The organism is Herbaspirillum sp. NPDC101396 (assembly GCF_044767365.1).
GTDB lineage: Bacteria > Pseudomonadota > Gammaproteobacteria > Burkholderiales > Burkholderiaceae_D > Herbaspirillum.
On record NZ_JBIWNT010000001.1, the window covers coordinates 114,399 to 229,392 of the forward strand.

95 protein-coding genes and 5 tRNA genes (2 of these 100 only partly in view) are annotated in these 114,994 nt (G+C 60.9%); 53 read left to right on the plus strand and 47 right to left on the minus strand.

From position 1 onward, the window contains the following. Nucleotides 1–208, plus strand: partial view of a DNA recombination protein RmuC gene (gene rmuC / locus ACIROY_RS00530; RefSeq protein ID WP_402338909.1) — the 3' portion only. Its footprint begins 1,268 nt before the window's first position; only the last 208 of its 1,476 coding nucleotides appear in the window; its start codon lies beyond the left edge, outside the window; its stop codon occupies nt 206–208. Between the two features lie 22 nt (nt 209–230). Here the strand turns inward: rmuC and ACIROY_RS00535 are convergent, their stop codons facing one another. From ACIROY_RS00535 to ACIROY_RS00555, 5 genes are all read right to left on the minus strand, one after another. Further along, nucleotides 231–1,634 (minus strand): coniferyl aldehyde dehydrogenase, encoded by a 1,404-nt coding sequence (locus tag ACIROY_RS00535; protein WP_402338911.1) that lies wholly within the window; start codon nt 1,632–1,634, stop codon nt 231–233. Nucleotides 1,635–1,638: 4 nt separating this feature from the next. After that, nucleotides 1,639–2,925: a gephyrin-like molybdotransferase Glp gene (gene glp, locus ACIROY_RS00540; protein ID WP_402338912.1), complete on the minus strand. Its 1,287-nt coding sequence runs from the start codon at nt 2,923–2,925 to the stop codon at nt 1,639–1,641. Continuing rightward, nucleotides 2,926–3,549 carry a molybdenum cofactor guanylyltransferase MobA gene (gene mobA, locus ACIROY_RS00545; protein WP_402338914.1) on the minus strand — a complete coding sequence of 208 codons (624 nt, stop codon included), beginning with the start codon at nt 3,547–3,549 and terminating at the stop codon, nt 2,926–2,928. Beyond that, a complete protein-coding gene (moaA, locus tag ACIROY_RS00550) occupies nt 3,549–4,673 on the minus strand; it encodes a GTP 3',8-cyclase MoaA (protein WP_402338916.1) in 1,125 nt (374 codons plus the stop codon). The genes mobA and moaA overlap by 1 nt, the downstream gene beginning before the upstream one ends. A 202-nt stretch (nt 4,674–4,875) precedes the next feature. Next, nucleotides 4,876–7,938, minus strand: a complete 3,063-nt coding sequence (locus tag ACIROY_RS00555; RefSeq protein ID WP_402338918.1) for a ribonuclease E/G — start codon at nt 7,936–7,938, stop codon at nt 4,876–4,878. Between the two features lie 683 nt (nt 7,939–8,621). Here ACIROY_RS00555 and ACIROY_RS00560 point away from each other — a divergent pair. The 4 genes from ACIROY_RS00560 to ACIROY_RS00575 all read left to right on the plus strand — a co-directional run bounded on the left by ACIROY_RS00560 (nt 8,622) and on the right by ACIROY_RS00575 (nt 11,862). Next, nucleotides 8,622–9,653 carry an RluA family pseudouridine synthase gene (locus tag ACIROY_RS00560; protein WP_402338920.1) on the plus strand — a complete coding sequence of 344 codons (1,032 nt, stop codon included), beginning with the start codon at nt 8,622–8,624 and terminating at the stop codon, nt 9,651–9,653. Between the two features lie 49 nt (nt 9,654–9,702). After that, nucleotides 9,703–10,362 (plus strand): HAD-IA family hydrolase, encoded by a 660-nt coding sequence (locus ACIROY_RS00565; protein WP_116435694.1) that lies wholly within the window; start codon nt 9,703–9,705, stop codon nt 10,360–10,362. A gap of 11 nt (nt 10,363–10,373) precedes the next feature. Further along, entirely contained in the window at nt 10,374–10,745 is a 372-nt protein-coding gene (locus ACIROY_RS00570) for a Rieske (2Fe-2S) protein (protein ID WP_402338922.1), read from the plus strand. A 76-nt stretch (nt 10,746–10,821) separates the two neighbouring features. Further along, nucleotides 10,822–11,862 carry a S49 family peptidase gene (locus ACIROY_RS00575; protein ID WP_402338924.1) on the plus strand — a complete coding sequence of 347 codons (1,041 nt, stop codon included), beginning with the start codon at nt 10,822–10,824 and terminating at the stop codon, nt 11,860–11,862. 74 nt (nt 11,863–11,936) lie between these two features. On the opposite strand, the gene ACIROY_RS00580 is transcribed toward ACIROY_RS00575, so the two are convergent. Continuing rightward, the gene (locus tag ACIROY_RS00580) at nt 11,937–12,689 is read right to left on the minus strand and encodes an SAM-dependent methyltransferase (RefSeq protein WP_402338926.1); all 753 of its coding nucleotides are present in this window, start codon (nt 12,687–12,689) and stop codon (nt 11,937–11,939) included. A gap of 196 nt (nt 12,690–12,885) precedes the next feature. Between ACIROY_RS00580 and ACIROY_RS00585 the strand changes: the two genes are divergently transcribed. Then, nucleotides 12,886–14,343, plus strand: coding sequence for a Ppx/GppA family phosphatase (locus ACIROY_RS00585; RefSeq protein WP_402338928.1), 1,458 nt, complete (start codon nt 12,886–12,888; stop codon nt 14,341–14,343). A 79-nt stretch (nt 14,344–14,422) separates the two neighbouring features. Here the strand turns inward: ACIROY_RS00585 and ACIROY_RS00590 are convergent, their stop codons facing one another. After that, nucleotides 14,423–16,072: a peptide chain release factor 3 gene (locus ACIROY_RS00590; protein WP_402338930.1), complete on the minus strand. Its 1,650-nt coding sequence runs from the start codon at nt 16,070–16,072 to the stop codon at nt 14,423–14,425. A 246-nt stretch (nt 16,073–16,318) separates the two neighbouring features. After that, entirely contained in the window at nt 16,319–17,770 is a 1,452-nt protein-coding gene (locus ACIROY_RS00595) for a DUF3300 domain-containing protein (protein ID WP_402338932.1), read from the minus strand. Nucleotides 17,771–18,117: 347 nt separating this feature from the next. On the opposite strand from ACIROY_RS00595, the gene ACIROY_RS00600 reads away from it, so the two are divergent. Both ACIROY_RS00600 and ACIROY_RS00605 read left to right on the plus strand, forming a co-directional pair. Continuing rightward, nucleotides 18,118–18,194 (plus strand) — tRNA-Pro (locus tag ACIROY_RS00600). Between the two features lie 84 nt (nt 18,195–18,278). Beyond that, a tRNA-Arg gene (locus ACIROY_RS00605) sits at nt 18,279–18,355 on the plus strand. 103 nt (nt 18,356–18,458) lie between these two features. Here the strand turns inward: ACIROY_RS00605 and ACIROY_RS00610 are convergent. From ACIROY_RS00610 to prfB, 7 genes are all read right to left on the minus strand, one after another. Further along, entirely contained in the window at nt 18,459–19,406 is a 948-nt protein-coding gene (locus ACIROY_RS00610; protein WP_402272187.1) for an amino acid ABC transporter substrate-binding protein, read from the minus strand. Nucleotides 19,407–19,614: 208 nt separating this feature from the next. After that, on the minus strand, nt 19,615–20,403 hold the full coding sequence (locus ACIROY_RS00615; RefSeq protein ID WP_402272185.1) for a MetQ/NlpA family ABC transporter substrate-binding protein: 789 nt from the start codon (nt 20,401–20,403) through the stop codon (nt 19,615–19,617). A 14-nt stretch (nt 20,404–20,417) separates the two neighbouring features. Beyond that, complete coding sequence (locus tag ACIROY_RS00620) at nt 20,418–21,080, minus strand: methionine ABC transporter permease (protein WP_402338934.1); 663 nt, start codon at nt 21,078–21,080, stop codon at nt 20,418–20,420. After that, nucleotides 21,077–22,087: a methionine ABC transporter ATP-binding protein gene (locus ACIROY_RS00625; protein WP_402272182.1), complete on the minus strand. Its 1,011-nt coding sequence runs from the start codon at nt 22,085–22,087 to the stop codon at nt 21,077–21,079. The genes ACIROY_RS00620 and ACIROY_RS00625 overlap by 4 nt, the downstream gene beginning before the upstream one ends. 204 nt (nt 22,088–22,291) lie before the next feature. Further along, nucleotides 22,292–22,918, minus strand: coding sequence for a glycine zipper 2TM domain-containing protein (locus ACIROY_RS00630; protein WP_402272180.1), 627 nt, complete (start codon nt 22,916–22,918; stop codon nt 22,292–22,294). 186 nt (nt 22,919–23,104) lie between these two features. Continuing rightward, complete coding sequence (lysS, locus tag ACIROY_RS00635) at nt 23,105–24,661, minus strand: lysine--tRNA ligase (RefSeq protein WP_402338936.1); 1,557 nt, start codon at nt 24,659–24,661, stop codon at nt 23,105–23,107. 95 nt (nt 24,662–24,756) lie between these two features. After that, nucleotides 24,757–25,861, minus strand: a protein-coding gene (gene prfB, locus ACIROY_RS00640) for a peptide chain release factor 2 (protein ID WP_402272174.1) whose coding sequence is annotated in 2 segments (ribosomal slippage) — nt 24,757–25,779 and nt 25,781–25,861 — 1,104 coding nt in all. Because the reading frame shifts where the segments join, the coding sequence is not laid out codon by codon here. A gap of 143 nt (nt 25,862–26,004) precedes the next feature. On the opposite strand from prfB, the gene ACIROY_RS00645 reads away from it, so the two are divergent. The 5 genes from ACIROY_RS00645 (at nt 26,005) to ACIROY_RS00665 (ending at nt 34,801) form a co-directional block, all read left to right on the plus strand. Continuing rightward, entirely contained in the window at nt 26,005–27,960 is a 1,956-nt protein-coding gene (locus ACIROY_RS00645) for a PhoX family protein (RefSeq protein WP_402338938.1), read from the plus strand. Between the two features lie 264 nt (nt 27,961–28,224). After that, nucleotides 28,225–28,959, plus strand: coding sequence for a hypothetical protein (locus ACIROY_RS00650; protein WP_402338940.1), 735 nt, complete (start codon nt 28,225–28,227; stop codon nt 28,957–28,959). Between the two features lie 114 nt (nt 28,960–29,073). Then, on the plus strand, nt 29,074–30,261 hold the full coding sequence (locus tag ACIROY_RS00655) for an acyl-CoA dehydrogenase family protein (RefSeq protein WP_402338942.1): 1,188 nt from the start codon (nt 29,074–29,076) through the stop codon (nt 30,259–30,261). 116 nt (nt 30,262–30,377) lie between these two features. Then, complete coding sequence (locus ACIROY_RS00660; protein ID WP_402338944.1) at nt 30,378–31,394, plus strand: GlxA family transcriptional regulator; 1,017 nt, start codon at nt 30,378–30,380, stop codon at nt 31,392–31,394. A 263-nt stretch (nt 31,395–31,657) separates the two neighbouring features. Further along, the gene (locus tag ACIROY_RS00665) at nt 31,658–34,801 is read left to right on the plus strand and encodes a multidrug efflux RND transporter permease subunit (RefSeq protein WP_402338946.1); all 3,144 of its coding nucleotides are present in this window, start codon (nt 31,658–31,660) and stop codon (nt 34,799–34,801) included. Here the strand turns inward: ACIROY_RS00665 and ACIROY_RS00670 are convergent. The 4 genes from ACIROY_RS00670 to ACIROY_RS00685 all read right to left on the minus strand — a co-directional run bounded on the left by ACIROY_RS00670 (nt 34,770) and on the right by ACIROY_RS00685 (nt 40,626). Further along, nucleotides 34,770–36,389: a diguanylate cyclase domain-containing protein gene (locus ACIROY_RS00670; RefSeq protein ID WP_402272159.1), complete on the minus strand. Its 1,620-nt coding sequence runs from the start codon at nt 36,387–36,389 to the stop codon at nt 34,770–34,772. The two genes, ACIROY_RS00665 and ACIROY_RS00670, sit on opposite strands and share 32 nt — an antisense overlap. Further along, entirely contained in the window at nt 36,386–37,750 is a 1,365-nt protein-coding gene (locus ACIROY_RS00675; protein ID WP_402272157.1) for a TAXI family TRAP transporter solute-binding subunit, read from the minus strand. Before ACIROY_RS00675 ends, ACIROY_RS00670 begins: the two co-directional genes overlap by 4 nt. Nucleotides 37,751–37,847: 97 nt before the next feature. Then, entirely contained in the window at nt 37,848–39,542 is a 1,695-nt protein-coding gene (recJ, locus tag ACIROY_RS00680) for a single-stranded-DNA-specific exonuclease RecJ (protein ID WP_402272154.1), read from the minus strand. A 10-nt stretch (nt 39,543–39,552) separates the two neighbouring features. Continuing rightward, entirely contained in the window at nt 39,553–40,626 is a 1,074-nt protein-coding gene (locus ACIROY_RS00685) for a hypothetical protein (protein ID WP_402338948.1), read from the minus strand. A 237-nt stretch (nt 40,627–40,863) separates the two neighbouring features. Here ACIROY_RS00685 and ACIROY_RS00690 point away from each other — a divergent pair, with 237 nt between their 5' ends. The 11 genes from ACIROY_RS00690 to pnuC all read left to right on the plus strand — a co-directional run bounded on the left by ACIROY_RS00690 (nt 40,864) and on the right by pnuC (nt 53,407). Further along, the gene (locus tag ACIROY_RS00690; protein ID WP_402272149.1) at nt 40,864–42,129 is read left to right on the plus strand and encodes a lipoprotein-releasing ABC transporter permease subunit; all 1,266 of its coding nucleotides are present in this window, start codon (nt 40,864–40,866) and stop codon (nt 42,127–42,129) included. Next, a complete protein-coding gene (gene lolD / locus ACIROY_RS00695; RefSeq protein ID WP_402338949.1) occupies nt 42,122–42,841 on the plus strand; it encodes a lipoprotein-releasing ABC transporter ATP-binding protein LolD in 720 nt (239 codons plus the stop codon). The genes ACIROY_RS00690 and lolD overlap by 8 nt, the downstream gene beginning before the upstream one ends. Before the next feature lie 46 nt (nt 42,842–42,887). Further along, complete coding sequence (gene argE / locus ACIROY_RS00700; RefSeq protein ID WP_402272143.1) at nt 42,888–44,060, plus strand: acetylornithine deacetylase; 1,173 nt, start codon at nt 42,888–42,890, stop codon at nt 44,058–44,060. A 58-nt stretch (nt 44,061–44,118) separates the two neighbouring features. Next, nucleotides 44,119–44,916: a TatD family hydrolase gene (locus ACIROY_RS00705; protein ID WP_402272141.1), complete on the plus strand. Its 798-nt coding sequence runs from the start codon at nt 44,119–44,121 to the stop codon at nt 44,914–44,916. 2 nt (nt 44,917–44,918) lie between these two features. After that, a complete protein-coding gene (locus ACIROY_RS00710) occupies nt 44,919–47,438 on the plus strand; it encodes a DNA internalization-related competence protein ComEC/Rec2 (RefSeq protein ID WP_402338950.1) in 2,520 nt (839 codons plus the stop codon). 102 nt (nt 47,439–47,540) lie between these two features. Next, nucleotides 47,541–48,356 carry an alpha/beta fold hydrolase gene (locus ACIROY_RS00715; protein WP_402272136.1) on the plus strand — a complete coding sequence of 272 codons (816 nt, stop codon included), beginning with the start codon at nt 47,541–47,543 and terminating at the stop codon, nt 48,354–48,356. 116 nt (nt 48,357–48,472) lie between these two features. Continuing rightward, entirely contained in the window at nt 48,473–50,137 is a 1,665-nt protein-coding gene (locus ACIROY_RS00720; RefSeq protein ID WP_402272133.1) for a CTP synthase, read from the plus strand. Further along, nucleotides 50,134–50,988 carry a 3-deoxy-8-phosphooctulonate synthase gene (gene kdsA, locus ACIROY_RS00725; protein ID WP_402272131.1) on the plus strand — a complete coding sequence of 285 codons (855 nt, stop codon included), beginning with the start codon at nt 50,134–50,136 and terminating at the stop codon, nt 50,986–50,988. Before ACIROY_RS00720 ends, kdsA begins: the two co-directional genes overlap by 4 nt. Before the next feature lie 84 nt (nt 50,989–51,072). After that, the gene (gene eno, locus ACIROY_RS00730; protein WP_402272129.1) at nt 51,073–52,356 is read left to right on the plus strand and encodes a phosphopyruvate hydratase; all 1,284 of its coding nucleotides are present in this window, start codon (nt 51,073–51,075) and stop codon (nt 52,354–52,356) included. Between the two features lie 52 nt (nt 52,357–52,408). Then, nucleotides 52,409–52,783, plus strand: a complete 375-nt coding sequence (gene ftsB, locus ACIROY_RS00735) for a cell division protein FtsB (protein WP_402272127.1) — start codon at nt 52,409–52,411, stop codon at nt 52,781–52,783. A 12-nt stretch (nt 52,784–52,795) separates the two neighbouring features. Then, nucleotides 52,796–53,407 carry a nicotinamide riboside transporter PnuC gene (pnuC, locus tag ACIROY_RS00740; RefSeq protein ID WP_402338952.1) on the plus strand — a complete coding sequence of 204 codons (612 nt, stop codon included), beginning with the start codon at nt 52,796–52,798 and terminating at the stop codon, nt 53,405–53,407. A 3-nt stretch (nt 53,408–53,410) separates the two neighbouring features. Here pnuC and ACIROY_RS00745 read toward each other — a convergent pair whose 3' ends face one another. The 3 genes from ACIROY_RS00745 to ACIROY_RS00755 form a co-directional block, all read right to left on the minus strand. After that, nucleotides 53,411–54,976 carry a diguanylate cyclase gene (locus tag ACIROY_RS00745; RefSeq protein ID WP_402272122.1) on the minus strand — a complete coding sequence of 522 codons (1,566 nt, stop codon included), beginning with the start codon at nt 54,974–54,976 and terminating at the stop codon, nt 53,411–53,413. A 228-nt stretch (nt 54,977–55,204) separates the two neighbouring features. Beyond that, nucleotides 55,205–55,864 (minus strand): response regulator, encoded by a 660-nt coding sequence (locus ACIROY_RS00750; protein WP_402272120.1) that lies wholly within the window; start codon nt 55,862–55,864, stop codon nt 55,205–55,207. A 33-nt stretch (nt 55,865–55,897) separates the two neighbouring features. Further along, nucleotides 55,898–56,587, minus strand: a complete 690-nt coding sequence (locus tag ACIROY_RS00755; RefSeq protein ID WP_402338954.1) for a sensor histidine kinase — start codon at nt 56,585–56,587, stop codon at nt 55,898–55,900. 219 nt (nt 56,588–56,806) lie between these two features. On the opposite strand from ACIROY_RS00755, the gene ACIROY_RS00760 reads away from it, so the two are divergent. From ACIROY_RS00760 to ACIROY_RS00775, 4 genes are all read left to right on the plus strand, one after another. Then, nucleotides 56,807–56,883: transfer RNA gene (locus ACIROY_RS00760), tRNA-Arg, on the plus strand. A gap of 284 nt (nt 56,884–57,167) precedes the next feature. After that, a complete protein-coding gene (locus tag ACIROY_RS00765) occupies nt 57,168–57,593 on the plus strand; it encodes a CopD family protein (RefSeq protein WP_402338956.1) in 426 nt (141 codons plus the stop codon). 69 nt (nt 57,594–57,662) lie between these two features. Then, nucleotides 57,663–57,739 (plus strand) — tRNA-Arg (locus tag ACIROY_RS00770). 75 nt (nt 57,740–57,814) lie between these two features. After that, a complete protein-coding gene (locus ACIROY_RS00775; protein WP_402338958.1) occupies nt 57,815–58,045 on the plus strand; it encodes a hypothetical protein in 231 nt (76 codons plus the stop codon). Nucleotides 58,046–58,060: 15 nt separating this feature from the next. On the opposite strand, the gene ACIROY_RS00780 is transcribed toward ACIROY_RS00775, so the two are convergent. The 3 genes from ACIROY_RS00780 to ACIROY_RS00790 form a co-directional block, all read right to left on the minus strand. Next, nucleotides 58,061–59,635 carry a methyl-accepting chemotaxis protein gene (locus tag ACIROY_RS00780; protein ID WP_402272112.1) on the minus strand — a complete coding sequence of 525 codons (1,575 nt, stop codon included), beginning with the start codon at nt 59,633–59,635 and terminating at the stop codon, nt 58,061–58,063. 154 nt (nt 59,636–59,789) lie between these two features. Further along, a complete protein-coding gene (locus tag ACIROY_RS00785; protein WP_402272110.1) occupies nt 59,790–60,608 on the minus strand; it encodes an inositol monophosphatase family protein in 819 nt (272 codons plus the stop codon). An 18-nt stretch (nt 60,609–60,626) separates the two neighbouring features. After that, nucleotides 60,627–61,193, minus strand: coding sequence for a phosphonate degradation HD-domain oxygenase (locus tag ACIROY_RS00790; RefSeq protein WP_402272109.1), 567 nt, complete (start codon nt 61,191–61,193; stop codon nt 60,627–60,629). A 434-nt stretch (nt 61,194–61,627) separates the two neighbouring features. Here ACIROY_RS00790 and ACIROY_RS00795 point away from each other — a divergent pair, with 434 nt between their 5' ends. From ACIROY_RS00795 to ACIROY_RS00815, 5 genes are all read left to right on the plus strand, one after another. Next, nucleotides 61,628–62,170 (plus strand): iron transporter, encoded by a 543-nt coding sequence (locus tag ACIROY_RS00795; RefSeq protein WP_402272107.1) that lies wholly within the window; start codon nt 61,628–61,630, stop codon nt 62,168–62,170. Between the two features lie 102 nt (nt 62,171–62,272). Continuing rightward, the gene (locus tag ACIROY_RS00800) at nt 62,273–62,638 is read left to right on the plus strand and encodes a cupredoxin domain-containing protein (RefSeq protein ID WP_402272105.1); all 366 of its coding nucleotides are present in this window, start codon (nt 62,273–62,275) and stop codon (nt 62,636–62,638) included. Nucleotides 62,639–62,692: 54 nt separating this feature from the next. Beyond that, entirely contained in the window at nt 62,693–63,562 is an 870-nt protein-coding gene (locus ACIROY_RS00805; RefSeq protein ID WP_402272103.1) for an FTR1 family protein, read from the plus strand. 57 nt (nt 63,563–63,619) lie between these two features. Further along, nucleotides 63,620–64,960: a 4Fe-4S binding protein gene (locus ACIROY_RS00810; RefSeq protein WP_402340114.1), complete on the plus strand. Its 1,341-nt coding sequence runs from the start codon at nt 63,620–63,622 to the stop codon at nt 64,958–64,960. Between the two features lie 104 nt (nt 64,961–65,064). Continuing rightward, nucleotides 65,065–66,048, plus strand: a complete 984-nt coding sequence (locus ACIROY_RS00815; RefSeq protein WP_402338960.1) for a bile acid:sodium symporter family protein — start codon at nt 65,065–65,067, stop codon at nt 66,046–66,048. A gap of 46 nt (nt 66,049–66,094) precedes the next feature. On the opposite strand, the gene ACIROY_RS00820 is transcribed toward ACIROY_RS00815, so the two are convergent. Continuing rightward, nucleotides 66,095–67,186 carry an alpha/beta hydrolase family esterase gene (locus tag ACIROY_RS00820; RefSeq protein WP_402272099.1) on the minus strand — a complete coding sequence of 364 codons (1,092 nt, stop codon included), beginning with the start codon at nt 67,184–67,186 and terminating at the stop codon, nt 66,095–66,097. A gap of 125 nt (nt 67,187–67,311) precedes the next feature. On the opposite strand from ACIROY_RS00820, the gene ACIROY_RS00825 reads away from it, so the two are divergent. Beyond that, nucleotides 67,312–68,586 (plus strand): amidohydrolase family protein, encoded by a 1,275-nt coding sequence (locus ACIROY_RS00825; protein ID WP_402338962.1) that lies wholly within the window; start codon nt 67,312–67,314, stop codon nt 68,584–68,586. Nucleotides 68,587–68,592: 6 nt separating this feature from the next. Here ACIROY_RS00825 and ACIROY_RS00830 read toward each other — a convergent pair whose 3' ends face one another. From ACIROY_RS00830 to ACIROY_RS00845, 4 genes are all read right to left on the minus strand, one after another. Then, nucleotides 68,593–69,387, minus strand: a complete 795-nt coding sequence (locus ACIROY_RS00830) for a DUF5677 domain-containing protein (protein WP_402338963.1) — start codon at nt 69,385–69,387, stop codon at nt 68,593–68,595. Between the two features lie 469 nt (nt 69,388–69,856). Further along, a tRNA-Ser gene (locus ACIROY_RS00835) sits at nt 69,857–69,950 on the minus strand. Between the two features lie 133 nt (nt 69,951–70,083). Next, on the minus strand, nt 70,084–71,337 hold the full coding sequence (locus ACIROY_RS00840) for an aspartate kinase (protein WP_402272092.1): 1,254 nt from the start codon (nt 71,335–71,337) through the stop codon (nt 70,084–70,086). Between the two features lie 361 nt (nt 71,338–71,698). Beyond that, nucleotides 71,699–71,971 (minus strand): DUF4148 domain-containing protein, encoded by a 273-nt coding sequence (locus ACIROY_RS00845; RefSeq protein ID WP_402272090.1) that lies wholly within the window; start codon nt 71,969–71,971, stop codon nt 71,699–71,701. A 173-nt stretch (nt 71,972–72,144) separates the two neighbouring features. Here ACIROY_RS00845 and ACIROY_RS00850 point away from each other — a divergent pair, with 173 nt between their 5' ends. Continuing rightward, nucleotides 72,145–73,053 carry a LysR family transcriptional regulator gene (locus ACIROY_RS00850; RefSeq protein ID WP_402272087.1) on the plus strand — a complete coding sequence of 303 codons (909 nt, stop codon included), beginning with the start codon at nt 72,145–72,147 and terminating at the stop codon, nt 73,051–73,053. A gap of 13 nt (nt 73,054–73,066) precedes the next feature. Here ACIROY_RS00850 and ACIROY_RS00855 read toward each other — a convergent pair whose 3' ends face one another. Next, nucleotides 73,067–73,498, minus strand: coding sequence for a thioredoxin family protein (locus ACIROY_RS00855; RefSeq protein ID WP_402272084.1), 432 nt, complete (start codon nt 73,496–73,498; stop codon nt 73,067–73,069). Between the two features lie 119 nt (nt 73,499–73,617). Between ACIROY_RS00855 and tsaB the strand changes: the two genes are divergently transcribed. Genes tsaB through ACIROY_RS00875 form a run of 4 tightly spaced genes read left to right on the plus strand, consistent with a single transcriptional unit; the run spans nt 73,618 to nt 76,712 of the window. After that, entirely contained in the window at nt 73,618–74,328 is a 711-nt protein-coding gene (gene tsaB / locus ACIROY_RS00860) for a tRNA (adenosine(37)-N6)-threonylcarbamoyltransferase complex dimerization subunit type 1 TsaB (protein WP_402338965.1), read from the plus strand. Beyond that, the gene (gene rimI / locus ACIROY_RS00865) at nt 74,325–74,816 is read left to right on the plus strand and encodes a ribosomal protein S18-alanine N-acetyltransferase (RefSeq protein ID WP_402338967.1); all 492 of its coding nucleotides are present in this window, start codon (nt 74,325–74,327) and stop codon (nt 74,814–74,816) included. The genes tsaB and rimI overlap by 4 nt, the downstream gene beginning before the upstream one ends. After that, nucleotides 74,813–75,736 (plus strand): uracil-DNA glycosylase family protein, encoded by a 924-nt coding sequence (locus ACIROY_RS00870; protein WP_402338969.1) that lies wholly within the window; start codon nt 74,813–74,815, stop codon nt 75,734–75,736. Before rimI ends, ACIROY_RS00870 begins: the two co-directional genes overlap by 4 nt. After that, nucleotides 75,717–76,712: a DUF1853 family protein gene (locus tag ACIROY_RS00875; protein WP_402338971.1), complete on the plus strand. Its 996-nt coding sequence runs from the start codon at nt 75,717–75,719 to the stop codon at nt 76,710–76,712. The genes ACIROY_RS00870 and ACIROY_RS00875 overlap by 20 nt, the downstream gene beginning before the upstream one ends. 75 nt (nt 76,713–76,787) lie before the next feature. Here the strand turns inward: ACIROY_RS00875 and lplT are convergent, their stop codons facing one another. Together lplT and ACIROY_RS00885 are read right to left on the minus strand one after the other, a co-directional pair. Then, on the minus strand, nt 76,788–78,056 hold the full coding sequence (gene lplT, locus ACIROY_RS00880) for a lysophospholipid transporter LplT (RefSeq protein WP_402338972.1): 1,269 nt from the start codon (nt 78,054–78,056) through the stop codon (nt 76,788–76,790). After that, the gene (locus ACIROY_RS00885) at nt 78,053–78,301 is read right to left on the minus strand and encodes a hypothetical protein (RefSeq protein ID WP_402338974.1); all 249 of its coding nucleotides are present in this window, start codon (nt 78,299–78,301) and stop codon (nt 78,053–78,055) included. The genes lplT and ACIROY_RS00885 overlap by 4 nt, the downstream gene beginning before the upstream one ends. Nucleotides 78,302–78,310: 9 nt before the next feature. On the opposite strand from ACIROY_RS00885, the gene alr reads away from it, so the two are divergent. Further along, entirely contained in the window at nt 78,311–79,399 is a 1,089-nt protein-coding gene (gene alr, locus ACIROY_RS00890; protein ID WP_402338976.1) for an alanine racemase, read from the plus strand. An 11-nt stretch (nt 79,400–79,410) separates the two neighbouring features. Continuing rightward, nucleotides 79,411–80,787 (plus strand): DNA repair protein RadA, encoded by a 1,377-nt coding sequence (gene radA, locus ACIROY_RS00895; RefSeq protein ID WP_402272065.1) that lies wholly within the window; start codon nt 79,411–79,413, stop codon nt 80,785–80,787. Nucleotides 80,788–80,805: 18 nt separating this feature from the next. Here the strand turns inward: radA and ACIROY_RS00900 are convergent, their stop codons facing one another. The 3 genes from ACIROY_RS00900 to ompR are packed head-to-tail and all read right to left on the minus strand — an operon-like array spanning nt 80,806 to nt 83,524. Next, entirely contained in the window at nt 80,806–81,357 is a 552-nt protein-coding gene (locus tag ACIROY_RS00900; RefSeq protein ID WP_402338978.1) for a flagellar protein FlhE, read from the minus strand. Between the two features lie 2 nt (nt 81,358–81,359). Next, the gene (locus ACIROY_RS00905) at nt 81,360–82,769 is read right to left on the minus strand and encodes an ATP-binding protein (RefSeq protein ID WP_402338980.1); all 1,410 of its coding nucleotides are present in this window, start codon (nt 82,767–82,769) and stop codon (nt 81,360–81,362) included. Then, nucleotides 82,769–83,524 (minus strand): two-component system response regulator OmpR, encoded by a 756-nt coding sequence (gene ompR, locus ACIROY_RS00910; RefSeq protein WP_034297488.1) that lies wholly within the window; start codon nt 83,522–83,524, stop codon nt 82,769–82,771. Before ompR ends, ACIROY_RS00905 begins: the two co-directional genes overlap by 1 nt. A gap of 124 nt (nt 83,525–83,648) precedes the next feature. On the opposite strand from ompR, the gene ACIROY_RS00915 reads away from it, so the two are divergent. Then, nucleotides 83,649–83,978: a hypothetical protein gene (locus tag ACIROY_RS00915; RefSeq protein ID WP_402338981.1), complete on the plus strand. Its 330-nt coding sequence runs from the start codon at nt 83,649–83,651 to the stop codon at nt 83,976–83,978. A 91-nt stretch (nt 83,979–84,069) separates the two neighbouring features. Here ACIROY_RS00915 and ACIROY_RS00920 read toward each other — a convergent pair whose 3' ends face one another. From ACIROY_RS00920 to dapC, 8 genes are all read right to left on the minus strand, one after another. Next, a complete protein-coding gene (locus tag ACIROY_RS00920) occupies nt 84,070–84,729 on the minus strand; it encodes an amino acid ABC transporter permease (RefSeq protein WP_402272056.1) in 660 nt (219 codons plus the stop codon). Nucleotides 84,730–84,796: 67 nt separating this feature from the next. Further along, entirely contained in the window at nt 84,797–85,612 is an 816-nt protein-coding gene (locus tag ACIROY_RS00925) for a cystine ABC transporter substrate-binding protein (protein WP_402338983.1), read from the minus strand. Nucleotides 85,613–85,776: 164 nt separating this feature from the next. Next, complete coding sequence (locus ACIROY_RS00930; RefSeq protein WP_402338985.1) at nt 85,777–87,798, minus strand: ATP-binding cassette domain-containing protein; 2,022 nt, start codon at nt 87,796–87,798, stop codon at nt 85,777–85,779. A gap of 76 nt (nt 87,799–87,874) precedes the next feature. Next, nucleotides 87,875–88,768 (minus strand): 50S ribosomal protein L3 N(5)-glutamine methyltransferase, encoded by an 894-nt coding sequence (gene prmB, locus ACIROY_RS00935; RefSeq protein WP_402272049.1) that lies wholly within the window; start codon nt 88,766–88,768, stop codon nt 87,875–87,877. A 60-nt stretch (nt 88,769–88,828) separates the two neighbouring features. Then, on the minus strand, nt 88,829–89,956 hold the full coding sequence (gene dapE / locus ACIROY_RS00940) for a succinyl-diaminopimelate desuccinylase (RefSeq protein WP_402272047.1): 1,128 nt from the start codon (nt 89,954–89,956) through the stop codon (nt 88,829–88,831). Between the two features lie 15 nt (nt 89,957–89,971). Continuing rightward, a complete protein-coding gene (locus tag ACIROY_RS00945; RefSeq protein WP_402272045.1) occupies nt 89,972–90,334 on the minus strand; it encodes an ArsC family reductase in 363 nt (120 codons plus the stop codon). 122 nt (nt 90,335–90,456) lie between these two features. Continuing rightward, entirely contained in the window at nt 90,457–91,293 is an 837-nt protein-coding gene (gene dapD, locus ACIROY_RS00950; protein ID WP_007875794.1) for a 2,3,4,5-tetrahydropyridine-2,6-dicarboxylate N-succinyltransferase, read from the minus strand. A 123-nt stretch (nt 91,294–91,416) separates the two neighbouring features. Continuing rightward, nucleotides 91,417–92,625, minus strand: coding sequence for a succinyldiaminopimelate transaminase (gene dapC, locus ACIROY_RS00955; RefSeq protein ID WP_402272042.1), 1,209 nt, complete (start codon nt 92,623–92,625; stop codon nt 91,417–91,419). A gap of 213 nt (nt 92,626–92,838) precedes the next feature. Here dapC and ACIROY_RS00960 point away from each other — a divergent pair, with 213 nt between their 5' ends. The 8 genes from ACIROY_RS00960 to def all read left to right on the plus strand — a co-directional run bounded on the left by ACIROY_RS00960 (nt 92,839) and on the right by def (nt 105,166). Next, nucleotides 92,839–94,032, plus strand: coding sequence for a branched-chain amino acid ABC transporter substrate-binding protein (locus tag ACIROY_RS00960; protein ID WP_402272040.1), 1,194 nt, complete (start codon nt 92,839–92,841; stop codon nt 94,030–94,032). Nucleotides 94,033–94,200: 168 nt separating this feature from the next. Further along, on the plus strand, nt 94,201–95,952 hold the full coding sequence (locus tag ACIROY_RS00965; protein WP_402338987.1) for a methyl-accepting chemotaxis protein: 1,752 nt from the start codon (nt 94,201–94,203) through the stop codon (nt 95,950–95,952). Nucleotides 95,953–96,166: 214 nt separating this feature from the next. Beyond that, on the plus strand, nt 96,167–99,694 hold the full coding sequence (gene smc / locus ACIROY_RS00970) for a chromosome segregation protein SMC (RefSeq protein WP_402272036.1): 3,528 nt from the start codon (nt 96,167–96,169) through the stop codon (nt 99,692–99,694). Nucleotides 99,695–99,978: 284 nt separating this feature from the next. Continuing rightward, on the plus strand, nt 99,979–100,152 hold the full coding sequence (locus ACIROY_RS00975; protein ID WP_402272033.1) for a hypothetical protein: 174 nt from the start codon (nt 99,979–99,981) through the stop codon (nt 100,150–100,152). Further along, a complete protein-coding gene (locus tag ACIROY_RS00980) occupies nt 100,149–101,513 on the plus strand; it encodes a cell division protein ZipA C-terminal FtsZ-binding domain-containing protein (RefSeq protein WP_402338989.1) in 1,365 nt (454 codons plus the stop codon). Before ACIROY_RS00975 ends, ACIROY_RS00980 begins: the two co-directional genes overlap by 4 nt. A gap of 31 nt (nt 101,514–101,544) precedes the next feature. Then, nucleotides 101,545–103,626, plus strand: coding sequence for an NAD-dependent DNA ligase LigA (ligA, locus tag ACIROY_RS00985; RefSeq protein ID WP_402338991.1), 2,082 nt, complete (start codon nt 101,545–101,547; stop codon nt 103,624–103,626). A 90-nt stretch (nt 103,627–103,716) separates the two neighbouring features. After that, complete coding sequence (galU, locus tag ACIROY_RS00990; RefSeq protein WP_116432500.1) at nt 103,717–104,604, plus strand: UTP--glucose-1-phosphate uridylyltransferase GalU; 888 nt, start codon at nt 103,717–103,719, stop codon at nt 104,602–104,604. Nucleotides 104,605–104,629: 25 nt separating this feature from the next. Further along, nucleotides 104,630–105,166, plus strand: a complete 537-nt coding sequence (gene def / locus ACIROY_RS00995) for a peptide deformylase (protein ID WP_116432501.1) — start codon at nt 104,630–104,632, stop codon at nt 105,164–105,166. Between the two features lie 122 nt (nt 105,167–105,288). Here the strand turns inward: def and cphA (ACIROY_RS01000) are convergent, their stop codons facing one another. Together cphA (ACIROY_RS01000) and cphA (ACIROY_RS01005) are read right to left on the minus strand one after the other, a co-directional pair. Continuing rightward, the gene (cphA, locus tag ACIROY_RS01000; RefSeq protein WP_402338993.1) at nt 105,289–107,859 is read right to left on the minus strand and encodes a cyanophycin synthetase; all 2,571 of its coding nucleotides are present in this window, start codon (nt 107,857–107,859) and stop codon (nt 105,289–105,291) included. Nucleotides 107,860–107,957: 98 nt separating this feature from the next. After that, entirely contained in the window at nt 107,958–110,156 is a 2,199-nt protein-coding gene (gene cphA / locus ACIROY_RS01005) for a cyanophycin synthetase (protein ID WP_402338995.1), read from the minus strand. Nucleotides 110,157–110,580: 424 nt separating this feature from the next. Between cphA (ACIROY_RS01005) and ACIROY_RS01010 the strand changes: the two genes are divergently transcribed. The 3 genes from ACIROY_RS01010 (at nt 110,581) to ACIROY_RS01020 (ending at nt 114,244) form a co-directional block, all read left to right on the plus strand. Further along, nucleotides 110,581–112,854, plus strand: a complete 2,274-nt coding sequence (locus tag ACIROY_RS01010) for an ABC transporter ATP-binding protein (RefSeq protein ID WP_402272016.1) — start codon at nt 110,581–110,583, stop codon at nt 112,852–112,854. Further along, a complete protein-coding gene (locus ACIROY_RS01015) occupies nt 112,851–113,342 on the plus strand; it encodes a DUF1854 domain-containing protein (protein ID WP_402272013.1) in 492 nt (163 codons plus the stop codon). The genes ACIROY_RS01010 and ACIROY_RS01015 overlap by 4 nt, the downstream gene beginning before the upstream one ends. Nucleotides 113,343–113,548: 206 nt before the next feature. Then, nucleotides 113,549–114,244 carry a hypothetical protein gene (locus ACIROY_RS01020; RefSeq protein ID WP_402272010.1) on the plus strand — a complete coding sequence of 232 codons (696 nt, stop codon included), beginning with the start codon at nt 113,549–113,551 and terminating at the stop codon, nt 114,242–114,244. A gap of 42 nt (nt 114,245–114,286) precedes the next feature. Here the strand turns inward: ACIROY_RS01020 and ACIROY_RS01025 are convergent, their stop codons facing one another. Then, a protein-coding gene (locus ACIROY_RS01025; RefSeq protein ID WP_402272007.1) for a pseudouridine synthase crosses the window boundary here: on the minus strand, nt 114,287–114,994 show its 3' portion. It continues 39 nt past the right edge of the window; only the last 708 of its 747 coding nucleotides appear in the window; its start codon lies beyond the right edge, outside the window; it ends in the stop codon at nt 114,287–114,289.

Sequence of the window (114,994 nt, forward strand, 5' to 3'; positions counted from 1 at the left end):
CGAATTCGGCAAGTTCGGTGACGTGTTGTCGGCGACCAGGAACGCGCTGGAACGCGCCGCCAAGAACATCGAGCAGGCCGAGACGCGCACGCGCCAGATGACGCGCAAATTGAAATCGGTGGAGGCCTTGCCGAGCGACACGGCGCAGAAACTGCTGGGCACTGCCGAGCCGGAAATCGACGGCGACGGCCAGAGCGAGCTGCTCTAAGCCACTCGAAGACAAACGGAATTCAGCGGATCAGGAATTTCATCAATAAGGAAAACAGCCTGCCGTAAGGCGGGTTGAACAGCCGCATGACATTGAGGCGGCTCTGCGTGAACACCGGCTTCATGTGCGAAAAGCGCCTGAAGCCTTCCTCTCCGTGATAGGCGCCCATGCCGGATGCGCCGACTCCGCCGAAAGGCAAATTCTCTTGTGCAATGTGCAGCAGCGTGTCGTTGACCGTCACGCCGCCGGTGACCGTCTGCAGCAAGACCTGATCGATGGCCGCCTCGCTTCTTGCAAATACATATAGCGCGAGCGGACGCGGCCTGGCGTTGACGAAGGCGATCGCCTCGTCGAGATTCTCATATGTCACCAGCGGCAGCAACGGCCCGAAAATTTCTTCCTGGAGGATGCGCGCATCCGGCGCGACTTGCGTCAGCGCCATCGGCGGCAATAGTCGCGTCGATGGATGTGGCGTATGCGTGGTGAGTTGCTCGACTATCGCACCGCTTTCGCGGGCGTCGTCGAGCAGCGCTTGCAAGCGAGTGAAATGGCGCTCATTGACGATGCTGGTGTAGTCGTCGATGGCCAGGCGTTCGTCGTTGAGCGCGGGATGCATGCGTGCTACGACAGCGCGCGCGGCCTCGATGAAGTCGTGTTCACGACCCTGCGGCAGCAGCAAGTAGTCGGGGGCGATGCAGGTCTGGCCGGCGTTGAGCAGCTTGCCGCTGATGATGCGCGCGACGGCATGCCCGAAATCGGCATCGGCGGTAATGATGGCCGGCGACTTGCCGCCCAGCTCCAGCGTCACCGGCGTCAATCGCTCGCTGGCGATGCGCATGACATCGCGGCCAACGGCGGTGGAACCGGTGAAGATCAGGTGGTCGAAGGCGAGGGCGCAGAATTCCCGGGCGACGTCCACATCGCCATTGACGACGGTGATTTCGTCGTCCGAAAATGATTGCCGGATCAGCCGATCGAACAGCTCGCTGAAGGCCGGTGTGTTTTCCGACAGCTTGATCATCGCCAGGTTGCCGGCCGCCAGCGCGCACGCCAGCGGACCGATGGTCAGCAGCAGCGGATAATTCCACGGCGTGACGATGCCGACCACGCCGAGCGGCTGCGGCAACAGGCGATTGCCGGCCGGCTTGAACCAGATCGCGGTGGGTCGGGTTTGCGGCTGCATCCAGTGCTTGCCATGGGCCAGCGCATGATCGATGGCTTGCAGGCTGGTGAAGACTTCAAGGAATTGTGTTTCGTGCTGCGAGCGGTTGCCAAAGTCGGAACTGATCGCCGCAGCGATGTCGTCGCGGTGGCGCAGCAGCAGCTGACGCAGGCGCTGCAATCGGTCCTGGCGTTCTTCCCAAGGCGTCGCCGGCTGGGCGCGCGAGCGCAAGTGCAGCCGGTCGAAGCGCGCGTTGAGTGTCATGGCTTCAGGTCAGCCCATCGAACAGCACCACCTGCACCAGGTCGCCGGCGGCGACATCGCCCTGTGCGTCGTCGAGCACGATGATGCAATTGGCGTCGGACATCGAGCGCAGGATACCGGAGCCTTGGGCACCGGTCAGCTTCACTTTCCATATGCCGTCGCTATCGGGCGCGAGGATGCCGCGTTGATATTCAGTACGTCCGGGCTTCTTGCGGATCGCCGCCAGTGACGTCGCTTGCAGGCGCGGCAGCGGACTGGCGTCGGCACCCGACATGCGCAACAAGGCATCACGCACGAAGAAATAGAAACTCACCATCACCGCCACCGGATTGCCGGGCAGGCCAAACAAGTAGGCGCCGCGATCATGCGACGCGATGCGGCCGAAGGCCATCGGCCGGCCCGGGCGCATGCCGATTTTCCAGAACAGCATGTCGCCCAGCTTGGTCATGGTCTGCTTGGTGTAGTCCGCCGCGCCGACCGAGACGCCGCCGGAAGTAATGACGGCGTCGGCGTGTTCGCAGGCGCTGCGGAAAGCTGCTTCCATGGCGACCGGGTCATCCCTGACCACGCCCATGTCGATGATGTCGCAGCCGAGGCGCGTGAGCATGCCGTACAGCGTATAGCGGTTGGAGTCGTAGACGCAACCCGGGTCGAGCGGTTCGCCGACCGAGCGCAATTCGTCGCCGGTCGAGAAGAACGCCACGCGCAGGCGGCGTTGTACCGGAATCTCGGCCACGCCCAGGGAAGCCAGCATGCCGATATCGGCCGGGCGCAGGATCTTGCCGACGCGCAGTGCAATCTGGCCGTTGCGCAGGTCTTCGCCACGCAGGCGGCGATTGTCGCCGCGTCGTACGCGACCGGCCGGAATCGTTACGGCCGCAGCAGTTTGATTCTCGGTAAATTCCTGCGGGATGACGGTGTCGCAATCGGCCGGCATGGCGGCGCCGGTCATGATGCGCACGCATTCGCCGGCGGCCACGATGCCGTCGAACTGCTGGCCGGCATGCACGCTGCCGACGATGCGCAGCGTCAGCGCCTTGTTCGCTGCGAGGTCGTCCCCGCGCAGCGCATAGCCGTCCATGGCGGAGTTGTCGTTGGCGGGCACGTCGATGGTGGAGGTGATGTCCGCGGCCAGCGTGCGGTCCAGCGCGCTGCGGATGGCGACGCGTTCGATCGACGAGATCGGCTGCACGAAATCATGGATGATTTTTTGCGCCTGCGGCACGGTCATCGCATCCGGGTCATAGCCGGACACGCAACTGACGATGTCGGAGAGGGAGAGTTGAGTCATTTATTCTGATTCCAGTTGGCGCAGCTCTTGCAGCGTGTTGATGTTGCTGAAGGCGGCTTCGTCGTCGAAATGAACTTCGGCGGTGCGGATGCCGGCAAACCAGCGTTCCATTTTGCGGCCGTCCTGTTGCAGGTAGTCGGTCAATGACGGCAGCAGCGTTTTGCTGAGCAGGCAGAACACCGGGTGACGTTGCAGGTTCGCCTGCTCGGCACAGCCGGTGACGGCGATGGCGGCATCGGCCTGTTGTTCGATCAATGCCGCCGCCAGCCGTACGACCAGATCCGGCGGCAGTAATGGGGAGTCGCAAGGTGCCGCGGCCAGGTAGTCGGTGACGCAATGCGTCAGGCCGCTGTGCAAGCCCGCCAGCGGGCCGGGGAAGTCGGGCAGGAGGTCGGGCCATACCGGCAGATTGAACGCCGCATAGTCGCTCTGATGGCGGTTGGCGTTGATCGCCAGCGCGCCGGTCTGGCCGGCCAGGCGTTCGATCACGTGCGCCGCCAGCGGCTTGCCGCGAAACAGCTGCAAGCCCTTGTCGAGATGGCCCATGCGGGCGCCGCGTCCGCCTGCCAGTACGAGGCCGGTAATGTGTTCAGGGGAAATTGCAGCGACGACGGCCATGGCCATCAGCCGCCGATGTAGGACATTTCGACTTTGCGCACTTGCGGCATCGATGTCGTGGCCGTGTCTTTTTGTTCGCTGCGCAGTTCGGAATAACGGTCGCCGCGGCGGCCCCAGATGGCGGCGATGGCGGAGGATATTTCTGCATCGCTGCGTTCACCGCGCAACAAGCCGCGCAGGTCGTGGCCTTCGCCGGCGAACAGGCAGGTGTAGATCTTTCCTTCGGTCGACAAGCGCGCGCGGCTGCAATCCTGGCAAAACGCCTGGGTGACGCTGGAGATGACGCCGATTTCGCCACCGCCGTCTTTATAGCGCCAGCGCTGTGCGGTCTCGCCGGTGTAGTTGGCGTCGATCGCTTCGAGCGGAAGTTCAGCGTGAATACGGCGGATCACTTCGCTCGACGGCACCACTTCATCCATGCGCCAGCCGTTCGAACTGCCGACGTCCATGTATTCGATGAAGCGCAGGGTGAACGGCGTGTCCTTGAAGTGACGCGCCATCGCCAGGATTTCATGATCGTTGACGCCTTTCTTGACCACCATGTTGATCTTGATGGGGCCGAGGCCGACCTTGTGCGCGACATCGAGGCCGTGCAGGATCTGCGAAACCGAGACGTCGACATCGTTCATGCGCTTGAAATTGGCGTCGTCCAGCGCATCCAGCGAGACGGTCACGCGCTTGAGGCCGGCGTCTTTCAACGCCTGCGCCTTTTGCGCCAGCAGGGTGCCGTTGGTGGTCAGGGTCAGGTCGAGCTCGCGGCCGTCGGGCGTGCGCAATTGGTGCAGCATGCCGATCAGGCGTTCCAGGTGCTTGCGCAATAGCGGCTCACCGCCGGTCAGGCGGATTTTCTCGACGCCGTGAGCGACAAACAATGTTGCCAGGCGTGTGATTTCTTCAAACGACAGCAGCGACGAGTGCGGCAGGAAGCTGTAGTCCTTGTCGAACACTTCCTTGGGCATGCAATACACGCAGCGGAAGTTGCAGCGGTCGGTGACCGAAATGCGCAGGTCGTGCAATGGACGCATCAAGGCATCGGCGAGGAAGCCGGACGGCGCCTCCAGCAGCGCCGGGACGGCTGCGGAGCTGCCGTTCAAGCGTTCGTCGATGATCGGAATGATGCGGTTGTTCATACTCGCTACGATAGCATGCGGTGGAAAATTCGGCAGTGTACAGAGCGGTCGGGGCGATCCCGGTACAGTGCCAAAACAAGATAGTGTTTACTTGCTGTTTTGCAATGATGCAAATGCACATTCAGCCCGGCGGCAGACGAGAAAAAAGGGAGTTTTCACTCCCTTTTTTCCTTGCTGCGCGATGCTTGTGCTTGCTAAGGCATCAACGACGGGTTTCGACCTGGACCAGCGGTTCAGTCGATTGCGGCGGCAATGGCTTGCGTTCACGCGGCACGCGCGGCGCAGGCACGATCTGGGCTGCGGCGGCCTGGGCAGCGCGCAGTTTTTCCGGATCGGTGCTGGCCAAGGTCAGACCGGCTGACGACAGCATGTCGTTGAGGTCATTCCATTGCGTGCCGTTGGCTGCAGGAGCAGGAGCTGCAGCAACTGGTGCCGGAGCAGGCGTCGGAGCTGCAACTGCCGGAGCCGCTTCAACCACTTGCGGCGCTGATGCAACTACCGGTGCGACAGGAGCCGGTTCCACGGCTGCCGGGGCAGGCGCTTCGACGGGGGCAACCGCCGCGGACGGAGCAACTTCAGCTACTGGTTCCGCGACGACCGGGGCCGGCGCTTCGACAGCGGCTACCGTTTCCTGAGCAGGCGTCACAGCAACCGGTGCAGGCGCAGCTTCGGCCGGCGCTTCAATTGCCGGAGCAGCTTGCACGGCAACCGGAGCTTCAGCAGGAGCTGGAGCAGGGGCCGCTGCTGGTGTTGGAGCAGGGGCCTTTTCGTACCATGGACGCTCATTGTCATCGGCAGCTGCGGGAGCAACTGCTGCGGCAACTTGCACCGACTCTTCACCATCCGCACCATCAGCGGATTCGCCATCGGCGTTTTCACCGCCGTTTTCACCGTCACGATCGCGACGATTGCGGTTGCGGCCGCCACGACGACGACGACGACGTGGTTCGCCTTCTTCGGTTGTACCTTCAACCTGATTGCCTGCGACTTGTGCAGTTTCAGCGCCGTCAACGTCGGTCACTGCGACAGCAACACCGGTCGCCAGAGCGGCTTCCAATGGCAATCCATCTTCCGCTTTCGGCAGGTCCTTGCGCTCTTCGCGTGGTGGACGTGGCGTGCGCGGTGGACGTGGTTCACGTGCTTCGCTGCCTTCGCGAGGCTCGCGGTTTTCACGAGGCTCGCGTGGTTCGCGGGCTTCCTTCGGCTCACGCGGTTCACGGCCTTCGCGCGGCTGGCGTGGTTCACGCGGTTCGCGCGGCTCACGATCGTTGCGGCCTTCTGCGCCTTCACGCGGCTCACGTGGTTCGCGGGCTTCCTTCGGTTCACGCGGTGGGCGTGGCGGACGGGCCGGCTTACCTTCGTATTCCTGCTTGCCGGATTCGTCGCGGGCGGCTTTCTCAGGTGCTGCGCCGTCGCGCTCTTCGCGCTCGTTGCGATTGCGGCCGTTGCGATTGCGACCATTACGGTTGCGGCTGTTGCGGTCGGCGTGATCCCGTTTTTGCTGCGGGGTCTTGGTTTCCACTGTTGCGGCGACGGGCGTCGCTTCGACCGGCTTGGTGCGGAAGAAGCTCCAGATCTTGCTGAAGAAGCCCGACTCAGGCGCCAGCGTCGGCGGCTGTTCCACCGGTGCCGCCACCTTGCGTTCGACGATAGGGGCAGGCTGGTCAGGGGTGATGCCCTTGACGACTGCTTCCTGGCGCGGCTTGACGTCTTCCTTCTGGCGCTTGCTGTAACCGATGTCGGTTTCGGCTTGTTCGGCCATGGCGTAGCTGGCTTGGGCGTCGTCCAGGCGCGGATCGTCGTGCTTGATGCGCTCGAGCTTGTAATGCGGTGTTTCCAGATGCTTGTTCGGGATCATGATGACCGTCACGCGGTGGCGTGTTTCGATCTTCAGGATTTCGCCGCGCTTTTCGTTCAGCAGAAAAGCGGCGACGTCGACCGGCGCCTGCACGTGGATGGCGGCCGAGTTTTCCTTCATCGCTTCTTCCTGGATGATGCGCAGGACTTGCAATGCGGACGATTCGGTGTCGCGGATGTGGCCGGTGCCGTTGCAGCGTGGGCAGGTCACATGGCTGCCTTCGGACAGCGACGGACGCAGGCGCTGGCGCGACAACTCCATCAGGCCGAAACGCGAGATCTTGCCCATCTGGACGCGGGCACGGTCGTGGTGCAGGGCGTCTTTCAGGCGCGATTCGACTTCACGCTGGTTCTTGGCGTTTTCCATGTCGATGAAGTCGATGACGATCAGACCGCCCAGATCGCGCAAGCGCAATTGGCGGGCCACTTCGTCGGCGGCTTCAAGGTTGGTGTAGAACGCGGTGGTTTCGATGTCGCTGCCGCGGGTGGCGCGCGCCGAGTTGACGTCGACGGAGACCAGGGCCTCGGTGTGGTCGATCACGATGGCGCCGCCGGAAGGCAACGGCACGGTGCGTGAGTACGCGGTTTCGATCTGGTGCTCGATCTGGAAGCGCGAGAACAGCGGCACGTCGTCGTGGTAGCGCTTGACGCGATGGACCATGTCCGGCATCACGTGCGCCATGAACTGCTGGGCTTGCTCGTGGATGTCGTCGGTGTCGATCAGGATTTCACCGATGTCAGGCTGGAAATAGTCGCGGATCGCACGGATCACCAGCGAGGATTCCTGATAAATCAGGAAAGCGCCGGAGCCGGACTGGCCGGCGCCTTCGATGGCGCGCCAGAGTTGCATCAGGTAGTTCAGATCCCATTGCAGTTCGTCGACGTTGCGGCCGATGCCTGCGGTGCGGGCGATGACGGACATGCCGTTGGGCAGGTCCAGCTTGTCCATGGTTTCGCGCAGTTCCTGGCGATCTTCGCCTTCGACACGGCGCGACACGCCGCCGCCGCGCGGGTTGTTCGGCATCAGGACCAGGTAACGGCCGGCCAGGGAGATGAACGAGGTCAGGGCTGCGCCCTTGTTGCCGCGTTCTTCCTTCTCAACCTGGACGATGATTTCCTGGCCTTCGCGCAGGGCTTCCTTGATGGAAGCGTTGCGGACGTCGATGCCTTCCTTGAAATAGGTGCGGGCAACTTCCTTGAATGGCAGGAAGCCGTGGCGCTCTTCGCCGTAATTGACGAAGCAGGCTTCCAGCGATGGCTCGATGCGGGTGATGACGCCTTTGTAAATGTTGGATTTACGCTGTTCGCGTCCGGTGGCTTCGATATCGATGTCGATCAGCTTTTGACCGTCAACGATGGCTACGCGCAATTCTTCCTGCTGCGTAGCATTGAACAACATACGTTTCATGTTTCACTCCGTGGCACTGAGGCCGCTTTATTGACGCACGATGAATGCATCAAAAGTACAAGGATGTACGCGAGAACGAAGTGATTGGGGGAGGGAATTGCCTTAGTGTGTGGAGCGCGCCGGGGTGGCGGCACTCATGCACAACGGGGCGCGGATGCGGTGAACCGGGAAGCCGAGCAGCTCCGTATCCACGCGCGCCGTTCCGCATGGAGCGGTCACGGCAACTGTGGACGGTAAGCTATATGTTTGAGCCAAACGAAGCATTATTCTAAAAGTTGGCAAATCGGCGAATCGGGTTCACTTGCATCAACCGGCAAGCACTCCGTTTTTCAACTGAAGGTCTTGCCAGACTTTATCCTGATAATCCAAGCACATCTGTTCAACATCCAAGTGCGTTATCCGATTGCAACTGCGGTGCAAACTGGACTCGCGCAGGGATGATGCGTACACGTTTTTAAGGAACCGTCCAATCGCGCGGAGAAATGTCGCGTCCACATGTCTTCGTAGGATGTACGAGGCTTGCCGACAGGACCCTGTCGCCGCATGCTGCGATTTTTCGTGGTTCCCCCCATCAAATTTGCAAATTAGCGAGGCTGATGAAGACGCCTCTGTGTAGAATGGTCTTTTTTATTCTTACACTGACACCGGTTTTCTGACCAGCGTCGAGCGATTATATATTCAAAATGAAGGACTTAGCGAGATTTTCTGGGAAGACGCCTGAAAAGCCTGAATCACCCGCGTCGACCCAATCTGCACCTGCTTCGCCGCAAGTCCAGCTGCTCACGATTTCGGAAGAGGAAGCCGGTCAGCGCATCGACAATTTCCTCTTGCGCGTCTGCAAAGGCGTGCCCAAAAGCCATATCTACCGTGTCCTGCGTTCGGGCGAAGTACGTGTCAACAAAGGCCGTATCGACCAGACTTATCGTCTGCAAGACGGGGACATCCTGCGCGTGCCGCCGATCCGCATTGCCGAAAAGGCATCAGCGGCGGTCGCCCCCGGCGCCGAATTCAAGATATTGCTCGAAGACAATCACCTGCTGATCATCGACAAGCCGGCCGGCGTGGCCGTGCATGGTGGTTCCGGGGTCAGCTACGGCGTCATTGAACAATTGCGCGCCTCGCGTCCTGACGCCAAATTCCTGGAACTGGTGCACCGGCTCGATCGCGACACGTCGGGCGTGTTGCTCCTCGCCAAGAAGCGTTCGGCGCTGACCAACCTGCATGAGCAGATGCGCGACGGCGTGACGGACAAGCGCTACCTGACGCTGATTCACGGCGACTGGAAAAACGCCCGCCAGCACATCAAGTTGCCGCTGCACAAGTACAGCACTGCTGAGGGCGAGCGTCGCGTGCGGGTGCAGGAAGATGGCCAGGCGTCGCACACCGTGTTTTCCCTGATCCGGCGCTATGGCGAGTTCGCTTTGCTGGAAGCAGAACTGAAAACCGGTCGCACTCATCAGATACGCGTGCATTTGTCGGCCAGCGGTTTTCCTATCGTGGGCGACGACAAGTACGGCGACTTTCCGCTGAACAAGGCCTTGCAGAAGGCCGACGGCGAACGCATCGCGTTCAAGCGCATGTTCCTGCACGCGCACCAGATCAGCTTTACGCATCCCGACAGCGGCAAGACGGTGACCCTGAAGGCCGGTCTGCCGCCCGAATGCCAGCGCTTCCTCAAGAGCCTGGAAGGCCTTGATGCGGCGTCCGCAGTTTGATCGGACCGCGGGCCGGCACACGATTTTTGAATATGTTGAAAAGTGAAACATGGCAAGAAAGCAATTTGACCTGATCGTCTTCGATTGGGATGGCACGTTGATGGACAGCACCTCGACGATCGTACGTTGCATCCAGGCCGCCGCGCGCGATCTGGGTCTGCCGATTCCCGACAAGAGCGCCGCTTCCTACGTGATCGGACTGGGCCTGCAGGACGCGATGCAGGCGGCGATTCCGGACGTTGATCCGAAATACTATCCGCGCATCGTTGAGCGCTATCGCCACCATTACCTGGGCCAGGACAAAGACCTGAGCCTGTTCGACGGCGTGCGCGAAATGCTCGACGACCTCGGACAGCAAGGCTATTTCCTCGCCGTTGCCACCGGCAAGAGCCGCGTCGGCCTCAACCGCGCGCTCAACAGCACCAATCTGCTGTCGGTCTTCGACGCCACGCGCTGCGCCGACGAGACGTTTTCCAAACCGCATCCGGCCATGTTGCAGGAACTCACACGTGAACTTGGCCAGGAAATGGGCCGCACGCTGATGATCGGCGACACCACCCACGATTTACAGATGGCGCTTAATGCAGGTGCAGCCGGGGTTGCGGTAGAATTCGGCGCGCATCCGGTGGAACAATTGCAGGCGCTCAATCCGCTGTATTCCGCCGGGTCCATCAAAGTGCTGCATCAATGGCTCAATGACAACGCTTAGGAAACTTGGCTATGGAAGAAGTGTTGATCCCGGTATGCGCCTCGGCTGAGATCGAGGAGGGCGGCAAAGGCCGCCGTTTCGCGGTATCGGTACACGGCGACGACGCCACCGGCTTCGTGGTGCGCTACGGCGGCGCCGTCTACGGCTACCTGAACCGCTGCGCCCACGTTCCCATTGAACTGGACTGGTCCGAAGGCGAGTTCTTCGAATCCAGTGGTTTGTACCTCATGTGCGCAACACACGGCGCGGTATATGCGCCCGATACCGGCAAATGCGAAGGCGGCCCCTGTACCGGCGCGCGTTTGCGTAAGATCATGGTGTTTGAAAAAGACGGCGCCATCTTCTGGGCGCCCGATGATTATGTAAGGCCCGCGCTGGCATAAGCCATGCGGGAACCCCGGCAGCCCTCGCCAGTAGTGCATAAGCTGGCATCTGCAGGCTGCCGTTCCGAGTGACGATATGAGCAATAACGAATTTGAAAATCCTGAAGCGCAGCCACCCAAGCCGGCTGAGCCGGTGCCGCCTACCTCCGGTGCAACCGCGGCCGCAGCTGCGGAAGAAAAGAAGGGCGGCTGGGAGCGCGACGTGCTGGAAAAGCTTGCGCTGTTCGCCGTCAAGGAACAGCGCGCGCGTCGTCGCTGGAGCATCTTCTTCAAGATCGCCGGCCTGGCTGTGTTCGTGTTCGTGGTCTGGAGCGCTTTCAACTACACCAAGTCGGAAGCGGAGCCGGTTGGCACCCATACCGCGCTGGTCGAAATCTCCGGCACCATCGAAGCCGAAGGCCGTGGTTCGGCCGCAGCGGTGATCCCGGCGCTGGACAAGGCATTCGCCGCCGACGATTCGATGGGCGTGATCCTCAAGATCAACAGCCCCGGCGGCAGCCCGGTCCAGGCCGGCATGATCAACGATGAAATCGTGCGCCTGCGCAAGGAGTATCCGAAGAAGCCGCTGTATGTCGTGGTTGAGGAAATGTGCGCATCCGGCGGTTATTACATCGCTGCGGCGGCCGACAAGATCTACGTCAACAAGGCCAGTATCGTCGGCTCCATCGGCGTGCTGATGGACGGTTTCGGCTTCACCGGCCTGATGGATAAGGTCGGCGTCGAGCGTCGTCTGCTGACGGCGGGTGAGAACAAGGGTTTCCTCGATCCGTTCAGCGCCCAGAATCCGAAGCAGAAGGAATACGCGCAACAGATGCTCAATGAAATCCATCAGCAATTCATCGACGTGGTGCGCAAGGGCCGCGGCCAGCGCCTGAAGGAAACGCCGGAAACTTTTTCCGGCCTGTTCTGGACCGGGTCCAAGGCGGTTGAGATGGGCCTGGCCGACGGCTTCGGCACCGTCGACAGCGTGGCGCGCGACGTCATCAAGGCGGAAGACCTGGTTGACTACACGCAGACCGAAGGCTTGCCTGAGCGCGTGCTCAAGAAGTTCGGCGTGGCGGTCGGCAGCGGTGTCGCCAAATCGATGGTGGGCAGCAACGGTTTGCAACTACGCTGATTCTGCAGTTCACGTAAAACAGCCGGCGGAGATGATGGCATCTCCGCCGGCTGTTTGTTTTCCGGCGTTGGTTGTTAATCCGCCAGCAGCAGGAACACCGTCGGTTTCTTGTGGAAATCAGGCGTATTGCCGGCCCCAAGTTCGCTCTTCCATTTGGCCGCAGTCTGCGTCCGGATCGCTTCTGTCGGCAGGGTCAGGTCGGTGGCCACGCTGATGAGCGTACTGCCATTGCAGGTGGTGGCCAGCGCTTCCAGCATGGCGCCGTTGCGGTAGGGCGTTTCGATCAGCAATTGCGTCTGCTTTTCCTGGCGCGAACGATCTTCCAGCTGTTTGATGCGTTTGGCGCGTGGCGCGGCGTCGGTGGGCAGGTAGCCGTTGAAGGCGAAGCTCTGGCCGTTGAGGCCGCTGCTCATGACCGCCAGCAACAGCGACGACGGCCCCACCAGCGGGCGCACCTGGATACCGTGCTGATGCGCCAAACGCACCAGGTTGGCGCCGGGATCGGCCACTGCAGGCACGCCTGCTTCGGAGATCAGCCCGGCGTCCTGGCCGGCCAGCAGCGGCGCCAGCAAGGCCGGCAGCGATGCGGCTTCGGTGTTGACGTTGAGTTCGGCGATGCGGATTTCCTGCAAGGGTTTGGCCAGCGGATGGTGTGCATTGACCAGCTTGAGGAAGGCGCGCGTCGTCTTGGCGTTTTCCGCGATGAAATACTCGAGACGCGCAGCCAGCGCCTGCACCTCGGTCGGCAAGATGGACGCGAGCACATTGCTGTCCGCCACATCGGCGGGGCCCAGCGTATTGGGCACAAGATAAAGAATACCGGGCATGTCTAAGTCGTTAAAATAAGGGCTGGCGCTATTAGACCTGATTTCACCGCTGCCTGCGAGCTTTCGCCGGGTTTGCCGGGCAAGTCTTATACGGTTGTCATGAAACTGTCATGCTAGGCAACTATTGTGTCGGTTCGGCAGCAGCAGAAATTGGCTAAATAATTTCCGCCAGGCCCCAAACACCGAAAGGGAATGAATGTTTGCAGCAGTAGATCTTGGTTCCAACAGCTTTCGCCTGCATATCGGCAAGCATGAAGGCGACACCATACGTGTCGTCAAAAGCGCGCGCGATCCGATTCGCCTGGCGGCCGGTCTGGACAAGAACGGCAAGCTGACGCCGCAGGCAATTGCCGGCGCGGTCGAATCGCTGGCCCGCTTTCGCACCATCCTGCGCGACTACCAGCTCGACGCCGTGCGCGTGGTCGCGACCAATACCTTGCGCGTGGCCAAGAATGCGCATGAATTCCTGCCCGACGCCGAACGCGCGATCGGCTACCCGGTGGAAATCATTTCCGGCGAAGAAGAAGGCCGTCTGATCTACATGGGCGTCGCCGGCGCACTGGCCTTGCCTGAGGAAGATCGCCTGGTGATCGACATCGGCGGCGGTTCGACCGAAGTCATCCTCGGCCATGGCAGCGACGTGCGCCGGGTCGAGTCCTTCGGCATCGGCACCGTCAACCAGAGCCAGGCTTTTTTCGGCGACGGCTATATCAATGAAGCCGCGTTCGAGCGCGCCATCCTGTCGGCGCGCTCGCACGTGGAAGACGCCGTGGTGCCATTCGGCGCCCAGCATCGCAGCAAGGTCTACGGCTCGTCCGGCACCATGCGCGCGATCGCCGACACGATCGCCAAGAACGGCATGGGCGACGGTCGCGTCACGCCTGAGAGCGTGGAAGAACTGAAGCAGCGCCTGATCGCTTTCGGCCATGTCGACCATATCGAACTGGCCGGCATGAAGCCCGACCGCGCCGCGGTCATCATGGGCGGCCTGGCGGTGCTGATCGGCCTGATGCAGGAGCTCAATATCTCGGTCATCTCGCCGGTTGAAGCCGGCCTGCGCATGGGCGTGATGTGGGACTTGCAATTACGCGCCACCCAGCGTGATCGTCGGGAGCAATCGGTGGACGATTTCAGCCGACGCTTCCATATCGACGAATTGCGCGCGCGTCAGGTAGCCGAGACTGCACTCGGTTTCTTCCAGATGCTCAAGCCGGGCAACGAAGCCTACGCCAAGTACCTGAACTGGAGCGCCTTGCTGCACGAAGCCGGCCTGATCGTGTCGCAGAGCAGCTATCACAAGCATTCCTCCTATCTGATCGCCAACGCCGATCTGCCCGGCTTCACGACACGCGAGCAGCGTGTGATGAGCACGCTGATCCTCGGTCAGAAGGGCAATCTGCGCAAGATCGGCGAAGTGGTGTCCGATCCGGACTTCGCCAAGGCGGTACTGGCGCTGCGACTGGCGGTGATGTTCATGCACGCACACATCACGCTCGATCTCGACGACGTCCGCCTCAAGATGAAGAGCCGCATTGACATCGACATCAAGCGCGACTGGCTGCGCGATCACCCAACCGTGTCGTACTGGATGCAGAAAGAGCAGGAGTGGTGGAGCGGCATCGGCGTTGATTTTTCCATCCGCGTGAATGCCTGAAGCAGGCTCGCTCGCATCGCGATAAAAAATCCCCGCACCTGGCGGGGATTTTTATTGCTGCAGCAGAGCTTCGGTCAATTCAGTCAAGCTTGGCGGCATGCTCACGCGTGGCGTGGAAGGTGACTTCCGGCCAGCGTTCCTGGGTCAGTCGCAGGTTCACGCCCGAGCTCGCCAGGTAGGCCAGGTTGCCGGCCGCATCGTACGCGAGATTGAAACCCGCAGACGATTTCTCGAAATCGGCCATCTTCTTCTTGTCGTCGCAAGTGACCCAGCGCGCGCTGCTGATGCTGGTGCCCTCGAACACGGCGTCGACACCATATTCGTTCAACAAGCGGCTCGCCACCACTTCAAACTGCAGCACGCCGACCGCGCCGAGGATCAGGTCGCCGTTGTTGGTCGGCTTGAAGACCTGCACCGCGCCTTCTTCGCCGAGCTGCTGCAAGCCCTTGTGCAGCTGTTTGATTTTGAGCGGATTGCGGATGCGCGCAACGCGGAAGAAGTCCGGCGCGAAGTAAGGAATGCCCGTGAACTGCAGCAGCTCGCCTTCAGAGAAACTGTCGCCGATCTGCATGTTGCCGTGGTTGGGCAGCCCGATGATGTCGCCGGCGTAGGCTTCTTCCACCTGCTCGCGGCTGGACGCCATGAAAGTGACGACCGACGACACCTTGATCTCGCGATTCAGGCGCAGGTGCTTGAGCTTCATGCCGCGCTCGAAGCGTCCCGAGCACACGCGCAGGAAAGCGATACGGTCGCGGTGGGCCGGGTCCATGTTGGCCTGGATCTTGAAGACGAAGCCGGAGAACGGGGCTTCCTTCGGTTCGACGCTGCGCACGGTGGCGTCGCGGCTGCCTGGCGCCGGTGCCCAGTCGAGCAGGGCATTGAGGATTTCACGCACGCCGAAGTTATTGATGGCCGAGCCGAAAAACACCGGCGTCTGGATGCCGGCCAGGAAATCGTCCAGATTGAACGGATGCGACGCACCGTGCACCAGTTCGACTTCCATCTTGAGCTGTTCGATCTCCAGCGGGAACATCTCGACCAGCTTGGGATTGTCGATGCCCTTGATGATTTCGACATTGCCGTCGGCGCGTTCTTCACCGGCCTTGAACAGCATGATTTCGTCGCGCAGCAGGTGATACACGCCGCGGAAACTCTTGCCCATGCCGATCGGCCAAGTCACTGGCGCGCACTGGATCTTGAGCACCGATTCGAGCTCGTCAAGCAGTTCCAGCGGGTCGCGCGTTTCACGGTCCATCTTGTTCATGAACGTGATGATCGGCGTGTTGCGCATGCGGCAGACATTGAGCAGCTTGATGGTCTGTTCTTCCACACCCTTGGCGGCGTCGATCACCATCAGCGCCGAGTCGACCGCGGTCAGCACGCGGTAGGTGTCTTCCGAGAAGTCCTGGTGGCCCGGGGTGTCGAGCAGGTTGACCACGTGGTCACGGTATTCGAACTGCATGACCGAGCTGGCCACCGAGATACCGCGCTGCTTTTCGATTTCCATCCAGTCGGAGGTGGCGTGGCGACCGCTCTTGCGCGCCTTCACGGTGCCGGCCAGCTGGATCGCGCCCGAGAACAGCAGCAGCTTTTCGGTCAGCGTGGTTTTACCCGCATCGGGGTGGGAAATGATGCCGAAGGTGCGGCGGCGCGCAACTTCGCGCGCGATCAGTTCAAGCGGGGCCTTGCTGTTCGAGCCGGAGTCTTCGGTCTCGGAATCGGGAGTCATGTCTTGCATCGTGAGTCGGTAGGTCGAAGGCGTTGAAAGCGGTGAGCGCCCAGCACGACAAGCAGCCGGCGTGCGGCGCTGCTGTCGTTCATGGGTATGTGACAGAAATAGAAAAAGGGCTGGAAGATCCAACCCTTTTGTTTCCCGGCGCACTCGGCGCCTGGTCACGTCTCGGAAGCCGCGATTATAGCGTATTCGCGGCCATTTTCCCGGTTCCGGCGACAGGTCGCCGGTTTCAGGCAGGCACTATTTCCTGTCGGGACGATCCGTACGGTCGGGGCGCTCCTCGCGTTGCTGAGGCCGTGGTTCGGGCCGCTGGGCTTGTTCATGGCGTTCCTGTGGCGGTGGCGCGGTACGGACGGCGGGTGCCGGACGCTGAACTTGTGCTTGCGGCTCGGGGCGTGGAGCTGCCTGGATCTGGGGTGGCGGGGCCCGATGTGCTGCTTGCGGCTCCGGCCGATGCTCCTGACGTGGCGCGTTGTCGGGCCGCTCGGCACGCTCCGGGCGTTCCGGACGATTTTGATGTGCAGCGGGCGCTGGAGATGCAACAGGTGCCGCAGGAGCAGGGCGGGCCTGCGGCGCCTGCAATTGAGGCGCCGGTGCCTGAGCCGGTCGTTGTGCAGTCGGTGCATTGTTCGGCGCCATCAGGTTCGCCTGCGCCGGCCGGTTCTGGTCGCGACGGTTGTCCCTGTCGTTGCGATCGTTACGATCATGGTCGCCGCGATGGTCGCGGTCATTGTCGCGTTCAGCCTGGCCGGGACGCTGGTCCGGGCGTGGGCCCTGATTTGGCGGAGGGGGCGCGAGGGCGGCATTCGGCACCGGATTGGGGCGCGAGACGTTGCCGACATCCGGGCGACGATCGTCGCGACCGTTGCGCGGGCTGTGCTGCCAGACCACGGGTTTGTTGTTGACGACGACGTTCCGGTTTACGTTATTGGTGACGTTGACGTTATTGATGCGTACGTTGTTGACCAATACGTGATGCTGGCGCCAGTCAGGCCGTGCTTCGCTGTAGACAGAGCGCACGATGCCGGTGCCGGCGCCGAAGGAAATTCCGATCGAGACGTTATAGCTGGGCGGGCGATAACGCGGCGGCGGTGCCCAATAGACCGGCGGACGCTGCGGCCACCACCAGCCGCCGTACACCACGGTCGGATTGTAATAAGGCACATAGATGACTTGCGGGTTGACTGGTTCGATCACGATGATCTGGTCCTGCTGCACGATGCGCTGCTGATTGCTCGATTGCAGGTTGCCGGCGATCTGCGCCTTTACGCGCAGGTTCTGTACGGTGTCCATCACATTGGCTTGCTGCGACAGGAAGGCGTCGCCGAGGCGCTGCGTCCAATCCAGCTTGTCGTTCATCATCGCGAGGACGGATGGGAATTGCGCCAGCGATTTCACGCTCGGATCCCATGGCATGGGAGCGATCGCGCGCGCCAGCGCATCACCTTGCAGGCCCGGGCGGCTGTCGACGAAGCGCGCCGCCTGCACCACTTCCAGCGGATAGGTGGCTGCCATCAATACTTGCGCCAGCAATGAATCGGGATACAGCGCCACCGGCGCCAGCATCTGGTCTAATTCTTCCTGCGTAAAAACGGCCGGCGGACGGTTCATGTCCTGTGCAGAAACATTGGACATGCCGGATGCCAGCGAAAAAAGTGCCGAGGCGATCCAGGCGAGGGTTTTCTTGTTCACGGCGATTCTCCTTTGGACGGGGAGCGCGCGAGGTATCGACAATCAGTGATAAACGATTTACGTCATTGCCAGTCTTGCACCGTACCCAAAAACTGCAGGTGGAAATTCGGGCAATGCGGTTCGCGCGCAGATGTCCTTATCTTCGGTCAGGGAATCGCAACAAGGTGTAACCAAACTGCAAGGAATGTTTCAGCTTCCGAATCCAGCAGGGGAGCGCGCGGCACGATTGCGTGAACTCGCAAAACATGAAACTTCGCCCTCGCTCATAGGAGAAAATTTAAAAATATTGAAGAAAATGTGAAGAAGGTGTTGACCGAACCCCCATGTCGGGATATTATCTCGCTTCTCGGAGTGTAGCGCAGCCCGGTAGCGCACCTGGTTTGGGACCAGGGGGTCCAAGGTTCGAATCCTTGTACTCCGACCACACATGAACGGGCTGTCGAAAGACAGCCCGTTTTCATTTCCGAAGACGATTTCAGGCACAGCAATTCCTGCTTGATTCACCGATCTGCCCTTAGCTCAACCGGATAGAGCAATGGCCTTCTAAGCCATAGGTTAGGGGTTCGATTCCCTTAGGGCAGGCCACCTCTCTGCGCCGCTTCGTAAGATCCACTCCTTCTTTGCTTTTTTCATCGTGACGCATCTCGTGCCGTTATGAGCATGCGATCCGCCAAGCCGTTCCGGTATATCAATTGGTGATCTTGTCGGTGGGATAACGCAGCGAGTCGCGCAGGATATAGCTCATCGGCATTCCCAGCGAGCGCTTGTCGGGGCCGATGGGTTGCATGAACCAGCGATCGTAGAGACGATAAATTTCCCCGCTGTTGGCCAGTCTGCCCATTTGCCGGTCGACCATTTTCTTGAATTCGGGATCGTCGTTGCGCAGCATGATCGCGTAGGGCTCCACGGACAGCGACGTGCCGACAATGATGAACTTCTCCGGATCGACCGCGTTCTCGCGCGCGCCGTACAGCAATATTTCGTCCATGATGAAAGCATCGGCCATGCCGTGCTCCAGCATCGAAAAACATTCCCGGTCGCCATCCAGTTCCACCACCGTCAGGTCGAGGTAGCGGATGTTGCTGCGTTTGTTGATGACGTCGATCATTGCGGTGGCGCGTGTCGTCACCACGCGCTTGTTGCGTAGGTCGTTCCAGTTCTTGATGGGGGAGCCCGCTTTGACCAGCATGCGTACGCTGGTGAAGAAATGCGGGATGGTGAAGGCGAATTTCTTGCGGCGTTCGGCGTTGTTGGTGCTGACGCTGCACTCAAGGTCGGCGCGGTTGTCAGACAAGGCGCTGAAGCGGGAGGATGCATTAACCGGTAAATACTGGATCTTGATGTCAGGCATCCGCAGTTCCTGGCGGATGCCCTGGACGATCTTGCGGCACAACTCAATGGTGTAGCCGCTGACTTCGCCATCGGGCTCGATCACCACGAATGGCGACAAGTTGTCGACGCTGCCCATGAAGGCCAGTACGATGGTTTTGGTTTCCCTGATCTTCTTGATGGTGTCGCGTGCGGATGCTGTCGCGGCTACGGCGCCGAGCAGCAGGAAGGCGGCGAGAACAACGAATCGGCTGATGCGAAATCGGAAGGCTGACGCCGGGGAAGGGAACAAGGGCAAATGACTCATGTGGGGACCGTCTTTCCTGCTACAGCACCGCCTGATCTTATGATGCGTACCGGTATTATTCAAGTATGGAAAGCCTGCGATATTCCTCCTGTATTGAAAAGAAAGGGATGAGTCGAAATTTTTCTATCCTGCGTGTGCATTAATTCTGTGAGAAAAGAAAAAAGCCCGGCATGCCGGGCTTTTTCACGAGGATTGGGAGAATGCGCGATCAGAATGCCGGCACCACCGCGCCCTTGTATTTCTCTTCGATGAATTTCTTCACGGCAGGCGAGTTCAGCGCGGCAGCCAATTTCTTGATGGCGGAGCTGTCCTTGTTATCCTGGCGTGCGACCAGCAGGTTTGCGTAAGGCGAGTTAGCGTCTTCGATGAACAGCGAATCCTTGACCGGATTGAGCTTGGCTTCGATTGCATAATTGGTGTTGATCAGCGCGACGTCAACCTGGTTCAGTACGCGCGGCAGGGTTGCCGCTTCGAGTTCGCGGAATTTCAGTTTCTTCGGATTGTCGGTGATGTCCTTTTGCGTGGCCGAGATGTTGCTGGTGTCCTTCAGCTTGATCAGGCCGTTGCGTGCCAGCAGCAGCAGGGCGCGACCCGAATTGGATGGATCGTTGGGGATCGCGATGGTGGCGCCGTTCGGGATGTCGGCGGTCTTCTTGTACTTTTGTGAATAGGCGGCGAACGGTTCGACGTGGACCTTGGTCACCGGCACTTCGATGTCGTTCTTGTGGCTCTTCTTGAATTCATCAAGATAAGGCTGGTGAAGGAAGAAGTTGCCGTCGACTTGTTTCTCGTTGGTCTGCGCGGCAGGCTGCACGTAGTCGGTGAATACCTTCACCTGCAGGTCGACGCCTTCCTTGGCCAGCGTCGGCTTGAGGAATTCGAGAATTTCAGCGTGCGGCACCGGCGTGGCGGCGATGACCAGCTTGTCGGCGGCTTGCGCGACGGCGGCGAACAAGGTCAGGGATGTGGCGAGCAGAAGGGACAATTTACGGGACATGGATAACTCCTTTTTTATTTACGTGTGAAATGCAGGACCAGGCGATCGCCGAAGAACTGCAGTAACTGCACCAGTACTACCAGGACCGCAACGGTGACGATCATCACCTCGGTCTGGAATCGTTGATAGCCATAGCGGATGGCCAGGTCGCCCAGGCCGCCGCCGCCGATGACGCCGGACATCGCGGCGTAGGACATCAGCGTGATGGCGGTAATCGTGACGGCGGCCAGCAAGCCGGGCAATGCTTCCGGCAGCAGCGCGCCGAAGATGATCTGATGTGTTTTGGCGCCCATGGCCTGGCAGGCTTCGAGCACGCCACGGTCGATTTCGCGCAGCACGTTTTCCACCAGGCGCGCAAAGAAGGGCGCGGTGCCGATCACCAGTGGCGGGATCGAGCCCTCGACGCCGAGCGAGGTACCGACCAGCAGCAAGGTCACAGGAATCATCACGATCAGCAGGATCAGGAACGGCACCGAGCGCAACACGTTGACCACCAGCGACAGCGCCACATACACGCCGCGTTGCGCCAGCAACTGCTTGCGCGCAGTGAGGAACAGCAGCATGCCCAGCGGCAGTCCGATCAGCACGGTAAAGAACAGCGACAAGCCGGTCATGGCCAGCGTCTCCAGCGTGGCCTGGCCGATGTCGCCCCAGTCGATGACGGAAAAATCGATCATGCCAGCACCTCGTGATGGATCTGGTAGTGATCGAAGTGGGCGAACACCTTGGCGAGGTCATCGTCGCTGCCGTTGAGCTCCACCAGCAACTGACCGTAAGGCGTGTCCTTGATGCGCGAAATCGTGCCTTGCAGGATGGTGATCAGCGCCTGCGTGGCGGCGGTGATGTTGGTCAGGATAGGCTGGTAGGTGATGTCGCCGACAAAGGTCAGGCGCACCAATTTTCCTTTGATATGTTCGAGACCGATGCCATCCTGCGGTTCGAAGGCATGGCTTTCGGCCACCAGCTTTTGCGTCACGGCGTGTTTGGGATGGAGGAACACGTCGGCGACCTTGCCGCTTTCGACGATGCGGGAATCATCGATCACCGCGACGCGGTCGCAGATGCTGCGGATCACCTGCATCTCGTGCGTGATCAGCACGATCGTCAGACCGAGCTTGCGGTTGATGTCGAGCAGCAGGCGCAGGATGGATTGCGTGGTTTCCGGGTCCAGTGCGGAGGTAGCTTCGTCGCACAACAGCAGATGCGGATAATTCGCCAGCGCGCGGGCGATGCCGACGCGCTGCTTTTGTCCGCCGGACAATTGCGCCGGATACTTGTCGCGCTGCTCGGACAGGCCGACCAGTTCCAGCAATTCAGTGACGCGCGCGGCGCGTTGTTCACGCGTGTATTTGCCGGTGATCTTGAGCGGCCAGTCAATGTTGGCGGCGACGGTTTTGGCGTTGAGCAGGTTGAAGTGCTGGAAGATCATGCCGACGCGCTGGCGCAATGCATGCAGCTGCGTGCTGTCGAAACACGTGATGTCTTCGTCTTCGATGAAAATGCTGCCCGAGCTGGGGCGTTCGAGCAAGTTGAGCGTCCTGATCAGCGTGCTTTTGCCGGCGCCAGAACGGCCGATGACGCCGAAAATTTCACCTGCGTCGATTTGCAGGTTGATATCGGTCAGTGCTATGAGGTCCCGGTTGGCAACTTGATAGGTTTTGTGGAGATGCTCGATGCGAATCACGGGCGTAAAGATGAATGAAGTAGAGATCAGTCTAGCAGTGCGGCAATAGAGCGTGAACGCATAAATAGTTGGATGCTTATTCGGTTTTGTAATGAGTGCGCCCATGAAAAAAGCCGTGTCGCCACAGGGCGGACACGGCTTTCATTCAACTGAAAACGTACTATCAAGCAGGTAGCAGTATCTCCCGATGCTGTTCCGGGACGATCAACCGCGGCCGGTCAGATGACCGTTGACGACACGCACCTGATCGCCAACGCGCCAGCCTTCGCCAGACTGCGGGAAGGAGCGCACGCTGCCATTTTCCATGCGCACGTCGACCATATAAGTAGTGGTGGTGCGGCTGCGTTTTTCGACTTCGTTACCGGCATAGCCGCCGGCGCCTGCGCCGGCTACGGTTGCGAGTGTGCGGCCATTGCCGTTACCGATCTGGTTGCCCAGCACGCCGCCGAGCACGGCGCCGGCGACGATACCGACACCGCTGGCTTTAGGCGTGTGCTGAACTGCGCGCACCGCTTGGACTTCACCGCAGGTGGAGCAACGTGCCACCGCCGCCGGAGCAGGGTTGCCATAGCTGTTGCTGTTTGATTGTGCTTGCTGCGCGTAGTTGGATTTTGGTGCAGGTTGCGAGTTGTTTTGCGCTTGCGGCAATGGTTGTTGCGATTGCGGCGCGTTGGCTGCATCCGAGATGGCTTGTTGCGGCGCGACGCTGCTGTTGGATGTCGGCAGCAGACCGGTGATGGCGGCGACGCCAACCAGGCTGACCAGAGTCACTGCGACAGCGGCGGTGGCTACCAGGGGATGAATGCGACTTGGGGATTTGACGACTTCCATGATGAGCCTCTTCGTATTGGTGTTGTAGTGCAGGTATGAGGAGATTATGGAGGACTAAGTTCAGTGAAAAAAGGAAGATAGTGTGTCAGTTGTGAAAATTTGTAAGGCCAATGTAGGACAACCCGGAAAGGCCTTGTAGGCGCTTGCCGGGTTGTCGGTTTTTTCAGGCTTGTTGCAGTGATTCGATCAATCTTCGCGGCGCAGATGCGGGAACAGGATGACGTCGCGGATGTTCGGCGAATCGGTGATCAGCATCATCAAGCGGTCGATGCCGATGCCGCAGCCGCCGGCCGGCGGCATGCCGTATTCGAGCGCGCGAATGTAGTCGGCGTCGTAATACATGGCTTCTTCGTCGCCTGCGTCCTTCGCGGCAACTTGCGCCTGGAAGCGCGCGGCCTGGTCTTCGGCATCATTGAGCTCGGAGAAGCCGTTGGCGATTTCGCGACCGGTGATGAACAGCTCGAAACGCTCGGTGATGCCGGCCACGGTATCGGAGGCGCGCGCCAGCGGCGACACTTCAACCGGGTAGTCGATGATGTAGGTCGGCTCCCACAATTGCGATTCGGCGGTCTCTTCGAACAGCGCCAGTTGCAGCGCGCCGATGCCGGCCTTGGCCAACGGCGCCTGGTCGGTCTTGACGCCGAACTTCTTGAGCGCGGTGCGCAGGAAGTCGATGTCGGCCAGTTGCTCGTCGGTGTATTCCGGCGCGTACTTCTTGATGGCGCCGGTGATGGTCAGGCGCTGGAACGGCTTGGCCAGATCCAGTTCACGGCCCTGGTAGGTCAGCGTCGCGGTGCCGTGTGCATCGATGGCGGCCTGGCGGATCACTTGTTCAGTGAACGTCATCAGCCATTGGTAATCGACGTAGGCCGCATAGAATTCCATCATCGTGAATTCAGGATTGTGGCGCGGCGAAACGCCTTCGTTGCGGAAGTTGCGGTTCACTTCGAACACGCGGTTGAAGCCGCCGACCACCAGGCGCTTCAGATACAGCTCAGGCGCGATGCGCAGGAACATCTGCATGTCCAGCGCATTGTGATGCGTGATGAAAGGCTTGGCCGCCGCGCCGCCGGGGATGGTGTGCAGCATCGGCGTTTCGACTTCCATGAAGTCGTTCTTTTCCATGAAGCGGCGGATCGACGACATCGCAGCGGTGCGCGCCTTGAAGGTACGGCGTGTTTCTTCACTCATGATCAGGTCGACGTAGCGCTGGCGATACTTGGTTTCCTGGTCCGACAGACCGTGGAATTTGTCCGGCAGCGGGCGCAGCGACTTGGTGATCAGGCGCAGGCCGGTGACCTTGACCGACAGCTCGCCGGTCTTGGTCTTGAACAGCGTGCCTTCGGCGCCGAGGATGTCGCCCAGATCGTAGTGCTTGAAGGCGGCGTGCGCGGCTTCGCCGGTCACGTCGTTGGTGACGTAGAGCTGCATGCGGCCGTCGGCGCGCAGGCCGGATGCGTCCTGCAAGGTCGCGAACGAAGCCTTGCCCATCACGCGCTTCAACATCATGCGGCCGGCGATCGAAACCTTGACCGGATTGGCTTCCAGCGCCTCGTTGTCGAGCTCGCCGTATTGCGCGTGCAGGGCGGCGGCGTTGTGTTCAGGGCGGAAGTCGTTCGGGAAGGCGACGCCTTGTTCGCGGATCGCACCGAGCTTGGCGCGGCGTTCGGCGATGATGGTATTTTCGTCCACTGGCGGCTGTTGCTGCGCTTGCTGTCCGGCGTTGTCGTTTTGTGTGGTCATGATGTCGGGAATTCGTTAGTAAGAATGGGCAGAAAAGATGTCGGGCCGCAGCAGCATGCCGCTGCGGCCGGAATCAGACGATTATCAGACGATGATCAAACGCCCTGTTTCAGCGATGCGGCAATGAAACCGTCCAGCTCGCCATCCAGCACGGCCTTGGTGTTGCCCATTTCAAAGTTGGTGCGCAGATCCTTGATGCGCGACTGGTCCAGCACGTACGAGCGGATCTGGTGGCCCCAGCCGACGTCGGTCTTGGAGTCTTCCAGTTTTTGCTGCTCGCTCATGCGCTTGCGCAGTTCCAGTTCGAACAGCTTGGCGCGCAGCATGTCCCACGCTTCGGCGCGGTTGCGGTGCTGGCTGCGGTCGTTCTGGCATTGCACGACGATGCCGCTGGGGCCGTGCGTCAGGCGCACTGCGGAGTCGGTTTTATTGATGTGCTGACCGCCGGCGCCGGAGGCGCGATAGGTATCGACGCGCACGTCGGCCGGATTAATGTCGATCTCGAAGGATTCATCCACTTCAGGATAGACAAACAGGCTTGAGAACGAAGTATGGCGACCGTTGGCGGAGTCGAACGGCGACTTGCGCACGAGGCGGTGCACACCGGTTTCGGTGCGCAGGAAGCCGTAGGCGTATTCGCCCTCGACCTTGATCGTGGCAGTCTTGATCCCGGCCACTTCGCCGTCGGACTGCTCCATGATTTCTGCCTTGAAGCCCTTGCGTTCGCAATAGCGCAGGTACTGGCGCAGCAGCATGGATGCCCAGTCTTGCGCTTCGGTGCCGCCGGCGCCGGCCTGGATGTCGATGAAGCAGTTGTTCGGGTCCATCGGATTACTGAACATGCGGCGGAATTCCATGCCTTCGACCAGACCCTTGATGGTTTCTGCGTCGGCCTCGATGGCTTCCAGCGTTTCATCGTCCTTTTCCTCGCGTGCCATCGCGAACAGGTCGCGCGTGTCGGTGAGGTCGCCGTCGATCTTGATCAACGTATGGACGATGTTTTCCAGGGATTTTTTTTCCTTGCCGAGGTCTTGCGCGCGCTTGGGATCGTTCCAGACTTCCGGATCTTCCAATTCGCCGTTGACCTGGTCGAGTTTCTCTGACTTCACATCGAAGTCAAAGATACCTCCGTAATTCAGCTGCACGCACCGCGAGGTCGTCCAGCAGGGATTGGAGGGAATTGAGGCGTTCTGCTTCCATGATTATGTCTTTTGCAAACCAAACCTCGCATTATACAAGAGTGGGAGGGGATATCTCCTGTCACAAAGGCGTCATGTTGGGCGATTAGCATCACGCGATTCCGTCAGGTAACTGTCAGGCATTGTCAAAAAGGAAAAACGCCCATGAAATCAGCCACCCAGCAGACCAGCACATCCTCCCCGAATGGCGCTGAAATCCAGCCCAAGCGCCGTGAGTTGCTCAAAGTCTTCGCCGCCGCGCCGCTGTTGCCGTTGACGCTGTCCGCGTCGGGCCTGCTGGCCGGTTGCGCCACAGTGCCCAATCGCAGCGGCTTTGCCTCGGCCTCGTTCAGCGGCATGGCGGCGCCGTCGCTGGCGAATCCGGCTGCGATGGCGACCACCACGGTGGCGTCCAGCCTGGACGTGGTGTTCCGCGACGGTGCTAAGCAAAGTTATCAGCTGACCTACCAGCCGTTCTTCGTGACCGGCGACATGGTGCCGGACGGCAAGGGCGGCAAGCTGCTGGCCGGCGGCTACTATGACATCAACAACCAGCCCATCATCGATCGCTCGGTGCCGGACAAGGAGCGCCACTTTTTCTCGGATTGCCCGGACGGCTCGTCCTTGCTGACGATCAAGGGCGCGCAAGTGGCCGGCGTCAGGGGCAATGCGGTGTTCGCCGTGGTCCAGTTCGAATACACCACGCGCGACCAGAAGCAGGCCGCGATGTACGGCCAGTTGCCGTCGCCGATCGCGGTGCTGACGCTGGACCAGGACCCGGCCACCGGCAAGCTCTCGCTGGTCAAGTATCACAATGTCGATACGTCCTCCGTCAACGGCCTGTGGATCACCTGCGGCGCCAGCCTGTCGCCGTGGAACACCCATCTGTCGAGCGAAGAGTACGAACCGGACGCCGCCGCCATCGCGAGCAACGTGCAATTCCAGGCGTTCAGCAAGAACCTGTTCGGCGACGTCGCCCGCGCCAATCCTTACCACTACGGCCATCTGCCTGAAATCACCGTGCACGCCGACGGCAGCGGCAGCGTGGTCAAGCACTACTGTCTCGGCCGCATCTCGCACGAACTGGTGCAGGTCATGCCGGATCGCCGCACGGTGCTGATGGGGGACGACGCCACCAACGGCGGCCTGTTCATGTTCATCGCCGACCGCGAAGCCGATCTTTCCGCCGGCACGCTGTATGTCGCCACGTGGACGCAAACTTCCGGCGTCGGCCCCGGCGCCGGTACGCTCGGCTGGGTGCGCCTGGGTCACGCGACCAGCGCCGAGATCAAGGTGCTGGCCGACAAGCTCAAGGCCGCCGACATCATGGACGTCAAGACCAGCGATCCGCAGGACGCTTCCTACACGAAGATCCCGTTCAACGGCAAAACCAACTGGGTCAAACTGAAGCCGGGCATGGAGCAGGCCGCCGCTTTCCTGGAAACCCATCGCTATGCCGCGCTCAAAGGCGGCAGCCTCGGTTTCACCAAGATGGAGGGCACCACCGTCAATGCCAAAGACAAGATCGCCTATTCGGCCATGTCCTATGTGCAGACATCGATGCTGGACGGCTCCGGCGGCATCAAGGTGCAGGGCCCGAAGGCCGGCGCGGTGTATGCGCTGAACCTCAAAGGCGGGCTGAAGGATATATCCGGCCAGGCCATCGACAGCACCTGGGTGCCGGTCGACATGGCGCCGCCGGCTGCACTGGTGGGCGAGGACCTGAAGCAGGCCGATGCGCTCGGCAACCTGGCCCACGCCGACAAGATCGCCAATCCGGACAACATCAAGTTCTCCGAAAAGCTGCGCACGCTGTTCATCGGCGAAGACAGCGGCATGCACGTCAACAATTTCCTGTGGGCGTACAACGTCGACACCAAGCAGCTGTCGCGCATCCTGTCCTGCCCGGCGGGCGCCGAATCGACCGGCTTGCACGCGGTCGACGAGATCAACGGCTGGACCTACGTGATGAGCAATTTCCAGCACGCCGGCGACTGGGAAAAGCCGCTGCACGACAAGGTGAAGGATGCGCTGGATCCGCTGGTGCGCTCCAATTACAAGGACCGCTTCGGCGCCACGGTCGGTTACCTGACCGGGATGCAGCTGCCGCCGCAAGCCTGATTGCGCCGCCGGAAATGGTTGGAGAAGGAGAGGCTGCGGCCTCTCTTTTTTTGCGCCCGCAGCATGGAAAATCATGTCGCTGGCTGAAAAATGTAAGCCCATGCCCGGCATGTCGTTATATGCTTGCCTCGATTCTCTGGATGCCGAAGCAGTTCTCTGACGTGCGCTGCCGTGTGATGCGAACGATCAGGGCCGATTTCTTCGCCGGATGAAATGGGCACCGAACTCATTTCACTCTCCGGCAGTCATAGCGGGATGCAAAAAATGAGACCAACCGCCGCCTGTTCGACACAGTTCGCCATCCTGCTGGTGGCGGCTTGTTTGTCCGCTTGTTCTTCGGCGCCCACCACGCGTGGCGAGGTCAAGGGCGCTTCCGCCAGTTCGCGCGAAATGGGGCAGTCCGACACCAACCGCGTCGCCACGCTGGCCATGCGCGCCAACCTCGAGAGTCTCTACTTGCTGATGGACAAGCTCTACCGTCGCAACCCGGGTGAATGGAAAAAGACAGGGACCAGCCGCGAAGAGGTCGTCAAACGCGTCCGTGAAGCCGTCGAAAAGCGGCAGACCTGGGACGACCTGCAAGGCAAGCACGACATCGCCGCCATGTCGCTGGCGCTGTCGCCGGATTTCAAGGCAGACCGCGTCGCCGCCTTCATCTACGCCACCGCCGACATGATCGTCACCGCCCACGGCGGCAAGATCGAGTTCTTCCTGATCGATGGCCTTGATGCCCAATACCTCTACAACGCCGCACGCAACATCGAAATCGCGGTGTGGATGCTGAGCAACCGCCGCAACGCCACCGGCCAGCCCTTGCTGCTGTCCGACGAGATCACCGCCACTGAACGCAACCTCAGTTTCGAGCGCGAGTTCGGCAAGATCGTCGGCCGTCTCGACCTGCTGGCTGAGTTCATTACCGAGAAGTATCGCCGTGCCGGCATCAGCTATGTACAGAACTTGCTGGGCGGTTCCTTTCTTCAGTTCTTGCCGGTACGCTGAACGGAACGAGACTGCGCAACGATATCCGCATATCCATATGCGAAAAAATTTGTTTTGCATTCCACGACCAGCGCCGACACTTCCGCACACTGAAATCAGCCTGAAAGCGTCATCATGAGTATTCCCCTGAGCAACTGGACACTTGAGACCATCCACGCTGCCTTGCCCGCCATCGAGCAAGAGCTGGCGCGTACTGCCGCCGAGCGCGACAAGGCCGGCGGCCACGCCGCCGAGCAGAAGGAATTGTTGCGCCAACACGGCTTGCTGCTGCTGGTGGTGCCCAAGGAATACGGCGGCATCGGCGCCTCGTGGAGCGAGACCTTCGCCATCGTGCGCCGCATTGCGCGCGTCGACAGCGCGATGGCGCATCTGCTGGCATTCCAGACGCTGCAGCTGTCGGGCGTGATTTCCTATGGTTCTGACCAGCAGCGCACGCTTTACCTCGGCGAAACCGTCGCACTCAATCACTGGTGGGGAAATTCCGCCAATCCGGCCGATCCGCGCCTGATCGCCACCGAACAGGACGGCGGGTTGGTGCTGCAGGGAATCAAGGGTTTCTGTTCCGGCACGCTCGGTTCGCATCGCCTGCTGACCACGGCGATCCACCAGCCCAGCGGCAAGCTGTTGATTGCGGTGCTGCCAACTGCGCGCGAGGGGATTTCCATCCATGACGACTGGGATCCGATCGGCCAGCGCCAGACCGACAGTACCTCGGTCAGCTACGAGCAGGTGCGGCTCGAGTGGAGCGAAGTGCTGCATCGTCCCGACGGCGTGTCGACGCCGTTCCTCACCATGCGCGGCGTGGTGGCGCAACTGATCCTGGTCAATCTTTACCTGGGCATGGCCGAAGGCGCCTTTGAACAGGCGCGTGACTACACGCTCAACCAGGGCCGGCCCTGGTTCGCCTCGGGCGTGCAGCGCGCGGCAGACGATCCTTACGTCATCCATCGCTACGCCGAGATGCATCTGAAATTGCGCGCCGCGCGCGCATTGACCGAGGAAGCCGGCGTCGAAGTGGATCAGGCCTGGCGGATCGGTCGCGACTTGAGCGCCGAACAGCGCGGCAGGGCGGCGCTGGCCGTGGCCGAAGCCAAGATACTGTCGCATCGCGCCGCGCTGTCGGTGGGCGAGGATGTGTTCGACGTCTGCGGCGCACGCGCCACCAAGGCAGATCTGGGACTGGACCGTTTCTGGCGCAATGCCCGTACCCACACCTTGCATGATCCGATCGATTACAAGCTGCGTGACGTCGGTCGTTATGCGCTGGAACACCTGTTGCCCGAGCCGACGCTGTATTCCTGATTCCATCAGTCCGAAATGATGGCGGAATATGTCCGGTTAATGTCCGGGCCCGCCATCGTGAGGTCAATGCCGATGGAGTAACATGATAGCTCTCCAGTCGAAGATCAGAGGGAATCATGGCCATATCCACCAGCATTGACGCCGGCATCCCGGTCTATTTCCTGTTGCGGGAGTCTCTGCTGACGCTTGACGTGATCGGTCCGGCGGAAGTCTTGCGCTACGCCAATCGTTTCGCCGAACAATCGGGCCGCGCGCCGTATTTCGACCTGCATTTCATCAGCGTGCACCGCGAGGTGGCGACCTCGGTCGGCCTCACCATCACCGGTTTCGAAGATTTGCCCGAGCATTTGCCGGACGACGCCATGCTGGTGCTGAGCGGTTGCGTCGGCCGCGACGACGACTTCAGCAGCGTCGCCGACCAGCAGGTCGTGGCATGGCTGCGCCGGCATTTTGCGCCGCGCCAGAAGCTGGTTTGCATTTGCACCGGCACGCTGCTGGCCGGTTACGCCGGCTTGCTGGGACAACGCAAGTGCACCACCCATCACAGCCATATCAAGGAGTTGCGCGGCATTGCGCCCGCCGCCGAGGTGCTGGAAAACCGCATCTTCGTCGAAGACGGCGACCTCTACACCAGCGCCGGCGTCACCACCGGCATCGACCTGGCGCTGCACCTGGTGGCGCAAGTCGCCGGCCATGCCTGCAGTGCTTCAGTGGCCCGTTCGCTGGTGGTGTACATGCGCCGCACCGGCGGCGATCCGCAATTGTCGCCATGGCTGGTGGCACGCAACCACTTGCATCCGGCCGTGCATCGCGTGCAGAACGCGGTGATCAAGGATCCCGCCAACGACTGGAGCGTGGCGCGGCTGGCCGAGATCGCCTGCACCAGCGAGCGTCATCTCACGCGGCTGTTCCGCGAACATACCGGCGACAGCCTGGTCGATTACATCCATCGCATCCGCATTGCGCTGGCGCGCGACCTGCTGGCGCAATCGCCGTTCGACATGGAGCACGTGGCCGAGAAAGCCGGCTTCCACTCGAGCCGGCAACTGCGCCGCGTCTGGAAGAAGTTTGAAACGCATCCTCCCTCGGCGCATCGGGAACAGCTTGCCGCCAACGCCGCACAAGCCACCTGACCCCACCTGGTTTCACCTGGTCTCGCCTGCATTCCCGACAAACTGCCGGGAATGCACAATTTCCCTACATCTTTTCCCCTGCGTCGCGGCTATGATCCCGCTCGGACGCAGGAAATGCGCATGCCGCCGCCGCAACATTCCTTCTGCTCCCCGGGACTGCCGACCCATCCGGCGGCTGCTCCTGCCTACCGACGCCATCAAGCGCAAACGCGCGCAAGTACAACGACATAATCCGGGCCGCCGCGCCCGACAGGAAAAGACGCATGCCGCAGTTCTTCATCAACCGCCCGGTGTTTGCCTGGGTGGTCGCGATTTTCATCATCTTGCTGGGACTGATCGCCTTACCGCAGTTGCCGATTGCACGCTATCCCACGGTGGCCCCGCCCAGCGTCAGTATCTATGCCACCTATCCCGGCGCCACGCCGCAGTCGATGAACGACTCGGTGGTCAGCCTGATCGAGCGCGAGCTGTCCAGCGTCAAGAACCTGCTGTATTTCGAGTCGTCGTCGGACACCTCCGGTTCGGCGCAGATCACTGCGACCTTCAAGCCGGGCACTGACCCCGACCTGGCGCAGGTGGACGTGCAGAACCGCCTCAAGACGGTCGAGCCGCGCCTGCCGCAGGCAGTGCGCCAGAACGGCTTGTCGGTGGAGGCGTCCGGCTCCGGCTTCCTCATGCTGGTCGGATTGACTTCGCCGACCGGCAAGTTCGACGAGATGGCCTTGGGCGACTACATGGCGCGCAACGTGGTCGAGGAATTGCGGCGCATCGACGGCGTCGGCCGGGTGCAATTGTTCGGCGCCGAGCGCGCCATGCGCATCTGGGTTGATCCTGCCAAACTGATCGGCTACAAGCTGACCATGGGCGACGTCAGCAGCGCCATCACTCAGCAGAACGCGCAGATCGCGCCGGGCCGCGTAGGGGATGCACCGGCGCAACCGGGTCAGCGCGTGACGATTCCGCTGACCATCGAAGGCCAATTGAAAACGCCGGAACAGTTCGAACGCATCGTCTTGCGCGCCACCCGCGGCGGCGCCCAGGTGTTGCTGCGCGACGTCGCGCGGGTGGAACTGGGTGCGCAAAGTTTTGCCTACGCCAACCGCGAAAATGGACGACCATCGACCGCTGCCGCGATCCAGCTCTCGCCCGGCGCCAATGCGGTGCGCACCGCGCAGGCAGTGCGCGAGCGCATGGCGGTGCTGGCGCAGACGATGCCGGCGGGGATGGCGTATTCGGTGCCGTTTGACACCGCACCATTCGTCAAGATATCGATACAGAAAGTCATCGTCACGCTGATCGAAGCGATGGTGCTGGTGTTCCTGGTGATGTTCCTGTTCCTGCAAAAGGTGCGTTACACACTGATTCCGGCCATCGTTGCGCCGATCGCCTTGCTCGGTACATTCGCTGTGATGCTGGTGGCCGGCTTCTCGGTCAACGTGCTGACCATGTTCGGCATGGTGCTGGCGATCGGCATCATCGTCGACGATGCGATCGTAGTGGTGGAAAACGTCGAACGCCTGATGGCAAGCGAAGGCTTGTCGCCCAAGGAGGCGACCTCGCGCGCCATGCGCGAAATCACCGGCGCCGTGGTCGGCATCACGCTGGTGCTGACGGCGGTGTTCATCCCGATGGCGCTGGCCAGCGGTTCGGTCGGCGAAATCTATCGCCAGTTCACGCTGTCGATGGCGGTGGCGATCCTGTTCTCGGCCTTCCTCGCGCTGACGCTGACGCCGGCGTTGTGCGCCACCATCCTCAAGCCGATCGGTCCCGAGTCACATGCAAAGCGCGGTTTCTTCGGCTGGTTCAACGCGCGCTTCGAACGCATGACGCAGCGCTACGAAAACGGCGTGGTGCGCCTGCTCAGGCGCAGCGGCAGGGTGATGCTGCTGTTTGCGGCGCTGGTGACCGCGCTGGCGGCGGCCTTCACGATGCTGCCGTCGGCCTTCTTGCCGGAAGAAGACCAGGGCTATTTCATGACCTCAATCCAGTTGCCGTCGGACGCCACCGCGGAACGCACACTCGATGCGGTCAAGGTGTTCGAGCGCCACCTGGCGTCGCGCCCGGCGATCGACAATAACCAGTCCATCCTCGGTTACAGCTTCGCCGGTTCAGGACCGAATGCAGCATTGGCCTACACCATGCTCAAGGACTGGGACCAGCGCAACGGCGCCACTGCTGCCGACGAAGCAGAGCGTGCGCACAAGGCGATGGAGCCGGTCGCCGACGCCGTCAGCATGAGTCTGCTGCCGCCCGCGATTGACGAACTGGGCAACTCGTCGGGTTTCACGATGCGCCTGGAAGACCGCGCCAGCCAGGGTTATGCTGCCCTCAAGGCGGCGCAGGCAAGCCTGCTGGAAGCAGCAGGGAAAAGCCGCGTCGTCAGCGACGTCTATGCCGAAGAGCTGCCGAGCGGCGCCAGCGTGCGCCTGGAAATCGATCGCCAGAAGGCGCAGGCGATGGGCGTTTCGTTCAATGCCATCAACGAGACCTTGTCGAGCGCGATGGGCTCGCTGTACGTCAACGACTTCCCCAACGCCGGACGCATGCAGCAAGTGATTGTGCAGGCCGACGCCTCGGCGCGCATGCAGGTCGAGGACGTATTGAAGCTGCACGTGCGCAATGCCGGCGACGGCATGGTGTCGCTGTCGGAACTGGTCAAGCCGGTGTGGGGCGTGTCGCCGCAACAGCTGGTGCGCTACCAGGGTTACCCTGCGGTGCGCATTTCGGGTGCGCCCAAGGCGGGCGCCTCGAGCGGCGAGGCGATGGAGGAGATGGAGCGCCTGGTGGCGCAATTGCCGCCGGGGTTCGCCCTCGAGTGGACTGGCCAGTCGCTGCAGGAGCGCCAGTCCGCCGCGCAGGCGCCGATGCTGATGGCTTTGTCGGCGCTGGTGGTGTTTCTGGTGCTGGCGGCGCTGTACGAGAGCTGGGCGATCCCGCTGTCGGTGATGCTGGTGGTGCCGTTGGGCCTGCTCGGCGCGGTGCTGGCGGTGGTCTTGCGCGGCATGCCGAATGACGTGTTCTTCAAGGTCGGCATGATCACGGTCATGGGTTTGTCGGCCAAGAACGCGATCCTGATCGTCGAGTTCGCCCGGCAGTTGCGCGAGCAGGGCAAGGGCCTGGTTGAGTCGGCGGTGGAGGCGTCGCGCCTGCGTCTGCGGCCGATCCTGATGACCTCGCTGGCATTCGCGCTGGGTGTGCTGCCTTTGATGCTGGCCGGCGGCGCGAGCGCGGAAACGCAACGCGCCATCGGCACCGGCGTGTTCGGCGGCATGGTCAGCGCCACCGTACTGGCGGTGTTTTTCGTACCGGTGTTTTTTGTCGTCGTACTGGGGTTCACGGAGCGGCTGGCGCAATGGCGTCAACAGCGCGGCAAGTTCATGCCGGCGTCTGCACCGCCGCTTCCATGACCGGCGCGATGACGTAGCAACCGCGTCCCCTGTTCTTGGCGTCGTACATGGCTTTGTCGGCGGCCTGGAGCAGGGTGTCGGGATCGCAATACGTCTCGCATACGGCAATGCCGATCGAGACGCCGATCTCGTAGTAGTCGTCTCCAATCCGCAGCGGCTCGGAGACGACGCGGATGCATTTTTCCGCCAGGGCCCGGGCGCCGTGTTCCAGCGGTGCGCCGAGGTCGGTCGCCAGCAGCACGAATTCGTCGCCGCCGACGCGCGCCAGCGTATCGCTATGGCGCGCGACCTTTTGCAGCCGCTGGGTGATTTCCTGCAGCACCTGGTCGCCGGCCTTGTGGCCCAGCGTGTCGTTGATCGGCTTGAAGCTGTCGAGGTCGAGGAACAACAGCGCCACGCCGCGCTGCGTCTGCGCAATCGCCTGCTGCATGCGTTCGGCCAGCATGACCCGGTTCGGCAAGCCGGTCAGGGTGTCGTGATGCGCCTGGTGCTGCAATTCCGACTGGTGCGTCTTGAGGCGCGACAGCAGCCGGTTGAACGCCATCGTGAGATGGCCGACTTCATCGTTGCGATAGACCGGCAAAGGCGTCAGCGGCAACTCGCCGCTGGTCATCCGTTCGGCCTGGTCGGCAGCACGCCGCAGCGGGCGGAAGAACCAGACGATGGCCAGAATGATTAACAGGAAAATCACCGCAGCCTGCATGGCGCCGCCGCGCACGATGAACGCCTGTACGCGGTCCACCGTCGGCAACGCTGCTTTCACCGGCAGGCGCGCCACCACGAACCAGCCGGTGCTGGGCACGTCGGCAATGGCCTTGATCTCATCGATATCGCCGTTGGCGCCGACGCCGCTGCCGCGATAGCCGCCGACTGCCTTGTCCAGCATGGGATCGACGCCGACCTCGGGCAGCGGTTTGAAAATCAGGTTTTTCTGACTGGAGGCAAGGATCAGACGCTTGGCCGGCGACACCAGCAGGAAGCTGCCGGAGTCACCCAGCCGCGCCTGCTGCAGATGATCAAGGAAGCCGGCCGCGGCCAACGCGGTGACGCCGCCCAGTACGCCGACGAACTTGCCGCCGCTGTCGCGCACCGGGGCCAGCATCGGCAGGATGGCACGTTGATCGATCGGGCTGAGCAAAGGTTCACCGATGATGAATTTGCCTTCCTTGACCAGGTGGAAATCAGGAAAAATCGCCAGCGACAGATTGCGGCGTCCGGCTGCCGGCGGGTAGTCGGTGATGACGGCGCCATTGGCGTCGGCGACGAACAAGCCCATGGAAAACAAGGGTTGCAGTTCTTGCCGTTCCTGCAGCCAGGAGCGCAGCTTTTCCGGCTGGTCCAGCAATTCCGCCGGCAGCATGCGCGCCAGCTGCTCCAGGAAGCGGCGCCGCTCGACGATGCGGTAGTTGATGTCCTGAGCCAGGTAACTTGCGATCGTGCTTTGCTGATCGGCAGCGACTTCGCTGAGGTCGTCATGCAGGAAATTGGTCAGCACATGAAAGCGCGCGACCGCGCTGGCAAGAACGACCAGAGTGCCGAACAGAACCAGACGGGTGACAAGACTGTTGAAAAAGCGTTTGAAATTCATACGGAAGATGCAGGTGTTGTTATTGTTCGTTGGTTCGCAACTTCGCTTACACGGTCGCGCACCACGCGGATGGCTTGCTTGAGCGCATAGACGTCGCCGTAATAGCGTTGCGGAATGTCGATCTGGTTGGCGTTGGCGTCGATCTCTTCGATTTCGGCGTGCCACTCGGCGAGCTTTTCGTCGGATGGTTCATGCGTGTTCCAGATCTCTTCTTCCAGCAGATGGATTTCCTTGTACCACACAACCAGGCGTTTTTTCATACTGGCTTCATAGATGCGCGGCACCGCCTGGATCAGACCGAACAGCACCGCGATGAACGGCAGCAAAATAGTGAAGCGGCGTTCGATGAAATTGGCCAGCCAGAACGGCAGGTAGCGTTGCAGGAAAGGGCGGCCCGATTTGAAATAGCGGCGCGTCTCGTCGGAGATGTTGAAGTCTTCGATGTTCTGATTCGGGAAGTAATTGCGCGGCGTGAAAAAATCCGGCGCATTGTGGATCACGTTGGCAGCGTCGAGCAGCAGGTAGGCCAACGCCGGATGCAACGATTCCTTCGACACTAGCATGGCAGTGGCGGCCAGCAGCGTGACGTCATGCGACGGGCGGTCGTTGATCAGGCTGGTGGCGCCGCGCGGATAGGTGATCTTCGACAGCGATGGAAATTTTTGCACCAGCGCATCGGCCTGCGAAAAACTCATCAGCTTGATGCCGCTGTTGAGCAACGTATGAATCAGCTGGCTGTCGGCGCGGCCGATGAAGAAGGCGGCATCGATCTTGTTGTTGAGCAGCTGCTCGTAGGCGTTGTTGCCGTTGAGTTCTTCCAGGGTGGAATTGTTGGTGGTGATGCCGTTTTCGGTGAGCAGGTCGTTGGCGACGATGCGCAGGCCGCTGCCAGGCAGTCCCAGCGAGATACGCTTGCCGCGCAGTTGCGACAGCCTGTCGTAGGTGGCATTGCCTTGGTAAAAGACCCAGATCGGCTCATACGAAATCGCCGCGATGGTCTGTATGCCGGGCGCCTGCTCGCCGTTGCCGGTGCCGGACTGGATGAAGCCGACCTGGAATTCGCTGTCGTCTTCGCGCAGGCGCTGGAAGTTTTCCACCGAGCCGGACGAGGTGCGGATATCGAGCGTGATGCCGTCGCGCTTGAGGATTTGCGCATAGCGTTGCGCGTAGTTGTGATAGATGCCGCCTTCTGCGCCGGCGGTCATCACGATCTTGCCTTGGGTGGCGGGCTTGAGCATGGCCAGCACGATCCAGCAGACAGCCAGCAGCACCAGAGAGCCGATCAGCATCAGGCGGCGCAGCCGTTGCGGCGTCATCGGCGGCTTTTGAATCCGGTGCAGCGGAAGAGGAGTCTTGGACATTGGTCGCTGCTATTTTTACTTGTTGGCGCTCAAAATTTGTTAAGCGCTGCTTCTGTCGCCGGCTTACCTTTGCTGTCAATTCCCTGACGGCGTCCCTCTAAGCCGGTTCTGCGTGTTCCACCATCAACTGTACCTTGGTTGTGCCGTTATATTCGTTGGCATCCAGTCTAAATGCAACCCTTGCGTAATCGGGAAGCGCATCCGTGTTGCCAAACCAGATTGCGTCGTATTTCTGGCCGTTCTTTTCGAGCAGCAGTTTCAGGTGCTTTTCCTTGAGGATGCGCTGGCTCAGCACGCGGAAGCGATCGCAGAACACCGGTGGGGCAAAACCTTGTCCCCACACCTGGTCGTCCATCAGGCTGATGAAATTGACTGAATAATAGGCGTCCTCCAGCACGCCGTCGGTTTCGACCACGCGTTCGAGCTGGTTCTGGCTTAACCAATCTTTACCTACTTCTTCAAACGCCTGGGCGAAGGCGTCGAAGGCTTCCGCGTGGATCGTCAGTCCGGCCGCCATCGCATGGCCGCCGAATTTGGTGATCACCGAAGGCGCATGCTTGGACACCAGGTCCAGCGCGTCACGCAGGTGGAAACCGGCGATCGAGCGGCCGGAACCCTTGATCAGGCCTTCGTCGCCGGGCGCGAAGGTGATGGTCGGGCGGTAGAACTTGTCTTTCAGGCGCGAGGCCACGATGCCGATCACGCCCTGGTGCCAGGAGGCGTCGAACACGCTGATGGTGCGGCGGTCCTGCGGATTGAAATCGTCCAGCAGGTTCAACGCCGTATCCTGCATGCCGGCTTCGATGTCGCGCCGTTCGCGGTTGATGGCGTCGAGCTGCTGGGCGATGGCCCAGGCGCGGCCTTCGTCGTCGGTGGTCAGGCATTCGATGCCCAGCGCCATGTCGGCCAGGCGGCCGGCGGCATTGAGGCGCGGGCCGACCGCAAAGCCGAGGTCGAACGGCGTGGCGCGGCGCGCTTCACGGCCGGCGGCGCGGAATAGCGCGGCGATGCCGGGATGCATGCGGCCCGCGCGCATGCGTTTCAGTCCCTGCGCCACCAGGATGCGGTTGTTGGCGTCGAGCTTGACGACGTCGGCAACCGTGCCCAATGCCACCAGGTCGAGCAGCGCATCGAGCTTGGGCTGGGTCTGGGCGTCGAAAATGCCGCGCTTGCGCATCTCGGCGCGCAGCGCCAACAGAACGTAGAACATGACGCCGACGCCGGCCAGGTTCTTGCTCGGGAACCCGCAGGACGGTTGGTTCGGATTCACGATCACGCGCGCGTCCGGCAGGCTGTCGCCGGGCAAGTGGTGGTCGGTGACGACGACGTCGATGCCGCGCGCCTTGGCCGCGGCGACGCCGTCGATGCTGGCGATGCCGTTGTCGACGGTGACGATGATGTCGGGCGATTTTTCGCGGATGGTCAGTTCGACGATTTCCGGCGTCAGGCCGTAGCCGTATTCGAAGCGGTTCGGCACGATGTAGTCGACTTGTGCGCCGAGGCTGCGCAGGCCGCGCAAGCCCACCGCACAGGCGGTGGCGCCGTCGCAGTCGTAGTCGGCGACGATGACCATCTTTTTCCCGGCGGCAATGGCGTCGGCCAGATAGATCGCCGCCGCGTCGATATGCAACAGGCCGGACGGCGCAATCAGTGCGCCCAGTTCGCTCGACAAGTCCTTGGCGTTGAGCAGACCGCGCGCAGCATAGACGCGCGCCAGCACCGGATGGATGCCGCTGTGGATCAGGCTGTCGACGTCGCGCGGGTCGTAACTGCGGGTGGCAATGCGGATCATGGCGTCAATCTCATGCTGCAAGTTTTGCCAGCGAAGGCTTGGTCCAGAACCTGCGCAGCGACGAGGGAGTGACCGTCACGTGCTGCAATTTGTCCTGGCCGGTGAAGACCAGCGACAAGGTGGCGAGGCGCTTGCTGCGTACGGCTTGCAGCAGCGGCGCGAACCACTGGTTGTCGAGCGCCTCCATGCGTTGCAGCCAGAAGCCCCATTCATCGGTCAGGCCCGGTTCCAGCAAATCGCTCAGCAGCAGCAAGCCGTGTTCGCCGGGCGCAGCCAGCACGCCTTCGGGTGCGGCGCTGTGCTGCGCGGTTGCGGTGAGCGCCTGCGGCCAGCCGCTCAGGTTGAAGCTGGCCTGATAGATCGTCGTCGGGATGGTCGAGGCAGCAGCGGCGCCGCCCCAGATCCAGAGCGAGTTGACCGGCTTCTTGCCGAGCATTTCGCGCTCATCGTTGATTGATTCGGAGAACCACTGCATCTGTACTTCGTTCTGCAGCTTGCGCCAGGCCAGTTCGCCCGGGCCTTCCGGCATCCAGATGTCGATGTTGCGGCCGCTGGCGGCTTGCGGCGACGAGGTGCGCAGGCCGGCCCAGTCGTCGGCGCGCAGCAGCCAGGTGGCAGGGTCGACGTAGACCAGCGTGCGGCCGATTTCTTCGAACAGCGGCAGGGCGGAGTTGAACAGGCGGCGCGATTCGGCTTCTTCGAGGTCCAACTGGCCGATGTCGGTCAGCACCAGATGGTCGCGTGCGACGTGGATGTGCGCCGGTTGCACGATGAACCAGTGGCCTTCGGCCGGCGTGGGCGGGTGGACGCGATTGCGCAGTACGGCGGCGGATACCGCCGGGCTGTTGCCGCGCTCATCCTGCTGCGGCGCGCCGGGTGCGGATGCGGCCAGGTTAAAGCGTTCGGCCAGCCAGTGCTCATGCGGTAATGCACGGGAAAACGGATCGAGACGTTGCAGAGGCGCGGCAGTCTTGCTGCGCGCCAACAGCATGGCCAGCGCGGGAGCCTTGCATTCGCGCACCAGATCGCGCGCCATTTCGGCTTGCGGCAGCCCGAAAGGGAGAAGTATGTCGAGATGATTCATGCCGCGATTGTAGGCGAAAATCAAGCTTCTGGCCTAAAACCCCCTATGGAAGCGGCTTGTCGGCGTATGTCGAAACCGTAAAAAAACGTGGCCGCCAAAACTTCGCAGACGTTTCAAGGTCTCATCCGGCGTCTGCCCTAACTGTCCCGGGCCCAATGGGACAGTGAAAGATGACGGAGAGTGTGGCAAACTGGCGCATTGTCGTCCGGCATCGTTTCCAGAAAAGAGAGTCAAGGTTTGAGTCTGATAAAAAATTTACCGTTCGAATGGCTGGTCGGCATTCGTTATACACGGGCCGGCAAACGCAGCGGCCGCAATAGTTTCATCTCCTTCATTTCCCTGATTTCCATGGCCGGCATCGGCCTCGGCGTAGCGGCGCTGATCGTGGTGCTGTCGGTAATGAACGGCTTTCAGAAGGAAGTGCGCGACCGCATGTTGTCGGTGCTCTCGCACATCGAAGTGTTCGACGCATCCGGCGCCATGCCGGACTGGCAGGCTGTGGCCAAGCAGACTTTCCAGAACAAGGAAGTCATCGGCGCGGCGCCGTACGTGGCGGCGCAGGCGATGATGACGCGCGACGACAATGTGCGCGGCGTGGTGATTCGCGGCGTGTTGCCAAGCGAAGAACCCAAGGTCTCCGACGTCGCCGGCCAGGTAAAACAAGGCAAGTTTTCCGACCTCAAGCCCGGAGAGTTCAACATCGTGCTGGGCGGCGAGCTGGCGCGCAGCCTGCACGTGACGCTGGGCGACAAGGTCACGCTGATTGCGCCGCAAGGGCAGGTGACGCCGGCCGGCGTGCTGCCGCGGCTGAAGCAATTTACAGTGGTGGGGATTTTCGAGGCTGGACATTACGAGTTCGACTCCTCGCTGGCCTTCATCCAGATCGAAGATGCAGAGAGGCTGTTCCGTCTTGACGCGCCGTCCGGCGTGCGCCTGCGCATCAAGGACATGCTGCAGGCGCCGCAGGTGACGCAGGAATTATCGACGCAGCTGACCGGTAACCTCTACCTGCGCGACTGGTCGCAACAGAACAGCAACTGGTTCGCCGCGGTGAAGACTGAGAAGCGCATGATGTTCATCATCCTGACGCTGATCATCGCCGTGGCGGCGTTCAACCTGGTGTCGACGCTGGTGATGACCGTAACCGACAAGCAGGCCGACATCGCGATCCTGCGCACGCTGGGTGCGTCGCCCGGATCGATCATGAAGATCTTCGTGATCCAGGGGGCGCTGGTGGGCCTGATCGGCACCGCGCTTGGCGTGGCGTTCGGCGTGGTGGTGGCGCTCAATATCGACGTCATCGTGCCGGCCATCGAGCGACTGCTGCATGTGCAATTCCTGCCCAAGAGCATTTACGTGATTTCCGAATTGCCGTCCGACCTGATCTGGTCCGATGTATGGACCATCGGCGGGGTGGCGGTGGTGCTGGCCTTCCTGGCGACGCTGTACCCGAGCTGGGCTGCCGCGCGCGTGAAACCGGCGGAGGCGCTGCGCTATGAATAATCCAACGAACAACAACATGAATCAACAAGACCAGGCAGTGCTGTCCTGCCGCGGGCTGGGCAAGACCTTCACGCAAGGAAAATATTCGGTCAAGGTGCTCAACGGCATCGACATCGATGTCACACCAGGCGAGCAGGTCGCGATTGTCGGTGCGTCCGGTTCGGGCAAGTCGACGCTGCTGCATTTGCTGGGCGGACTCGATACGCCTACTGCCGGCAGCGTCACCTTGCAGGGCAAGGACTTCGCCAATCTGGGTGAAACTGCACGCGGCGATTTGCGCAATGCGGCGCTCGGTTTCGTCTACCAGTTCCATCACTTGCTGCCGGAGTTTTCGGCGCTCGACAACGTCGCCATGCCGCTCATGATCCGTCGCGTCAAACGCGACCAGGCGCAGGAGCAGGCGCGCAAGATCCTGGCCCGCGTCGGCCTGGAAAATCGCGTGCGCCACGTACCGGGCGAGCTGTCCGGCGGCGAACGCCAGCGTGTCGCGCTGGCGCGTGCGCTGGTCACCAATCCGGCCTGCGTGCTGGCCGACGAGCCGACCGGCAACCTCGACCGCAGCACCGCAGACAAGACCTTTGAACTGATGATCGAACTGTCGCAAACGCTGGGCACGGCGTTCGTCATCGTCACCCACGACATCGAACTGGCGCGTCGCTGCGGGCGGGTGCTGCGCTTGTCGGAGAATGGTTTGCTGCCGTATGTCGCCTGAGCGGCAAAAACTGAAACAGAAACAAACAGGAAACAAGGATTTCATCATGAACACACGTCAATGGCTTGAACAATTGGTGGCTTTCGATACCACCAGCCGCAATTCCAATCTCGAACTGATCACCTCGGTGCGCGACAGTTTGCAGGCGCAGGGCATCACGCCGTGGTTCGCGCACAATAAGGAGCGCACCAAGGCCAACCTGTTCGCCACGCTGCCGGCCACGGAAGGGCCGGAAGCCGGCACGATCCAGGGCGGCATCGTGCTGTCCGGGCACACCGACGTGGTGCCGGTCGACGGTCAGAAGTGGGACAGCGATCCGTTTACGCTGACCGAACGCGACGGCTTGCTGTACGGCCGCGGCAGCTGCGACATGAAGGGCTACATCGCCGCCTCGCTGGCGCTGGTGCCGGAGTTCCTGGCGATGCCGCGCAGCAAGCCGCTGCATCTGGCGTTTTCCTATGATGAAGAGATCGGCTGCGCCGGCGCGCCGAGCATGCTGGCCGAATTGCAGGAACGCGGCATTCGTCCGGACAGCTGTGTCGTCGGTGAACCGACCAACATGCAGGTGGTGGTGGCGCACAAGGGCATCAATGCCTTCACTTGCCGCGTGCACGGCAAGTCGGCGCATTCCTCGCTCACGCCACAGGGCTGCAACGCGATCGAATACGCGGCGCGCCTGATTTGCGCGATCCGCGACTTTGCCGACGCTTACAAGGTCAACGGTCCGTACGACACGCTGTACGACGTGCCGTTTTCGACCATGACCACCAACCAGATCCGCGGTGGCATCGCGATCAACACCATCCCTGACCTGTGCGAATTCACCTATGAATTCCGCAATCTGCCGGGTATGTCGCCGGACAAGATTCAGGCCCAGGTCACGCAATATGTGCGCGATCATTTGCTGCCGAAAATGCAGGCCGAATATCCGGACGCCAAGATCGACATCGGCATCATCGCGGCCAGCCCGGCGCTGGAAACCGCCGAGCAGGAAGCCATCACGGCGCTGGTGCGCGCTTTGACCGAAGACAACGAAAAGCGCAAGGTCGCCTACGCCACCGAAGCGGGGTTGTTCCAGCAAATCGGCATCCCGACCATTGTGTGCGGTCCCGGCGACATCATCCAGGCGCATAAACCGAACGAGTTCGTGGCGATCGCGCAATTGCAGCGCTGCGAAGATTTCCTGCGCAAGCTGGGGCGTTCGCTGCAAGCAGCCTGACGACCGCTGCGCGCTACCGCAGCATCATTCTGAATCGCCGCCATCATGTGGATCACGTATGTGGATTGATACGCACTGCCATCTCGATGCCGGCGAGTTTGCCGGTGAAGAGCTCGCCGTCGCCGATGGCGCGGCCGGGCAGGGCGTAGGCATGATCGTGGTGCCGGCGGTGGCGCCGTTCAATTTCGACGCTGTCGCGCGGCTGGCGCAGCAACGCGGCAATTGCGTGTATGCGCTGGGCATCCATCCCTTGTACATCCCCAACTGCGACGAGAGCGATTTGCTGGTCTTGCGCAATGCGATTGAGGCCGCGCTCAGTGACAAGCGTTTTGTCGCCATCGGCGAAATCGGCCTGGACTTCTTTGTCCCCGCGCTGAAAGAACCTGCCATGCGCGAGAAGCAGGAATACTTCTACAGCGAGCAGCTCAAGCTGGCGCGCGAGTTCGATTTGCCGGTGCTGCTGCACGTACGCCGCTCGCAAGACATCATCCTCAAATACCTGCGCCGCATCGCTGTACCGGGCGGCATCGCGCACGCGTTCAATGGCAGCTTCCAGCAGGCCGAAACCTTCATCGGACTGGGTTTCAAACTGGGTTTCGGCGGCGCGATGACTTTCCCTCGTTCGTTGCAGATACGGCGGCTGGCTGCGGAGGTCTCGCTGGAGGCCGTCGTGCTGGAAACCGATGCGCCTGATATTTCGCCCGCGTGGCTGCATCCGCAGCGCAATACGCCGGACCAGATCCCGCGCATCGGCCAGGTGCTGGCCGAATTGCGCGGCATGGACATCGCCGACGTTGCTGCTGCGACCAGTGCCAACGCGCACGCGGTGCTGTCGCGCCTGGCTGCGGCGACATAAGCATGCGCAGCGCGATTCTCGGTTTCGCCGCAGGAATTGCCTTTTTGCAGATGCAGGCGCAACTGCTTCCTTTTGAAGGGCAGATGGCCCTGTTGGCAGCGGCGGTGCTGCTGTTGCTGGCGTGCTGGTGGTTGCGCCATGCCGGCGTCCGCGCCGGGTGGCACGCCGTCCTGCGTATCGTGCTGTTCAATATGGCTGGACTTTGCGCCGGTTTCGCCTGGGGCGGCCTGATCGCGCAGTACCGGCTCGATGACGCCTTGCCGGCAGCATGGGAAGGCCATGACGTGGTGGTAGTCGGCACCATCGACAGCCTGCCGTATCGTTTCGAGCGCGGCGTGCGTTTCAGTTTCAACGTCGAGAGAATCGCCCCGCAAAACGGCGGCAGACCGCCGGTGCCGCAGCGGATTGCCTTGTCCTGGTACAGCCCCGGCGCTTTCGGGCAGGCCGGCGGCGAGTCGGGGCAGGCGGCGCAGGCAGTTCCCGAGGTGCGTCCCGGAGAACGCTGGCAGTTCACGGTGCGCCTCAAGCGTCCGCACGGCAACGCCAATCCGCACGGTTTCGACTACGAAGTCTGGTTGCTTGAGCAGAATTTGCGGGCGACCGGTTCAGTGCGCCCCGATCAGCAATCTGCCTACAAGAATCATCGCCTGCAGGCATTCGTCTGGACGCCCTCCAACGCCATCGAGCACGGTCGCGCCTGGCTGCGCGACCGCATCATGTCCACGCTGCCGAAACAGAAATATGCCGGCGTCATCGTCGCACTGGTGATCGGCGACCAACGCGCCATCGAGCAATCCGACTGGAGCATCTTCAACCGCACCGGCGTCGGCCATCTGGTGGCGATCTCGGGATTGCACATCACGCTGATCTCCGGCCTGTTCGGAGCGTTCTTCGGTTGGCTGTGGCGGCGCTCATTCTTCACGCGGGCGCAATTGCCGCTGCTGTTGCCGGCACCCAAGGTGGCGGTGCTGGCTGGTTTGGCGGCGGCGCTGGTCTATGTACTGCTGGCGGGATTCGGCGTGCCGGCGCAGCGCACGCTGTACATGCTGTGCGTGGTCGGGCTGGCGTACTGGACGGGGCGGCTGACGCATATTTCCTACGTGATGTCGCTGGCGCTGGCGGTGGTGCTGCTGTTCGATCCGTGGGCCTTGCTGTGGCCGGGTTTCTGGTTGTCGTTCGGTGCGGTTGCGATCATCCTCTATGCCTCTGCCGGGCGCATCGGCGCAGACGTGTCGGCCGAGCCGCAGATACTGACGCCGGTGCAGCGCCGTCGCCGGCCTTCGCGCATTGCCAGGATCTGGCGTTCGTTGCGTGCGGGCGCTTATACACAGTATGTCGTTACGCTCGGCTTGTTGCCGTTGACGATGGTGTTGTTCGGTCAGTATTCGCTGCTCAGTCCTCTGGCCAATGCGGTGGCGATTCCCCTCATCACCATCGTGGTCGCGCCGCTGTCGCTGCTGGGCAGCATCTTGCCGCCACCCTTGTCGCAATGGTTGCTGCTGGCCGCGCACGCGGTACTGGAGTGGCTGGTGCAGTTGCTGGAATGGCTGGCCGGCCAGCCGTTTGCCGTGTGGCAGGCACCGTTGCCGCCGCTGTGGGTGTTTGCAGTGGCGCTGGGCGGGACCTTGCTGCTACTGGCGCCGCGTGGCTGGCCAGCGCGCTGGCTGGGACTATTCGGCTGGCTGCCGCTGATCTTCAATACGCCAGCGTGGCCGGAGCAGGGCCAGGTCCATGTGACGGCCTTCGACGTCGGGCAGGGCATGGCCTTGCTGGTGGAGACGCCGGGCCATAGGCTGCTGTACGACACCGGTCCGTATTATTCGCCGGAATCCGACGGCGCCAATCGCGTGATCGTGCCGTATCTGCGCGCACGCGGCATCGATCATCTCGACGCGGTAGTGATTTCGCATAACGACAACGACCATTCCGGCGGCGCGTTGTCGCTGTTCAAGGACATTGCCGTTGATCGCGTGTATTCCTCGCTGGCGCCGGCCAGCGCGATCGTCCGGGCCGCGCCCGATCACAGGCGCTGCCAGGCTGGGCAGCATTGGCGCTGGGACGGCGTGGCGTTCGACATGCTGTATCCCGCGCCGGTCAGTTACGACAGCGACAAGTGGAAGCCCAACGCGCGCAGTTGCGTGCTGAAAGTCAGTCTGGGCAAGCGGGCGATCCTGCTGCCCGGCGACATCGAGGCGGTGCAGGAAGATGAGCTCGTCAACGGCGCCGACGCCGCCCGGCTGCGCGCCGACGTCCTGCTGGCGCCGCACCACGGCAGCGGCACGTCCTCGACGGAAGCTTTCCTGCAGGCGGTGCAGCCGAGCCTGGCCTTGTTCCAGGTCGGTTACCGCAATCGTTTCAATCATCCCAAGCCGGAAGTGTACGCACGCTACGGCAGCATGGGCATACGCGGCCTGCGTAACGACGAGGCGGGCGCCATCTCGCTGCAATTCGACAAGGCGGACGACAAGATCCGCGTGCAGGAATATCGTCGCGAACATGCGCGTTACTGGTACGGAAAATAGCGGAAAAAAAGCACGCCGAACAGCGAAAAAGCACGCCGGAAAAGGCTGACGCCGCGCGTTAATTGCCAGATAATCCGGCAATCAATACGTCCATCCGATCCCATGAACAATCAGCCGACCTTGCCGATTCTGCATTTCGCCCACGCCAACAGCTATCCGGCCGGGACCTACGGCATGTTCTTCGACCAGTTGCGTGCGCACTACGACGTGCGCGCCTTGCCCATGCATGCGCACAATCCGCGTTATCCGGTTGACGACGGCTGGCGCAAGCTCGGCAAGGAGCTGGGGGAGGAGCTGGCGCAGCGTTACAGCGAGCCCGTGATTCTGGTCGGTCACTCCATGGGCGGCATCCTGAGTCTGCTGGCAGGGCGCAAGCGGCCCGACCTGGTGCGCTGCGTGGTCTTGCTGGATTCGCCGATCGTAGCGGGCTGGCGCGCCTCTGCGCTGCGCCTGGTCAAGCTGCTGCGTATCGAAAGCAAACATTCGCCGTCGGTGGCGTCGAGCCGCCGCCGCAACGCCTGGCCGGACATGGAAGCGGCTTATCAGCACTACGCCGCCAAGGCCTTGTTCGCGGCCTGGCCCGAGCGCGTGCTGCGCGACTATGTCGCCCATGGCGTCGAACCGGAGCCGTCCGGCGGCGTCAAGCTGCGCTTCACGCGCGAAACCGAAACCGCGGTCTACCGCACCATCCCGCATCACCTCGGGGCGTTGACGCGACGGCAATATCCGGTGCCGGTCGGCTTCGTCGGCGGCGTCGATTCGGTCGAATGCCGGCTGGCCGGACTGGACGCCACGAAGAGACTGGTGGGCAAGCATTTCAGGCAGATTCCGGGCGGTCATCTGTTCCCGATGGAAGCGCCCGAAGCGGCGGCACAGGCGACCCATGAAATGATACGGGGCTTGCTTGCAGGGAAATAAGTCGCGCCGGATTCCTGCCGGAAATCTGGCGTTTCCGCAAAAGAGGGGGATGAAAAGCGGTCGGTTTGGGGTATAATTCGAATTTCCCGCACGTGCCGTTCGGCACCTTCTTTGTAATGACCAAGTTTGTATTTGTCACTGGCGGCGTCGTGTCTTCCCTGGGTAAAGGGATTGCCGCCGCATCTCTCGCTGCGATCCTCGAATCGCGCGGCCTCCGAGTCACCCTTCTTAAGCTCGATCCCTACATCAACGTTGATCCGGGAACGATGAGCCCATTCCAGCACGGCGAAGTCTTCGTCACCGACGATGGCGCTGAAACCGATCTGGATCTCGGCCACTACGAGCGTTTCATCACAGCCAAGATGAAGAAGGTGAATAACTTCACCACCGGCCAGATTTATGAGTCCGTGATCCGCAAGGAACGCCGCGGCGAGTATCTGGGCAAGACCGTTCAGGTCATCCCGCATATCACCAACGAAATCCAGGACTTCATCCACCGCGGCGCCGAAGGCTATGACGTTGCGCTGGTCGAAATCGGCGGCACCGTCGGCGATATCGAATCCCTGCCGTTCCTCGAGGCAGCGCGTCAGCTGAGCCTGCGCGCCGGCCGCAACGCCGCCGCCTTCGTGCATCTGACGCTGGTGCCGTTCCTGGCCTCGGCCGGTGAACTCAAGACCAAGCCGACCCAGCACAGCGTGCAAAAGCTGCGCGAAATCGGTATTTCGCCCGATGCATTGCTGTGCCGCGCCGACCGTCGCATTCCCGACGACGAGCGCGACAAGATTTCGCTGTTCTCCAACGTCGTGGTCGACGCCGTGATTTCGGTGTGGGATGCAGATAGCATCTATAAGATTCCGCAGATGTTGCACGACCAGGGATTGGATAACATCATCTGCGAAAAACTCGGCCTGTCGCCGAGCCCGGCAGATCTGTCGATGTGGGACAAGCTGATCCACGCGCAAGAAAATCCGTCGCACGAAGTTACCATCGGCATGGTCGGCAAATATGTCGACCTGACCGAATCATACAAGTCGCTGACCGAAGCGCTGCGCCACGCCGGCATCCATACCGGCAGCCGCGTCAACATCGAATACCTGGATTCGGAAGAGATCGAAACCTCCGGCACCGCCGCATTGGCAAAGTACGATGCGATCCTGGTCCCGGGCGGCTTCGGCAAGCGCGGCGTGGAAGGCAAGATCGCTGCGGCGAAGTTTGCGCGCGAACACAAGGTGCCTTACCTGGGCATCTGCCTCGGTATGCAAGTCGCGCTGCTGGAATATGCACGCAACAAGGCCGGCCTGGCGCAAGCCAATTCGACCGAGTTCGATCCGGAAACCGAGCAGCCGGTAGTGGCGCTGATCGACGAATGGCAAAACCATGACGGCAAGGTCGAGAAGCGCGACGCCAATTCGGATCTGGGCGGCACCATGCGTCTGGGCGCGCAAACTTGCGACGTCAAGCCGGGTACCTTGGCTTCCGAGATTTACGGCGCCAAGGTGACCGAGCGTCATCGCCATCGCTACGAAGCGAACAATTTTTACCTGTCCCGCGTGGAAGATGCGGGCCTGATCGTGTCGGCGCGTACGCCGACCGAAGATCTGTGCGAGATCATGGAACTGCCGCGCACCGGCGGTGAGAATGCGCACCCGTGGTATCTGGGCGTGCAGTATCACCCTGAGTTCAAGTCGACGCCGCGCGACGGCCATCCCCTGTTCATTTCGTACATCAAGGCAGCGCTGGCGCACCATGATGCGACGGCAGCAAGCAAAGGAAAAGCATGAAACTGTGCGGTTTTGACATCGGCCTCGATCAGCCGTTTTTCCTGATCGCCGGCACCTGCGTGATCGAATCGGAGCAAATGGCGCTGGACACTGCCGGCACCTTGAAAGAGATCACGTCCGAGCTGGGCATCCCGTTCATCTACAAGTCGTCCTTCGACAAGGCCAACCGCTCGTCCGGTTCCTCGTTCCGCGGCCTGGGCATGGAAAAGGGCCTGGAAATCCTGGCCAAGGTCAAGAAACAGATCGGCGTGCCGGTGCTGACCGACATCCACGAGATCGACGAGATCAAGCCGGTATCGGAAGTGGTCGACGTCCTGCAGACGCCGGCCTTCCTGTGCCGTCAGACCGACTTCATCCGCGCTTGCGCCCAGTCTGGCAAGCCGGTCAATATCAAGAAGGGCCAGTTCCTGGCGCCGCACGACATGATCAATGTGATCGCCAAGGCGCGCGCGGCGGCCAAGGAAGCTGGCCTGCCGGAAGACAACTTCATGGCATGCGAACGCGGCGTGTCCTTCGGCTACAACAATCTGGTGTCCGACATGCGCAGCCTCGCGATCATGCGCGAGACCGGCGCGCCGGTGGTATTCGACGCCACTCACTCGGTGCAGCTTCCGGGCGGACAGGGCACGTCTTCGGGCGGCCAGCGTGAATTTGTACCCGTACTCGCCCGCGCGGCGATTGCGGTCGGTATTGCCGGCGTGTTTATGGAAACACATCCGAATCCGGCGGAGGCCAAATCCGATGGCCCCAACGCTGTTCCATTGGCTCGTATCAAGGAGCTGCTGGGCACGATGATCGAACTGGATCGCATTGTGAAGAAGTCGGTTTTCCTGGAAAACGATTTTTCCTGAAACTGAACGGGCCGGGAGTTGATCCCGGCCCGGCTTCCGTCTATAAAAAATTTGCTTAAAACCTTGCTTGATGGAGATGTTTGAATGAGTGCAATCGTTGATATTATCGGCCGTGAAATTATCGACTCGCGCGGCAATCCTACTGTCGAATGCGATGTCCTGCTGGAGTCCGGCGTCCTGGGTCGTGCGGCAGTGCCGTCCGGCGCCTCGACCGGTTCTCGCGAAGCGATCGAACTGCGTGACGGCGACAAGAGCCGCTATTTCGGCAAGGGCGTGCTGCAAGCCTGCGAAAATATCAACACCGAGATCTCTGAAGCGATCATGGGTCTGGACGCCAACGAACAGGCTTTCCTGGACCGCACGCTGATCGACCTCGACGGCACCGAAAACAAGGCGCGCCTGGGCGCCAACGCCACGCTGGCCGTGTCGATGGCAGTCGCCAAGGCGGCGGCTGAAGAAGCCGGCCTGCCGCTGTACCGCTATTTCGGCGGCAGCGGTTCGATGCAGATGCCGGTGCCGATGATGAACGTCATCAACGGCGGCATGCATGCAGACAACAATCTCGATCTGCAAGAATTCATGATCATTCCGGTCGGCGCACCGAGCTTCCGTGAAGCGATCCGCTACGGCGCCGAAGTGTTCCACACCCTGAAGAAGATCCTGCACGCCAAGGGTCTGGCAACATCGGTTGGCGACGAAGGCGGCTTCGCACCAAACGTGGCCAGCCACGAAGCTGCGATCCAGCTGATCCTGCAAGCGATCGAAGAAGCAGGCTATGAGCCGGGCACGCAGATCGCCCTGGGTCTGGATTGCGCCGCTACCGAGTACTACAAGGACGGCAACTACCACCTGGCAGGCGAAAACATGGTGCTGACGCCGGCGCAAAAGACCGGCCTGCTGGCATCGTGGTGCGACAAGTATCCGATCATCAGCATCGAAGACGGCATGGCCGAAAACGACTGGGCCGGCTGGAAGCTGTTGACCGAAACGCTGGGCAAGAAGGTGCAGCTGGTCGGCGACGATCTGTTCGTCACCAACACCAAGATCCTGAAAGAAGGCATCGAGAAGAACATCGCCAACTCGATCCTGATCAAGATCAACCAGATCGGCACCCTGACCGAAACCTTCGCCGCCATCGAAATGGCCAAGCGCGCCGGTTATACCGCCGTGATCTCGCACCGTTCGGGTGAAACCGAAGACTCGACCATCGCCGACATCGCCGTCGGCACCAACGCGCTGCAGATCAAGACCGGCTCGATGTCGCGTTCGGACCGCATGGCCAAGTACAACCAGTTGTTGCGTATCGAGGAAGACCTCGGCGATATCGCCAGCTATCCCGGCCGTTCGGCTTTCTACAATCTGAAGTAAGCAAGATGTCCGGCAGCATTCGCCTGCCGGACAATCACCCGGCATTCTTCCAATGCGCCTGATCATTCTCTGCCTCACAGCGCTTCTGGTGCTGATCCAGTATCCGCTTTGGCTGGGCAAAGGCGGGTGGCTGCGGGTATGGGACCTGGACAAGCAAGTCCAGCAGGCACAGAAGAAGAATGACGAACTCAAGGCGCGCAACGCCAAGCTCGAATCCGAAGTGGAAGACCTCAAGCAGGGAACCGGTTCGGTCGAAGAACGTGCGCGTTACGAGCTCGGCATGATCAAGCAGAACGAAGTCTTCATCCAGATCCTCGACGGCAACGCCGCCAGCGTTTCAAGAACGCCGCAGCAACCCATGCCTGCGGCGCCCGTATCGTCTTCGGCTGCGCCAACCTCATCCCGATCTTCCCCGGTTTCACGCTAGGACCGGCTCGCCATGTCCCTCAACGACAGCCTGCCGCTGTTCGGTTTTGCCGGCCTCGTCACGACGCCGCTGGAACTGATCTCTTTCCTGCTGGCGATCATCACGGTCGCGCTCAATATTCGCCAGAATCACTGGGCCTGGCTGTTTTCCATTTTGTCTTCGGCCTTATACGGCGTGGTGTTTGTCGAGGCGCGCCTGTACGGCGACGCCGGCCTGCAATGCGTGTTCGTGGCGGTGTCGATATGGGGCTGGTATCAATGGCTGCGCGGCGGTGAGCAGCATTTGCCGCTCAAGGCGTCGACGCTGTCGCGCCGCGGCGTGCTGTGGTCGGGATTGGCGTGGCTGGCCGGCTTTGCCGTGCTGTCGGTGTTCCTGCGTCGTTTCACCGATACCGACGTGCCGCACATGGATGGTTTCCTGACGGCGGGCGGCTTGGTGGGGCAATTCCTGCTGTCGCGCAAGAAAATTGAGAACTGGCTGGTCTGGATTGCGGTCGACATGCTCTACGTCGGCCTGTATCTCTACAAGCACCTGACGCTGACCGCTATTCTGTACGGATTGTTCGTGCTGCTGGCGATCGCCGGCTGGCGCGCCTGGCGGCAGACGGCGCCGGCAGCGTCGTAAGTTTCACTCGGCCAGGATTACGCGGTTCTTGCCCGCGTTCTTGGCCTTGTACAGCGCCACGTCGGCGCGCTTGATCAGATCGGCCTGGGTTTCGCCTTGTGCGCGATAGGCGACGCCGGCGCTGAAGGTGATCAGCAAACGCTGCGTGTTGTGCATGAAAATACGCTTGGTCAGTTCGCGCTGCACACGGGTGATGATCTGCATCGCTTCGGCCGGCTCGGTTTCGGGCAGCAGCACCAGGAATTCTTCTCCGCCGAAACGCGCAATCACGTCCAGCTTGCGCAGCGTTTCCTTGACCACGCTCACCAGATGCACCAGCACTTCGTCGCCGGTAGCATGACCGTGCGTGTCGTTGATGCGCTTGAAATCATCGAGGTCGAGCAGGGCGATGCACAGCGGGGCGCCCAGGCGATCGGCGTTGATGATTTCGCGCTCCAGCGATTCGTCCATGCCGCGGCGGTTGAGGCTGCCGGTCAACTGGTCTTCGCGCACCAGTTCGCCCATGTGCACCAGCTGCGACTCCAGCGCGGCGATGCGCGCCTCGGCTTTTTGCATTTCCTGGCGTGCATTGATCATCTCGTCGCGCGAGCGCAGCGCTTCGTCCTGGGCGTCCTTGGTCGCGTTCATGATGCCGTTGAGCACCGAGTTGAGGTCGCTGATGTCGGAGGCCTGGCTGATCTGCTGCGAAAAACTGGTGATGGTCTTGTGATAGTTGTCGGTCGTCGACACCATCGCGCTGAGGCGATCGACGAAAGTCAGCATCATGTTCTTGGCGGTGACCTTTTCTTCGCTCAGCGTGTTCTTGAGCAGGCCCTGCTTGAAGATGACCTCCTTCAAGGTCTTGGTGGCGTCGGCCAGCGAAGTCTTGCTGATCGGGCCGTTGATCAACTCCTGCACGGCGGTGATCTGGCTGCTCAGCCACGAGCCTTTTTCCAGCAGGCCGTGGATGTTCTCCAGCAGCAGTTGGAACAGCCGCATCAGCAATTCCTGTTGCAGGGCGATGTCTTCGCTCTTGAGCTCGATCTGGAAACTCATCTGCTTGAGGCGGCCGATGACTTCGTTCATGGCCTGCTCGGAGAACGCGGTCTTGAGATCGAGGCCGATCGATTTCGATTCGTTCGCCAGTTCCGGCGCTTCGATCAGCAGTGACGCCATATTGAAGATCAGTACACGCGCCAGCACTTCGCGCAGCATCTTTTCCTTCTTGCTGTCGCGTATGAATTCGCGTTCCAGATCGATCGGCACGAGTTGGCCGTGCGGGACCAGGTTGCGCGAGGGAAAATATTGTTCGACGAAATTGTCCAGCTCGTCGTTATAGTCCTTCCAGTCGCTGCCGTTGATCGCCATGGTCAGGCGCAGGCCGAGCTTGCCGATATCGCCCGGCTGCTGCGTCAGGTGCTGCGCGAACGCGGCAAGCACGCCTTCCGGCTTCAGGTCGCTCTTGGTGCCGACGATTTCTTCATAGGCTTCGCGATAAGCGTCGGGAGTAGGGGCAATGCGGCGGGTGGCGAGTTGCTGGAAGGCTTCTCGCGCGATATCGACGGGACTTTGAGCTGGCTTTTTTGACATGCCTGATGGACGGCTTCTTATTCAAACGGATTGCGACAAAGTCTCATGGCTCACCGGCGGATGATGTCGGATTAACATCCTGGCGCCGTGACGTTTCTTTACCTGTGTAAGGGCGCCTGAATGTCGGTTGATGGTTATTTCTTTACGACATTACAACGCGTAGGACGAGACCTGTCTTTTAACGCATTTTACCGTCTGGCGGTTTACACCGGCGGACCGGTTGCGCATTTATTCGACTAAGTTGTTTTTCAGCGCATAGTGCGTGAGCTCGGCGTTGTGGCGCAATTTCATTTTGGTGAGGACGCGCGAGCGATACATGCTGATAGTTTTGACCGAGAGCAATAATTCGGCGGCGATATCGCTGACGGTCTTGCCGGAAGCGATCATCACCATGGTCTGGTATTCACGGTCGGACAGGGTTTCATGCAATGGTGTTTCGTGGTCGAAGCCGATCTGGTTGGCCAACTCCTGCGCCAGCGAGGGGCTGATGTACTTGCGGCCCGCAGCGACCTGGCGGATCGCGTTGATCAATTCGGCCGGTGCCGCCTGTTTGTTCAGGAAGCCCGCTGCACCGGCCTTGAGGGCGCGGATGGCGTACTGGTCTTCGCGGTGGATGGACAGCATCAGCACTGGCAGCTTGGGGATTTCCTTCTTGATCTGTTTAAGGACGTCGATGCCGGTGCGATCCGGCAGGATGATGTCCAGCAGCAGCACGTCGCAGTTGCCCAGGCGCGTGAGTTTGATGGTTTCCAGCCCGTTCTCTGCATTGCCGACGACGATGATGTCCTTGGTGCCGCTGCAGATCTGCCGGAGGCCTTCGCGTACGATCGCATGATCGTCGGCGATTGCCACTTTGATGGCGGAACTGTTCTTTTTCGTTATTGGCATGGGCTGCTATCTGTCTCCGGGCTGAACGTGGCGTTATTCTATAAGGTTAGCGGCGGATAGGACAGGAAGCGTCAGCCGCAGTTGCGTCCCGCCGCTGTCACCTTGCAACACCTCCAGGGTCCCTCCGGTCAGTGCTGCGCGCTCGTGCATGCCGCGCAGGCCTGACGATTGCGGCCGCGTGCCGGCATCGTGCGACAGGCCGACGCCATCGTCGGCGATGATCAGCGTCAGTATCTTGCCGTCATGGCGCAGCGAGATGTCGACGTTGCGTGCCGATGCATGGCGGCCGGCGTTGTGCAGCGCTTCGCGCGCGATACGGTAGAGGCTGACGCTCTGGAACGCGTCGAGCAAGACCGGCGGCAGTTCGTCGCCGGGGACATCGACGTGCAAGCGATGCGGCACGCCGGTGTCGCGAGCAAAACTGCGCGCCAGCCATTCCAGCGCCGCTTGCAGGCCGAGGTCGAGCACGGCCGGATGCAAGTCGTCGATGATGTCGTGCATGGCGTCGAGCGCGCCGTCAATGAGACCGTCGGCGTGACGCGCCTGTTCGAGCAGGGTGGTGTCATCCCGGGGCAGTTGCCCGCCAAGCCGGGCCAGCGCCATCTTGAGCGCGGTCAGGTGACTGCCGAGTTCGTCGTGCAAATCTTTGGCAATGCGCCGGCGTTCGGCTTCCTTGATACGTTCGGCGGTCGGGTCCGGGCGGGCGGCAGGCGTGTCGCTCATGGTGCTGTAAGTAGGGAGGTGCAGGGAATCAAGCGGCAATCATAAGGCAGATGAAGCGCAAATCAGGAGATATTGGCGCATCAATGGCAATAAAATGGCGGTTACGTGATGCGCAAGCAGTGATTAATGCGTCTGCAAGCGAGTACGGGCGCGGTATGGAAGATTTTTGGCGTAAAGGCTTCCATTTCGCCCAAAAGCGGTGCTATAATCTCGTCTTTCGCGGCTGTAGCTCAGCTGGATAGAGTACTTGGCTACGAACCAAGGGGTCGTGGGTTCGATTCCTGCCAGCCGCACCAGATATAAAGGGTCCATCGCAAGATGGGCCCTTTTGTCTTTTCTGCTTCACAAAAGTCTGCTTTTCTTTGTCCCTCCAAGTCGCCGCCTCGGCCGATACAATTCCGACGAGTACAAAGCCCGGATTCCGCTGGGATTACCCTCTCTGTAACTGACGTCAAATCCTGTCGCTTTTGATGTTCAAGTTTTTAAATGGCGGCTCAGCTTGGTGCAAAATGTGCCTCATCCGGTGCCTCACCTTCAAACCTTCGCCGCCGATCAAGCTTTTTACGGGAGCCCAACATTGATGTATCTCTGGATCAAGGCATTTCACGTCGCTTCCATCGTGATCTGGATCGGTGGCATGCTGATCATGGCGCTGGTGCTACAAACGTTACAAAAGACCTCGCCGGAGCGTTCTGCCGCCGAATTCCGCTTGCTGCAAGCGGTGCGCCGCTGGGACCAGCGCGTGACGTCGCCGGCGATGGGGCTGGCATGGGGGCTGGGTGTGGCGCTGGTGTATTTTGGCGGCTGGCACACGGCAGGCTGGTTGGTGGTGAAACTGGTGTTGGTGCTGTTGCTGTCGGCATTGCATGGCATTCAGTCGGGCTACCTGCGTCGCCTGGTGGATGCGCCCGAGCAGGAAGCGTCGGGGCTGCTGAAAAACTCCGGCGCGTTGACGATCGCGTCGGTTGCGATCATCGCGGCGATGGTGGTTGTGAAGCCATTTTGACCGAAGCAGGATTGTCATCTTGCAAAAACTGTTGCACTATTTAAAAATCCCTATATAATCGCGCCTCTTGCGGCTGTAGCTCAGCTGGATAGAGTACTTGGCTACGAACCAAGGGGTCGTGGGTTCGATTCCTGCCAGCCGCACCAAAATGAAAAGGGTCCGTCGAAAGACGGGCCCTTTTGTTTTTGACCTATTCCAGACTTCCAGACCGTGGAGCATTCATGAGCGCAACCAGCAAATTTCCCTACAAGGGACAGGCCGTCTATCCGCAAGTGGCGCTGCAGGACAACGGGCAATACGCCGCCTGCTTCGTCATCCGCGCGGGTTACGACGAGAGCGGGGAAGTCCGCTACGCGCGCGAACTGCCGACCACGGAATTTCCCAATGAAGACGACGCCGTCGCCTACATCCTCGATTTTTCAGCTGAATGGATTGATCAGAATCCGTTGTAAGCCACTGGTCTCTGCTTACGCGTTCAACACCAGTTCGCGTGACGATGACAGTTTGAAGGTATTCACCACAGTCACCAGCGAGCCGGCCTGATCCAGCAGCGATTGGGCCGCCGCCGTGGCTTCTTCCACCAGTGCGGCGTTGTGCTGCGTGACGTCGTCCATCTGCATGATGGCTTGGTTGACCTGCTCGATGCCGGTGCTTTGTTCCAGGCTGGCATTGCTGATGTCGGCGACGAAATCGCTGAGCGTCCTGATGCTGTCGACTACCTGGCCGATGGTGGCGCCGGCTTCCTCCACCAATGTCCTGCCTGACACGATCTTGCCGACCGAATCGTCGATCAGGCTCTTGATCTCCTTTGCTGCGCCGGCCGAGCGCTGCGCCAGTGCGCGCACTTCAGTGGCGACTACCGCAAAGCCACGGCCCTGTTCACCCGCGCGCGCAGCTTCCACCGCGGCATTCAGCGCGAGGATATTGGTCTGGAAGGCGATGCCGTTGATGACCGAAATGATGTCGACGATCTTGCGCGACGATTCGTTGATGGTTGCCATGGTTCCCACCATCTGATTGACCGCGTTGCCGCCGGCGATTGCCACCTGCGACGCCGAGGCGGCGAGCTGGTTGGCGTGCAGGGCGCTTTCGGCGTTTTTCTTCACGGCCGAGGTCAGCTGCTGCATGACCGAGGCGGTCTCTTGCAGCGAGCCCGCCTGGCGTTCGGTGCGCGACGACAGATTGAGATTGCCGACGGAAATTTCCTTCGATGCGGTGCCGATGGTTTCGGCCGATTGCTTGATGTGATCGACTGAACGGGCGAGGTTGGCCTGCATGGTTTTCATCGCATGCATGAGGCTGTTTTCATCGTTGTCGGCGAGGCGGATCGCTTCCGTCAGGTCGCCTGCGGCGATGCGGTCGGCGACACGCACGGCGTAGGCCGGTTCGCCCCCGAGCTGGCGCAGCAGACTGCGCGTGAGCACGATGGCGGAGGCGATGCCGAACAGCACGGCGGCGGCGCTCAGCGCCAGCAATGCCAGACGGCTGGAACGATACGTGGCGTCAATGCTGCCGGCGACGCCGTCGATGCCCTGGCGCTGCAGGCGCAGCAGTTTGTCGACCGAGGCCTGGTAGCGCACGGCGCTCGGCAGGTAGTTTTTCTCGAAGGCATTCTTGGCCTGGAACAGCTTGCCTTCAGCACGCAGCGCCAGGATGCTGTCGCCGGCTTCGTGGTAAGCCTTGCGATTGGTGTCGATGTCGGCGAACAGTTTTTGTTCTTCGGGTGTGCTCAGCAGGCGCTGCACCTTGGCTTGAAGCGCGGCGGCGTTCTTGGCCGCGTCGCTGGTCGCCGTTTCGAAATATCCCGCCAGGCCGAGGTCGGTGCTGCGCGCAATCGCGGTGGTGCGCGTGATCGAGGTGGAAATATTCGAATACCAGTCGCTGATCAATCGTTCCTTGGCCAGTGGCATCTGCATCATGGCGTTGGTTGCTTCGGCCACCGATTGCAGGCGCCAGATGCCCATTGCCGCGACGATCGCCATCATCAGCAACACCACCCCGAAGCCCGCGGCGAAGCGCGTCCCGACTTTCCAGTTCTTCATGCGTCTCTCGTTATTGTGTGCCGGCGGCGAGCCTGACTGACTGGCTGCGCCGGCGATATTGGATTGCCGAGGATGCTAGCACCGGAGAGTGATCCGGAATAATGAAAAATAACGGGAAAGCAATATCAAAAACGGGAAAAAAGTTTCCGTTTTGTCATGTCGACGGATTGAGTGCGCGAATCACCGCATCGTGGACGCCGCCTGCGGTGGCGACGATCGCTGAGGCACCCAGCGGGCTGTTGCCTTGCCAGTCGGTGATGCGGCCGCCGGCGCCTTCGATGATGGGGACGATGGCCATGATGTCCCAGATTTTCAGGACCGGATCGAGCATGATGTCGGCGCCCCCGGTGGCCAGCTGGAAGTAGCCATGGCAATCGCCCCAGCCGCGGTACAGGCGTGCATCGCGCGAAAGTGTTTCAAAGGCGGGGCCGTTGTGGTGGGTGAAGATGTCCCAGTGATCGGTGGCCAGCAGCATGGCGTCGCCGATCTTGGCGCAGGCACGCATGCCGACCGGCTTGCCGTTGAGCGTGGTGCCGTTGGTGGTGCCGATCAGCAGATGTTCCATCAACGGGCTGTGCAGTGCGCCGATGATCGGACGCCCCTGGTGCATCAGCGAAATCAGCGTGCCGAAAATATAGCAGTTGGAGACGAAGGCCTTGGTGCCGTCGATGGGATCGAGTACCCAACAGTAGTCGGCGTCTTGCTGATGGGCGCCGTGTTCTTCACCGATGATGCCGTGCTGTGGATAGCGCGCCATGATGGCGGTGCGCAAGGCCTGTTCGGTGTCGCGGTCGGCGGCGGTGACGGGGGATTGGTCGGACTTGGACTCGACCGCGACGCCACTGAGGTAATGGCTGCGGATGATGGCGCCGCTGATGGTGCAGAGCTCGCCGATGAACTCGCTGAATTCCAGCAGCTGTACGGCGTCGATGGATTTGGTAAACAGCGGGGCGGGCGGCAGAAAATCAGGCATGGCAGTGTCAGGAAAAATTCAGGCCTGTGCGCAGAGCACCAGGTAGCGTGAGAAATGGTCATAGTCAGGCGTCGCCAGGTCGGCCTCCTTGGCGAGATCGTCCCAGCGCCGCAGGCGAGTAGCGTCGACTGCATGCGGCATGGCGATGAAGTGTTCCGCCTGTTGCCGGTCGAAGACGCCGCCTTGCAGTTGCAGGCTGCGCACGGAGTCCGGCGACAAGGACGAAAAATAGGCCGGTTCGACCGCACACAGGTAGCGCTTGGCGTCGACGTGCAGGCGTATCGGCGCCAGCACGTCTTCACCAAAGACCGCGCGCAGGAACGGCAGGATGCGGTATTGATGCAGATCGTCGATGCCGCTGGCGGTCGGCGTGTCATGGATGTCGTAGCCGGCGGAAGCGTCTTCCAGCATGTGGCCGAGGTCGTGCAAAAGGGCAGCGGTGATCAGTGCCGGCGAGGCGTTTTCGCGCTCGGCCAGCATGGCGGTTTGCAGTGCATGTTCGAGTTGCGTCACAGGTTCGCCGGTGTATTGGGCGTGGCCGTGGCGGCGAAAGAGCAGTTCGATGTCGGAAATGGTCAGGGACATGGCGTCGATGGACGGTTCAGGGAGGGAGCTGGAAATAACCGGGTGTCATGCCGATATCATAGCGGCCGGAGCTTGCCGGATGATGACAATTCCATGACCGGACGCGAGACCGTCATCCGGCCTTGCGGACAGGCCCCGGGCGGTCTCTGCAAGGCGCTCGTCAAGACTTGTTAATAACCGTAACAGTTTGTAATAGCGATAGGTATGGGATAAGTGGGGGTATATCTTACGAACTCCCCCCTCTAATTCATCCCCTGAATTAGATTTAACCCGCGCCGCAAGGTGCGGGTTTTTTATTTGCCGGCCGCTTTCCCATCGGCACTTCACCATCGCAAGCCGCTGACGAATTCCCGCTCGCAAAGGCACGTCTCTCCTCAGATGATGTTATACTTTAATGGTAATCATTATCATCTAACGCGTAGGAGAAAAATCATATGATCGGTATCAAGAAACTCGCAGTAGCCGCCGCCATGTTCGCAGCCTTCTCGGCTGCCAGCGCCGCCGAATATCCGATCGGCAAACCGCAGATTCAGAATGGCATGGAAGTCAGCGCGGTCTACCTGCAACCGATCAAGATGGAACCGGACGGCATGATGCGCAAGGCCGAAGAATCGGACGTCCATCTGGAAGCCGATATCCGCGCTGTCGCCAAGAACCCCAACGGCTTTGCCGAAGGCGACTGGATGCCTTACCTGGTCATCAAGTTCGAACTGACCAAGGCCGGTTCGACCAAGGTCATCAAGGGCGACATGATGCCGATGGTGGCCAGCGACGGCCCCCATTACGGCGACAACGTCAAGCTCGACGGTGCGGGCAAGTACAAGCTGAAGCTGACCATCTCGCCGCCGTCGGCCAACGCGCATGCTCACTTCGGCCGTCACGTCGACAAGGAAACCGGTGTCGGCGCCTGGTTCAAGCCGTTTGAGCTGACTTACGATTTCACCTTCGCCGGCGTTGGCAAGAAGGGCGGCTACTAATCAGCGCATGCGCTGTTTAGTGAGAGTGCATGCGCAGTTCATCGCGCATGCCGAATTGACCGGCCTTGCCTTGTGCGGGGCCATGTAGTTTGGGAGTACTGAATGTCCTTGCGTAAAACGCAATCGTCGCAACCTTCACGAATCTTCGCGACGCTGATCGGCTTGGCCTGTTCGTTGTCCGCCGCAACCGCGTTTGCATCGGATCTGCTGACGTTCAAGCTTGAAATGGCAGACGGCAAATTCAATCCTGCGCGCATCGAAGTTCCAGCCGGGCAGCGTATCAAGATTGAAATCCACAACGTCGGCAAAACCGCCGCCGAATTCGAAAGCGTGGAACTGCGCAAGGAAAAAGTCCTGGCGCCGGGTGCACAGTCCTTCGTCGTGATCGCGCCCTTGCGTCCAGGCGAGTACAAGTTTTTTGACGATTTCCATCTGAACATGCCGCAAGGCGCCATCGTCGCCAAATAAACGGCGCGCATAGGTGATCGAGGTTCTCGGCAATATGCAATTGAAAGGGATGTAATGGGGCAGGTGCTATTTATTGTCTGGCGCGAAAGCGTCGAGGCCTTGCTGGTGGTCGGGATTCTCTATGCCTGGCTGAATAACGGCGATGCCGCCGCACGTCGCGGCCTGCCGTATCTGTGGGGCGGCGTGGTGGCAGGCATTGTGGCTGCGCTGGCATTGGGCGCCGCTTTGCTGGGTTTCAGCGAACTGCTGTCGGGCGACGCCCAAACCTATTTCCAGATCGGCATGGTATTGATCGCCGCAGTGCTGATCGTGCAAATGGTGTTCTGGATGCGCAAGCACGGTCGCACGCTCAAGAAAGACATGGAAAGCTCGCTGAAGGTCAATTATGAAACCGGCAACTGGTGGGGTGTCTTCCTGCTGGTGGCGCTCGCGATTGCACGCGAGGGCAGCGAAACGGCGGTGTTCCTTTACGGGATCGGCATGGGCCAGCAGGATGCCAGCCGCGGAGCGCTGATTTTTGCCGGTGTGCTCGGTTTCGGCCTGGCCTTCCTGACCTTCTACCTGCTGCAACTGGGCGGCAAGATTTTCTCTTGGCGCCGTTTCTTCCAGGTGACCGAAATCATTCTGTTGCTGCTGGCGGCCGGCTTGTTGCTGACCGGCGTCGAAAAGCTGCTGGACTTGTTGCTGGAGAGCTCGGACTGGTTCTCCTCGCTCGGTTTCGTCTCGACCTTGACTGCGCCCGTCTGGGACACCAGCTGGCTGCTGGATGATTCGAGCACGGCAGGTAGCCTGGTATCGACACTGACCGGCTATCGTGCCCGTCCAGCGTTGATGAGTGTTGCAATTTATGTCATATATTGGCTTGTGGTATCCTCCGCGCTCGGCAAGTCCAAATCTACCCAAGTTAACCGGCAGGCAGCATAAGGCGATATGAGCACCAGTACGCTTCCCAATACCCGTCTGGCACGAACGGGTGACTGGATGCGCCGCAATGGCGCATTGATCCGCGGTATTCAGTGGATCGTCGTACTGGTGTATGCCGTGCTCATCCTGGTTCCCATTTTTCTACCGTTGCCGGACGAAACTGCGCATATCTGGTCCAATCTGACCCTGATTGCGCAGTTTTGTTTCTGGGGCATCTGGTGGCCGTTTGTACTGGTCAGCATGGTGTTGATGGGCCGCGTCTGGTGCGGCGTGTTGTGTCCCGAAGGCGCATTGACCGAATTCGCCAGCAAGTTCGGCAAAAACTGGGCGATCCCGCGCTGGATGCGCTGGGGCGGCTGGCCCTTCGTCGCGTTTGCGCTCACCACGATCTACGGCCAGATGGTCAGCGTCTATCAGTATCCCAAGGCGGTCTTGCTGGTGCTGGGCGGATCGACGCTGGGCGCCATGATCGTCGGCTACCTGTACGGACGCGAAAAGCGCGTCTGGTGCAAATACCTGTGCCCGGTCAACGGCGTATTCGGCCTGCTGGCCAAGCTGGCGCCATTCCATTACAAAGTCAATGAAGACGCCTGGCGCGCTTCCTACGACACCCACGGCAAGAAGACCATCGCGGTCAATTGCGCGCCGCTGGTTCCGTTGCGCAACATGAAGGGCGCTTCCGATTGCCATATGTGCGGTCGCTGCAGCGGCCATCGTGACGCTATTGCACTGACATGGCGCGCACCGACCGTCGAAATCGTCAAGGTCGGCCGCACCAGCAATAACCTGTGGGAAAGCTCACTGGTGCTGTACGGCCTGTTCGGCATCGCCATCGGCGCGTTCCACTGGAGCGCCAGCCCCTGGTTTGTCGAAGCCAAGCAATTCATCGCCACCTGGCTGATCGATCGCGACATCATGTGGCCATTTGCGACCAACGCGCCATGGTGGCTGCTGACCAACTATCCGCAACAAAGCGATGTATTTTCCTGGCTTGACGGCGGACTGGTGGTGTCTTACATCCTGGCGACCGCCGCCGTGCTGGGCACTGCGCTGACCGCCTTGTTTGCTCTCAGCAATCTGGTGCTCGGACCATGGAGCCGTTCGCGTTTCAATCACCTGGTGCAGTCCGCCATTCCACTGGCCGGCTGCGGCGTGTTCGTCGGCTTGTCGGCTACCACCATCAGCTTGCTGCGCGCCGAACACTGGCCGGTCGACTGGGCCAACGACGTGCGCGCCGCCTTGCTGACGGTCATGACCTTGTGGAGCGTGCTGCTGGCCTGGAAAGTCATCGGCCAGCACACTGAAGCACTCTCGCGCCGTGTGCTCGCCATGCTGCCCGTGATCGGCGCGCTCGCGCTGGTCAATTACGCCTGGCTGCTGATGTTTTGGATCTGGTGATTCCCGCCGGGTTTCTGCCGTTCCGCCGCCTTGCAGGACTCGCGTAAAATAGCGGGTTTGGTCCCACAGGACCTTGTTTCCGGAACCAACCTGCAAAGATTCTTATGGCGCGCCCCCGTTTTCTTCCCGACAATCTCACGCTGATGCTGTTTGCGGTAGTCCTTACCGCCAGCTTTCTCCCCTGTACCGGCGTGGTCGCCGTCGGCTTCGACTGGCTGACCACTTTCATGATCGGCCTGCTGTTTTTCATGCACGGCGCCAAGCTGTCACGCGAAGCGGTGATCGCCGGCATGGTGCATTGGCGTCTGCATGTGACGGTGCTGTTGTGCACCTTCGCCGTCTTTCCCTTGCTCGGCCTGATCCTCAAGCCTGCCTTGCTGCTGGTGATCACACCTGATCTCTATCTCGGTATCCTGTTTCTGTGCGTGCTGCCTTCGACGGTGCAGTCCTCGATTGCTTTCACATCGGTCGCGCGCGGAAATGTGCCCGCCGCCATCTGCGCTGCGTCGGCCTCCAATTTGCTGGGCATCTTCCTGACGCCGCTCATGGTCGGCATCATCATCGTGGCGCATAGCGCTGAACACTCCTCGCTGGATTCCATCCTGAAGATCGTCTACCAATTGCTGTTGCCGTTCGTGGCCGGCCAGATCGCACGTCCCTGGATCGGCGCCTGGATGGACCGCAACAAGTCCTGGCTGCGCTGGGTGGACCAGAGCTCGGTCCTACTCGTGGTGTACGTTGCGTTCAGCGAAGCGGTCAATCAAGGTTTGTGGCGTCAGGTGCCGCCGGTCATGCTGATCAGCCTGATCGTCATCAGCGCCTTGCTGCTGGCGGTCATCATGGCGATCACGACGTTCGGCAGCCGTCGTCTGGGCTTCAACAAGGAAGATGAAATCACCATCGTCTTTTGCGGCTCGAAAAAGAGCCTCGCCAGCGGCGTGCCGATGGCCAAGGTCCTGTTCGCCAGTCAAACGGTTGGCATGGTCTTGTTGCCGCTGATGCTGTTTCACCAGATCCAGTTGATGGTGTGCGCGATATTGGCGCAACGCTACCGCAATCGCCCGGAAGTCGCCGAGTCTTCTGCGTGAGCAATCCCGTTCACCGCTTGCAAAGCCCGCCTTCGGCGGGCTTTTTTCATTGCTTGCGGCGATGGCGCGAGAAGAATGCCAGCATCAGCTTGCCGGCATCCGGTCCCTTTGCGTTGAAGGGCAGCGTCTCGTTCCCGCCGCTCCAAGCATGACCGAGGCGGGCGATGTGCACCGAGCGGACCAGCACTTTGGGGCCTGCTGCGAAATCGCGGATTGTCATCGTATTTTTTCGCGGGAATTGCTTTGACGTCCTGCCGAAGGCTTTCGTCACCGGCAGCGACGGCAGCAGGCCGGCTGCATGGTTGAGCAGCAGGAATTGTCCCGTCACCTGCAGTTGATTGACCGGGCGCACGATCTTGTCGTCATCCCCGGTAATCAGGATCGCCGGCATGCGCGGAAAGTCAGGTGACCTGGCCAGCAGCTTTTCTATCGGAGCCAGGGCGTGGCTGCTGCCATGCTGCATGACGCCATACGCGCCGACAGCGTTGCGGCTGACGCCGAATACCGGGCCCGAATGCATGCCGACGGCTGCGATGAGTTGCGGGTGGGTGAGGGCCAGTATCTGCGCCATGGCCGCGCCGGCGGAGATGCCGCAGGCATAAATGCGACTGTGGTCGATGCCATGTTCTGCGACGATCTTGTCGATCATGTGCACGATCAACGCAATGTCGTTGCCGCCGCGCTGGGTGGCGGCGTCATACCATTTCCAGCACCGATTGGGATGCGCACGCAGCGACTGTTCCGGGTAGAGCACGGCGTAGCCCTTGGCTGCCGCCAGCTGATTCAGGCGTGTACCGGCAGCGAAATCGGCGGCATTCTGTTCGCATCCGTGCAGCATGACGATCAGCGGAATTGATGTGGCAGGCCCGCGAGCGCCGGATGGGAGGAACAAGCGATAGTGCATGCGACGCGCGGGCAGGGTGGCGCTGACGCAGGATGAACTGATCCACTCGCCGGCCGTAGTTTCGGTATGCACGGAAGGCTTCGGCAACACCGACTTGCGCGACGTCGCGGAGGCAATGCGCTTCGCCTTCGGCTTGGACAGTACTGCCTTGAGCACCTTGCCCGCTTGTTTCTGTTGCGCTTGACCGGCCTTTTTAAGGCCGCTCAGCCACATTCGGTTCAGCTTTTTGAACATGTCGATCCGTCAAGAGTGAGTGTCCGATGCGAGCGACACAAGGAAGACGGCAATAACGCAATAATGTTCAAACAAAATGCTGCGCTGCGTTAATCTGGAGGCTACACGGAACGAGGAGATGCCACATGGACCTGGTCTTACGCCACGCCACGCTGCCTGAAGGCGGTGAGCAAACGGATATTGCCATTGAAGCAGGTCGCATCGCGGCCATCGGCTCAGCGCTGAATATAAAAGGTGCACAGGAAATTGATGTCGCCGGCGATCTGGTGACGCCGCCGTTCGTCGACGCGCATTTCCACATGGACGCTACGCTGAGCTACGGCCTGCCGCGCGTGAATGCTTCCGGCACGCTGCTGGAAGGTATTGCGCTGTGGGGCGAATTGAAACCGGAGCTGACGCAGCAGGCGCTGGTCGAACGCGCGCTGCAGTATTGCGACTGGGCGGTTGCGCGCGGCTTGCTGGCGATCCGTTCGCATGTTGATATTTGCGACGATCGCTTACTGGCGGTGGAGGCCTTGCTGCAAGTGAAGAAACAGGTCGCGCCTTATCTGGATTTGCAATTGGTGGCGTTTCCCCAGGACGGCCTGCTACGCAGTCCGACCGCCTTCGCCAATCTGAAGCGGGCGATCGCCATGGGCGTCGACGTGGTCGGCGGCATTCCCCATTTCGAGCGGACCATGGCCGACGGTGCGGAGTCGGTCAGGCTGCTATGCGAATTCGCCGCTGAAAAAGGCTTGCGCGTCGACATGCATTGCGATGAGTCCGACGACCCCATGTCACGCCACATCGAAACCCTGGCCTATCATGCGCAGCGTCTGGGTTTGCAGGGCAGGGTGGCCGGCTCGCACCTGACCTCGATGCATTCGATGGACAACTATTACGTCAGCAAATTGCTGCCGCTGATCCGTGAAGCCGGCGTAGCGGCAATCGCCAATCCGTTGATCAACATCACGTTGCAAGGTCGCCACGACACCTATCCGAAGCGACGCGGCATGACGCGTGTGCCGGAATTGCTGGCCGCCGGCGTTGACGTCGCCTTCGGTCACGATTGCGCGATGGACCCTTGGTACAGCCTGGGATCGGGGGACATGCTCGAAGTGGCGCACATGGGGCTGCATGTCGCGCAGATGACCGGTCAGGACGCGATGCGCAACTGTTTTCGCGCCGTGACGGAAACCCCGGCGCGTATTCTGGGATTAGAGGGATATGGCTTGCAGGTTGGCTGCCACGCCGACCTGGTGGTGCTGGACGCCGGCGATCCGATCGAAGCGATCCGCTTGCGCGCTGCGCGTCGCTTTGTGATTCGCCGCGGCGTCGTGATCAGCCAGGCGCCGCCGGCGCACGCGCGGCTCAATTTGCCGGGACGGCCGGCCGGCGTTGATTTCAGGCTGGCCAGGTAAGTTGCGTCAGATCGACAGCGACCGCCAGGCCGCCTGGCACTTTTCGAAATCATCCTGATGTTCCACTTCAGGGAAGCGGTGATAAATCGATACCAACGCAGATGACATCACTGAAAGCGCATCGGACAAGGTTGCGGGAAGATCTTCTTCGTCAGGACCGAATTTGAATCCTTGGACGGCGAGGGCGGAGTCGTCGTTGGCCTGACGCCTGAGTGCTCCGAGCGTGGCATGCACGGCGTTGACGGCACTGATGCGGCGCACGATGTTGTAGAGAGCAGAACTGCCGTAGGTCTCGGCCAGGACGTCCAGTCTGATGGGGGCATCCTCCAGGTTTTTGACGACAGGATAGTCTCTGTCGATTACGGCGATTCGATTCTCCAGGGTGGCGACATCCTCTTTGCTGAGGACCATATTGACCGGCGACTCATGCAGCCACGATAGCGCCAGTGTGCGTTCCTGATGCATTATCCCGAGGGTCAACGTGTTGCAGACCTCTTCGTCCCTGACGACGGCGGTCAGAATGATCGCAGTTTCCGCAGCAGAGCGGATCAGCGTGGCGGCGTCCGACAATAAGCCGCGTTCGCAGAGAATGACGGCGGATTGAAACGAGGTGAGCACGCGGCCGAACAGAGAGTCCCCGAATACTTCTTGCAGGTTGGAGGGATTGATGTTGATGTCGCGCAGCGCGCACATCCCGAGTTCATTGAAGGCTTCAGCTACAGCGAACTGGCAAGCGCCATTTTTACGGATGTCGGCGATCAGGACGGGGAGATGGGGTGACAAAAAACCATGTTTCTTCATTCTTGAATAATAATGAAAATAATTCAATCTTTGGGGTATGTCTTGCGTCAAGATGCGAATAGCACCAATGCCGCGGCAAAAAGCGGATGAATGCAGAATAAATGCGAGAGCGAGGGAGGGCTGACGAGAGTGATGGTGTGCTTCGTACGGCAGGCGGTTGCATCGCGGCCGGCGATTCTCGTAAAAAGATTCGCGCAGGCGCTTACTCGTCTCCGGGTACGGGTTTGCTGTGCAAACAGAATATGGACGACAAAATAAAAACGCCCGCAAAAGCGGGCGTTTTTATTCTGGCGCAGACGGAGGGATTCGCCTACGTTTCGCAGGCCGCTGAATCGCTTGCAAGCGATTCCCTTCGAATCCCTCACGTAAGCCGCGCAGGCGGCTTACTCGTCTCCGGGTACGGGTTTGCTGTGCAAACAGAATATGGACGACAAAATAAAAACGCCCGCAAAAGCGGGCGTTTGTATTCTGGCGGAGACGGAGGGATTCGAACCCTCGATACAGGTTTAAGCCCATATGCTTCCTTAGCAGGGAAGTGCCTTCGACCACTCGGCCACGTCTCCACGCTGTAGGCAGATGATGCGCTGCCTCAGCAAAGAAGCCCGCATAATATCTTTTCATGCGGATTTGGTCAATGAAACTCTGCTGTTTTGAATGGATTATTTTCCATTCGACGAGCTTCGATGACCGGTCGTATTACTTGCCGTTTTCCAGGTCGAACGCCTTGTGCAATGCGCGCACGGCCAGTTCCATGTATTTTTCGTCGATCAGGACCGAGATTTTGATTTCGGAGGTGGAGATCATCTGGATGTTGACGCCTTCTTCCGACAGCGTGCGGAACATCTGCGACGCGATGCCGACATGGCTGCGCATACCGACGCCGACCACGGACACTTTCGAGACCTTGGTGTCGCCGACGATGCTGGCGGCGCCGATGTGGGCCTTGACGCTGGCGTTCAGGACTTCAACGGCCTTGGCGTATTCGGCGCGCGGAACGGTGAAGGTGAAGTCGGTCTTGCCTTCGACGGACTGATTCTGGATGATCATGTCCACTTCGATGTTGGCGTCGGCGATCGGGCCGAGGATCTGGTAGGCGATGCCTGGACGATCTGGTACGCCCAGCACGGTAATCTTGGCTTCGTCGCGGCTGAACGCGATGCCGGTAATGGTTGCTTGTTCCATCTTGGTGTCTTCCTCAAACGAAATCAGTGTGCCGGATTTGGTTTCTTCTTCCAGCGACATTAGGGGGTCGGTCAGCGACGACAGGACGCGCGTCGGCATTTTGTAGTTGCCGGCGAATTCCACCGAGCGGATCTGCAGGACCTTGGAGCCCAGTGACGCCATTTCGAGCATTTCTTCAAACGTCACGGTGTTCAGTCGGCGCGCTTCGCTGACCACGCGCGGGTCAGTCGTGTAGACGCCGTCGACGTCGGTGTAGATCAGGCATTCGGCGGCTTTGATTGCAGCAGCGACTGCCACGGCGGAGGTATCCGAGCCGCCGCGTCCCAGCGTGGTGATGTTGCCGTCGGCATCCACGCCCTGGAAGCCGGTGATGATGACGATTTTGCCGGCGTTCAGGTCCTTGCGCACCTTGGCGTCGTCGATCGAGCGAATGCGCGCCTTGGTGAAGGCGGAATCGGTCTTGATCGGCACTTGCCAGCCGGCGTAGGAAACGGATTGTTTGCCGATCGCTTGCAGCGCCATGGCCAGCAGGGCGACGGAAACCTGTTCGCCGGTCGACGCCAGCATGTCCAGCTCGCGGGAATCGGGTTGGGCCATGATTTCCTTGGCCAGACCCAGCAAGCGGTTGGTTTCACCAGACATTGCGGAAGGAACGACAACGATCTGGTGGCCTGCGTCGTGCCACTTGGCAACGCGCTTGGCGACGTTCTTGATGCGCTCTGTCGAGCCCATCGAAGTGCCGCCGTATTTGTGAACGTATAAAGCCATAGGAAGTAGGTCTGAATTGCGTGACTGAGTGCTGCTATTGGGTGCTGCCTTTTGTTGCCGGGTCGCGAAAAACTGCGAAAAGACCGGAGGAAACAAACCCTCGACTTTACAGCGGGCAGCCCGAAATCACAAGCAAAAGCGGGTAAAAAGAGGGCTTTTCATGCGTTTTTCAGTCCATTTCTGGCTGCTTTTGCATGATTTGATGCGGAAGGGAAATGTGCGGAAGAGGTTGGACACGCCATCCACCATGGTGCTGCCGAACGGCAGGCCGACCAAGGTAGACGGTGGTTGCGGGCGCAGCCGCAATGGTACTTGCTGCTTGTAGTACGTAAAGCGCTCAGACAACACGCTCGGTAAAAACTTAAGCGCCGGTGTAGACGCTGCTATCGACGGCCGACTTCGATTGGCTGGCGACTTCGCTGCGGGACAGCGGGCTGCGCGCTTGAATCACGATAGGGTAGTTGTTGCCGTTGGTGATCAGGCCTTGTGCTTGTGCTTGTTGCAGTTCCGAAATGACTTCAGCGCGTGTCTTGGTCGACACGAACTTTGTTTCTGGTGGAAATGGCGATTCAGCCATGGCGGCGCCGGCAGCGGCAAAGAGGACGATAGCGGCAGTGATTTGCTTGGTGTTCATGGTAATTCTCCCAAAATGACAGTAAATGAAAATACACGTCGACGTGCGGGCAGTTGGCTTGTGGCTGCTTGCTCCCCATCGATGAAGCACAGTGTAGCCATTGCTTCGTGCGAGAAAAATAGGTCTAATGGCAATGCACTATTTCGAATAAAGAAACAATCGAGGGCTTGAAAATGGATCGTCTGCACTCAATGAAAGTGTTTGCGAAGGTGGTCGAGCAGGGTAGTTTCGTGCGGGCGGCGGAAATCATGTCGCTATCGAACGCCGTCGTGACGCGCTACATTGTCGACTTGGAGAATCATCTCGGCACGCGTTTGCTCAATCGCTCCACCCGCCGGCTGTCGCTGACGGAGTCGGGACAGGCGTTCCTGGAGCGGGTTCGCCATATTCTGCCGGAGATCGAGGAAGCCGAGGCCATCGTGGCGATGGCCACTAAAAAGCCGGGCGGTACGCTATCGCTGTATTCTCACGTCGGCTTCGGCCAGGGCCAGCTCGGCAAGCTGCTGGCGGAATATTCCGCCGCCTATCCGGAGGTGGTGCTCGACGTGTCGGTGTCGGAACGCGCCATGGACCTGGTTGAAGAAGGCATGGACATCGGTTTTTTCAGCAGCCTGCAAAAATTCGACGCCAGCATGGTGGTGCGCAAGGTCGGGGTGGCGGCAGTGGTGCTGTGCGCCTCACCGTCTTATCTGGAAAAGCATGGCGCGCCGCAGACCCCGGACGAGCTGAGCCGCCACGCCTGCCTCAACTTTTCCCACGAACATCTGCGCCACTATTGGCATGTGAAGACCGAAGAAGGTATCCGCGACATCCCGATCACCAGCCAGGTGGTGTCCAACAGTGCATTGCTGCTGCGCGATTTTGCACTGGCAGGGATGGGCATCACGATGCGTCCGTCATTTAGCCTGGGCGACGATCTGCGCTGCGGCAAGCTGCAACGCGTGCTGGCCGATTTTGACATGGGACAGGTTTCCGTGATGATGGCGTATCCGAGCCGGCGCCTGCTGTCGGCCAAGGTGCGCAGTTTTGTGGATTTCATCTCGGATCGGTTTCCGCATCCGGAAACCGATCCCTGGCTGTAGCCGGAGAGTTGAGTCAGGCGGCGTCGGAAAGGCTGTTGAGCCGTTTCTTGAGATCGCATTCCTGCCAGGCACGGCGTTGCTCCGTGCTGCCGGCCTCAAGCGCGAGTTCTTGCAGGCTGGTTTCGGACAGCGCCTGCAATAGCCGTTCGGCCTGACGCGTGTCGGGTTCCATGGGGCCGAAGAAGGCGACGGTGGAGCCGCGTTGCATGAGCAGCGTCGGGAAATTGTCGACGTCGAGGTCGCCCACCAGGTCGGCCTGGTCTTCGATGTCGATCCAGACGAAATGATGTTCCGGGCGGCGCTCGGCCCAGGCGGCGAAGTTGGCCGCGTAGTCGCGGCAACTGCCGCACCAGCCGGCGCACAGGCAGGCTACGACCCATTTGTCGCCGGCGAGGGCGGCAGCGAGTTCGTCGCGGTTGCTGGCGGAGAAGATCTGATAGGACATAAGGCGGCCTATTCTACTCCGGAAGCGAAAAACCGGCGCAAGCGGGGTGCAACTCCGTTATCCCTCAATAGTCGTTTCCCGACACGGGCGGGAAGGGCATGGCGCGGTAAAATAGCGGGATGTCTATCATTCTTGCCATCGAAACTTCCACCGAACTCGCCTCGGCAGCCCTGCTGCATGGAGACGAACTGATCTTCCGCGAATCGCTGGGCGTGCAGACCCACTCCGAAACCATTTTGCCGATGGTCCAGCAACTGCTGGCCCAGGCGGGGATTGCACTGTCGCGCTGCGACGCGATCGCTTTCGGTGTCGGGCCGGGCTCGTTCACCGGCGTGCGCACTGCATGCGGGGTAGTGCAAGGGCTGGCGTTCGGCAGCGATTTGCCGGTGGCGCCGGTGGTGACGCTGGAAGCGATGGCGCAAGCTGCGCTGGAAGCCACGCAGGGTGCAGCCGGCGACGTGCTGGCGGTGCTCGACGCGCGCATGGGCGAAGTCTACTGGGCGCAGTACCGTCATGGCGCGAGCGGCTGGGAAATCGTGCTGGAACCGAGCTTGTCGTCGGCTGCCGCAGTTGCGCCGCAAGGGCATGTGCAGGCCTGCGGCAACGGCCTGACGGCATATGCGCAGGATTTCGCCGGGCAGCCGTTCGCGGCCGCAGCGCTGGCCCAGATCATGCCGCATGCGGCGCAGGTGGCCACGCTGGGCCGGCGCATGCTGGAGCAAGGCAAGACCGTGCCGCTGCAGGACGCGCAACCGCTTTACCTGCGCAACAAGGTCGCGCTGACCACGGCAGAACGCCAGGTGCGCGATCTCGCCAAAGGTGCGGCGTGAACAACGACGCTTTGCTGCATACGCTGGAGAGCAAGTTTGGCGGCCTGATATTTGCCGCCATGAAGGTCGATGACGTCGACGAGGTGGTGCAGCTGGAAGACAGCGTCTATCCGCACCCGTGGACGCGCGGCAATTTCCTCGATTCGCTGTACAGCGGCTACCAGACGCTGACCATGCGCAATCGATCGGGACGCCTGCTCGGCTACTTCCTGGTCATGGAAGCGGTGGATGAAGCGCACTTGCTCAACATCAGCGTGGCCGAGGATGTGCAGGGCGAAGGTTTCGGCCATCTGCTGCTGGAATATGCCGTCGACCTGGCGCGCAAGCATCGGATGACGGTCATGCTGTTGGAAGTGCGCGTGTCGAACTTGCGTGCGCTGCACGTGTACCGGCGTTACGGTTTCGTGGAAATCGGACGTCGCAAGAATTACTATCCCGTCAATCAATCTACGCGCGAAGACGCGATCGTGATGAGCCTATCGCTATGAGTCAGAACACATTTGCCGCTTCGGCCCGGGTATTGGAAGAAATCGGCGTGGGCCCGGTCTGGGTCCGGCGTCACCTTGCCGTTGAAACAGTCGAGGCCGCTGAGCGGGAAGTCGAAGTCGTCGCACCGCCCGCGGCAGTAGCGCCAGTCGCCGCCGCGGCGGCACCGGTTCCTCAGCGGCCTGCGCAACCAGTGGCGCGTCCCGCCCCCGCCCCCGCACAAGACGACGGCCTGCCGCCATGGCTGAGCGAAATGAATGACGCCGACATGGCGCCGCCCGGTTTCATGCCCTACGACGATGAGGATGATGAGCCTGTCATCAAAATCAATCCGGCCATCGCCACCATGGATTGGGCCAAGCTCAAGGAAACGGTTGCAGAGTGCCGCCAGTGCGGCTTGTGCAACGGTCGCAAGAAGACCGTCTTCGGTGTCGGCGATGAAAAGGCCAAGTGGCTGTTCATCGGTGAAGGCCCCGGGCGCAACGAGGACATGCAGGGCGAGCCGTTCGTCGGCCCGGCCGGCAAGCTGCTCGACAACATGCTGGTCGCCATGGGCCTCAAGCGCGGCGAGAACGCCTATATCGCCAACATCGTCAAATGCCGTCCCACCGACGAAGGCGGCAAGGATCGCCCGCCATCGCCGCAAGAAGTCGCGTCTTGCCTGCCTTACCTGCAACGGCAGATCGCGCTGATCCAGCCGACCGTGCTGGTGGCGCTGGGCAAGACCGCGGCGCTGTCGCTGCTCGGCCTGGACCCGGCCACCCCTGTTTCCAAACTGCGCGGCACCGTCCATCGCTATCAGGACCTGCCGCTGGTTGTGACCTATCACCCGGCCTACCTGTTGCGGCAGCTTGGCGACAAGAGCAAGGCCTGGGCCGATCTCTGCCTTGCAATGACAACTTATGCCGACACAACAGACTGATTTGCAGGCACCGACCGCGTCCTTTCAGCAGCAATTTCATCGGCGCTGGTCGTCGCTGCGCGACCCCCACGTACGTGCGCTGGCGTGGCTGCTCGATGCTCCCGACTTGCTTGACGCTCACGCGCCGCGCTGGAACGGACGCATCGCTACGCTGGGGGTGCTCAGCGAAATGGACATCACCTGGCTGCAGGCGCTGGACAAGAATCCCCGCGAGCTGTACCTGCTGATCAATGCGCAGCCGTCGGCGCGTCTCGGACGCTATGCCGAAAAGCTGCTGACCTTTTACCTGCAGCAGACCGGGCATCTCCTTGCGCACAACGTCCAGGTCCGCAATGGCCCCAACGAGACCATCGGCGAGTTCGATTTTCTGGTGCATGATGAAGCTCGATCCGGGGCGGTACATTGGGAGTTCGCTACCAAGTTTTACCTGCTCGAATCACATCGCAAGCAGATGCAGGCCGACGCGTTCGTCGGGCCGAACCTGGCCGACTCGCTCGGCGCCAAGATGGACAAGATCATGCAGCAGCAGTTGATGTTGTCCGCGCATCCGGCGGCAGCGCAATACCTGCCGCAACCGGTCACACGTGCCCAGGCCCTGGTCAAGGGCTGGCTGTTTTATGCCGAGACGACTGAGGCGGCGTCGGTGCCGGCGGCGCTGGGTATTTCAACGCAGCACTGTCGCGGATTCTGGTGTGAATTGTCGGCGCTGGAAGCCGGCGACGGTGATCGCTATCTGGTGCTGCCGCGGCTCGAATGGCTGGCCCCGGCGCGGGCTGTGGCGAGCAGGACCTTGTCCGGTGCGCAGTTGCGCGAAGCGGTGCAATTGCTGTTTAGCGAGACACTGGCACCGGTCATGATTGCCGTGTGCGACGTCGAAGGTGACGTGGCGCTGGAACGTCGACGAGGCTTCCTGGTGCCGGACGACTGGCGCGGCAAGGCGGCGCAGCGCGTACAGCATGCGGTGGTGCAGATTTAGTGGAATGATCCGAGTTGCACCATAAAAAAGCGTACGGTTTTGCCGTACGCTTTTTTTATGTTTTTCATATACTTTTTATTCGTCGTGCTTGTGTTCGCCGATCAGCGCCAGCGAGTCATGGTCACGCTGGTTGGCTGCGTGACGGCGCATGATCAGGTACATGATGCTGGCGACGAAGACGCCGAAGATCAGGATGACGATGTTGACGTCGAGGTTGAGGCGTACCATGATCGCGTACAGCACCAGCATGGTCAGCACCGAGAGGTTTTCATTGAAGTTCTGCACGGCGATCGAATGGCCGGCGCTCATCAGCACGTGGCCGCGGTGTTGCAGCAGCGCGTTCATCGGCACGACGAAGTAACCGGACAAGGCGCCGATGATGATCAGCAGCGGATAGGCGACCCAGATCGAGGTCACCATGGTCATGGCCATGACAACCAGCCCCATGATGATGCCCAGCGGCATGACCGACAGCGACTTCCTGAGCGGCACGAAGCGCGCTGCGCCGACCGCGCCGAGTGCGACGCCGAGTGCGACCACACCTTGCAGGATGGCTGCTTTGTCGAGTGGCATGTGCAAGGATTTTTCCGCCCATTTCAACACGATGAACTGCAGCGTGGCGCCGGCACCCCAGAACAGCGTCGTGACTGCCAGCGAAATCTGGCCCAGCTTGTCTTTCCACAAGGTGGTAAAGCAGTTTCCGAAGTCGGCGATCAGTTTGATGGGATTGTGCTGCTGGTGGGCGTAACGGGCGCCGGTGTCGGGGATGTTGAGGTTGAAAATCGCCGCGACGATATAGATGACGGTGATGATGCAGAGGGCGGCTTCGGTAGGGGTATTGATGCCGAAGTCGAACACCGGGAAATCGAAGGCTAGCAAGGCCGAGGCAATATGCGGATTGACCAGCGCGCCGCCAAGGACCGTGCCGAAGATGATGGAGCCGACCGTCAGTCCTTCGATCCAGCCGTTGGCGGCCACGAGCTTTTCGGGCGGCAGCAGTTCGGTCAGGATGCCGTATTTGGCCGGAGAGTAGGCAGCCGCGCCGAAGCCGACCACGGCATAGGCGATCAGCGGATGAACGGTAAAGAACATGAGGGCGCAACCGACCACTTTGATCAGGTTGGTGATGAACATCACCTTGCCCTTGGGGAACGCATCTGCGAAGGCGCCGACGAACGCCGCCAGCAGCACGTAAGAGAGCACGAAGAACAATTTCAACAGCGGCGTCATCCATGCCGGAGAGTGCATCTCCGAGAGGAGTGCAATAGCTGCGATCAGCAGTGCATTATCGGCAAGCGACGAAAAAAACTGCGCCGCCATGATGGTGTAAAAGCCGCGATTCATCCGTATCCAAGATGTGACAAATTATCTCCGGCTTGCTTTATACCATGAAAAGATGACATGCCAGTGATAAGTATGATGAGTGAAAATGCGCGGCCGGCGCGTTTTGCGGGGCCTCTTTCCTGCTTCTTTGAAACAAGTTGGTCCGGTAAAATGGCAGCTTGTTCCCGAAGCAGGGGATTTGACCCGGTTCTCGGCGTTTTTCCGCCATTTTCCTCTGCTTTCCAGGCTTTCAGTTCAGTACTCAACGAGCGCTTATGCCAAGACCAATCGTCGCCACTATTGATATTTCTGCACTACAACATAATCTCGCCGTCGCCAAATCTCGTGCACCGCATGCCAAGGCCTGGGCCGTGGTCAAAGCGCAGGCATACGGACATGGCCTGGGACGCGCCGTGCGCGCCTTTGCCGACGCAGACGGCTTGGCGCTGATTGAGGTTAATTATGCCGTGCAACTGCGCGAGCTGGGCTGGACCAAACCCATCCTGCTGCTGGAAGGCTTCTTCGACGCCGACGACATCCCGGTGCTGGCGCAGCACGGCCTGCAATTCGCCGTGCATTGCGACGAACAGATCGCCTTGCTGGAGGCGGCCGGGCTCGATGCATCGGCAGCGCAGTTTGACGTCCACCTCAAGATGAACAGCGGCATGAACCGCCTCGGCTTCAGGCCGGAGGTCTATCGCGCCGCCTACGAACGCCTGCAGCAGCTGGCCTGCGTGCGCAGCATCACCATGATCACGCATTTCGCCAATGCCGACGACCCTGCCAATCCCGACCTGCCGCTGGCCGAACAGGTGAAGCGTTTCAATGCCGCCACCGCAGGGTTGGCAGGAGCGCACAGCGCGGCCAACTCGGCGGCCGACCTGATGCATGCCGACCTCGCCTACGAATGGGTGCGCGCCGGTGTGATGCTGTATGGCGGCACGCCGGGCGGCGGTACTGCGAAGGAGTTCGGCTTGCGTGCGGCGATGACGCTGGAGAGCAAGATCATCGGCGTGCAAGAGATCGGTCCCGGCGACGCGGTCGGCTACGGCAGCCGTTTTGTGGCCGACAAACCGATGAAGATCGGCATTGTCGCCTGCGGTTACGCAGACGGGTATCCGCGCCATGCGCCCAACAACACGCCGGTGATCGTCGACGGCGTGCGCACCGGCACCATCGGACGCGTATCGATGGACATGCTGACGGTGAACCTGAGCCATATTCCCGGCGCCGGCGTTGGCAGCCGCGTGGTGCTGTGGGGTGAAGAGCTCCCGATCGACGAGGTTGCATTTGCAGCGGGCACGATCGGCTATGAATTGATGTGCGCATTGGCGCCGCGCGTAAGCGTGCAAGAAAAAAACTGAGAAGAACCGATATGGCAAAAGCCAAAACGAATTACACGTGCACCGAATGCGGCGGTGTCAGCAACAAGTGGGCGGGGCAATGCCCGGCCTGCGGCCAGTGGAATACGCTGGTGGAAACCCTGGTCGAAACGGCCGGCGTCAATCGCTATTCCAACCAGCCTCAAGGCCTGGCGCAGACTGCGCCGGTGTTGTCGCTGGCCGATATCGAAGCGATTGACGTGCCGCGTTTCGGCACCGGCATTGAAGAGTTCGACCGTGTGCTCGGCGGCGGCCTGGTGCCGGGCGGCGTGGTGCTGATCGGCGGCGATCCGGGCATTGGTAAATCGACCTTGTTGCTGCAGGCGCTGGGCAATATTTCCAAACTCAAGCACGTGCTGTATGTCAGCGGTGAAGAGTCGGGTTCGCAGATCGCCTTGCGCGCGAAACGTCTGGCGGTGGATGCCAAGGATCTCAAGCTGCAAGCCGAAATTCAGCTCGAAAAGATCTTGTCGACGCTGACCGAGCACAAGCCCGACGTTGCCGTCATCGACTCGATTCAGACCGTCTATTCGGACGCGCTGACGTCGGCGCCGGGGTCGGTGGCGCAGGTGCGCGAATGCGCGGCGCAATTGACGCGTTTCGCCAAAACCTCCGATACCACCATCATCATGGTCGGCCACGTCACCAAGGAAGGCGCGCTGGCCGGTCCGCGCGTGCTCGAACATATCGTCGACACGGTGCTGTATTTCGAAGGCGACACGCATTCCAGTTTCCGGCTGGTGCGCGCGTTCAAGAACCGCTTCGGTGCGGTCAACGAACTCGGCGTGTTTGCCATGACCGAGAAGGGCCTCAAGGGCGTGTCGAATCCCTCCGCGCTGTTCCTGTCGCAGCATGACAGCCAGGTGCCGGGTTCCTGCGTGATGGTCACACAGGAAGGCACGCGTCCCTTGCTGGTGGAAATCCAGGCGCTGGTCGACAGCTCGCACGTGCCCAACGCACGCCGCTTGTCGGTCGGCCTCGAGCAAAACCGTCTGGCGATGCTGCTGGCCGTGTTGCACCGCCATGCCGGCATCGCCGCCTTCGATCAGGACGTCTTCATCAACGCCGTCGGCGGCGTCAAGATCACCGAGCCGGCCGCCGACCTGGCGGTGCTGCTGGCGATCAATTCATCGATGCGCAACAAGCCGCTGCCGCGCGGCCTGGTGGTGTTCGGCGAAGTCGGCCTGGCCGGCGAGATCCGTCCCGCGCCGCGTGGACAGGAACGTCTGCGCGAAGCGGCCAAGCTGGGATTCTCGATCGCGATGATCCCGAAGGCCAACGCGCCGAAGCAGGACATCGAGGGATTGAAAGTGGTTGCCGTCGAACGCATCGACGAGGCCTTGCAGAAGATCCGCAACATCGACGAATGATGGTGTCGAAGCGCGGGCTCAGCCCGGTAGCTGATAGGTGACGATCACCTGATTCATTTCGCCGCGCGCCGGCGGCCCGAGCTGGCTGCCGCCCTTGACACGGTAATGCAGCGTGAACGGTTGCGCGGCGTCCTTGCCGTTGAAGGCGCCGGTGCTGCCGCTGGCGTTGTTGGTCACGTTCCAGCAGCGCTGGCGGTTGTTCCAGCACAGAACCGCTTCAAATCCCACGGGCTTTTCCGACAAGCCGTATCTCCATGACACATTGCTGATCGTCGCACCCGGAGGCACCGGCGTGCTGATGGAAAAGGTGGTCTCGTAATCCGCGTTTTTTGCGAGGATGGTGGCGCCCATGGCGTCGGCGGCGTAAGAGCCGCTCGGTCCGCGGGGAGCCGGAGGTGGCGGCAGTGTATTTTGCGGTGGCGGTGCAATCACGGCGGCATGTGGCGCGACGATGGCAGGGGCGCCGGTAGCCGGAACGCTGAGCGTGCGGTCAACGCGGGTCTGTGCCACAACGGTGCCTGCAAGAGCAAGGCCGAGCGTAGCGACGAGCGCCGTGCGCAACAGCGCCACGGCTAGGCCGCCTGCTTGCGCGGATTGCCGCCGCGAACCGGAACTGTCGGGAACATCATCTGCACCACGAGACCGCCGCCGTCGCGATTGCGCAGGGCCAGCTTGCCGTTGTGGCGGATCACGATGCGGTTGACGATCGCCAGACCGAGTCCGGAACCGTTGGCCTGGCCGCGCGCGGTGTCGAGTCGCGTGAAGGGGCGCAGCAGGTGCTCCAGTTCGCTCTCCGGTGCGCCTGGGCCATGGTCGGAAATTTCGACTTTGACGTGGCGGTCTTCGATCTTGCACAGGATGTCGATGTTGGCGACCTCGGTGCCGTCGGTCTTGCCGTAGCGCCGCGCATTTTCGATGAGATTGCTGATGATGCGTTCGAGCTCGACGGTGTTGCCCATGACTTCAATGCCGGGCGCGATGGCCGTGCTGACCATGACGTCGCTCAGGCGCTTGGAGTTGTTGGCGGCGTCTTCCAGCAGTCCCGACAAATCCACGGGCATGAAACTGCTGCTGTCGAACGGTTTGGCGTAGTCGAGGAACTGGCCGATGATGGCATCCATCTGCGCCAGGTCGGAATGCATGCCGTCACGCGCTTCGTCGGACAGCCTTGCCATTTCGACTTCCAGCTGCATGCGCGCCAGCGGCGTGCGCAGATCGTGAGAAATGCCGGCCAGGATGACGGCGCGGTCGGATTCGATGCGATCCAGATCGGCCACCATCTGGTTGAAACTGAGATTGGCTTCGCGGATTTCGGTCGGTCCCGATTCCGGCAGCGGATCGGGTTGCTTGCCCTTGGCGATGGCGCGCGCGGCGGCGGTCAGGCGCGCCAGCGGCTGGTTGATCAGGGTCGAAATGAACACCGCGCCGATCAGCGACAGCACCAGTGCAATCGAGCCCCAGCCCAGCCATTGCAGGCTCGAGGTGCGATCCAGCCGGCCACGATCAAGCATCAGCCAGTATTGGTCCTCATCGATTTTGAAGCTGATCCAGAAGCCGTCGACGTCGTTGACGCCCGAGGCGAACTGGGTGTCGTCGCCCATCGCCTGCTTGACGTAAAACTCCAGCTCCGGCAACACCGGCGAATCGTCGGGCGGCGCAATCTTGTCGGTTTTTTCGAGCGGATAGATGCGGATGCCTTCGTTGCTGGCCAGGTCGAACAGCAGTTCGCGGCGCATCTCCGGCGCTGAGTGGGTGAGGGCGGCGCGCGTGATGGTGACGACGGAGACGATCTGCGCAGCGAGCTGCTCTGCGCGCGGACCGCGTTCGACCATGCGGAAGCTGGCCACCCACGCCACCATGCTGGCGGTGATCAGGAAGGTCAGCAAAAAGAAGGTGCGCCAGAACAAACCGTTGCTGAACCATCGTTGGCGCGCTTGATAGCTCATGTTGTGAATGCCGGTGGCCGGATTGGGTAGGCGCATCAGCGCGGCTTGCCCTCGGGGATGAAGACGTAACCGAGGCCCCATACGGTCTGGATGTACAACGGATTGGCCGGATCAGGTTCGATCAGTTTGCGCAGGCGCGAAATCTGGACGTCGAGGCTGCGGTCGAATACTTCGTATTCGCGGCCGCGCGCCATTTCCATCAGCTTCTCGCGCGAGAGCGGCTGGCGCGCGTTGCGTGCGAAGACTTTCAGCACAGAGAATTCACCGGTGGTCAGCGGCACGGTTTCGCCTTTTTTCTTCAGGGTGCGGGTGCCGAGATCGAGGACGAATTCACCGAACTCGAATGACTCCGGCGATTCCGAAGGCGCGCCCGGCAATTCGTCCGGACCCTTGCGGCGCAGGACCGCATTGATGCGCGCTACCAGCTCACGCGGATTGAATGGCTTGGGCAGGTAATCGTCGGCACCCATTTCGAGGCCGATGATGCGATCCACATCTTCGCCCTTGGCGGTCAGCATGATGATCGGCGTCTGGTCGCCGGCGCCGCGCAGGCGGCGGCAAATGGCGAGGCCGTCTTCACCGGGCAGCATCAGGTCCAGCACGAGCAGATCGTAACGCTCGCGGATCCAGAGTTTGTTCATCGCCTGGGCGTTTTCCGCCGTGACGACGTTGAAGCCCTGCTCGGTCAGGTAACGGCGCAGTAGGTCGCGCAAACGGATGTCGTCATCCACCACCAGGACTTTTGATTGGTGGGCCGGAGTAGCTGTCGTGCTTGTGTTGGTCGTATTCATGGCGTTATGGTAGCGTCTTCGCGGCGATCGGCAATATGTAACAGGCCAAAGATTACAAACTGTTACATACCTTACCTTAATCATCTTATACCATCCGGCCGGGCAACCTACACTGGCTACATTGATGAAGCACTTTGTCGATGGCTTGGAAATGTGGAAAAATGCCGCTATGAATATTGCCGTAATAAGAAGGATAGGTATTGCTGCAGTCGTGCTTGCGCTGAGCGCTGCCGGCGCGCTCGCGCGCCCTCCGGAAGGGCCGCGCGGCGGTCAGGGGCAACCGACCGATTTCCGTCGTCCGGGCGGTAATAATTTCGGCAACGGCGGCAACCGTCCTCAGCAGCAAGAGCAGGACACCAACCAGCGCCGCGGCAAATTGAGCCCCGACGAACGGCGCGAGCTGCGACGCCAGATTGACGAAGCGGGTCAGGATATTTATCGCGTCAAACGTTGATCAAACGCTGACGACGCGACAGGAAAGACAACAAAAAGCCAGGGCTGTTCAGTCCTGGCTTTTTTGTGGGCGAAGCAGGCGGGTAGGGCGATCAGGTCTGATGCGCGCGTCCCAGTTTTTTCTCCAGCCGATGCTGCAAGGCCTCAAAGCAGATGCTCAGGAACCAGTACACCATCGCCGCCGCGATATATAAGGGCAGCGGGCGAAAAGTCACTGCGATGATTTCCTTGGTCGACAGCATCAGTTCGGTGACGGTGATGACCGACACCAGCGACGTGTCCTTGATCAGGCTGATCAGCGTATTGCTCATTGACGGCACGGCGATGCGAACCGCTTGCGGCACCACCACGTAGCGCAGCGTCTGCGCATAGGTCAGGCCGAGACTGTAGCTGGCGCTCCATTGGCCGCGTGTGACGCCGAGGATGGCGCCGCGCAGGCTCTCCGACAAATAGGCCCCCGCATTCAGGCTCAGTGTCAGTACGCCCGCCGAGAGCGGCGAGAATTCAATGCCGATGCTGGGCAGGCCGTAATAGACCACGAAAATTTGTACCAGCAGCGGCGTGCCGCGCATCAGGCTGACGTAGACGGCGGCGGGCCAATGGACAAACTTCCACGGCACGATGCGCGCCACTGCCAGCACGAAACCGAGCACCAGTCCGCCCAGCATCGAGGACAAGGCGAACAGCAGCGTATAGCCGACACCCCTGAGCATGATCGGCGCCGCCTGGTGCAGCAAATTCCAAATTTCCATTTTTTGTCGGCAAATAAAAATATCCCCGCAACAGTGCGGGGATATCGGTTTGAAATGAATCCGGAGCTTATTGTGCGGTCGGCGGCTTGCTCACGTCAATGCCGAACCATTTAACCGACGCCTGCTTGAAGCTGCCGTCCTTGAGGATCTCGGCCAGGGCCTTGTTCAGCGCGGCCTTGAATTGCGGGTTGCCCTTCTGGAACGGGATGCCGATCTTGTCGACGGTGCCGATCGGCGAGCCGCCCTTCAGGGGCAGATTCGACGATTTCAGCAGGTAGCCGACCAGCAGGCTGTCGTTCAGCGCTGCATCGATGCGGCCGCTGGCCAGGTCGGCCAGGTATTCAGGCGAGCCTGGATAGGTCTTGACTTCGATGCCGGGAACGGCCTTGGCCTTCTGCTCGAAGTTGGTGCCCTGGCCCAGGCCGAGTTTCTTGCCCTTCAGGTCTTCCAGGCTCTTGAATTCGCGCTTCTCGTCCTTGCGCACGATCAGCTGCGCGCTCGACAGGGTGTACGGATCGGAGAAGTCGAACGCCTTCTGACGCTCGTCGGTGATGCCGACCTGGTTGATGATGACGTCATACTTGCCTGCGCCCAGGCCTGCCAGGATACCGCTCCACTCGGTGGTGGTGAATTCGGGCTTGAGGCCCAGCTTGGCGGCCAGCAGCTTGGCGACGTCGACTTCAAAGCCGGTCAGTTCGCTGGTCTTCGGATCCTTGAAATTGAACGGTGGATAGTTGCCTTCCAGCGCTACTTTCAATGTGCCGCGCGCCTTGACGGTATCGAGCAGGTCGGCTGCATGAGCGCCGACAGTGGCGCTGGCTGTAACGGCAAGCAGCAAGCCGGCCAGCAAGGGGGACAATTTGCGGAATGAAGTGAATGCCATGTCTGTTCCTTTTGATGTTCTGTATTGATCGGTGGAAACCCGATATGCGAGCAGCTTAATCGTTTTTCAATCTTAGACCAAAGACATCTACGTAAGAAGTTTATATGGGGAAGCCGGATAAAAGACGATCTGGCGCCGCGTTTCTCCACGCCTCCAGCAGCCCCTCAGGCGACCAGCTGCTCCAGCGCCTCCTGCTGTCCCAGCCAGTCTTCTTCCAGTTGCTCCAGTTCCTTGGTGCAATACGCCTGGTCGGCGATCAGCTTTTTCAGTTCTTCCTTGTTGGCGGCGTCGTAGATGTCCGGTGCAGCCAGACGGGCGTCGATGACGGCCTTCTTTTCATTGCACTTGGCGATTTGTTCTTCCAGGCGCTTGATGCGCGATTCGATCGGCTTTTTCAAGCCGGCCAGGCGCTGGCGCTCTCCGGCGTCGAGACGCTTCTGTTCGCGACGGTCGCCGACCGGGGCTGCGGATACGGCGGCACCCGGTTCCGGCGCTTTCTGGGCGATCTTTGGTTCGGCCTTCGGCTTGGCAGCCGCAGCCTGCGCTGCTTCCGTCGCACTGTTCTTGGCGGCCAGCTTGGTCTTGAACAGCCAGTCGCGGTAATCATCCAGATCGCCGTCGAACGGTTGCAGCTTGCCGTCGGCGACGATCAGGAACTGGTCGGTGGTGGCGCGCAGCAGATGGCGATCATGGGACACCAGGACCAGCGTGCCTTCGAACTGCGCCAGCGCCATGGTCAGGGCTTCGCGGGTTTCCAGGTCCAGATGGTTGGTCGGTTCATCGAGCAACAGCAGGTTGGGGCGTTGCCAGACGATCAGCGCCAGCGCCAGGCGGGCTTTCTCGCCGCCGGAAAACGGCGCGATGCTCGACGACGCCATGACGCCGTTGAAGTTGAAGCTGCCGAGGAAGTTGCGCAGTTCCTGCTCGCGCACGTCCGGCGCGATGCGTGCCAGATGCCACAGCGGCGATTCGTCGTGGCGCAGCATTTCGACCTGGTGCTGGGCGAAGTAGCCGATCACCAGACCTTTGCCGAACTGGGCGGTGCCGGCGATCGGGTTCAGCTCGTTGGCGATGGTTTTGATCAGGGTCGATTTGCCGGCGCCGTTGACGCCGAGCAGGCCGATACGCTGGCCGGTCTGCAGTGAAAAATCGATGCCGCCGACGATGACCTTGTCAGAGATTTCATAGGTTTCAGGATCTTCGCTGCGATAGCCGGCGTTGACCTTTTCCATGACCAGCAGTGGATTCGGCGCCGACAGAGGTTCGCGGAATTCAAAAGAGAACTCGGCCGCGGCGCGCAAAGGCGCCAGTTCTTCCATCTTCGCCAATGCCTTCATGCGGCTTTGGGCCTGTCTTGCCTTGCTCGCCTTGGCCTTGAAGCGGTCAATGAAGGAGTGCAAATGCGCACGCTGACGCATCTGTTTCTCGATCATGCCGGCCGCCAGTTCGAGTTGAGCGGCGCGTTGGCGTTCGAAGGCGGAGTAATTGCCGGAATAGCGTTTCAGCTTGCGCTCGTCGATATGCACGATCACGTTGACCACGCCGTCGAGGAAGTCGCGATCATGGGAGATGATGATCAGCGTACCGGCATAGCGCTTGAGCCAGTCTTCCAGCCAGATGATGGCGTCCAGATCCAGGTGATTGGTCGGTTCATCGAGCAGCAGCAGATCGGACGGACACATCAGCGCCTGCGCCAGATTCAGGCGCATGCGCCAGCCGCCGGAGAAACTCGCGACCGGGCGCTCCATCTGTTCCAGCGTGAAGCCCAGGCCGAGCAGCAGTTGCTCGGCGCGCGAACGCACCGTGTAGACATCGGCGTCGGCCAGGGCGCCGTACAGTTCACCGATGCGGATACCGTTTTCGGCGCTTTCCGGTTCAGCTTCTGCTGCAGCCAGCTGGGCTTCCAGGCGGCGCAAGGTGACGTCGCCGTCGATCGCGTATTCCACTGCAGCGCGTTCGAGCGCAGGAGTTTCCTGGGCGACATAGGCGACGCGCCATTTGGTCGGATAGTCGATGTTGCCCTGGTCGGCATGCAGTTCGCCGCGCAGCATGGCGAACAGGCTGGATTTGCCGGCGCCGTTGGCGCCGATGAGGCCGATCTTGTCGCCCGGGTTGAGGGTGACATCGACATTCTCCAGCAAGGGTTTAACGCCGCGGGCCAGGGTAACTTGCTGAAAACGAATCATCGGAAAACTGCAATCAAAGAATAAAAATCAGGTGGAAACGAAGCTCAAAGTTCAGACTGAGAAACGACGCAAAAAATCAGGCCAGGTGCTGCAATTGATCAGCCGTCACCAGGAACACCATGTCGTCGCCGGCGCTGGTAGTAACCCAGGTGAGTTCCAGGTCGGGGAAGGCGGCTTCGGCGTAGGCGCGTTCGTTGCCGATCTCGACGATCAGCACGCCGTTCGGCGTCAGGCGCTGTGCCGCGCCCTTGACGATCTTGCGCACCAGATCCATGCCGTCCTTGCCGCCGGCCAGCGCGATCTGCGGTTCCTGCAGGTATTCCTGCGGCAACTTGCTCATCGAGTCCGAATTCACATACGGCGGATTGCTGATGATCAGGTCGTACTTGCGTGCAGGCAGTTTGGTGTAGAGGTCGGATTCGACCAGGTTGATGCGGTCGCCCAGTTCGTAGTCGTCGACGTTGCGGCGCGCCACTTGCAGCGCCTCCGGCGAAATGTCGACAGCTTCAACGCGCGCCTGTGGGAACGCATCGGCCAACAGGATGGGCAGGCAGCCGGAACCGGTGCACAGGTCGAGGATGTTTTCGACTTGCGCCGGATCTTGCACCCACGGCGAAAAGTGTTCGGGAATCAGTTCGGCGATGAAGGAGCGCGGCACGATCACGCGCTCGTCGACGAAGAAGCGATAGCCGCCCAACCAGGCTTCGTTGGTGATGTAGGCGGCCGGTACGCGGTCTTCGGTGCGGCGCATGATCACGCGCAGCAGATTGTCGATCTCGCCTTGCAGCAGGCGCGCGTCGAGGAAAGGCTCGAGCTGGTCCAGCGGCAGTTTCAGCGTGTGCAGGATCAGGTAGGCGGCTTCATCGAAGGCGTTGTTGGTGCCGTGGCCGAAGAACAGCTTCTCGGTATTGAAGCTGGTGATGGCGTAGCGCAGGATGTCGCGCACGGTGGCGAAATTGTTTGGCGTCATGATCGATATTCTCGGTCTGTACATAGTGAATAGGGTCCGGCTGGTTGGATCCGCTGCGGACTACAGCAGCAGGTTTTCCATGGTGCGGCGGTAGATGTTCTTCAGCGGATCGATGTAGCGTACTTCGATGTATTCATCGATCTTGTGGATGCTGTCATTGGGCGGGCCAAACTCGATCACCTGCGGGCAGATCTGCGCGATGAAACGTCCGTCGGAGGTGCCGCCGGTAGTCGACAGTTCGGTGTCGATGCCGGTCTCGGCCTTGATCGCCGACGACAAGGCGTCGCTCAGGTTGCCGCGCGGGGTCAGGAACGGCAGGCCGCCAACGGTCCACTTGAGGTCGTACTCGAAGCCGTGCTTGTCGAGGATCGCGTGCACGCGTTGTTGCAGGCCTTCGACCGTGCTGGCGGTCGAGAAGCGGAAGTTGAAGTCGATCACGACGTCGCCCGGGATCACGTTCGACGCGCCGGTGCCGCCATGGATGTTCGACATCTGCCACGAGGTCGGCAGGTAGTATTCGTTGCCTTCGTCCCACTTTTCTGCGACCAGTTCGGCCAGCGCCGGCGCCGCCAGGTGGATCGGGTTCTTCGCCAGTTGCGGATAGGCGATATGACCCTGGATGCCTTTGACTATGAGCTTGCCGGACATGGTGCCGCGGCGGCCGTTCTTGATCATGTCGCCCAGCTGTTTGGCCGAAGTCGGTTCGCCGACGATGCAATAGTCGAGCTGTTCGCCTCGTGCCTTCAGTTGGTTGCAGACGATCACGGTGCCGTCAGTGGCCGGGCCTTCTTCATCGCTGGTGATCAGGAAGCCGATCGAGCCCTTGTGATCAGGATGCGCTGCAACGAATTCTTCCACGGCGACGACCATCGCTGCAATCGAGGTCTTCATGTCGGAGGCGCCGCGGCCGAACAGTTTGCCGTCGCGTTGCGTCGGCACGAACGGCGGCGATTGCCACTTGTCGACCGGGCCGGTCGGCACCACGTCGGTATGTCCGGCAAACGCCAGCAGCGGTTGGGCCGTACCCTTGCGCGCCCACAGGTTGGTGACGTCGCCGGACTGGATGGTTTCGCAGACGAAGCCGAGCGGCGCCAGCAGTTCAGCCAGGCGCGCCTGGCAGCCTTTGTCTTCCGGCGTCACGGAGGAGAGGGCGATCAGTTCCTGGGTCAGGGCAAGGGTTTTGCTCATGATGAATTCTTGTAATCAGTTCTTGAAAATCTGTTGATAAAGGTCTGCGGTGAAACCGACGTGCGTCGGTGCATCGCCGTTTTGCAGCACCGGCCGCTTGACGATGGACGGCAGCTCGACGATCAGCGCCGTGGCGCTGGCGTTGTCGGTGATGCTCGCCTTGCGTTCGTCGGACAGGCCGCGCCAGGTCGTGCCTTTGCGATTGACCAGCGTGTCCCAGGGAATGTCCTTGAGCCAGGTTTTCACCAGACCGGCATCCAGGCCTGCCTTCTTGAAATCGTGGAAGGTGTATGCAACGCCGTTGGCGTCGAGCCAGGTGCGCGCCTTCTTGACCGTGTCGCAGTTGGGAATGCCGTAGAGAGTGACTTGCTTGCTCATGAAATCAACATCCTGTTTTACAAAAAGTGAAGGCCGGCGTCATGCATGCCGGCCATATCTCTTGGTTTGCTGCAAACAGAATTGCCGGCACGGGCCGGCAATTCATGGTGCTGCGAAGCTGATTAAGCGCCGCGCAGCAGTTCGTTGATCGAGGTCTTCGAACGGGTTTGCGCGTCGACCTTCTTGACGATGATCGCAGCGTACAGGCTGTACTTGCCGTCCTTCGACGGCAGGTTGCCCGGCACCACGACGGAGCCGGCAGGCACGCGGCCGTAATGCACTTCACCGGTTTCACGATCGTAGATCTTGGTCGACTGACCGATGTACACGCCCATCGACAGCACCGAGTTTTCTTCGATGATCACGCCTTCGACGACTTCCGAACGGGCGCCGATGAAGCAGTTGTCTTCGATGATGACGGGACCGGCTTGCACCGGCTCGAGCACGCCGCCGATGCCGACGCCGCCGGACAGGTGGACGTTCTTGCCGATTTGCGCAGCGGAGCCGACGGTGGCCCAGGTGTCGACCATCGCGCCTTCATCGACGTAAGCGCCGATGTTGACGTAGGACGGCATCAGCACGACGTTCTTGCCGATGAAGGAGCCGTGGCGGGCAACCGCCGGCGGCACCACGCGGAAGCCACCCTTGGCGAAATCTTCAGCGGTGTAGTTGGCGAACTTGGTCGGGACCTTGTCGTAGAACTGCGGATAGCCGGGGATGCCGGAGCCGACCGGGACGTTGTCTTCGAGGCGGAACGACAGCAGGATGGCTTTCTTGACCCATTGGTTGACTTGCCATTGGCCGACGCTTTGGCGATCCGCCACGCGCAGGGTGCCTTCGTTCAGGCCGGCGATGACTTCCGCCACGGCGTTACGGATGTCGGCAGGTGCGGTCTTCGGCGACAGGCTGGCGCGGTCTTCCCACGCCTGATCGATGATTTGCTGGATGGATTGGGTCATCTTGTTTTATCTAGGTTGAAAATGAATAAAAACCGAGGCGCGTTTCAATGTTGAAAACCGGATATGAAACGGCGCGTCGGAGAGTGGATCTGCTTAGTTTGCCTGATGCGGCGAATCGCCGATTCAGGCCGCCGCCAGCTTGCGTGTGAAAGCGACAATGCGTTGCGCCGCTTCCAGGCATTCTTCCACTTCGGCGACCAGCGCCATGCGGATGCGTTGCTGGCCCGGATTGACGCCGTTGGCTTCGCGCGCCAGATAACTGCCGGGCAATACCGTCACATTATATTCGGCATAAAGGCGCTTGGCGTATTCCGTGTCGCTGATCGAGGTCAGTTTATCCACCTTGGCCCACAGGTAAAAGCTGGCGTCCGGCAGGGACACGTCCAGGACTTCCTGCAGCAGCGGCGTCACCTGGCTGAATTTCTTGATGTACTTGACGCGGTTTTCCTGCACGTGGGTCTCATCGTTCCAGGCGGCAATCGAGGCGTTCTGGATCGATGGGCTCATGGCGCCGCCATGATAGGTGCGGTACAGCAGGAATTTCTTCAGGATCGCGGCGTCGCCGGCCACGAAGCCCGAACGCATACCGGGCACGTTGGAGCGCTTCGACAGGCTCGAGAAGGCGATCAGGCGATCGTAGCCGCGGCCCAGCTTGTGCGCCGCTTCCAGGCCGCCCAGCGGGGCTTCTTCCTTGAAATAGATTTCCGAATAGCATTCGTCGGAAGCGATCACGAAGCCGTAACGATCAGAGAGTTCGAACAGTTTCTTCCAGTCATCGAGCGACAGCACCGCGCCGGTCGGATTGCCCGGCGAGCACAGGAACAGCAGCTTGACGCGCGGCCAGATATCGTCCGGCACCTGGCTGAAATCGGGGGCGAAATTGCGCGCCGGATCGGAATTGACGAAATACGGCTGCGCGCCCGACAGATAGGCCGAGCCTTCGTAGATTTGATAGAACGGATTCGGGCAGATCACCAGCGCATCTTTTTGCGACGGATCGACCACGGTCTGCGTCAGCGAGAACAATGCCTCGCGCGAACCGTTGACCGGCAGCACCTGCGTGGCCGGATCGATTTTCGGCAAGCCGTAGCGGCGCTCCAGCCAGCCGGCGATGGCGCTGCGCAGCGCTTCCGAGCCGATCGTGGTGGGATAGGTCGCCAGCCCCGCCAGGTTATCGGTCAGGGCCTGCTTGATGAATGCCGGCGTCGGATGCTTGGGTTCGCCGATGCCGAGACTGATGTGGCGATAGTCCGGATTGGGCGTGACGTCGGAAAACAGGTTCTTGAGTTTTTCAAACGGGTAAGGCTGCAGCTTGTCGAGTAATGGATTCACAATGGATTCACGGAGGCGCGTAGCAAGGGTGGGATAGGGCGACATTATACTGATTGTTGCCGGGATGATGCGCTCCGGGCGGTCGGGGCGGCATTCAGGCGCCGCATGTTTTGACAAGGCGATAAAAAATGCACATCATGAAAGTACAACAAGAACCCACGTGGCCGGGGTGATGTGTGACAGGCCGGCGCGTGCAGGATCAGGGGAGGGCTCATGAACTTCATGTGCGTGCGGGAAATGTCCGTAAGGCAATTCATTTCATTTTTTGCCGCTGCAACGCCTGTTGTGCTCTGCGGTCTTGCCGCGCTCCTGTCAGCGACGCCGGCGTGCGCCGCCGACGATGTCCAGACGGTATTGATCGGTTTTGCCGGCGGGCTGGGGAAAAGATCGCTGTCCAACCTGAGCTTTAGCGCGCGCGACGGCGCGCAGATGGCCGTGGACGACGCAAATCAGCGCAACCTCGTCATCGGCGGGAAGCGCGTGTTTTTCAAATTGCTCGTCAGCGATGATCAGTCCGATGTGAATTTTGCGCGCGTTGTCGCCAAATCCTTTGTCACCGCAGGCGTCGTTGGGGTGGTCGGCCATGTCACGACCGATACCAGTATCGCGGCCGCACCGTTCTACAACGAAGCGGGAATTCCACAAATTTCACCTACCTCCGCCGGGCGGCAATTTTCTCAGACCGGATACCGCACCGCCTTCCAGATACTGGGGCACAGTGAAGCCAGTGCGATCCATCTGGCCAATGTTGCCTACGATACGCTGAAGGCCCGCCGCATCGTCGTCATAGATAACAGCAGCATGCTGGGAACCAGCCTTGCGGAAACCTTTACCCGGCAGATCCGGCGGGACGGCGGAGATGTCCTGTTCCGCGAGACAATCAACAGCAAGACTTCCGACTTCAACGCCGTCTTGCCGCGCGTGAAAAACGAGCGTGCGGACTTGCTTTTTTTCGCCGGCACCGGCCCGCAGGCGATCGCTTTTTCGCAGAATGCCCAACGCATGGGAGTGACGTCGACACTGTTGCTCAATGGCGGCGCCGTGAACAACGAGTTTCCGCAAACCGGATCGCATCGGGACGGCACCTATCTGATGTTGCAGGGCTTGCCGGTTGAAACGCGGTCCGGTTACTCACAATTTGAAAAGGCGTACAGGAAGAAATTTGATTCGGCGCTGACGGCGTACACGATGTTTTCCTACGACGCCGTCGGCATGCTGATCGAGGCGTGCAGGAAAAATAATTCCCTCAACGCGAGGCTGGCGGTAGAGACCTTGCACAACATGCAATATGCGGGCATCTCCGGGACTATTTCATTTGCGCCTGACGGCAGCAAAAACAATCCTCCCTATACGCTTTACCGGGCCTCCCAAAACAAATGGCAGATCGTCAAAGTCTTTGGCGGTTAGCAATCAATGCTCTGGAGGCTGACAGGGCCAATCCTGCGGCGGCGCAGCAAATTGAACAATCGCAGGCAGGAAACTGCCCTGTTCGCCTGATGGACTTGCTGCAAAGTAAGCTATCGTGCGCAGTCCAACAATAAATCTCCCCCATTCGCTCTGAACGGAGTTGCAAGAATGAAAACATTAAAGTCGAAACTGCTGCTGGCGCTGGTCGTCATGTGGATCGGTTTGCTGGTGCTGGCGGCGTGGTCGGCGCTCAATACCCGGCAAAACATGATCAACGAGCGCGAAGCAGGACTCAAGCGCGTCGTTGAAACCGCCGAGGGCATCCTCAAGAGCTATGCAGCTGAGGTCGCCGCCGGCAAGACCTCGCTGGCGGAAGCCCAGAAGCAGGCGCTGGAACGCATCGCCGCGATGCGCTACGACAACGACAATTACATCTTCGTCTTCGATTCCAAGCCGGTGGTGCTGATGCACCCGACCAACAAGAGCGTGGTCGGCAAGAATGTCGGCGACCGCAAGGACAGCGACGGCAAACTGTACTACGTCGAAATGGTCAAGGTCGGCAAGGCGCAGCAGCGCGGTTACGTCAATTACATGGGACGCCTGCCGGGCGCTGATGACACCAATCGCACGCAGAAGGTCAGCTACCTGATTTACTACCAGCCATGGGACTGGCTGCTGGTGTCGGGCGTCTTCCTCAATGACGTTGAAAGCGATTTCTACAAGAACCTGCTGAAGCTGGCCGGCATCCTGATCGTGATCGGCGTCGCGGTGTCGGCGATGATGCTGGCCATCATCCGCAACATCACGCGCAGCCTTGGCGGGGAGCCTTCTTATGCCGTGGGAGTGGCGTCGCGCATTGCGTCAGGCGACCTCACCATGGCGATCAAAACGCGGCCGGGAGACAAGAGCAGCCTGCTGTATGAAATGAGCGTGATGCGCGAGCGACTGTCTTCGGTGATCAGCGGCATCCGCACCGGCACCGACTCCATTGATACCGGCGCCAAGGAAATCGCCGCCGGCAACATGGATCTGTCCTCGCGCACCGAGCAGCAGGCCGCTTCGCTGGAAGAAACCGCGTCGAGCATGGAAGAACTCACCTCGACCGTGAAGCAGAATGCGGACAACGCCCGCCAGGCCGGTCAACTGGCCAACACGGCATCCGACATCGCGCGTCGCGGTGGTGACGTGGTGGGGCAGGTAGTCGACACGATGCAAGGCATCACGGAAAGCTCGCGCAAGATCGCGGACATCATCGGTGTGATCGACGGTATTGCATTCCAGACCAACATTCTCGCGCTGAATGCGGCAGTGGAAGCGGCGCGCGCCGGCGAGCAGGGCCGCGGCTTTGCGGTGGTCGCCTCCGAAGTGCGCAGCCTGGCGCAGCGCAGCGCGCAGGCGGCCAAGGAAATCAAGCAGTTGATCGATGATTCGGTGACGCGCGTCGACAGCGGTTCGGAGCTTGTGCAACGCGCCGGCCAGACCATGGGCGAGGTGGTCAATGCGGTGCAGCGTGTCACCGACATCATGGGCGAAATCTCCTCGGCGACCGAAGAACAAAGCAGCGGCATCGGCCAGGTCAATCTGGCGATCACGCAAATGGACCAGGCCACGCAGCAGAATGCCGCGTTGGTGGAGCAGGCAGCTGCAGCAGCCGGTTCGCTGGAAGAGCAGGCGCGCAGGTTGAAGGATGCAGTGGCGTTCTTCCAGGCGGACGGCGTTTCGGCTGTTGCCGCTGCGCCGGTTGCTCGCGCCGCCGCGATCGCACCTCGGGTAGCTCCGAAGGCTGCGCCTGCGTCCGCGACTAAGCCGCGCAAGGCCTCGGCCGCAGTCGCACGCGTCCCGGCGGCATCGAAACCAGCGCCGGGCAAGTCCTCTTCCGCTTCGACTCCGGTCAATGACGGCGACTGGGAAACTTTTTAAGCAAGCGCGGGCTTGCGTTCGCGCTTGAGTCAAGGCTGCAACGGCTTGTCCGAGCGATCGGACAAGCCGTTTGTTTTGGCGATCTCGCCGCAGCTGCGCCAATTGCTCTTGCAAGCCGCCAATTGAGCGGTTTTCCCTCTCGGAATGTTATGATACCGGGCTATTGCGGGCGAATTTGCCTGCCTCCGTCAAACTCTGTGAAATTGTAGATAACGTGCGCTTAAATTCCATTAAATTGTCAGGATTCAAGTCTTTCGTCGATCCGATGAATTTCCAGGTGCCGGGACAGCTGGTGGGCGTGGTGGGCCCCAACGGTTGCGGCAAGTCCAACATCATTGACGCCGTGCGCTGGGTGCTGGGCGAATCGAAGGCCTCCGAACTGCGCGGCGAGTCCATGCAGGACGTCATTTTCAACGGCTCCACAAACCGCAAGCCGGCCGGGCGCGCTTCCGTCGAACTGGTGTTCGACAACGCCATGGGCAAGGCTGCCGGGCAATGGGGCCAATACGCCGAAATCGCCGTCAAGCGCACCCTCACGCGCGACGGTACTTCGTCGTACTACATCAACAACCAGGCGGTGCGCCGCCGCGACATCCAGGACATCTTCCTTGGCACCGGCCTCGGCCCGCGCGCTTACGCGATCATTGGCCAGGGCATGATTTCGCGCATCATCGAAGCGCGTCCGGAAGAGCTGCGCATCTTCCTCGAAGAAGCCGCCGGCGTGTCGAAGTACAAGGAGCGCCGCCGTGAAACTGAAAATCGCCTGCACGACACGCGCGAAAACCTGACACGCCTCGAAGACATCCTGCGCGAGCTCAACACCAACCTCGAAAAGCTGGAAGCCCAGGCCGCCGTCGCCAAGAAGTTCAACGAACTCACCGCCGACCAGGAAGAAAAGCAAAAGCTGCTGTGGCTGCTGCGCAAGAACGAAGCCAAGGCCGAGCAGGAAAAATTCTTCCGCGAAATCGAGCGCGCACAAATCGATCTGGAAGAACAGACCGCCAAGCTGCGTCACGTCGAGACCGAGCTGGAACACATGCGCCAGGCCCACTACGGCGCCGGCGATCGCCTGCATACGGCGCAAGGCCACCTGTACCAGACCAATTCCGAAATCGGCAGCCTGGAAGCGCAGATCAAGTTCGTCATTGAATCGCGCAACCGTCTGCAATCGCAACTCAACTCGCTGACCGCGCAGCGCGACCAATGGCAGCGCCAGGGCACGCAGCACCAGGACGACCTGGCCGAAGCCGAGATCCAGCTTGAAGAGCAGGGCATGCGCGTCGAGCAGGCGCAGCAAGCCGTGCAGGACGGCAGCGACAAGGTGCCGACGCTGGAGCAGGCATGGCGCGAAGCGCAACTCAAGACCACCGAGTCGCGCGGCAAGATCATGCAAATCCAGCAGCAGATCGAACTGGAATCGGCGCACCAGCGCAACGCTTCCAACATCCTGTCAGGCCTGGCCGTGCGTCGCGAACGCCTGATGCAGGAAAAGAGCGGCCTGAACATGCCGGACGACGCGCACCTGTCCAACCTCAAGTTGCAGCTGGAGGAGAAGCAGGCCTCGCTGGAAGAAGCTTCCATGTACCTCGAAGAGGCGCAGGAGCAGCAGCCAAAGCTGGAAGAAGAGCGTCGCACCGCGCAGGAACTGGTCAGCAAGGAAACCTCCGACCTGGCGCAGCTGGAAGCCCGTCAGTCGGCGCTCAAGCAACTGCAGGAAAGCGTGCAGACCCAGGGCAAAGTGCAGCCTTGGCTGGAAAAGCACGAGCTGGCCAATCTCCCGCGCCTGTGGCAGAAGCTGCATATCGACGCCGGCTGGGAAACTTCGCTGGAGTCGGTGTTGCGCGAACGCATGTCGGCGCTGGAAGTGTCGAACCTGGACTGGGCCAAGGCCTTCTTCAACGACGCGCCACCGGCCAAGCTGGCGCTGTTCGCGCCGAATCCGACAGCCGCTCCCGCCGAATCGGCGCCGAATGGCCTGAAGCCTTTCATCAACCTGCTGCAACTCAACGATCCGGGTTTGCGCGCGCTGATGCAGGACTGGCTGCACAATGTCTTCATCGCCGACGACACCGCCAGCGCATTTGTCGATCGCAGCAAGCTGCCGGCGGGCGCGTTCTTCGTGACCAAGCAAGGCCACGTGGTGAGCCAGTCGAGCGTGCGTTTCTATGCCTCCGATTCGGAGCAGGACGGCATGCTGGCGCGCCAGCAGGAAATCGAAAACCTGACCAAGCAGCAGCGCGCCCAGTACATGCTGGCCGAAGAAGCCAAATCGCGCGCCGTGCGCGCCGATGCCGCCGTGACCGGCGCCACTCAGCGCCTGCAGGAACTGCGCCAGCGCGTCGCCGGCCTGACCCAGTCGGTGCACAGCTTGCAGATCGAAGTAATGAAGCTGTCGGAAGTACAGGAGCGCTTCAACCAGCGCAGCACGCAGATCGTGGCCGACCTTGCCGAAATCGAAATGCAGGAAGTCGAACAGCAACAGATCAAGGCCGAATCCGAAGCCAAGTTCGAACAGCTCGACATCGAGCTGGCCGAGCTGCAAGAGTCGCATGAAAACGGTCAGACCGATTACCTCAGCAAGGAGCAGCAGCTCAACGACGCACGCCTGCGCCTGCGCGAACTCGAGCGCGCCGCCCAGGAAGCGGAGTTCTCCGAAAAGTCGCAGCGCAACAAGATCGACGAACTCAAGCGCAGCATCGCCACTGCGTTGGAGCAGGCCGCGCAATTGTTCGCCAGCATGCAGCAGGGCAGTCTCGAATTGGAAAGCCTCGATGATCAAGCGGCGCAAGCCGGTTTGCAATCCTTGCTGGACAAGCGCACCGATCAGGAACGTGCGCTGGCCGACGCCCGCCATGAACTCGACCAGTTGTCGCAACAGCTGCGCCATCATGAAGAGGCGCGCCTGCAAGCCGAACGTAGCCTGCAACCGCAGCGCGACCGCATTACCGAGCTGCAGTTGAAGGAGCAGGCCGCACGTCTGAACCAGGAGCAATTCACCGAAGCGCTGGCCAACACCCAGGCCGACGAAGCGGCGCTGGCCGAGAAGCTCACCGACGACATGCGTCCTTCCTACCTGCAAGGCGAAGTGACCCGCCTGACCAATGCGATTGCAGCGCTGGGCGCAGTCAATCTGGCGGCGCTGGACGAGCTGGCGACCGCCTCCGAACGCAAGAATTTCCTCGATGCGCAGTACGTCGACCTCAACGAAGCGATCACCACGCTGCAGGACGCCATTCACAAGATCGACATCGAAACCCGCGGCTTGCTGCAGGACACCTTCGACAAGGTCAACGGCCACTTCGCCGAGCTGTTCCCGATCCTGTTCGGCGGCGGCCAGGCCAAGCTGACCATGACCGGCGACGAAATCCTCGATTCCGGCGTGCAGGTCATGGCGCAACCGCCCGGCAAGAAGAACGCCACGATTCACCTGCTGTCCGGTGGTGAAAAGGCGCTGACGGCGACTGCGCTGGTGTTCTCGATGTTCCAGCTGAATCCGGCGCCGTTCTGTCTGCTGGACGAAGTGGACGCACCGCTCGACGATGCCAACACCGAGCGCTTCTGCAATATGGTCAAGCGCATGTCGTCCAACACCCAGTTCCTGTTCATCTCGCATAACAAGATCGCGATGGAAATGGCCAATCAGCTGATCGGCGTGACCATGCAGGAGCAGGGCGTGTCGCGCATCGTGGCGGTCGACATGGAGGCGGCGGCCAACTTCACGTCGGAGGTGCAGGCGGCTTAGGCCGTCTGGTTTTTGCATGCCGCGCGCGAGTCGCGAATTTCGGCGCTGACGCGCCGTTTTTCATAGGCTGGACAGCTTGACAAGCCAAAGGGGGAACACTACCCTGAACAGCTTGTCATACAAGGGCTTTAGCGTGACTTCAGCGCTGCTGATGCAAAGCGATCCAGACAAAGAATAACAAGACGGTAATGGCGGACCAGGCGTACTTTTGCTGCTGTACGGATATTCAGGAAGCAATTGAACATCGTGTGCCGTCGACTCTCAGGAATCCACAAAGACCAGTTATGACCAGTTTTATTGAACTGAACGCAGTTGATGTCCGCCGCGCCGCCCGCCAGGGCAAGGCCGCAGCGGCTGCAGCAACTGCAATTCTCTCAACCACCGCAGTGATGGCCGGCGCCGGCAATGCCGCAGCGCGCCTCGCTTCCAAGAAAAATTCCAAGGTGCATTCGGCATGACAGACCTCCAGACCAGCCTGATCGTTATCGGCGGCGTGATCGTCGTGGGCGTGATTTCCTACAATAAATGGCAAGAGCACAAGACGCGCAAAACGGTCGAGCGCGCGTTTTCGTCGGATCACGATGATGTGCTGATGAACGCCGACAGCGCGACGCAACCGCTTGCCCCGACCAGGTCGGCGGCGAAGAGTGCGCCGGCGGCGGCTGCACCGCAGTCTTTCCAGGCGGCACCAGCCCCGACGGCGCCTGCCGCGAAGTCGCCGCTGTCGATGTATGACGACGATGAACGCGTCGAGCCCGAGCTGTACCAGATGCCGGAGCGTCGGCCGCAAGTGCCCGCGCCAGAACAGCAACCGATCACGCCGCCGGTCACGGAAGCGGATCTTGATACACCGGTCGAACCCTACCTGTCGATCGACACGCCGCTCGACAGCCATGACGATTATCTGGCCGCTCCGCTGAACGTGGATAATCTGAACACTGACCTGAGTCATGTCGAAGCCACGCTCAACGACACCGAAATGTTTGCCGGTGAGCAAGCGGGGCAAACGCTCGCAGCGCCCCAACGCGAATTGCCGGTCGATGAGCTGGTCGACTGCATCATCCCGATTGCGCTGGAAGTCGCCGTGCGCGGCGAGAAGCTGTTGCCCGGCGTACAGAACCTGCGCCATGTCGGCAACAAGACCGTGAATTTCGTCGGTCGCACGACAGAAGGCGAATGGGAGCCGATCGGCCACGGCAGCTCCTACAACGCCTTGCTGGCCGGCGTGCAACTGGCCAATCGCAATAACGGACTCAACGAGCTGGAGTATTCCGAACTGATCGTGCGTCTGCGTGAGTTCACCGATGTAATCGGCGCCGAGCCGGAAATTCCCGACATGATCGATGTCATGAAAACGGCGCAGGCGCTGCACCAATTCGTCATGGATCACGACGTCCAGCTGGGCGTCAACGTGCGCTCCAATGGCGCACCGTGGAACGTCACCACCTTGCTCGCGGCATTGACCCGCCAGGGCTTTGATCGTCGCACCGACGGCCATCTGGTGATGCAGGACGGCGAAGGGGAAGTGCTGTTCTCGATGTCGACCAACGTCACCGGCGCCGCCGAAACAACGGATCGCCTCACGCTGTTGCTGGACGTGCCGCGTGTAGGCCCGGCGCGCGACGGTTACGGCGCCATGATCGCCTGCGCACGCTCCCTGGCCATGCGCCTGGGCGGCACCGTGGTCGACGACAGCGATCAGTTGCTGTCGGACGCCGCGCTGAGCGATATCGCCGAGCAGGTCGGCGCGTTCTACAGCGCCATGGAATCGGCAGAAATCCCGGCCGGCTCCAAGCGCGCGATGCGCCTCTTCAGTTAAGCTTGCGCGCTACTTTTCGAGCGCTCCTACCATGCACCCAGATTCACATTCAGCACCCGCAGCGCCAGGCGACTGGCGCGCGCGGGCGGCCTGGCTCAAGGCGGCGTTGGACCGTCACAACCACGCCTACTACGTCCTCGACAATCCCAGTATTCCCGACGCCGAATACGACAAGCTGTTCCACGAGCTTCAGGCGCTGGAAGCAGAACATCCCGAACTGGCCACCAGCGACTCGCCCACCCAGCGCGTCGGCGGCGCGCCGCTGCCGCAATTCGAGCAGGTGCGTCACGCGGTCCCGATGCTGTCACTGGGCAATGGCTTCGACGACGAAGACATCATCGCCTTCGACAAACGCGTCAAGGACGGCTTGTCTTCCGAGGCCGACATCGATTACGCCACCGAACTGAAGTTCGATGGTCTCGCCATCAGCCTGCGTTATGAAGACGGTGTGCTGGTTGGCGCCGCCACGCGCGGCGACGGCACCACCGGTGAAAATGTCACGGCCAACATCCGCACCGTGCGCGCGATTCCGTTGCGCCTGCATGGCGACAAGGCGCCGCAGGTACTGGAAGTACGCGGCGAAGTGCTGATGTACAAAGACGATTTTGCCCGGCTCAACCAACGCCAGCGCGACGCCGGCCAGAAGGAGTTCGCCAATCCGCGCAACGCCGCGGCAGGCAGCTTGCGCCAGCTCGACTCGAAGATCACGGCGCAGCGCACCCTGCGATTTTTTGCCTATGGCATCGGCGTGCTGGAAGGCGTCCCCATGCCGGCATCGCATTCCGCCTTGCTCGACTGGTATTCAGAACTGGGCCTGCCGGTCTGCAAGGAACGCGAAGTGGTGCGGGGCGCTGAAGGTTTGCTGAAGTTCTACCACGGCATCGGCGCCAAGCGCGCCGAACTGCCGTATGAGATCGACGGCGTGGTCTACAAGGTGGACCGTCTCGACCAGCAGCAGAAGCTTGGTTTCGTGTCGCGCGCGCCGCGTTTTGCGCTGGCGCATAAATTTCCGGCGCAAGAAGCGCTGACCGTGGTGCAAGGCATCGAAGTACAGGTGGGGCGCACCGGCGCCATCACGCCGGTGGCGCGACTGGCGCCGGTGTTCGTCGGCGGCGTGACCGTCACCAACGCGACGCTGCACAACGAAGACGAGGTACGCCGCAAGGATATCCAGATCGGCGACACCGTGATCGTGCGCCGCGCCGGCGACGTGATTCCGGAGGTGGTCGGCTATGTGCCTGAGTCGCGTCCGGCCGATGCCAGGCCTTTCGAGATGCCGAAGACGTGTCCGGTATGCGGCTCCGCGATCATCCGTCTTGAGGATGAAGCGATCGCGCGCTGCTCGGGCGGCTGGGTCAAATGCTCGGCGCAGCGCAAGGGCGGCCTGCAGCATTTCGCCTCGCGCCGCGCCATGGATGTCGAAGGCCTGGGCGATCAGTTGATCGAACAACTGGTCGACAAAAATGTCATCACCACTGCAGCGGATTTGTACCGCCTTGGCCTGACCTCGCTGGCCGAGCTTGACCGCATGGCAGAGAAGTCGGCCCAGAATGTGCTCGATGCATTGGAGAAATCCAAGTCGACCACGCTGGCGCGTTTCATCTATAGCCTCGGCATCCGTCACGTCGGTGAAGCGACCGCCAAGGAACTGGCGCGCCACTTCGGTAATATGGATGCGGTACTGGCGGCAAATGAAGAACAACTGCTGGAAGTCGCCGATGTCGGCCCGGTAGTGGCGCGCTCCATCGTCAGCTTTTTCTCCGATGGCCTGAACGTCGAGCTGGTGAATCAGTTACGCGCAGCCGGCATCCATTGGAGTGAAGGCGCGGGCATCGAGATCCAGGCCAAGACGCTGGCCGGCAAGACGTTCGTGCTGACCGGCACCTTGCCGACGCTGACGCGTGACGAGGCGGCACAGATGATCGAAGCGGCCGGCGGCAAGGTCAGCGGTTCGGTATCGAAGAAGACCGGCTATGTAGTGGCCGGCGCCGATGCCGGCAGCAAATTGACCAAGGCCGAAGAGCTGGGTATCGCCATCCTCGACGAGGACGCCCTGCAGTTGCTGATCAAAACCGGCCCTGAAGACAGCCCGGAAGCGCCATCCGCAGAATAATCGGCGATACTGGACCATAATGACGCCATGCATCATGGCTCATGCGTCCGGCGCCACGTGAATCCACTCAATATGTTATCGGGAGTTGCAATGAGCAAGAGAATCAAGAAAGCCGTATTCCCTGTCGCCGGTTTGGGCAGCCGCTTCCTGCCGGCCACCAAGGCGCAGCCGAAGGAAATGTTGCCCATCGTCGACAAGCCGCTGATCCACTACGCGGTGGAAGAAGCGGTCGCCGCAGGCATTACCGAAATGGTGTTCATCACCGGCCGCAACAAGCGCGCCATCGAAGATCATTTCGACAAGGCCTACGAACTCGAAGCCGAACTGGAAGCCGCCGGCAAGCAGCAATTGCTGGACATCGTCCAGAACGTGATTCCCAAGAACGTCACCTGCATTTTCATTCGTCAATCCGCGCCATTGGGCCTGGGACATGCGGTGCTGTGCGCACGTCCGGTAGTCGGCGACGAGCCTTTCGCCGTGCTGCTGGCGGACGATTTCATGGACGTCGGTCCGGGCCAGAAGCCGGTCATGGCGCAGATGACTGAAGTCTACGAGCGCGAAGGCCTGAGTCTGTTGGCCGTGCAGGACGTACCGCGCAGCGACACCAAGCAATATGGCATTGTCAGCGCTACTGCCTACCAGGCCAATCTGGAGCGCGTCAACGGCATCGTCGAAAAGCCGGCACCGGATGTCGCGCCGTCGACGCTGGCGGTGGTCGGCCGCTACGTGCTCAACAATCGTATTTTCGAGTACCTCGAAACCATCGGCAAGGGCGCCGGCGGCGAGATTCAATTGACCGACGGTATCGCCGCACTGATGCATGCGCAGACTGTGCTGGCGTATCGCTACGAAGGCCAGCGCTATGATTGCGGTTCCAAGCTCGGTTATCTCAAGGCCACGGTAGCGATGGGCATGAAGCATCCGGAGACCGGTGCGGCGTTCACCGAATACCTGAAGCAGCTCGACATCAACTCCTGAAGCAAGGCAGGGCAAGGGGACCAACATGGCTATACGTGACATTCTGAAAATGGGCGATCCGCGCCTGCTGCGGCAGGCCGAACCGGTGCAGCAATTCGGCACGCCGGAAATGGACGTGTTGATCGCCGACATGTTCGAGACGATGCGCGCGGTCAACGGTGCAGGCCTGGCGGCGCCGCAAATCGGCGTCAACCTGCAGCTGGTGATTTTCGGTTTCAAGAAGAACCAGCGCTATCCCGACGCGCCCGAAGTGCCGGAAACAGTGCTGATCAATCCGACCCTGACGCCGCTGGGCGACGAGCAGGATGAAGGTTGGGAAGGATGTTTGTCGGTGCCGGGTCTGCGTGGCGTAGTGCCGCGCTGGAGTCGTTTGCGCTACGAAGGCGTTGACGAGAAGGGCAATCGCATTGATCGCACCGTCGATGGTTTCCATGCGCGCGTGGTGCAGCATGAATGCGATCACCTGATCGGTGTGCTGTATCCGATGCGGATCAAGGATTTCACGCGTTTCGGTTTCACCGAAATCCTGTTTCCTGAACTGGACCCGAACGACGACGATTAAGTCGATCAAGCCGGACCGATGAAGACTGCAATGTCTTCATCTCATAAAAAAATCGCGTATGAAGTCTGACTTCATACGCGATTTTTTATTGCCGGTTACTACTGCAAGCTGCGAGGCGCGATTCAGCCTTCCGCGACGCGCTTGCCGATATGCGCCAGCGCTTCTTCGATCTGGTCGATCAGGATCAGGCACAGGTCGCCTTCCTTGAGCGTGGCCAGCGCGGTATCGATGGCGAGGAATTCACCGAAGACTTCCTTGGTGACGGTGGTGCGGCGCGCATTGGCCAGGCCCTGACGCAGCAGCGCCAGCACTTCGCCGTCGGCGCGTCCGCGCTGGCATTGATCCTGGTACAGCACGACTTCGTCGAAGGCATCGCCGAGGATTTCGGTTTGCTGGCGGATGTCGATGTCGCGGCGATCGCCGGCACCGCTGATGACGACCGAGCGACGTTTGGCTGGCATGCTTTCCACCGCCTTGACCAGTGCGTTGATGGCGTCCGGATTGTGGCCGTAGTCGGCGATCACGGTGGCGCCGCGATAGTCGAACAGGTTGAAGCGTCCCGGCGCGGTGCCAACATCGCTGATGAAAGTGCGCAAACCTGCGCGTACGATGTTCCAGTCAAGGCTCAGGGCCCATACCGCGCCGACCGAGGCCATGGTGTTTTCCACCTGGAAGCCGATGCCGCCATTGCGGGTCAGCGGAATGTCCTTGAGCGGCAGGCGGATTTCCTGGTCGCCTTGCGCTGCGACGATGTCGTCGCCGTCGCGGTAGACCACGCGATGGCCTTGGGCACGATGCGTCGCCATGATCGGATGGGTCGGGTCGAGGGCGAAGAAGATCACGGCGCCGGGGCAGGATGGCGCCATGCTCGACACCATGGTGTCGGCGGCGTTGAGCACCGCGTAGCCGGTCGGCGCGACATTTTCAACGATCACGCGCTTGACCACGGCCAGGTCTTCGACTGTGCTGATGTAGCTGAGGCCAAGATGGTCGCCCATGCCGATGTTGGTCACGACGGCAACGTTGCAGCGGTCGAAGCCGAGGCCTTCGCGCAGCACGCCGCCACGCGCGGTTTCCAGTACGGCAGCGTCGACGTCGGGATGAAACAGCACATTGCGCGCGCTGCGCGGACCGCTGCAGTCGCCGGTGTCGGTGCGTTGATTGTCGATGTAGACGCCATCGGTGTTGGTCATGCCGACGCGCAATCCCTTTTGCGCGAGCAGGTGCGTGATCAGGCGCACGGTGGTGGTCTTGCCGTTGGTGCCGGCCACCGCGACGAGCGGGATGCGCGCGTCGTCGCCATCGGCGAACATGGTCGAGATGATGGCGTCGCCGACTGCGCGGCCCTTGCCGTAAGAAGGGGTAAGGTGCATGCGCAGGCCGGGAGCGGCGTTGACTTCGACGATGCCGCCTTCCTGTTCTTCCAGCGGCGCGTGCACGCTGTTGCAGACGATGTCGACGCCGCAGATGTCGAGGCCCACCATTTGTGCGGCCGCGACTGCGCGCGCAGCCAGTTCGGGATGGACGTCGTCGGTCACGTCGGTGGCGGTGCCGCCGGTGGACAGGTTGGCGTTGTTGCGCAGGACGATGCGCGCCCCTTGCGGCGGGATCGATTCGGCGTCGTAATTTTGCTTGGACAGCGTCGCCAATGCGATGTCGTCGAAACGGATCTTGGTCAGCGACGTGGCGTGGCCGTCGCCGCGCAGCGGATCGCTGTTGACCGTGTCGACCAACTGGCGGATGGTGTGTACGCCGTCGCCGATGACTTGCGGCGGATCACGGCGGGCGGCGGCGACCAGGGTCTTGCCGATTACCAGCAGACGGTAATCGTGGCCGGGCAGGTAGCGTTCGACGATGATTTCATCGCTGATTTTGACGGCGGCGTTGAAGGCTGCGACGATTTGCTCGTGGCTGCTGATGTTGACGGCGACGCCTTTGCCCTGATTGCCGTCACGCGGCTTGATGACGACCGGCGCGGCGATTTCCTGTGCTGCGGCCCAGGCGTCCTCGACGGTTTCCACCACGCGCCCGTTCGGCACCGGTACGCCGGCGGCGTTGAGCAGCATCTTGGTCAGTTCCTTGTCCTGCGCGATCGATTCGGCGATGGCGCTGGTGTTGCTGGTCTCGGCGGCCTGGATGCGTTTCTGGCGGCTGCCCCAGCCGAATTGCACCATGCTGCCGTCGGTCAGGCGACGGAAAGGAATCCCGCGTTTGACCGCAGCGGCAACGATGGAGCCGGTGCTGGGGCCGAGACGCACGTCTTCGTCCAGTTCACGCAGGCGCGCCAGGGCATCGGCCAAGTCGAACGGCTTGTCGTCGAGGGCGGCGTTGCACAGCTCCTGGGCCAGCTCGAAGGCGAGGCGGCCGACGGCTTCTTCACTGTACTCGACGATGACCTGATACACGCCGGCTTCAACGGTCGGAACGGTGCGGCTGAAGGTCACCGGGCAACCTGCCTGCGACTGCAGGCCCAGTGCGGCGGCTTGCAGCGCATGCGCCATGGAAACGGCCTTGACTTCACCGGCCGGTTGCAGGAAACCGATGTGCGGGAAGCGCGCGCGTAAGCGCACTTCAAAGCCGGGCATGCCTTCGATGGCGCGCTCGACTTCGGGGCACGAGACGATGGCTTCGATCGCAGTGTGCCTGCTCCAGAGGTTAGGGCCGCGCAGTACGCGAATACGTGAAACGTCCATCAACAAGTCTTCCTGAATGTGTCTGTTTTAAGTTTCTTGACCGGAGTCCGGCCTTGCTTTGGGCTGCTGTGAAACGGTCTGCTTTGAAAAGCTGTGCTTCAGGCCGACTGCGCCTTGCGCTTCTTGCCTTGCTCTTCCGCCTGCTCGGTACCGAACAATTCGATGCCCGCGCGGATCAGGTCGGCCGTGATGCCCAGCGCCCAGGTTGCGGCGACTGCGGCCAACACGTTCTCGATCTGGAAGCCAACCGCGCCGCCGCCGGTAATCGGGATCGCGGTCACGGTGCTGACGCGGACTTCCTTGTCGCCTGTGGCCTGGATGACGTCGCCGTTGCGTACGAAGACGCCGCGCTTGCCTTGCTTCAGATGTTCGGTCATGACCGGCGCTTCGCTGTCGACCGCGAAGAAAATCACTTCGCCGTCGCACAGGCCGGCCATGTCGGCGACCAGCGGATCTTCTGCGTTCAGGACGGCGACGCCGTCCGGCAGCACGACGTCGACCTGGGTGCGCTTGACCTTGGTGGCCAGTTGCTCGGCATTGTCGATGTAGTACTCGGGCAGGCTGTCGGCCGGATCGATGTTGGTGACCACGCCGACCTGGCAACGGTCGTAGGCAAGGCCTTCGGAGAGAATCGAGACGCTGCCGTTTTCAAACACGGCGGCTTCGACGGCGCGGTTGAGCAACACGCGATGCGCGGCGCCCCAGTTGGCGCGATTGCCTTTTTCGACCAGGCGCTGGCCGAGGTAAAGCCCGTCGCCGCAAGCCAGGCCGACATGCTTGCCGCTAAGGTCGATGATACGTGCGACCAGGCGGGCGATGGTGGTCTTGCCGTGGGTGCCGGTGATGCCGACGATGGGGATGCGGCCGGTGTCTTCCGGCTTGAACAGGTGTTCGACGATGGCCTGGCCGACCGGACGCGGTGTGCCTTCGGACGGTTTCAGGTGCATCAGCAGGCCGGGGCCGGCATTGACTTCAACGATGGCGGCACGCTGCTCGTCGAGCGGACGCGAAATGTCTTCGGCCACCAGGTCGACGCCGGCGATGTCGAGTCCGACCACGCGCGCCGCCAGTGCCGCCGTCGCAGCGACGCTGGGGTGAACCTGGTCGGTGACGTCGATGGCAACGTTGCCATTACGGAGCAACAAGACCTTTTTGCCGTTTGGCGGTACGGAGTCCGCAGTCAGGCCCTGACGTTCCAGCTCAAGACGGGCTGCCGGCTCGCGGTCGAGAATGACCGGGTTCAGCGGGTGTTCTTCCAGATCACCGCGGCGCGGATCCATGTTGACCACATCGATCAGTTGCGAAATGGTCGAGACGCCGTCGCCGATGACGAAGATCGGTTCGCCGCGGGCGGCGGCGGCCAGTTTGCCGCCGACGATCAGCAGGCGATGTTCGTTGCCGCGGATGAAGCGTTCGACCAACACGCTGCTGCCTTCTTCGAGCGCAGCTTTATAAGCGGTCTCGACTTCAGCTCGTGTGTTCAGGTCGATGAAGACGCCGCGACCGTGGTTGGCGTCGGACGGCTTGACGACAACCGGCAGGCCGATGTCTTCGGCGGCTTCCCAGGCATCGGCCGGGCTGTCGACGATGCGGCCTTCGGGAATGGCGACGCCGCAGGATTGCAGCAATGTCTTGGTCAGGTCCTTGTCGCGCGAGATGCTTTCGGCGATGGCGCTGGTCTGGTCGGTTTCTGCGGTCCAGATGCGGCGCTGCTTGCAGCCGTGGCCGAGCTGGACCAGGTTGCCCTCGGAGAGGCGGATCGACGGGATGCGGCGCTCGTCGGCGGCATCCACGATGCAGGCGGTGCTGGGGCCGAGGCACAGGGAATCGACCATGTCGCGCAGCTTTTCGATGGTGGCGTCGACGTCGAAAGGCTTGTCTTCGATGGCGGCCATGACCAGGTCGCGGCCGGCGTACAAGGCGGCGCGGGTGACTTGTTCATGACGGGCGCGGACCACGACTTTGTAGACGCCGCGCGTGGAGGTCTCGCGCGCCTTGCCGAAACCGCCGGGCAGGCCGGCCAGGTTTTGCAGCTCGAGCGTGACGTGTTCCATGATGTGGCCGGGCCAGGTGCCTTCTTTCAGGCGCTGCAGGAAACCGCCGCGCTCGCCATAGCTGCAGCGGTGTTCGACCAGCGAAGGCAGCCAGCTGGTCAGGCGTTCATTGAAGCCGGGAATGATGTTCGACGGAAAGTCTTCCAGTTCTCCGATATCGATCCAGACCTCCAGCGCAGGGCGATAGGTCCAGATATTGGGGCCGTGCAACGGGAGGATACGGAGAAATTCTATATTTTTCATGAGTAAGCAGTTGTGCCGCTAAGCGTTGTGCGTTCTGTCGATCCAAGCATGAATAACGCATTAAGCGCCGATTGGTTTACTTCACATTAACAAAATGCGAGCGCTACCATCGGCCTGCGGGTGTTTTTGCGGGATTTTCTTGTTCTTCGTTCCATATTTGTCCAAGCCCCTTCCCATAAGTTGCCTGTATACACAATATGTAACGATATTGTCTCAGACTGTTTGTAGTCTTGCATGCAAAAAAATCAGGAAATCGTCAGGGTTCGCAGCCAAACCGGCGCATTGTTTGTCATCGCAGGAGGGGCTCCGCGCGTTGTCGGGGTGGCAAACCCTTGCGATATAATATGCGCGGCATAGATTGTCGGCAAAATGTTGCCAGCAAAACCATACCTCACTGTCCGCACAGGACAAACATGCCGTTCAGATGAATAGAGAATCCCTCATCCCAAGCTCCTCCAATTTGCCCGCGCCGTGGCGCGCGGAAGCGCAAGCCCAGCTGGCGCCTGAAGAAAAAATCGTCACCTGGCTCGAGCTCGATCTCGATGCCTCGCTGAAATTCAGTCGCGGCCTGATCATCGCGACCGACCGCCGCCTGCTTGCCAAAGACAGCGACGGCCAGGGATGGACCGCATGGGAATACCGCGCCGGCCTGACACTGAAACACCATGACCACGCCGGCGTCGGCAGCCTCGAGTTGCAAGACGGGCAATCCCGGCTGGCTTTCTGGCGCTACACGCTGGCGCAAAATCCGCAGGCGCTGCGCCTGATCAACCAGTTTGACCAGCAGCGTGACGCCCAGGCGTCCGGCCAGGCTGCGGTAGAAGAAGAGCTGGACGTTTGCCCGCAATGCAAGGCACCGATCCCGCAAGGCCAGGAAACCTGCGCAATCTGCCCGGAAGCCAAGGAAGCGCCGCCGTCGACTTGGGCGCTGTTCCGCCTGACGCGCTTCGCCAAACCGTACAAGGGTTCCTTGCTGCTGGGTTTCCTGCTGACGCTGGCCTCCACCGCCGCGACGCTGGTGCCGCCTTACATGACGATGCCGCTGATGGACAACGTGCTGATTCCATTTCAGAACGGCGCACCGCTGGATTCTCACCTGGCCGGTCTGTACCTGAGCGGCTTGCTGGGTTCCGCAATGGTGGCCTGGATACTTGGCTGGGGCCGCACCTACATCCTTGCGCTGGTGAGCGAACGCATCGGCGCCGACCTGCGCACCACCACTTACGAACATCTGCTGCGGTTGTCGCAGGAATACTTCGGCGGCAAGCGCACCGGTGACCTGATGGCGCGCATCGGTTCCGAGACCGACCGCATCTGCGTGTTCCTGTCGCTGCATCTGCTGGACTTCATTATCGACGTCTTGATGATCATCATGACGGCCGCAATTCTGATTTCGATCAATCCGTGGCTGGCGCTGGTGACCTTGTTGCCGCTGCCGTTCATCGCCTGGATGATCCACGTGGTGCGTGATCGCCTGCGTCACGGCTTCGAGAAGATCGACCGCATCTGGTCGGAAGTCACCAACGTGCTGGCCGACACCATCCCCGGCATCCGCGTGGTCAAGGCTTTTGCTCAGGAAAAGCGTGAAGCGGCCCGCTTCAAGGAAGCCAATCGCCACAATCTGGTGGTCAACGATCGCGTCAACAAGATCTGGTCGCTGTTCACGCCGACCGTGACCATGCTGACCGAAATCGGCCTGCTGGTGGTGTGGGTCTTCGGCATCTGGCAGGTTTCGCACAACCAGATCACGGTTGGTGTGCTGACCGCCTTCCTGGCCTACATCAGCCGTTTCTATACGCGCCTGGATTCGATGAGCCGCATCGTGTCGGTCACGCAAAAGGCCGCCGCCGGCGCCAAGCGGATCTTCGATATCCTTGACCACGTATCGAGCGTGCCAGAGCCGGCCAATCCGGTGCACATCGAAAAAGTGAAGGGCGCCATCGAACTGCGCAACGTCGGTTTCCGCTACGGCAATCGTTCGGTCATGCGCGGCGTCGATCTGTCGATCGCGCCGGGCGAGATGATCGGACTGGTCGGTCACAGCGGTTCCGGCAAGAGCACCATGGTCAATCTGATCTGCCGCTTCTATGACGTATCCGAAGGCTCGATCCGCATCGACGGCGTCGACATCCGCTCGCTGCCGATTTCCGAATATCGCCGCAACATCGGCCTGGTGCTGCAGGAGCCGTTCCTGTTTTTTGGCACGATTGCCGAGAACATCGCCTACGGCAAGCCGGAGGCGACGCGCGCCGAGATTATCGCGGCCGCGCGCGCCGCGCATGCGCATGAATTTATCCTGCGCCTGCCGCAAGGCTACGATTCCCTGGTCGGTGAGCGCGGCCAGGCGCTGTCTGGCGGCGAGCGCCAGCGTATTTCGATTGCCCGTGCGCTGCTGATCGATCCGCGTTTCCTGATCCTCGATGAAGCGACGTCCTCGGTCGATACGACGACGGAAAAAGAAATCCAGAAGGCACTCGACAACCTGGTGCAAGGCCGTACCACGATTGCGATTGCGCACCGCCTGTCGACCTTGCGCAAGGCCGATCGCCTGGTTGTTCTTGATCGGGGCCAGGTGGTCGAAGTCGGTCCGCACGAAGAATTGATGGCGAAGCAGGGTGCTTACTATCGTCTGTATCAGGCGCAGGCGCGCAATCCCGAAGCCGAGGTGTCGGGCAGCGAAGAGAAGGATGACGAATGATGACTACGCACAGCGGCGTCGCCGCCCATAATTTCACCCTGCATCGCAACAGCTTTGGTCGCCTGGTCTTCGTCGACGCGGAAGGCGTCGCGCATGAGGGCGCGATTCCAGTGCGCGCTTTCCCAATCGGTGCGCCTGACGAAGGCATTGCGCTGGTCAGCGCCGATGGCCATGAACTGGCCTGGATCGATCAATGGTCGGACATTTCGCCGGAACTGCGGAGCGTGATCGAAGAGGAATTGGCCGCGCGCGAGTTCATGCCGGAAATCAGTCGCATCATCGGTGTATCCAGTTTCGCCACACCGTGCATCTGGGATGTCGAAACAAATCGAGGAAATACCTTTTTTACGCTCAAGGGCGAAGAAGATATCCGCCGTCTGTCACAATCTTCCTTGCTAATTGCTGACAGTCACGGTATTCAATTCCTCATCCGTGACATCAGGCAGTTCGATAAAACCAGTCGCAAGATTCTCGACAGGTTCTTATAAGCGTTTTGTCAGCACTCGTTGAAAACTTCTTCAGGCAATCCACGGCATTGCCTGAGTGTTTCTTCGATGGAGCCGAGAGTCTTGTTCGATTATTTTTTATAAAGGAATAGGCAGCGGATCCGGTGGGATAACCAAAGCAACAAGTCACCGGATAACGTACTAGGGATGGGAATCATTTTGGGGCTCTGGCAGGCCCGATTATTCCTATGACCGACTCACCGGATAAGAGGCGCTCTGCTTGCCCGCCTACGGCGCAGCCTATCATTGCATTGCCGGTAGCGCCGGTTTTGCGAGGTTTGATCGATGAAGCATTGAACGCCGTCATGGAGGAGGCTGCCGGGAATGCCTGTCTCAGTCTCGGTACGCTGGGCCGTTGTGCCGACTACGCGATTGTCGGCGCACGTGTGCTCAGCAAATTGTCGGATCATCCCCATGTCGCCGTCGCGGGAGGCGAGATCATTGATTGTGGCAATGGCATGTACATCGTCTTGTTCCCGACCAGAAGCGCGCGCCGGCATGCCCGCAAGTTATCGGATCTGAAGGATTACCATTGCTGGATTCAGTCGGTTCATGCGACGCCTGACGGCAAAGAACGGTTGGAGTGGATTGATTTCACCATCCGGCATGACCCTCTGGTCGCAAAGATGTTTGGCATTCTTTATTCCAATCCGCGCAAGGGTGACTATTTGTGGGACTGGTATGACAGTGTTCCTGAAGTGCCGGCGGATATCCGGCCGCAATTGTCGGTGAACGGCAATTGCGGCGACTGGATGTGGACGGATGCAATTTGCATGCGCTTGCTGCACAAATATGAACAGGAACACGATGTGCTGTTGAACGATCTGGTCGCTCGGGTGTTGCATCGGCTGGCAGATATGGTCGGCGTGCAAAGAAAATCCTGAGCGGCTTGCCGGTTTGTTTGCTTCGACAGTCGACGGGCAGCCTCAGAATTGCTCGTCAGGACGCAGGTAACGCCATTCTCCCGTGGGTAAATCGCCCAGCTTGACCCCGCCGATACGCACGCGCTTGAGGCCGACGACTTTCAGGCCAACCAGTTCGCACATGCGACGGATCTGGCGCTTCTTGCCTTCATTGAGAATGAAACTGAGCTGATCATCATTTTGCCAGCGCACCTTGGCCGGCTTGAGCAGCTTGCCGTCCAGCGACAGGCCGTGGTTGAGACGCTTGAGGTCGCTGTCGGGCAGCTTGCCCGGTTTGGTGTATTGCACGCGCACCAGGTATTCCTTGTCGACGCTGGTGTCTTCGCCAATCAGCTGCTTGGCGATGCGGCCGTCCTGCGTCAGCACCAGCAAACCGACCGAGTCGATGTCCAGGCGACCGGCCGGCACCAGGCTGCGCAGTTGCGTCGGATGGAATTGCGTATCGACCTGGTCTTCCTTCCAGCGCGTGGCGGCTTCCACCAGCGCGACTGCCGGTTTGTAGCCGTCTTCGGCCTGGCCGCTGACATAGCCCATCGGCTTATTGATCAGGATGGTGACGCGCTTGGATTGTTCCGCCGCGGCCTGGCGCTCGACGCTCACGCGCTGGTGCGGCAACACTTTGCTGCCCAGTACGGAGACCACAATGCCGTCGACACGGACCCAGCCTTTTTCTATCCATTCGTCGGCCTCCCGGCGCGAACAGAGGCCGAG

What these genes read in the sequence shown, in the direction of transcription:
- ACIROY_RS00535 (WP_402338911.1), bottom strand. Translation starts at nt 1,634, where the DNA reads ATGACACTCAACGCGCGCTTCGACCGGCTGCACTTGCGCTCGCGCGCC.
- glp (WP_402338912.1), bottom strand. Translation starts at nt 2,925, where the DNA reads ATGACTCAACTCTCCCTCTCCGACATCGTCAGTTGCGTGTCCGGCTAT.
- mobA (WP_402338914.1), bottom strand. Translation starts at nt 3,549, where the DNA reads ATGGCCATGGCCGTCGTCGCTGCAATTTCCCCTGAACACATTACCGGC.
- moaA (WP_402338916.1), bottom strand. Translation starts at nt 4,673, where the DNA reads ATGAACAACCGCATCATTCCGATCATCGACGAACGCTTGAACGGCAGC.
- ACIROY_RS00555 (WP_402338918.1), bottom strand. Translation starts at nt 7,938, where the DNA reads ATGAAACGTATGTTGTTCAATGCTACGCAGCAGGAAGAATTGCGCGTA.
- ACIROY_RS00560 (WP_402338920.1), top strand. Translation starts at nt 8,622, where the DNA reads ATGAAGGACTTAGCGAGATTTTCTGGGAAGACGCCTGAAAAGCCTGAA.
- ACIROY_RS00565 (WP_116435694.1), top strand. Translation starts at nt 9,703, where the DNA reads ATGGCAAGAAAGCAATTTGACCTGATCGTCTTCGATTGGGATGGCACG.
- ACIROY_RS00570 (WP_402338922.1), top strand. Translation starts at nt 10,374, where the DNA reads ATGGAAGAAGTGTTGATCCCGGTATGCGCCTCGGCTGAGATCGAGGAG.
- ACIROY_RS00575 (WP_402338924.1), top strand. Translation starts at nt 10,822, where the DNA reads ATGAGCAATAACGAATTTGAAAATCCTGAAGCGCAGCCACCCAAGCCG.
- ACIROY_RS00580 (WP_402338926.1), bottom strand. Translation starts at nt 12,689, where the DNA reads ATGCCCGGTATTCTTTATCTTGTGCCCAATACGCTGGGCCCCGCCGAT.
- ACIROY_RS00585 (WP_402338928.1), top strand. Translation starts at nt 12,886, where the DNA reads ATGTTTGCAGCAGTAGATCTTGGTTCCAACAGCTTTCGCCTGCATATC.
- ACIROY_RS00590 (WP_402338930.1), bottom strand. Translation starts at nt 16,072, where the DNA reads ATGACTCCCGATTCCGAGACCGAAGACTCCGGCTCGAACAGCAAGGCC.
- ACIROY_RS00610 (WP_402272187.1), bottom strand. Translation starts at nt 19,406, where the DNA reads ATGAGTCATTTGCCCTTGTTCCCTTCCCCGGCGTCAGCCTTCCGATTT.
- ACIROY_RS00615 (WP_402272185.1), bottom strand. Translation starts at nt 20,403, where the DNA reads ATGTCCCGTAAATTGTCCCTTCTGCTCGCCACATCCCTGACCTTGTTC.
- ACIROY_RS00620 (WP_402338934.1), bottom strand. Translation starts at nt 21,080, where the DNA reads ATGATCGATTTTTCCGTCATCGACTGGGGCGACATCGGCCAGGCCACG.
- ACIROY_RS00630 (WP_402272180.1), bottom strand. Translation starts at nt 22,918, where the DNA reads ATGGAAGTCGTCAAATCCCCAAGTCGCATTCATCCCCTGGTAGCCACC.
- lysS (WP_402338936.1), bottom strand. Translation starts at nt 24,661, where the DNA reads ATGACCACACAAAACGACAACGCCGGACAGCAAGCGCAGCAACAGCCG.
- ACIROY_RS00645 (WP_402338938.1), top strand. Translation starts at nt 26,005, where the DNA reads ATGAAATCAGCCACCCAGCAGACCAGCACATCCTCCCCGAATGGCGCT.
- ACIROY_RS00650 (WP_402338940.1), top strand. Translation starts at nt 28,225, where the DNA reads ATGAGACCAACCGCCGCCTGTTCGACACAGTTCGCCATCCTGCTGGTG.
- ACIROY_RS00655 (WP_402338942.1), top strand. Translation starts at nt 29,074, where the DNA reads ATGAGTATTCCCCTGAGCAACTGGACACTTGAGACCATCCACGCTGCC.
- ACIROY_RS00660 (WP_402338944.1), top strand. Translation starts at nt 30,378, where the DNA reads ATGGCCATATCCACCAGCATTGACGCCGGCATCCCGGTCTATTTCCTG.
- ACIROY_RS00665 (WP_402338946.1), top strand. Translation starts at nt 31,658, where the DNA reads ATGCCGCAGTTCTTCATCAACCGCCCGGTGTTTGCCTGGGTGGTCGCG.
- ACIROY_RS00670 (WP_402272159.1), bottom strand. Translation starts at nt 36,389, where the DNA reads ATGAATTTCAAACGCTTTTTCAACAGTCTTGTCACCCGTCTGGTTCTG.
- ACIROY_RS00675 (WP_402272157.1), bottom strand. Translation starts at nt 37,750, where the DNA reads ATGTCCAAGACTCCTCTTCCGCTGCACCGGATTCAAAAGCCGCCGATG.
- recJ (WP_402272154.1), bottom strand. Translation starts at nt 39,542, where the DNA reads ATGATCCGCATTGCCACCCGCAGTTACGACCCGCGCGACGTCGACAGC.
- ACIROY_RS00685 (WP_402338948.1), bottom strand. Translation starts at nt 40,626, where the DNA reads ATGAATCATCTCGACATACTTCTCCCTTTCGGGCTGCCGCAAGCCGAA.
- lolD (WP_402338949.1), top strand. Translation starts at nt 42,122, where the DNA reads ATGAATAATCCAACGAACAACAACATGAATCAACAAGACCAGGCAGTG.
- argE (WP_402272143.1), top strand. Translation starts at nt 42,888, where the DNA reads ATGAACACACGTCAATGGCTTGAACAATTGGTGGCTTTCGATACCACC.
- ACIROY_RS00705 (WP_402272141.1), top strand. Translation starts at nt 44,119, where the DNA reads ATGTGGATTGATACGCACTGCCATCTCGATGCCGGCGAGTTTGCCGGT.
- ACIROY_RS00710 (WP_402338950.1), top strand. Translation starts at nt 44,919, where the DNA reads ATGCGCAGCGCGATTCTCGGTTTCGCCGCAGGAATTGCCTTTTTGCAG.
- ACIROY_RS00715 (WP_402272136.1), top strand. Translation starts at nt 47,541, where the DNA reads ATGAACAATCAGCCGACCTTGCCGATTCTGCATTTCGCCCACGCCAAC.
- ACIROY_RS00720 (WP_402272133.1), top strand. Translation starts at nt 48,473, where the DNA reads ATGACCAAGTTTGTATTTGTCACTGGCGGCGTCGTGTCTTCCCTGGGT.
- kdsA (WP_402272131.1), top strand. Translation starts at nt 50,134, where the DNA reads ATGAAACTGTGCGGTTTTGACATCGGCCTCGATCAGCCGTTTTTCCTG.
- eno (WP_402272129.1), top strand. Translation starts at nt 51,073, where the DNA reads ATGAGTGCAATCGTTGATATTATCGGCCGTGAAATTATCGACTCGCGC.
- ftsB (WP_402272127.1), top strand. Translation starts at nt 52,409, where the DNA reads ATGCGCCTGATCATTCTCTGCCTCACAGCGCTTCTGGTGCTGATCCAG.
- pnuC (WP_402338952.1), top strand. Translation starts at nt 52,796, where the DNA reads ATGTCCCTCAACGACAGCCTGCCGCTGTTCGGTTTTGCCGGCCTCGTC.
- ACIROY_RS00745 (WP_402272122.1), bottom strand. Translation starts at nt 54,976, where the DNA reads ATGTCAAAAAAGCCAGCTCAAAGTCCCGTCGATATCGCGCGAGAAGCC.
- ACIROY_RS00750 (WP_402272120.1), bottom strand. Translation starts at nt 55,864, where the DNA reads ATGCCAATAACGAAAAAGAACAGTTCCGCCATCAAAGTGGCAATCGCC.
- ACIROY_RS00755 (WP_402338954.1), bottom strand. Translation starts at nt 56,587, where the DNA reads ATGAGCGACACGCCTGCCGCCCGCCCGGACCCGACCGCCGAACGTATC.
- ACIROY_RS00765 (WP_402338956.1), top strand. Translation starts at nt 57,168, where the DNA reads ATGTATCTCTGGATCAAGGCATTTCACGTCGCTTCCATCGTGATCTGG.
- ACIROY_RS00775 (WP_402338958.1), top strand. Translation starts at nt 57,815, where the DNA reads ATGAGCGCAACCAGCAAATTTCCCTACAAGGGACAGGCCGTCTATCCG.
- ACIROY_RS00780 (WP_402272112.1), bottom strand. Translation starts at nt 59,635, where the DNA reads ATGAAGAACTGGAAAGTCGGGACGCGCTTCGCCGCGGGCTTCGGGGTG.
- ACIROY_RS00785 (WP_402272110.1), bottom strand. Translation starts at nt 60,608, where the DNA reads ATGCCTGATTTTCTGCCGCCCGCCCCGCTGTTTACCAAATCCATCGAC.
- ACIROY_RS00790 (WP_402272109.1), bottom strand. Translation starts at nt 61,193, where the DNA reads ATGTCCCTGACCATTTCCGACATCGAACTGCTCTTTCGCCGCCACGGC.
- ACIROY_RS00795 (WP_402272107.1), top strand. Translation starts at nt 61,628, where the DNA reads ATGATCGGTATCAAGAAACTCGCAGTAGCCGCCGCCATGTTCGCAGCC.
- ACIROY_RS00800 (WP_402272105.1), top strand. Translation starts at nt 62,273, where the DNA reads ATGTCCTTGCGTAAAACGCAATCGTCGCAACCTTCACGAATCTTCGCG.
- ACIROY_RS00805 (WP_402272103.1), top strand. Translation starts at nt 62,693, where the DNA reads ATGGGGCAGGTGCTATTTATTGTCTGGCGCGAAAGCGTCGAGGCCTTG.
- ACIROY_RS00810 (WP_402340114.1), top strand. Translation starts at nt 63,620, where the DNA reads ATGCGCCGCAATGGCGCATTGATCCGCGGTATTCAGTGGATCGTCGTA.
- ACIROY_RS00815 (WP_402338960.1), top strand. Translation starts at nt 65,065, where the DNA reads ATGGCGCGCCCCCGTTTTCTTCCCGACAATCTCACGCTGATGCTGTTT.
- ACIROY_RS00820 (WP_402272099.1), bottom strand. Translation starts at nt 67,186, where the DNA reads ATGTTCAAAAAGCTGAACCGAATGTGGCTGAGCGGCCTTAAAAAGGCC.
- ACIROY_RS00825 (WP_402338962.1), top strand. Translation starts at nt 67,312, where the DNA reads ATGGACCTGGTCTTACGCCACGCCACGCTGCCTGAAGGCGGTGAGCAA.
- ACIROY_RS00830 (WP_402338963.1), bottom strand. Translation starts at nt 69,387, where the DNA reads ATGAAGAAACATGGTTTTTTGTCACCCCATCTCCCCGTCCTGATCGCC.
- ACIROY_RS00840 (WP_402272092.1), bottom strand. Translation starts at nt 71,337, where the DNA reads ATGGCTTTATACGTTCACAAATACGGCGGCACTTCGATGGGCTCGACA.
- ACIROY_RS00845 (WP_402272090.1), bottom strand. Translation starts at nt 71,971, where the DNA reads ATGAACACCAAGCAAATCACTGCCGCTATCGTCCTCTTTGCCGCTGCC.
- ACIROY_RS00850 (WP_402272087.1), top strand. Translation starts at nt 72,145, where the DNA reads ATGGATCGTCTGCACTCAATGAAAGTGTTTGCGAAGGTGGTCGAGCAG.
- ACIROY_RS00855 (WP_402272084.1), bottom strand. Translation starts at nt 73,498, where the DNA reads ATGTCCTATCAGATCTTCTCCGCCAGCAACCGCGACGAACTCGCTGCC.
- tsaB (WP_402338965.1), top strand. Translation starts at nt 73,618, where the DNA reads ATGTCTATCATTCTTGCCATCGAAACTTCCACCGAACTCGCCTCGGCA.
- ACIROY_RS00870 (WP_402338969.1), top strand. Translation starts at nt 74,813, where the DNA reads ATGAGTCAGAACACATTTGCCGCTTCGGCCCGGGTATTGGAAGAAATC.
- ACIROY_RS00875 (WP_402338971.1), top strand. Translation starts at nt 75,717, where the DNA reads ATGCCGACACAACAGACTGATTTGCAGGCACCGACCGCGTCCTTTCAG.
- lplT (WP_402338972.1), bottom strand. Translation starts at nt 78,056, where the DNA reads ATGAATCGCGGCTTTTACACCATCATGGCGGCGCAGTTTTTTTCGTCG.
- alr (WP_402338976.1), top strand. Translation starts at nt 78,311, where the DNA reads ATGCCAAGACCAATCGTCGCCACTATTGATATTTCTGCACTACAACAT.
- radA (WP_402272065.1), top strand. Translation starts at nt 79,411, where the DNA reads ATGGCAAAAGCCAAAACGAATTACACGTGCACCGAATGCGGCGGTGTC.
- ACIROY_RS00905 (WP_402338980.1), bottom strand. Translation starts at nt 82,769, where the DNA reads ATGCGCCTACCCAATCCGGCCACCGGCATTCACAACATGAGCTATCAA.
- ompR (WP_034297488.1), bottom strand. Translation starts at nt 83,524, where the DNA reads ATGAATACGACCAACACAAGCACGACAGCTACTCCGGCCCACCAATCA.
- ACIROY_RS00915 (WP_402338981.1), top strand. Translation starts at nt 83,649, where the DNA reads ATGAAGCACTTTGTCGATGGCTTGGAAATGTGGAAAAATGCCGCTATG.
- ACIROY_RS00920 (WP_402272056.1), bottom strand. Translation starts at nt 84,729, where the DNA reads ATGGAAATTTGGAATTTGCTGCACCAGGCGGCGCCGATCATGCTCAGG.
- ACIROY_RS00925 (WP_402338983.1), bottom strand. Translation starts at nt 85,612, where the DNA reads ATGGCATTCACTTCATTCCGCAAATTGTCCCCCTTGCTGGCCGGCTTG.
- ACIROY_RS00930 (WP_402338985.1), bottom strand. Translation starts at nt 87,798, where the DNA reads ATGATTCGTTTTCAGCAAGTTACCCTGGCCCGCGGCGTTAAACCCTTG.
- prmB (WP_402272049.1), bottom strand. Translation starts at nt 88,768, where the DNA reads ATGACGCCAAACAATTTCGCCACCGTGCGCGACATCCTGCGCTACGCC.
- dapE (WP_402272047.1), bottom strand. Translation starts at nt 89,956, where the DNA reads ATGAGCAAAACCCTTGCCCTGACCCAGGAACTGATCGCCCTCTCCTCC.
- ACIROY_RS00945 (WP_402272045.1), bottom strand. Translation starts at nt 90,334, where the DNA reads ATGAGCAAGCAAGTCACTCTCTACGGCATTCCCAACTGCGACACGGTC.
- dapD (WP_007875794.1), bottom strand. Translation starts at nt 91,293, where the DNA reads ATGACCCAATCCATCCAGCAAATCATCGATCAGGCGTGGGAAGACCGC.
- ACIROY_RS00960 (WP_402272040.1), top strand. Translation starts at nt 92,839, where the DNA reads ATGAACTTCATGTGCGTGCGGGAAATGTCCGTAAGGCAATTCATTTCA.
- ACIROY_RS00965 (WP_402338987.1), top strand. Translation starts at nt 94,201, where the DNA reads ATGAAAACATTAAAGTCGAAACTGCTGCTGGCGCTGGTCGTCATGTGG.
- ACIROY_RS00975 (WP_402272033.1), top strand. Translation starts at nt 99,979, where the DNA reads ATGACCAGTTTTATTGAACTGAACGCAGTTGATGTCCGCCGCGCCGCC.
- ACIROY_RS00980 (WP_402338989.1), top strand. Translation starts at nt 100,149, where the DNA reads ATGACAGACCTCCAGACCAGCCTGATCGTTATCGGCGGCGTGATCGTC.
- ligA (WP_402338991.1), top strand. Translation starts at nt 101,545, where the DNA reads ATGCACCCAGATTCACATTCAGCACCCGCAGCGCCAGGCGACTGGCGC.
- galU (WP_116432500.1), top strand. Translation starts at nt 103,717, where the DNA reads ATGAGCAAGAGAATCAAGAAAGCCGTATTCCCTGTCGCCGGTTTGGGC.
- def (WP_116432501.1), top strand. Translation starts at nt 104,630, where the DNA reads ATGGCTATACGTGACATTCTGAAAATGGGCGATCCGCGCCTGCTGCGG.
- cphA (WP_402338993.1), bottom strand. Translation starts at nt 107,859, where the DNA reads ATGGACGTTTCACGTATTCGCGTACTGCGCGGCCCTAACCTCTGGAGC.
- cphA (WP_402338995.1), bottom strand. Translation starts at nt 110,156, where the DNA reads ATGAAAAATATAGAATTTCTCCGTATCCTCCCGTTGCACGGCCCCAAT.
- ACIROY_RS01010 (WP_402272016.1), top strand. Translation starts at nt 110,581, where the DNA reads ATGAATAGAGAATCCCTCATCCCAAGCTCCTCCAATTTGCCCGCGCCG.
- ACIROY_RS01015 (WP_402272013.1), top strand. Translation starts at nt 112,851, where the DNA reads ATGATGACTACGCACAGCGGCGTCGCCGCCCATAATTTCACCCTGCAT.
- ACIROY_RS01020 (WP_402272010.1), top strand. Translation starts at nt 113,549, where the DNA reads ATGACCGACTCACCGGATAAGAGGCGCTCTGCTTGCCCGCCTACGGCG.